Consider the following 115,343-nt stretch of genomic DNA (forward strand, 5'->3'; position numbering starts at 1 on the left):
GATGCGATAGAGCGCGATCAGGTCGCTCGAGGACTGCTGCGAGAGCCGGGTCGCGATGCCGTTCATCAGGGTCTGCGCCGCGGCCGGGTCGGTGGAATCCACGGCCGCGTCGAGCGTCGCCTGGGCCGCCGCTGTCGCGCGCTGGGCCTCGAGCAGCACCTGGTCCTTACGGGCGGTGAAGAGCTCGTTCTGGATGACGAGGGCCATCGCCACGCACGTGACGAGGATCGTCGCCGCCGTCAGCGTGACGGTGATCACGATCGTGCGGAAGCGCAGCGATCGACGCCACAGGGTGGCGAAGCGGTCGCGCAGCGATCTCCAGTCGCGCAGCGACAGTCGCCTCGGCGGCGGCAGGGTCCGCACCGCGCCGGTCATGGCCCGCTCAGGCCACCGCGCCGGCGCGGTAGCCCACGCCGCGCACGGTGGTCACGATCCGCGGGTTGTCGGGATCGGCCTCGATCTTGGCGCGGAGGCGCTGCACGTGCACATTGACCAGGCGGGTGTCGGCCTTGTAGTGGTAGCCCCACACCTGCTCGAGCAGCATCTCGCGCGAGAACACCTGCTGCGGCTTCTCGGCGAGCGCGACGAGCAGCTCGAACTCGAGGGGCGTGAGCGCGATCGGGCTGTCGCCGCGGCGCACCTCGTGGGCGGCGACGTCGACGACGAGGTCTCCGATGCGCAGCGTCTCGTCGACCGCGGCCTGCGTCGGACGCAGGCGCGTGCGGATGCGCGCCACGAGCTCCTTCGGATTGAAGGGCTTCATGATGTAGTCGTCGGCGCCCGACTCGAGCCCCTTGACCACGTCGGCGGTGTCGGTGCGGGCCGTCAGCATGATGATCGGCACGCCCGACTCGGCCCGCACGCGCGTGCAGATCTCGATGCCGTCGACGCCGGGGAGCATCAGGTCGAGCAGGATCAGGTCGGGACGCTCGGTGCGCCAGGCGTCGACCGCCTGGGCTCCGTCGGCGCAGAACACCGTGTCGAATCCCTCGGTGCGCAGCACGATGCCGATCATCTCGGCCAGTGCGGTGTCATCGTCGACGACCAGGATCCGTGAAGTCATTCGGGTGTACGTCTTCCGTCTCGAAACCCGCTCGGGGACGGGCACAACGCCCCGGGTGGGGGCACGTCGTATCGAGAGTAGTCGACCTGCCCGCACGGCAGGCGTGCGTGTCGGAGGTCTATGACACGATGAGGACATCGCCACGCGACGAGGAGGCGCCACCGTGACCGCGTATCCGGCCTGGACCCCGGCATCCCGCCCCGGCATCGTTCCGCTGCACCCGTACGGGTTCGGCACGATCCTGAGCCGTTCGTTCGTCGCGCTGCGACACAACCCCAAGGTGCTGCTGGGCTTCGCGCTCATCGTGCAGGCCGTCGCGTACGTCGTGCTCACGGCGGCGGTGGGCGGCGTCGCGATCGCGAGCTTCGCCCGACTCGACACCGTTCCCCCCGGCAGCGACGACTTCAACGCGATCTTCGCGGGCTCCACCGTCATCACCGCCGCGACCGCCCTCGTGCTCGGTCTCGCCACGGGGGCCCTCAGCGTCGTGGTCCAGGGCGTCGTGGTCTCCGAGGTCGCGCACGCCGTCGTGTCCGAGAAGCCGCGCCTGCGCGAAGTGTGGGCCCGGGTGAAGCCCGTCTTCTGGCGCCTCGTGGGCTACAGCGCCCTGAGCGCCCTCGCCAGCCTGATCGTGGTCGGGGTGGTCGTGGGCATCGTCACCCTGCTCGTGATCAGCGTGATCTGGGTCGGTGTCGCCGTCGGGATCCTGCTGGCGATGGTGTTGGTCGCCGGCTATCTGTGGCTCGCTCCCAAGCTCTTCCTCGTGCCCTCGGTCATCATCCTCGAACGCGCGGGGGTCTTCCGCGCGGTCGCACGCTCATGGCGCCTGACGCGCGGCCGGTTCTGGTCGACGCTCGGGGTTCTCCTGATCATCTCGATCGCCTTCGGCATCGTCGCCCAGATCATCTCGATCCCCCTGGGCCTCGTCAGCGGCCTCATCCCGGTGCTGGTCGATCCGACGGGCAGCTCCGGAGTCGAGGCGTTCGTGGGCTACCTCGTGGTGCAACTCATCGGTCAACTCGGCATCCTGCTCGTGCAGTGCATCGCCCTGGTCGTGCAGTCGACCTCCGCCGCACTCGTCTACGTCGACGCCCGCATGCGCGTCGAGGCCCTCGACCACGACCTGCAGACCTACGTCGAGCAGCGCGACGCCGGGGCGACCTCTCTGCCCGACCCGTACCTGGTGGGCGTCGGTCGGGTGGTCGAGCGGCCCGCCCCCGCGCCGGTGGGGTCCGCCCCGGCCTACGCCGGGTGGGGAGCGCCGGCTTACGGGCCGGGTGCTGGCGCCCCGCAGCAGGGGTACGGCGCACCGGCGCAGGGGTACGGCGCACCGTACGGTGCCCCGGCGCAGGGATACGGCGCCCCGGCGCAGCCCGGCTACGGCGCTCCCGCACAGGGCCCGTCCGGCCCGCCGGTGCCACCCGCCCCCGGCACCCCGGCGGCCGCACCGGCGCCGCGCGATCCCTCGTGGGCTCCCCCGTCGACCGGCGACTCCCCGCGCGCCGACCCGCCCGCGGCGGACACCCCCGCGCCGCCGGCACCGCCCGCCCCCACGGCGTGGGCGGCCCCCGGCTCGGGCGGAGGCGAATGATCGCGCTCCCCGCCCTCGCCGCGACCTTCCCCCTGCTGCCCGATCCCGACCAGGCGCGGGAGTGGGCCGAGAAGGAACTGAGCGATCCGTCGTACCAGGCAGCCGAACCGACCTTCATCGACCGCATCGCCCAGGCCGTCGCCAACTTCCTCGGCGACCTGCTGCGCGTGCCCGACACCGACGGGTGGGGTCCGGCCGCTCTCATCGTGATCGGTGTGATCGTGATCGCGCTCATCGTGGTCGCCGTGCTCATCTGGGGTCGACCGCGCGTCGCGAACCGCGCCGCCCCCGCCGCACAGGCGCTCTTCGACGACGACGACGCGCGCTCCGCATCGGAACTGCGCGCCGATGCGGCCGCCGCCGCCGCGCGCAGCGAATGGGACGAGGCGATCGTGCTCCGTTTCCGTGCCTTCGCGCGCGGACTCGGCGAGCGCGGGCTCGTCGACCCGCCGCCGGGTGCGACCGTGCGCGCCTTCTCGCGTGAGGCGGCCCGGGCCCTCCCGAGCCTCGCCGACGCCCTCGACGACGCTGCGACGATCTTCGACGACGTGCGGTACCTGCGTCGTCCCGGCACGGCCGAGCGCTACCGCGTCATCTCCGACCTCGACGACGCCGCGGTGCGGGCTCGCGCGACGCCGGTGGACGCCCCGTGAGCGTCGCCGCCCCCGTCCGTTCGCGGCGCCGCAGCGCTCTCGGGTGGGCGGCCCTCGTCGTCGGGCTGCTGCTGGTCGCCTTCGTCGGCGGGTCGTTCGTCTACGGCGGCTACTCGCAGCGCGCCGTGCTCGACCCCGAGTCGGCCGGGCCCGACGGCACGCGCGCCGTCGTCCACCTGCTCGAGCAGCAGGGAGCACGGGTCGTCGTCGCCCGCGATCGCGAGGCGGCCGAGCGCGCCCTCGCCGCCGGTGACGCGACCCTCGTCATGCGCGACGCCCCGATGCTGTCCGACGACACGCTCACCGAGCTCGGCGACCGCGCACGCCACGTCGTCCTCGTCGAGCCCCGCTCGCGCGCCCTCTCGGTGCTGCTGAACGGGTCGACGCTGGGCGGGTTCTCCGACGGCACTGCGGTGCGGGCCGACTGCTCCTTCCCCGCTGCCGACAACGCGGGTGCCGCCCGCACCGGTGAACTCATGACCCCCGGCGACGACGTCACCGGCTGCTTCCCCGTCGACGGGGAGTTCGCGCTGTTGACCGCCGACCGCCCCGCCGGAGGGACCGTCACGGTCCTCGACGGCTTGGCGGTCCTGACCAATTCGACCCTGCCCGCCGACGGCGACGCGGCCCTGGCCCTGGGCGTGCTCGGGCAGACGGCCACGATCGTCTGGTACGTGCCCTCTCCCGCCGACGCGGCCCCCGGCTCGGCTCCACCCACCCTCGGCGAGCTGACCCCGCCGTGGGTCACCCCCGCCCTCCTGCTGCTCATCGCCGCCACTCTCGCTGCGGCGCTCTGGCGCGGGCGGCGCTTCGGCCCGCTCGTGGTCGAACGCCTGCCCGTCACGGTCCGCGCGAACGAGACCACCGAGGGCCGCGCCCGTCTGTACGCCTCGGCGCGCGACGCCGGCCACGCCCTCGACGAGCTGCGCCGCGCCAGCCGAGCGCGGCTCGTGCGCCTGCTCGGCCTGACCGACCGCACCCCCGCCACCGAGGTCGCCGACGCCGTCGCCGAACGCCTGGGCGCCGACCGTTCGGTCGTGCGCGGCATCCTCGTCGACGACACCCCGACCACCGATCGCGACCTGGTCGCGGCCGCCGACCGACTCCGCGATCTCGAGGCGAGCGTGCGCGCCGCCGTCCGACCCGAAGGGACCACACGATGACCGACAGCCCCGAATCGCCCACCTGGCCCGCGCCCGCCTTCCCGGCCGAGACCGCGCCTGCGCAGCCGGCCGACGCAGCGCCCGAGTCGCCGTCGAACGCGGCCAACGGCGCCCCGGATGCCGACGACGCGGCCCTGCGCGAGGCGATGCATCGCGTGCGCCTCGAGGTCGGCAAGGCCGTGGTCGGACAGGACGGCACCGTCACCGGTCTGCTCATCGCGCTGCTCTCGCGCGGGCACGTGCTGCTGGAGGGCGTCCCCGGCGTCGCCAAGACCCTCCTCGTGCGCTCGTTCAGCCGGGCGCTGGGCCTCGACACCGCGCGGGTGCAGTTCACGCCCGACCTCATGCCCGGCGACGTCACGGGCTCGCTCGTGTACGACGCGCGCGCCGGCGGGTTCGAGTTCCGCGCCGGCCCGGTCTTCACGCACGTGCTGCTCGCCGACGAGATCAACCGCACCCCTCCCAAGACCCAAGCCGCCCTGCTCGAGGCCATGGAGGAACGCCAGGTCTCGTCCGACGGCGAGAGCCGCCCCCTGCCGGATCCCTTCCTCGTCGCCGCGACCCAGAACCCGATCGAGCACGAGGGCACGTACACGCTGCCCGAGGCCCAGCTCGACCGCTTCCTGCTCAAGCTCGTCGTCGACCTGCCGAACCGCGAGGCCGAGGTCGACGTGCTGCGCCGCCACGCGCGCGGCTTCGACCCCCGACGCCTGAAAGAGGCGGGGGTGGATGCCGTGGTCACGGCATCCGAGATCCTCGCCGCGCAGCGGGCCGCGGCATCCGTCGCCGTCGACGACGACCTGCTCGGCTACGTCGTCGACCTGGCCCGCGCGACGCGCCAGAGCCCCTCGGTGCTGCTGGGCGTGAGCCCGCGTGCGACCACGGGACTGCTCGCGGCGGCGAAGGCCTGGGCCTGGCTCGGCGGATATCCCGCGATCACGCCCGACCACGTGCAGACCATGCTCGTGCCGGTGTGGCGCCACCGCATCCGCCTGCGGCCCGAGGCCGAGATCGAGGGCGTGTCGGTGGATGCCATCCTCACCTCGGTCCTGCAGCAGACCCGCGTTCCGATCTGATGTTCGTCACCGGCCGTCTCGCCCTGCTCGTCGCCCTCGGCGTCGTCCCCCTCGTGCTGCTGAGCACGGCGGGGCTGTCGGCGTGGGCCGTGGCGGGCGGCTGGCTGCTGCTCTGCGCGGTGCTCGCGCTGGTCGACCGCGCTCTGGCCGCCGATCCGCGGCGCGTCGAGATCACCCGCACGCACCCCGAGCGCGCCCTGCTCGACGAGCCGGTCGCGGGCGAGCTGCGCGTGCGCAACCTCGGCACCCGCACGCTGCGGGCGCGCGTGCGCGACGCGTGGCAGCCGACCGCCGGCGCCCCCGCGGAGCGCCAGCGGTTCACGGTGCCACCCGGCGAGCGGCGCGGGGCGCCTCTCCCCCTGCTCCCCCGCCGCCGCGGCGAGCTGCGCAGCGCCTTCGTCGTCGTGCGGGCGGCCGGGCCTCTCGGTCTCGCCGGCCGCCAGGGCGTGGTCGACGCCCCGGCCCGCCTGCGCGTGCTGCCCCCGTTCACCTCGCGGCGGCACCTGCCCTCGCGTCTCGCACGCCTGCGCGAGCTCGACGGCAACACCACGCTGCAGGTGCGCGGCCAGGGCACCGAGTTCGACAGCCTGCGCGAGTACGTGCGCGGAGACGACGTGCGCTCGATCGACTGGCGAGCGACGGCCCGCGCCGGCACGACGATGCTGCGCACGTGGCGACCCGAACGCGACCGGCACGTGGTCATCGTCATCGACACCGGCCGCACGGCCGCCGCGCGCGTCGGCGACGGCGTGCGCCTCGACGCCGCGATGGAGTCGGCGCTACTGCTGTCGGTGCTGGCCTCGCGCGCGGGCGATCACGTGCACCTCGTGATGTTCGACCGCGTGCCCCGCGCCCGCGTGACGCGCGTCGACGGGGCGCAGCTGCTGCCCGCCCTCGTCGACGCCATGGCCCCGGTCGATCCGCAGCTGATCGACACCGACTGGGACGCCGCCCTCGCCCAGGTGCGGGGGCTCGCGGTGCGCCCCGCGCTCATGGTGCTGCTCACCGCGGCTGACGACCCCGAGGCCGCGCGGGCCTTCCTCGCCGCCCTCCCCACTGTCGCCGCGCGCTCGCGCCTGCTCGTGGCCACGGCCACCGACGGCCCCGGCGAGGTTCCCGCTCATCACGACGCTGCCGACGTCTACGCCGCCGCCGCCGTCGAGCGCGCTCGCCACGACGCGCAGCGCGTGCGCGACGCGGTCGTGCGCGCCGGAGGAGACGCGGTCTCGGCCTCGGCCGACGAGCTGCCTCCGCTCGTGGCCGACCGCTATCTGGCGCTCAAGGCCGCCGGTCGCCTCTAGCACGTCCAGCCCGCATGCAGCCCGCGACATACGACGCGGCTTATCCTGGGGGGTACCCTTCCAGCCGTCTGCGCGTCCCCTCCGTGCGCGGCTCTGCCGTCTACGCACAGGATGCGGGAGCTCTCTTGCCAGGAAACGCCACTACGCACTTCGACGATGTGGCCCTCGTGTCGGTGGCGAGCGTCTTGCCCAGCCGCATCACGACGTCGGATGACATCGAGGAGCGTCTGGCTCCCGCGCTGAAGCGACTCAAGCTCAAGCCGGGGCTGCTCCGCCGCGTGGCGGGCGTCAACGAGCGCCGCAACTGGGCCGACGGCGAGTCGTCCGACGAGGCCACGATCGCCGCGGGCAAGCAGGCCCTCGCCGAGGCCGGGGTCGATCCCCGCGAGATCGGCCTGATCATCAACACCTCGGTGACCCGCAAGCACCTCGAGCCCTCGGTCGCGGTGCGCCTGCACCACGGTCTGGGCCTGCCGAGCTCGGCGATCAACTTCGACGTCGCCAACGCCTGCCTCGGCTTCATCAACGGCATGAGTCTGGCCGCCGGCATGATCCAGTCGGGTCAGGTCAAGTACGCCCTCATCGTCAACGGCGAGGACGCCGACGAGATCCAGGTCAACACGATCAACCGTCTCGTGCGCGAAGACCTCGACCGCGACGCGTTCATGCAGGAGTTCGCCTCCCTCACCCTCGGCTCGGGTGCGGCCGCCGCCGTCCTCGGTCGCGCGAGCGACCACCCCGAGGGCCACCGCATCGTCGGCGGCGTGACGCGCGCGGCGACCCAGTTCTACGACCTCTGCGTCGGCAGCGTCGACGGCATGTTCACCGACGCCAAGGCGCTGCTCAAGGGCGGCCTCGACCTCGTCGTCTCGGCCTGGAAAGAGGCCAAGGGCGAGTTCGAATGGACGGGCATGGACCGCTACGTCACCCACCAGGTCTCGTCGGTGCACACCAACGCGATCGTGCGAGCCGCCAAGCTCGACCGCGACCGCGTTCCCGTCACCTACCCCGAACTGGGCAACGTCGGCCCGGCGTCGATCCCCATCACCCTGGCCGCCGAGCAGAAGACGCTGCGGCGGGGTGATCGCGTGCTGCTGATGGGAGTGGGCTCCGGACTCAACACCGGCATGCTGGAGCTGGCCTGGTGAGTCACCCCCGCGTGATCGGTTCGCAGGCCACCCTGCCCCCGGCCGGTCTCCCCGGTCTCGATCCCGCCCTCTCACGGCTCGTGAGCGTCGACGGAGTGCTCGCCGATGCGGGTGAGACCCGGCTCTGGCACGTGCTCGACACCGGCGACGCCCTCGCCGAACGCGGCGTCGAGCCGCGCGGCACGATCGTCGCGGTGCACGGAAATCCCACGTGGTCGTACCTGTGGCGCGCTCTCGTGAACGCCTCTCTCGCCCGTGCCGACGCGGGGGCGACGCCCTGGCGCGTCGTCGCCGTCGACCAGCTCGAGATGGGCTTCTCGGAGCGCACACCGCTGCGCCGCACCCTCGCCCAGCGCATCGCCGATCTCGACGCGCTCGTGACGGAGCTCGGCATCCGGGGTCCGATCGTCACGATCGGTCACGACTGGGGCGGGCCCGTCTCGCTCGGGTGGGCCGTCGAGAACCGCGACCGCCTCGCGGCCGTCATCGCCCTGAACACCGCCGTGCATCACCCCGATGGGGCCGAGCTGCCCTTCGCGCTGCGCGTAGCGACGGCCCGCGGCATGCTCGCCGCCGGCACGACCGGCACGACGGCGTTCCTCGACGTGACGCTGGCCCTCGCCGACCTCGACCCGGCCGTGCGCGCGGCCTTCCGCGCCCCCTACGCGACGATCGCCCGCCGCCGAGGCATCGGCGGGTTCGTCAGCGACATCCCCGCGACCCCCGCGCACGAGAGCACTCCCGCGCTGCACCGCATGTCGGCGGGCCTGCGCGAGCTTCAGGTGCCGGCGCTGCTGCTGCGCGGTCCGAAAGACCCGGTGTTCGGCGAGGATCACCTCGACGACCTCACCGAGCGTCTGCCCCACGCCGATGTGCACCGCTTCGAGGGTGCCGGACACCTGCTCGCCGAGGAGCGCCCCTACGCCGACGTCGTGCTCGACTGGCTCGACGAGAAGGTTCCGGATGCCGCGCCGGCAGCCCCCCGCACGCGCCGCGCCTCGTCGCGGAAGCGTCCGGCCCCCACCGGCCGCCTGTGGGATGCCCTCGACGCGCGCCGCGACGACGACGACACCGCCGTGATCGACATGACGACCGCGCGCGGCGACGGCCCTCTGAACGTGAGCTGGCGTCAGCTGTCCACGCGGGTCGACGAGCTCGCCGCGGGCCTCGACGCCTTCGGCGTCCGCGCCGGCGACCGCGTCTCGCTGCTCGTGCAGCCCGGCCCCACCCTCACGGCGGCGCTGTACGCGTGCCTGCGCATCGGGGCCGTGGTCGTCGTGGCCGACCGGGGTCTCGGCATCCGGGGCCTCTCCCGCGCCGTGCGCGGCGCGGTGCCCGACGTCGTCATCGGCGAGGCCGCCGGTCTCGCGGCCGCCCGTGCCCTCGGCTGGCCGGGGCGACGCATCTCTGCCGCCGCGCTTCCCGCGGCATCGTCGCGGGCGCTCGGGGTCGAGGCGAGCCTCTCCGACCTCGCTCGCGCCGGCCGGGGCCGCCCCCTGCCCGCGCCTCCCGCCGCCGATGCCGACGCCGCGGTGCTGTTCACCTCGGGGTCCACGGGGCCGGCCAAGGGCGTCGTGTACACGCACGCGCAGCTCTCTGCCCTCCGCGACACCCTCGCCGTACACTTCGGCGTCACGGCCGACACGGGGCTGGTCACCGGCTTCGCCCCGTTCGCTCTGCTGGGCCCCGCCCTCGGCACGCGCTCGGCGACGCCCGACATGGACGTCTCGGCCCCGCGCACCCTCACCGCCGCAGCCGTCGCCGCCGCCGTGCGCGCCTCCGACGCGCGGATCGTGTTCCTCTCCCCCGCCGCGGTGGCCAACGTCGTCGCGACCGCCGGAGGGCTGACGGATGCCGACCGGGCCGCGCTCTCGCGCGTCGAGACGTTCCTCTCCACCGGCGCGCCCGTGGGCGTCGACCTGCTGCGCCGCGCGCAGGCCCTCATGCCGAACGCGGTCGCGCACACCCCCTACGGCATGACCGAGTGCCTGCTCGTCGCCGACGTGACCCTGCCCGAGATCGAGGCCGCCGCGGGAGACCGCGGTGTGTGCGTGGGTCGTCCGCTCGGCACCGGCGAGGTGCGCATCGCCCCTCTCGACGAGCTCGGCCGTTCGTCCGACGACACGACGACCGAACCGCGGGTCACCGGCGAGATCGTCATCTCGGCACCGCATCTCAAGCGCGGCTACTTCCGCCTGCACCTCACCGACCGCGAGGCCCGCCGCGGGCTCGGCGAGCGGTGGCACCGCACAGGCGATGTCGGACACCTCGACGCCGAGGGGCGGCTGTGGGTCGAGGGCCGTCTCCCCCACGTCATCACCACCGCCGAGGGTCCCGTGACCCCGGTGGGCATCGAGCAAGACGCCGAGACCGTTCCGGCCGTGCAGCGCGCGGCGGCGGTCGGGGTCGGCCCCGCGGGCCGACAGGTCGTCGTCGCGGTCGTCGAGACGGGGGCCCGTCGCCCGGGCCTGGCCTCGCCCGAGCTCACCGAGGCCGTGCGCGCGGCCACCGCGCAGCGCCTCGCGGCGGTGCTCGTGGTGCCGACGCTGCCGACCGACATCCGGCACAACTCCAAGATCGACCGCACGCGCGTGTCGGCGTGGGCCGAGCGCGTGCTCGCGGGCGAGAAGCCGAGCGCACCGTGAAGGTGCTCGCGACCGGGGCATCCGGGTTCCTCGGCCGCGCCGTCGTCCACGCCCTGCACGACGCCGGCCACGACGTGCGCACCCTGCAGCGCCGCCCCTCGGGTGTCGACGGAGCCGACGACCGCCTGGGTTCGGTGACGGATCCGGATGCCGTGGCATCCGCCCTCGAGGGGATCGACGGGATCGTGCACCTGGCGGCGAAGGTCTCCCTCGCGGGAGACCCGGCGCAGTTCCGCGCCGTGAACGTCGAGGGCACGCGCACACTTCTCGACGCCGCGGCCGCGGCCGGGGTCACCCGCATCGTGCACGTGTCGTCGCCCTCGGTCGCTCACGCCGGTCACGCCCTCGCCGGTGTCGGCGCCGAGCCCGCCGATCCGCAGGCCGCGCATGGCGAGTACGCCCGCACCAAGGCCGAGGCCGAGCTGCTGGCCCTCTCCCGTGCCGGGGGCGACACCGCCCTCGTCGCCATCCGCCCGCACCTCGTGTGGGGACCGGGCGACACGCAGCTCATCGCCCGCGTCGTCGCGCGCGCCCGCCGGGGCACGCTGCCGCTGCTCGACGGCGGCACGGCGCTCATCGACTCCACGTACGTCGACAACGCGGCATCCGGGATCGTCGCCGCCCTCCACCGCGTCGACGAGGTCAGCGGCCGCGCCTACGTGCTGACCAACGGCGAACCGCGGCCGGTCGGCGACCTGCTGGCGGGCATCTGCCGCGCCTCGGGCGTCACGCCCCCGCGGTTCAGCGTGCCCGCGGGCCTCGCCAAGGCCGCAGGCTCCCTCATCGAGCGCGTGTGGGCCGTACGCCCGGGTGAGGACGAGCCGCCCATGACGCGCTTCCTCGCCGAGCAGCTGTCGACCGCGCACTGGTTCGACCAGACCGAGATCCGCCGCGACCTGCGGTGGACGCCCGCGGTCTCGCTCGACGAGGGCCTGCGCCGCCTCGCGCGCGCCTGAGCCGCGCGGCATCCGGTCCCCTCCTCAGTCCCCCGCGTCCCACTCCGCGCAGAGCATGTCCCGAAAAGGGCTGCCTGACGCCGGCTCAGACAGCCAGAAGTGGGACATGGTCTGCCCCGACCCCCGCGTCCCACTCCGCGCAGAGCATGTCCCGAAAAGGGCTGCCCGACCCCCGCCCAGACAGCCAGTAGTGGGACATGGTCTGCTCGCAACGCGGCGCTCTCCACGCGCCGGAAGGCCCGCCCCACGAGGGGACGGGCCTTCCGGATGCCGCGGCTCAGACCAGGTCGAACCGGTCGAGCTCGGTGACCTTGCGCCACGCGGCGACGAAGTCGCGCACGAACTTCTCCTTGGCGTCGTCCGAGGCGTAGACCTCGGCGAGCGCGCGCAGCTCGGAGTTCGACGAGAACACCAGGTCGACGCGGGTGCCGATGCCGACCTTCTCGCCCGAGCCGTCCTTCGTGCCCTCGAACGCGTGCTTGCCGCTGTCGAGCGGCTTCCACGTCGTGCCGAGGTCGAGCAGGTTCGCGAACACGTCGTTGGTCAGGGCGCCGGGGGTGTCGGTGAACACGCCCCAGTCGCTGCCGTCCCAGTTGGCGCCGATCGCGCGCAGGCCGCCGACCAGCACGGTCATCTCGGGAGCGGTGAGCGTGAGCAGGTTGGCCTTGTCGAGCAGCAGGAACTCCGCCGGCAGCCGCGTCGAGCGCGAGGCGTAGTTGCGGAAGCCGTCGGCGACCGGCTCGAGCCAGCGGAACGACTCGATCTCGGTCTGCTCCTGCGAGGCGTCGGTGCGCCCGGGGGTGAAGGGCACCTCGACCTCGGCGCCGCCGGCGAGGGCGGCCTGCTCGACACCGGCGTTGCCCGCGAGCACGAGCAGGTCGGCGATCGACACCTTCTTCTCGCCCTGCGCGTCGAAGGCCGCCTTCACGCCTTCGAGGACGGAGAGAACGGATGCCAGCTGCTCGGGGTTGTTGATCGTCCAGCTCTTCTGCGGCTCGAGGCGGATGCGCGCGCCGTTCACGCCACCGCGCTTGTCGCTGCCGCGGAACGTGGAGGCCGCGGCCCACGTCGTGGTGACGAGCTGCTGCACCGTGAGGCCGCTGTCGAGGATCTGCTTCTTGAGCGCGGCGGCATCCGCCTCGTCGATCAGCGGGTGGTCGACGGCGGGCACGGGGTCCTGCCACACGAGCACCTCGGCGGGCACCTCGGAGCCGAGGTAGCGCTCGCGCGGTCCCATGTCGCGGTGGGTGAGCTTGAACCAGGCGCGGGCGAAGGCGTCCTGGAAAGCGGCCGGGTCCTCGGCGAAGCGGCGCGAGATCTTCTCATACGCCGGGTCGACGCGCAGCGCCAGGTCGCTCGTGAGCATGCGGGGCTCGCGGCGGCCGTCGGAGTGCGCCTCGGGGACCATGTCGGCTCCCCCGCCGTTCTTGGGACGCCACTGGTGCGCACCCGCGGGGCTCTGGAAGAGCTCCCACTCGTAGGCGAAGAGGATGTGGAAGAACTCGTTGTCCCAGCGGGTGGGGTGGTAGGTCCACGTGACCTCGAGGCCGCTGGTGATGGTGTCGTCGCCCTTGCCGGTGCCGTGGCTGTTCTTCCAGCCCAGGCCCTGGTCGTTGATGTCGGCGGCCTCGGGGTTGGCGCCGACGTGCGAGTCGCTCGCGGCACCGTGCGTCTTGCCGAAGGTGTGACCACCGGCGATGAGGGCGACGGTCTCCTCGTCGTTCATGGCCATGCGACCGAACGTCTCGCGGATGTCGTGGGCCGACAGCTGCGGATCGGGCTCGCCGTTGGGGCCCTCGGGGTTGACGTAGATGAGGCCCATCTGCACCGCCGCGAGCGGCTTCTCGAGCTCGCGGTTGCCCGTGTAACGCTCGTCGCCGAGCCACGTGGTCTCGGGGCCCCAGTACACGTCGTCGTCGGGCTCCCACACGTCGGTGCGGCCGCCGGCGAAGCCGAAGGTCGGGAAGCCCATGTCTTCGAGCGCGACGTTGCCGGCGAGGATCATGAGGTCGGCCCACGAGATCGACTGGCCGTACTTCTTCTTGACGGGCCAGAGCAGACGACGGGCCTTGTCGAGGTTGACGTTGTCGGGCCAGCTGTTCAGCGGGGCGAAGCGCTGCATGCCCGCGCCCGAGCCGCCGCGACCGTCGGTCACGCGGTAGGTGCCGGCGCTGTGCCAGGCCATGCGGATCATGAGGGGGCCGTAGTGGCCGAAGTCGGCGGGCCACCAGTCCTGCGAGGTGGTCATGACCTGCTGGATGTCGCTCTTGACGGCATCCAGGTCGAGGGCCTCGAAGGCGGCGCGGTAGTCGAAGCCTTCGTCGAGCGGGTCGCGCAGGGCGTTGTTCTTCGCGAGGATCTTGACGTTCAGGCTCTCGGGCCACCACACGCGGTTGGCGGAACCCTGGGTGGGGTGGGGCAGGGCGCCGGCGGGCTCGCTGTCGGCGGGGGCTTCGCCCACGGGCAGTCTGTTGTCGTCGGGGGCGGCGCCGTCGGGGAAGACGGGGCATCCGTTCAGAGTGTCGCTCATCGGGATCCTCTCGGTTTTTCGGCTTCGGATTCGGCTCGGCAATCGGAGCACACGCCCCAGAACGTCACCTCGGCGGTCTCGATGAGATAGCCGCTCCCCTCCGGCACGTGCAGGCACGGCGCCGACCCGACGACGCAGTCCACGTCGTCGATGCGACCGCAGCGGGTGCACACCACGTGGTGGTGGTTGTCGCCCACGCGCAGTTCGAAGGTGCCGGCGTGGCCGGCGGGTTCGATGCGGCGGGCGAGTCCCGCGTCGGCGAAGTCGCCGAGCGCGTTGTACACCGACTGCTTGCTCGTTCCGGGGAGGGAGCCGACGATGCGGTCGAAGACGTCGTCGGCGGTGGCGTGCGGCCGGGCGCGGAGGGCGTCGAGCACGGCGACGCGTGTCGCCGTGACCCGCAGCCCGGCTCCGCGGATGAGGGCATCCGCGGCGGCATCCGGCTGACTGTCGAGCATGTCGCCAGTCTAGCTAGTTTTGAGTGAATCAAAAATGACACGCCGGGGAACGGTCGGGAACGCGGGGCGATGGATCACCCGAGAGATCGGATGCCGTCAGCCCGCGGTGAGCGTGGGAGTCCCGGCCTCGTACTCCGTGAGGTCGCCGGTCTCGCCCGCTCGCGCCGCGCGACGCCCGACCCACAGCATGTAGAAGAGGAACACCCCGAGGACCGCGGCCCCGATGGCGATCTTGATCTGCCAGGGCCACTCGCGCGGGGTCACGAAGCCCTCGACGACACCCGAGAGGGCGAGGGCGAACACGAGCCCGACCGCGATCGTGGCCAGCGAGCGCCCGGCGGCAGCGAGTGCCTCGCCCCGCGTGCGCCGGCCCGGCGCGACCCACGCCCAGAAGATCTGCAGGCCCGCCGCCCCCGCGACGAAGATCGCGGTGAGCTCGAGCAGACCGTGCGGGAGGATGAACTGGAAGAACACGTCGGCCCGGTCGAAGGCGATCATGATGGCGGCCGACTGCCCCACGTTGACGGCGTTCTGCATGATGACCATCGCCGGCCAGATGCCGGTGACGCCGAACAGCACGCACTGCGCCGCGATCCACGCGTTGTTCGTCCAGACGGTGCCGGCGAAGATCGCGTTCGGGTTCTCGCGGTAATAGCTCACGAACTGCTCGTCGGCGTAGTTCTGCAGTTGGCTCTCGGCGCCGAGCGAGGCGACGGCGGCGGGATTGCCCGAGATCCACAGCGCCATGAGGGTCGCCACGATCACGAAGAAGACCGCCACCCCGAGCGTCGTCCAGCGCACGCGGTACAGCGCGGCCGGAAGCTGCAGCACGAAGAAACGCGGCAGCTGCTTCAGCACGTTCTCGCGAACCCCGGTGAGTCGCAGGCGCGTGCGGGCGAGCAGCACCGAGACGTAGTCGCCCTCGGGCGTGCGACCGGCGGAGGTCTTGATGTCGGCGAGATCGGCGGATGCCGCGCGGTAGCGCGTCACGAGCTCGTCGACCTCGGCCCCGCGCAGACGCCGGCGACGGCCCAGTTCGTCGAGCCGCGCCCACTCGTCCCGCCGCGCGGCCGTGAGGGCGTCGAGGTCCATGTGGTCAACTGTACGCATGGCTTCGTCGTCGACCCCCGTTCCCGCGGTCGCTCTCGTGCACGAGAGCGCCGAGGAGACGTTGACGGGCGAGGCCGTCGCGCTCGACGTGCAGCCGATCGGCTTCTTCCTGCGCGCGGTCGGATGCCTCATCGACTTCGTCGTCGGCGTCGTGGTGCTCATCGGCGGGGCCATCCTGCTCACGGCGCTGGTGACCAACGGGGCGCTGCCCGAGTCGGCGATCGGCATCGGCGTCATCTCGCTGTTCGTTCTCGTGATGGTCGCCATCCCGACCGTGGTCGAGACCCTCTCCCGCGGCCGCAGTCTCGGCCGGCTCGCGGTGGGGGCGCGCATCGTGCGCACCGACGGCGGGGCCGCGGGCTTCCGTCAGGCCCTCATCCGCGCGCTCACCGGCGTGCTCGAGATCTGGTTCACCTTCGGCGCGGTCGCCGCCGCGGTGGGCATATTCACCCCGCGCGCGCAGCGCCTGGGCGATCTGCTGGCCGGCACCGCGAGCGAGCGCACGCGCACGCGTCGCCTGCCCCCGCCCGCTCCCGGGTTGCCCCCGGGTATGGAGGCGTGGGCGGCCGTCGCCGACGTCTCACGCCTGCCCGACCGGCTCGCCGCGCGCCTGGCGCAGTTCGTGCGGGGTGCCGACGCCCTCGAGCCCGCCGCACGGGCGCGCGTCGCCGCGTCGCTGGCCGAGTCCGTGCGCCCGTACGTCTCGCCCGTCCCCCCGGTGGATGCCGAGATGCTCGTGCGGGCGGTGTCGTCGGTGCGCCGCGACCGGGAGTACCGCGCCCTGCTGCTCGAGAACGAGCGGGCCGCGGCCCTCACCGAGAAGGCGTGACCGCGTAAGTCGGCGGTGATCGTCGCCGCGGCGGCGACGCGTGTGTCACGCCCGGGAGGGCGGGCAGCCGCTCAGGCGCGCAGCGTCTCGTGCCGCACGACGACCCAGCCCTTGGGAACGGAGAGGCGGTCGGCGTGGATCGCGCACAGGTCGTGGGCGTGCGGATCGCCGGCGGGGCCCAGCGGGCCGAGGGCCGCCATCTGGTCGCCGTAGTCGTAGGTGAGGGTGCTCATCGCCTCGCGGGCGCATCCCACCTTCGAGCAGAGTCTGTCGCGCATCGCGGTCAGCCTAGCCACCCCCTCCGACACCGCGACGACGCCGCGCCGCGCATCGCCCGGCGCGTCATGCCTTGCGTCGACGCGGGGCGGCGGAGCGCGGCGGATCCGCCCGCAGGTGATCGGCGGCGCGCTGCAGGATCCGCCCCAGGTCGACGATGTCGGCGTCGGTGAGCGACGAGAACAGCAGGCGGTGCAACGCATCGATGTGGCCGGGGAAGACGGCGCCGAGCACGTCGCGCCCCGCCGAGGTGAGGGCGACCACCACGCTGCGCTCGTCGTCGGGTGACGGCGCCCTCGTCACCAGCCCCCGCCCCTCGAGTACCTGCGCCTGGTAGGTCAGTCCGCTGCGACTGTAGACGACGCGGTCGGCCAGATCCGTCATGCGCAGGCGCCCGTCGGGACTGTCGCCCAGGGTCGCCAGCAGCTGGAACTGCACGTAGCTCAGATCGCCGGCATCGCGGAGCTGCTTCTCGACCGCGTGCCGAAGCAGGCTGCTCACCTCGGTGAAGGCGAAGTACGCCTGGAGCTGCGTGGGGGTGACCTCCGCGGTGTTCCGTGTCATATCGAGATCCTATCTTGCTTCGAGTTCGTAGCAGTGTTAGCGTTCCGGTATTGCTTCGAATCCAAAGCACTTACGAGAGGACACCCCATGAAGGCCATGCGATTCCACGAAGTGGGCGGACCCGACGTCCTGCGACTCGACGACGTCGAGCTGCCGGCCCCCGGCCCGGGGCAGGTGCGACTGAAGGTCGCGGCATCCGCGTTCAACGCCGCCGACAACGGCATGCGTGCCGGGTTCCTCCCCATTCCCGTCGAGCTCCCCCACGTGCCCGGCTATGACGTGTCGGGCACGGTCGATGCGATCGGTGCCGGCGTCGACGACCTCGAGATCGGCCAGCCGGTGGTCGGGTTCCTCCCGATGCAGACCGACGGCGGCGCCGCGGAGTTCGTCGTGGCCCCGGCCGACGCCGTCACGGCTGCTCCCCGCGCCGTCGATCTCGTCGATGCAGCGGCCCTCCCTTCGGTGGCACTGACCGCGTGGCAGGCGCTGTTCGACGACGGCGGGCTCCGCGCCGGCCAGCGGCTGTTGATCGTGGGCGCCGGAGGAGCCGTCGGCGTCCACGCCGTGCGCCTCGCCCACCGCGCCGGGGCGCACGTCATCGCGACGGCGAGCCCGCGCAGCCTCGACGCCGTGCGTGCGGCGGGAGCCGACCAGATCGTCGACCGCACGCGCGCCTCACTGCTCGACTCCGTCGCCGAACCCGTCGACGTGCTGCTGAACCTTGCCCCTCTCGACCCCGACGACTTCGCCGCCCTGGTCGCCCTCGTGCGCGACGGCGGGGTCGTGGTCAGCACCACGGCGTTCATGGCGACCCCGGGCGACGACCGCCGTGGCGTCGACGCCAAGACCGTCTTCGTCCGGGCCGACACCCCGCGGCTCGCCGAGATCGTCGCCCTCGTCGACGCGGGAGAGCTCACCGTCGAGGTCGACCGGCGCATCGACCTCGTCGACCTGCCCGCTCTGCACGCCGAGGCCATGGCGGGACGCATCGCCGGCAAGGTCGTCGTCGTCCCGTGAGTCGATCGCGGTCCGCCTCGGCGTCTCCCGCGCCGATGCCGACCCGCGGGCCGTCCGGCGTCCGCCGGATGACCGCGGGTCGGCCCGCGAACGTAGGATGAACGCATGATGCGTCGTCGGTCCCGCGAAGCGCGACCCGTGGCCCGCCCCTCGCGTCACGGTCGGCACGGTCGCGAGAACCGCAGCCCGATCGTGCGGCCGCCCCTCCCCCCGATCGACACCCGCGTCGAGCGCTTCGACGTCGCCGTCGGCGCGGCGGCCGAGTTCCTGCGCTCCGCATGGTCCGATCTGCGCGAGGTGTCGTTCGAGATCGGCATCATGCCACCCGCGGCAGCCGACGGCATCCCGCGCTGGACGGTGCTGCGCGACGAGAAGCGCATCATCCTCTACCGCGTGCCGATCGAGCGGCTCGGTCACCCGCACCACGACGACGACCTGCACCGCCGCATGATGATCGAGGGCGCCGTGTTCCGCGCCGCCGCCGAGTACCTCGACCGCGACCCGTGGGACCTCGGTCCCGAGCGGTTCCGCTTCTTCTGAGCCCGACCCGCGCGGTCAGGGCAGGATCGTGAGCGCCCCGGCCGCGGCATCCGCGGGCCACAGCGGGTAGGCCGCCAGGGCCCCCGTGCCGGTGTACGACACCGCGGCGCGCACCGGCTCCGCCGACTCGAGCCGGTAGATCCCGGATGCCACGGCGACGGCCGCCGTGCCCCCCGCGGGAACGGCGGTGGTGATCGCCTCGCCGCCGTCGACGGGAGTGAGCGTCACGGAGGCGTCGGCGTCTTCGGTCGCCAGCACGATCGACGAGCCCACGCCGGGCGCGACGGCGACGACGGTGGGTTCGGTGATGCGCGGAGCGGGCACGTACCAGGCGAAGTCGGCCCCCTCGCCGAACCCGGTGGTCGACCAGGTCGCCCCGACGATCGGGGCGGTCGCCGAGACCTCGACCGTGTATGCGCCGGCCGCGAGGCCCGAGAGGTCGAGCGAGGTCGGCAGGCCGGCGGTGAGCGGAACGTCGGTCGGAGCGGCCTCGGCCCCGGCGGCGTCGACGGGGATCACGCGCACGGTGGCGGTGACATCGGACCCGGGCGACAGCAGACGCACGATCGTGCCCGCCTGGCCCTCTCCGGTGGTGAGCACCTGCACGCCGGGCATGACCAGACGCGTGTCGGCCTGGGCGAGAGGGGCGACCTGGTCGATGCCGCCGGGCAGCAGCAGGCGCGTCAGGCTCGCCTGCAGCGAGGCGTGCACCGGGGCTCCCGACGACACGACGCGCACGACGGGGCTCTCCTCGCCGAGAAGCAGGCCCGCGAGCGGCACGACCTTGCGCTCGCGCGCCGGGACGACGAGGTTCTGGCCCCCGGGTGGGGTCGACACGCCCTGCGCGCCGTACACCGACAGCTGCACGGTGGCGGGCACGTCGCCGGGGTTGGCCAGCACGACGAGGTCGTTCGCGCCGGTCGTCGACGCTCCGCCGACCAGCCACGACTCGGCCTCCGGCGGGCGGCACGCGGATGCCGAGAACCCGACGAGGTCGTCGGAGGCCACGGTCGCCGATCCGGCGGCGGCCAACGGCGTCTCGGAGCGGTCCTGGGGCGCCGCGCGCAGCGCCTGGGCGTCGCCGTCGGCATCCGCCGTCGCTCCGGAGAGCTGCTCGGCCTGGGCGTCGGCGTCGGCGGGGCCGCTGACGAGCTGCTGCGCGGCGGCGGCGCTCAGCCCTCCGGCAGAGTCGGCGCTGCGCCCGAGGGCGAGCAGCGGTCCGTCGCACGCGAGCACCGTGTCACCGGGGGCGGGGGTCGACTCGACCCGCACGGGGGTGGCGGTGTACGAGGGCCACGGCGCGGCGATGCCGACGACCGTGCCGACGACGGCCGCGGTCGCCACGGCGGTGCCGGCGACGACGCGGGCGCTCGTGGCGGCGAAGCGGGCCATGCGGTTCTCGCTCATCGCGATCCTCCCGAGCTCGGACCGACGATGCGGGGCGTGCGGCGCGCGGTCCGCCGCGAGGCGGCCGTGGGCACGGCGAGCAGCAGAGCCACCAGCAGCACGCCCAGGGAGCCGGCGGCGACCACTCGCTGCAGACCCAGTCGGTGCGCGTCGAGTTCGGGACGCGGGGTCACCTCGGCGTTCACGCGCCAGAGGTCGCCGCGCGAGGTCTCGCCGACCGGGTCGAGCGAGTCGCGCTGGTCGAGAGAGGTCGCCGCCCCGAGGCGCGTGCCGCGGATGACGTCGTCTTCGCCCGCGGGCGCCGACTCGAGCAGCACGAAGGCGATGCCGTGGGCGGCCAGGCGCGACACCACGTCGTCGGACGACGGGGTGACGAGATCGGCGGCGAGATCGGCCAGCTCGAGGTCTTCGGGCGTCGGCGAGGTGCGGGTGGCCTGCAGGGTGCTCTGGCCCGACAGCGTCGCGCTGCCGCCCCAGACGACGTCGACGCGCAGGCCGTCGGCGCGCGGGTCGAGCACGATCGTGCCCAGATTCAGCGACCCGCGCCCCTCGGCCGCGACGAAGGCGGGCAGGGTCGACACGGGTCCGTTGACGAGCGTCGATCGGCCCGATGCCTCGGTCGCCACCTGAGCGGTCAGCGCGGGAGCCACGCTGACGGCGAGCGCGACCAGGGCCACCAGAGCGCCGAGCGGTCGCAGCACGGCGACGCGCGCCGGAACCCCCGCGTCGAGGGCGACCAGGGCGCCCCCCACGAGCCCGATCCACGCGAGACTGAGCCCCGCGCCCGGCCACAGCGGCACGGCGACCGAGTGGTCGAACGAGAGGGCCACGCCGACGGCGGCGAACGCGGTCGCCAGGCCCGTGGCCGTGATCAGGATGAGGCCGGATGCCGTGATCCACCGCGGCGTGAGCACCGCCAACACGGCGAGCACGGCCAGCGGGGCGACGAGCAGGCCGACCCACCACACCGAGCCGCCGGTGAGCGACACCCATCCGCCCGGGTCGGAGGTGGGGAAGCCCGCCGCGAGCAGCGTTCGTCCGAGCGGGTCGGCGGTGGCCTCGGCGCCGCGGTACGGCACGCCGGGGTCGGCGAGGAGGGCCCACGGGTCGCCGGCGCGCAGGCGCGTCCACACGAGGGGCGCGAAGATCACGGCCGAGGGCACGAGCAGCCACACCACGCGGGCGATGCCGCGTGCGGCCACGAGGGCGACGACGACGAGCGCGGCCGACCACAGCACCACCACGGCGGGGGCCAGCGAGGGCGCGCACGCCAGCACGCCCACGAGCAGAACGGATGCCGCTCCGGCCGGGGCCCACGAGCGGTGCGCGACGCTCGCGGCGTAGAACAGCCAGGGCAGCAGCAGGTGAACGAGCACGCCCGCCGGTCGACCCTCGACGATCGCGGCGAGGAAGGTCGGCGCGAGGGCCCAGGCGAGTCCGCCGACGATGCGCAGCAGCGACGACTCGGTCACGCGCGTGGCGGCGAACCATCCGCCGAGCACGGCGAGCGGCAGGGCGAGCACCCACAGCACGACGAAGGCGCGCGAGGGCTCGCCGGGCGAGAGGGTGCCGATGAGGGCGACGAGGCTCGAGAACGGGTCGGCGGGGCCGATCGCGTCGAGGCCGAGGGGGCGGGCGCCCCACGCGGCGTCCTGCCACAGCTGGGTGACGTTCGCGCGCAGCGGCGCCAGAGCTCCCCCGCCGAGCACCGGCCAGGCCAGGAGCGGGAAGAACAGCGCCGCCGACACAGCGAGGGTGCCGAGCACGGTCCACGCCCCTCCGCCGACGAAGAACCGCAGCTCCGACCGCACGGGGGCCTCGGGGTCGGCGACGTCGCCCTCGAAGCGCAAGCGCATCTCGGAGCGCGTGACGCGCAGCGGCGCGAGACGCGACCACCCCACGACCCGCGACGTGCGGATGCGGCGGCGGGCGCGGGCGACGGCCGCGGGCCGCGCCATCACGAGCAAGGTGGCGCCCCACTCGGGGAGCACCCGGTACGGCACCTTCGTCACCAGGTGCAGGATCGTGCACCAGAGCGCGAGCGGCAGGAACGACAGCCAGTGCAGCAGCACCGTGGGCGCGGGGGCGTAGACGAGACGGCGATGCAGCTGGGCGGTGCGGGTCGCGAACGCGCGGCGCCGCGCACGACGCCGGCCTCGCGCCATCGCGGCCACGCCGTCACCGGCGACCGCCACGCGGGCGGTCGGCACGAGAGAGACGAGGTGGCCGGCCAGGCGCGCGCGAACGCCCAGATCGAGGCCCTCGTCGGCTCCGCCGAGAGCGGGGTCGAGACCGCCGAGCTGCAGCCATGCGTCGCGACGCACGAGCATGCCGCGCACGTCGGCGCCGAGTACGTCGGCGTCGCCGTCGCGCTGTCCCTGGTCGAGTTCTCCGGCGGCGAGCTCGACGGCTCCCCCGTACCGGTTCATGCTCACGCCGAGAGAGAGGATCTCGTCGCGGTCGTCCCACGCGATGAGCTTGGGGGCGGCGACCACGAGCGAGGGCGAGAGCTCGAGCGCGCCGGCGAGGCGCACGAGCGCGTCAGGGTCGGGGGCGGTGTCCTGCGCGAGCAGCCACACCGCATCTCCCGTGAGTCGGGGCGTCGCGAGGGCCGTCGCGACGGCGAAAGGCGTTCCGGCGGGGGCGGTGATGACGCCTTCGGCACCGGATGCCGCCGCCAGTTGCGTCAGCGCCGAGTCGGCGCCGCACAGCACGATCGTCAGCGCGTCGACGGGTCGGGTCTGCGCCGCGAGTGCAGCGAGGGTTCTCTGCAGATGCTGCGCGGCGGGCGTGCGTCCTTCAGGGCGCACGACGAGGAGGGCGTGTACACGGGCGGGCATGACGCGGATCAGCCTAAGCGCGGTCGCGGACGATCGCGGACGCCGCGCCGTCGCCGACGGGATCGCTCAGGCGGGCGATCGACCGCTCAGGCGCGACGCTTGAGCTTGCGGCGCTCGCGCTCGCTGAGGCCGCCCCAGATGCCGAAGCGCTCGTCGTTCTGCAGCGCGTACTCGAGGCACTCGGTCTTGACGTCGCACGAGGTGCAGATGCGCTTCGCGTCGCGCGTCGAGCCACCCTTCTCGGGGAAGAACGCCTCGGGGTCGGTCTGCGAGCACAGCGCGTCGGTCTGCCAGGCGAGGGTGTTCTCTTCGACGGCGTCGATGTCGCGACGGACGCCGGGTACGCCGAGATCGACCGGATCAACGAACCAGTTGTCCGGGACTCCGGACCGGTACTGCGATGTCGCCATCTCGTCCTCCGCCTCGTTCACGCCCCCATGACACGTCTTCTGACGATGTGTCGCGCAGTCATAATTACACCCGTGTGATTCGCGAGAGTCAAGTCGCGGATCGTAAACCCTCAAGGCCGACGTGAACCTTTAGACGAGCGCTCGGCGTGTCGCACTCAGCTCCCGGGCATCGCGACGAAGACGTCGCCACCGCCGTCGGTCGTCAGCGGCGTCTCGTCGGGCGTGACGAGCGCGGCCTGCCCGGGGGCCAGCGTGATGCTGCGGCCCGACGAGCCCGTCACGCGTGCCTCTCCCCCGACGCAGAGGGCGATCGCGACACCGGAGAGCTCCAGCACAGCCGTGTCGCCACCGGCGATGAGATGCCCGAGGGCGAAGTCCGCGATGCCCGGCGCGAAGACCTCCGCCTGCGGACCGGCCGGCGCGGGACGCAGGAACGGCGGGTCGGCGGGCGCGAAGTCGACGAGGTGCAGAAGCTCGTCCACGTCGATGTGCTTGGGCGTCAGGCCGCCGCGCAGCACGTTGTCGCTCGCGGCCATGATCTCCACACCGAGACCGTCGACATAGGCGTGCAGCACGCCGGCCGGCACGAAGATCGCCTCGCCGCGGCGCAGGTGCACGAGGTTCATCAGCAGGGCGACGACGATGCCCGGGTCGGCCGGGTAGGCCGTGTGCAGCGACCGCACGAGGGCCAGCTCGGCGGCGAAGTCGTCGGACGAGGCCGAGGCCGCGGCATCCACGATCTGGGCCACGTCCGCGGCATCCGCCTCTCCGAGCACCCAGCCGATCGCCGCGCGGAGCGCGTCGGGGGCGGAGGCGGCGGACAGGTGGCCGCGCAGCGTCGAGACGGCGGGCGCGTCGCCCAGCACGTCGATCAGCGCGCGAGTGCGCTCGAGGTCGCGGAGCCCCGCGAGGGCGGTGAACGTCTCGCTCAGGGCGACGATCACCTCGGGCTTGTGGTTGTCGTCCTTGTAGTTGCGCTCGGCGGCGTCGCGCGCGACGCCCGCCCCCTCCTCACGGGCGAAGCCCTCGACCGCCTGCTGCTTCGAGGGGTGCACCTGGATCGACAGCGGCGCTCCGGCCGCGAGCAGTTTGAGCAGGTAGGGCAGCTTCGCCGGGAGCCCGTCGCCGGCCGCCGGCAGCCATCGGTCCAGCGTGAGCCCCGACCCGTCGTGCACCTCGGCGGGAGAACCGGGGTGGTCACCGAACCACACCTCGGCCTCGGGCGCCCCCGACGGCTCGCGGCCCTCGAGGTCGGCGAGCAGCGTCGGGCTCCCCCAGGCGTAGTCGCGGGGCGCGTTCGAGAGGGCGATCAGCACGGCGTCAGCCTACCGGCCGGGCCCCTCGTCTCCGGATGCCGACGGGTACCCTGAGATCACCATGGCGATGTACACGAATCACCCGGTGTCGGCGTTGCCGACGGCGCCCCCGCGCGAGACGACGGGGCACCTGCTGCTGCGCGCCTGGTGCGTCTTCGTGCTCGTGCTCGCGCTCGGCGGCGTCGGGCTCGTCAACGCCGTCGGTCCGGTCGTCACCGCGGTGGTGGTCGTGGCCTCGGCCGTCGTCTCGGCCGTCGTCTGGCTCGTGACGCGCCCGCCCTTCGCCGTGCGGCGCCTGCCCTGGCTGGCGTTCGGATACGTCGCGTGGGCGATCGCCTCGCTCGCGTGGAGCGCCTGGCCCGCGGCATCCGCCCTCACGCTCCTCCTGCTGGTCATCACGACGTTCCAGGGGCTCTTCGTCGGCGCCATGCTCACGTGGCGCGACGTCGTGCGGGCTGTCGCGTCCGCGGCGAAGTGGATCGTCGGTCTCTCGCTGCTGTTCGAGGTCGCCGTCTCGCTCATCGTGCGCGGACCGCTCCTGCCCGGATTCGTGGTGCCCTCCGAGCGCATGGACCCCATCGTCTACTGGTCGCGCGACAACCTCTTCGACGGCGGTCGCATCCAGGGCGTGTTCGGAAACGCGAACCTGTTGGCCGCCGTGATGCTCGTCGCCATCATCGTCTTCGCCGTGCGCATCGCCGCGGGCGCGCCGCGCCGCGCCCTGCTGTGGGTGTGGATCGCGATCGCCGCCTTCCTCTTCGTGCGGGCGGGATCGGCCACCGCCTTCATCGCCGCGGCCTTCGTCGCCCTCGTGCTGGGCACGGTGCTGGTCATGCGCACCGCACGACGCCCCGGCGAGCGCACGCGCTGGTACCTGCTCTACGCCGCGGTCGGGCTCGGCGGCGGGGCGGTGCTGTGGTTCGGCCGCGACGCCCTCTTCGGCGTGATGGGCCGCGGAGCCGACCTCACCGGCCGCGAGGGGATCTGGGCCGACGTGATCGCCCGCGCCTCGCAGCATCCGTTCGTCGGCTGGGGCTTCTCCACCCCCTGGATCGCCACCGAGCCTCACTTCGACGGATGGATCGTCGACCACGGCCAGACCGTCGTGCAGGCGCACAGCATGTGGCTCGACGTCTTCCTGCAGCTCGGCGGGATCGGTGTCGCCCTGCTCGGCCTCGTTTATCTCGCGTACGTGTGGCGGTCGTGGTTCTTCGCCGTCGACCGCCCGCGCTGGGACCTGCGCGACGACCGTCCGCACTCCCCGTTGACGCTGCTGCCCACCCTGATCGGTGCACTGCTCGTCGTGCAGGGGCTGACCGAGTCCGGCCCGCTCCTGCTGTGGGGCTGGATGTTCGTGGTGCTGTTCGGTGCGAAGATCAAGCAGACCCCGCTGGTCGGGGTGGGACCGAGCGAGCAGAGCATCTCGATCGAGCGCGGCGAGCTGCCGAGACCCGCACCGTGACCGGCGCGCCGGACGCGCGGCGCCCGCTTCCTCCGCTGTCGTCGCCCGCGTTCGCCCGCGCCTTCGCCCTCGCGGTGTTCGCCGCCGTCTTCGCCCGCTTCGCCATCGTCGCGGTCGCGGGAGAGGTCACCTGGGCCACCATCGTCGCCGGACTGTGCGCGGTGGGAGCAGCCGTGCTGTACGCCCGTCGCGACGAGCTCGAGCTCGTTCGTCTCGCCCCGACGACGCTCGTCCTGCTGGTCGCGTGGGCCGGCGCGAGCGTGTTCTGGAGCCCGAGCGCGACCCAGTCCCTCGGCGGCTGGTCGGCCTTCGCGGCGCTCGCGTTCCTGGCGGTCGTCCTCGGCCACGTCCGCGACGCCCTGCAGACCGTGCGGGCTCTCGGCGACGTGCTGCGCTGGCTGCTGGGCATCTCGCTCGCGCTCGAGGTGCTCAGTGGCATCCTGCTCGATCTGCCCATCCCCTTCCTCGGCATCCAGGGCGCCATCGCCGAGCTGGGTCCGGTGCAGGGGATCTTCGGCACCCGCAACGCGCTGGGCTTCGTGACGGTGATCGCCCTCATCACCTTCCTCGTGGAGTTCCGCACCCAGTCGGTGAGCGTGGCCACGGCGATCGCCTCGGTCGTGCTCGCGGGTACCCTCGCGGCGCTGAGCGGCTCGCCCACCGTGATCGTCGTCGCCGCCGCGACGGGGGTCGCCGCCCTCGCCCTGTGGACGATGCGACGCGTGCCCGCCGCATGGAGGGGACGAGCGCAGGCCGCGCTCGGCTCCGTCGTCGTGGTGGGGATCGCGGGCGCGTGGGCCTTTCGCGCCCCTCTCGTCGACACCCTCGGCGCCGGAGCCGATCTGACGCTGCGCACCGACCTGTGGGCGCGGCTGGTGCACCTGAGCGAGATGCGCCCCGTGCAGGGCTTCGGCTGGTTCGGCGAATGGGTGAACGACGTCGTGCCCTTCGCCCTGGTCCCCCTCGGTCTCGGCGAGACGCACGCCTCCGCGCTGAACGCCTACCTCGACGTGCTCCTGCAGCTCGGCGCGGTGGGCCTGCTGCTGTTCGTCGCCCTCGGCGGGCTCGGGCTCGCGCGCGGGTGGCTCGTCGCGAGCGATCGCCGCTCGGTCGTGCACGCGTGGGCGCCGCTGACGCTGGTCGCCCTGCTGACGGTGTCGATGTTCGAGAGCTTCACCCTCACCGGCGCCGGCTGGCTGCTGCTGGCGCTGTGCGCGGTGCGCGCGGGCCAGTCGCGGTCGTGGCGCGAACGCCTCGAACAGCGCATGGCGTCCTCACCGACGGGAGGCTCCGAGGAGGGCCGGTTATGATCGTGCGTGCTATGACCGCGCACGCCGACGCCACCCCGATCCCTGCGGATTCCGCATTCGACCCGTCGTCGGCGACCATCGTCGTCGTCACCTACAACCGCACGCACCTGCTGACCCGCCTGCTCGACAGCATCGAGCGGATGGATCCCGCGCCCGGGCACCTCGTCGTGATCGACAACGCGTCCACCGACGACACCACCGCGGTGGTCGAGTCGTACCGCGACCGGCTCCCCACGACGCTGGTGTACCGCCGCCTCGAGACCAACACGGGCGGTTCCGGCGGCTTCAGCGAGGGCATGCGCGTCGCCTTTGAGCTCGGCTCCGAGTGGATCTGGCTGATGGACGACGACGTCGAGGTGGTCTCCGACGGCCTCGCGCGCATGGGGCACTGGGCTCCGCGGTTCCGCAGCATCCAGGGGCGCCGCTACGACTACGACGGCAGCGAGTTCTACTGGCAGTACCGCGTGGCCGAGTCGATGGCGATCCCCATCCCCTTCGCGCCCGCCGGCTTCGACTCGTCGGGGTACAAGCCGATGAACTCCGGATGCTTCGAGGGCATGTTCATCCACCGCGACATCGTCGCGCGGATCGGCCTGCCCGACCCCCGCTTCTTCATCTACTGGGACGACCAGCTCTACGGCTGGCTCGCCTCGCGGCAGACCCCGTCGGTCATCGTGAACGAATTCGTGCTGCGGCGCACGCGCGAGATCAAGCAGTGGGACATGGGCATCCGCCACATGAACGCCTCGAGCGACGCGTACCGGTACTACATCATGCGCAACCGCGCGTACCTGCAGAAGTACTACCGCGAGCTCGGCGTCTACCGGCCGCTGCCCTTCGCCGCGGGCACGGCGCTGACCTTCGTCAAGGAGCTCATCCGCCTGGTCGTGGTGGAGCGAAAGGCCAAGGGCACGAGCCACCTGTTCCGTGGACTCCGCGACGGACGCCGCATCTCGCGCGACGCGTCGTGGAAGCCCATGCCGCCGCTCGCGCCTCAGCCCGTCGCGTAGTCGACGTTGTAGCGCTCGAGCACCTCGGCGATCGGGGCGTCGAGCACGAGGGCGCCCTTGTCGAGGTACAGCCCGCGCGTGCAGAAGCGGCGCAGGTCGCGTTCGTTGTGGCTGACGAAGAACAGCGTGCGCCCCGCGGCGAGCAGCTCGTCGATGCGTCGATAGCACTTCTCGCGGAACGCGCGGTCGCCGACGGCGAGCACCTCGTCGACGAGCAGGATCGGCTCGTCCAGCTGCGACACCACGGAGAACGCCAGGCGCACCTTCATGCCGTTCGACAGGTGCTTGTAGGGGGTGTCGACGAAGTCGCCGATCTCGGCGAAGCCGATCATGTCGTCGAAGCGGCGCGACACCTCGGCACGCGGCATCCCGTGCAGTCCCGCCGTCAGGCGCACGTTCTCGCGCACCGTGAGGTCGCCGACGAAACCGCCGGTGATCTCGATGAGCGGGGCCACTCCCCCCTCGACCGTCACCTGCCCCTCGTCGGGCAGCAGCACCCCGGCGACGAGCTTGAGCAGCGTCGACTTGCCCTGGCCGTTGCGCCCGACCACGCCGATCGACTCCCCCGGCTCGACGCGGAACGACACGTCGCGCAGGGCCCAGAACTCGTCGGGGCGCGAGCGTCGCTCGGCGCCACCGAACAGGTCTTTGAACGAGCGGCCCCCGCGGCGGTTGCGCCGGAAGCGCACGCCGAGGCCGTCCACCTCTATCGCGGGACCGGACATCACAGCTCCTTCAGCACGGGACGCTCGAGCCGGGGGAAGACGAGAAGACCGAGACCCAGGATGCCGAGGCTCACGGCCGCGCCCACGACGACGGTCAGCGTGTCCCACTGGTCGGGGAAGAACCCGACGCGGTACAGGGTGAAGATGCCCGACAGCGGGTTGAACGCCGCGATGTCGGCGAAGACCCCGGGCAGGTTGTGCACGCCGTAGATGATCGGCGAGGCGTAGAACAGCGCCCGCAGCACGAGGCGCGTGGTGCGCTCGAGATCGCCGAACATCACGCACAGCGGCGCGATGATCAGACCGAGCCCCACCAGCAGCGCGGTCTGCAGCACCACGGCGAGGGGGAAAGCCAGCAGGGCCCACGACACCTGCGCGCCGCCGAACACCGCGAACAGCACGAGCACCGGGAGCGAGAAGAAGAACTCGACGCCCTTGCTCACGACGATCCTGTCGACCCAGATCCAGCGCGGGATCGAGGTCGAGCGCACGAGCCGGGCGTCCTTCTTGAACGCCTTCGTGAAGTCGCTCACCGCGGAGTTGAACCACACCCACGGCAGCAGCGCCGTGATGAGGAACACGATGTAGGGCTCCTCCCCCACGGTGCGGTGGAACACCTGGGTGAAGACGAACCAGTAGATCGCGCTCATCACGAGCGGATCGAGCACCGACCAGAGGTACCCCAGCGCACTCGTGGAATAGCGCACGCGCAGATCGCGCGCCGACAGCAACCACAGCGAGTGGAGGGAGCGCCGCACCGATCCGGGGGCGCCGACGGCGGCGGGGGTCATCCGCACGATTCTACGCGAGCGCTCCCTCAGCCGATCGGGATGCCCGGGATCTCGGCGAGAGCCGCGCGGACGGCGGGGGCGAGACTGCGGGCGTATGTGCCGGTGAGGTGGTTGTCGTCGAGGTAGACCGCCACGTTGCCGATCGCGGCCCGGCAGCGCCCCTCGGGGCAGAGGTACTCGGTGAGATCGAGCAGTGAGACGTGCGGATCGTCCGCGAGCGCGATGGCGGGGTTCGCGGGTGCCTGAACCGTCGCGAGGTCGCGGCCGCACTCGTCGGGGGTCTGCTCCAGGCAGGTGTACATGTCTTCGTGGAACCGCGGGTTGTCGCGCATGAGCAGCACCTCGGTGCCCGAGGCGACGACCCCGTCGATCACGCGACCCAGCCCCGCCGGGACGCGCTCCTGATCGGACTCGGGCACGGCCTTGGTGCCGATGAACATCGCGACGGCCGCGGGGAGGGCCACCGTGTACGCCGCGGCTGCGGTGCGCCACTCGCGGCACTCGTCGTCGGCGTCCTCGTCGGGGGCGAGCGAGCACCCGCCCTTGAGCAGGGCGACGACGTTCCAGCCGTCGTCCTGCAGCACCGGCAAAAGGGCGCCCAACCACTGCTGCGCGTGCGAGTCGCCCACCGCGATGAAGGTCGGGGCCGCCGGGTCGACGACCGTCTGCACGCACGACCCGTCGAGACGATCGTCGTCCGGCGCGAACGCGTCGTCGCACGGGCCGTCGAGGGCGATCCACTCGTGTTCGAGCTGCGTGCCCAACGGCGCGAGGGGGGCGTCGTCGTCGGCCCGGGCGTCGGTCCAGGGCATCAGCACCTGTGCGCCCGGGTTGGCCTGGGGGCTGACGCCGGCGGCCTGCACAGCGGATGCCGCCTGCCACGACGCCAGTGGAAGGGCGACCACGAGCAGCGAGACCACGACGAGCCGTGCGTCGCGAGGCGTGGAGGTGCCGATGCCGCGCGCGACCGCGCGGACGCCGCGCGTGAGCAGCCATGCGGCGACGAGCGACAGCGCGATCACGACCAGCCCCTCCGCGATCGACACGCGCGTGGAGTCGACGAGCACCATCGTGGCGACGAGGATCGGCCAGTGCACGAGGTAGAGGGCGTAGGCGATGCCGCCCACCGCCGTGACGGGGCGCGAGGCGAGCAGCGCGGACGCCCCGGCCGGACGCTCGGCGCGACCCGCGACGATGAGGGCGACGGCGGCGAGGGTGGGCCACAGCGCCGCCACGCCGGGGAAGCCCGCGCCCACGTCGAGCACGAGTCCGCAGGTGACCAGGGCGACGACGCCGACCCACCCCAGCACCAGGCCGAGCACGCGACCGACGTGAAGTCGCGGCACGATCAGCGCGGCGAGCGAGCCGAGGGCGAACTCCCACAGTCGGGCCCAGGTGTCGAAGTAGGCGGCCTGCTGCGCCACCGTCGTCACGACGACGGAGTAGGCGAACGAGACCGCGAACACGGCGCCGAAGAGGATCGCGAGGACGCGGCGGACGGACCATTGCATCCTGCGGGCGAGCACCGCACCCGCGACCAGCAGCAGGGGCCACAGCACGAAGACCTGACCCTGCACCGACAGCGACCAGAAGTGCTGGAGCATGCTCGGGAAGGTCTCGGTGCGCGCGTAGTAGTCGACGGCCGCCTCGGTGAGCGCCCAGTTCTGCCAGTACGTCAACGACGCCCACGCCTGCTCCCAGACGGCTCGCCATTGCGAGCTGGGCAGGGCGAGGGCGGCGAAAGAGAGCACGGCGGCGATCGTCAGCGCGGCCGCGGGAAGCAGTTGGGCGAAGCGCCGCGCCCAGAAGGTGGGCAGCGTCGCGAGCGACAGGGTGTCGGCCCGCCGCAGGAACGACCCGGTCAAGAAGTACGCCGACAGCAGCAGGAAGACGTCGACCCCGCCCGAGACCCGGCCGAGCCAGACGTGGTACACGACCACGAGCAGGATCGCGAAGGCCCGCAGGCCGTCGAGGTCGGCGCGTCGACCGTCCACCGTCGGGCGCGCACGCTCGGTGCGGCGGGAGGTCGTGTCGACGGAGGGCGTGGTCACGGGGCACCCAGATGCGCGGCGACGGCGTCGCCCGCCGCGGCGTAGCCCTCACGGGTGGCGTGCACGCCGTCGACCGTCGACGCGGGCACCCAGGTGCCCTCGGCCGTGCGCGAACCCGTCCAGGGGTCGAAGAAGTCCCAGCCGCGAGCGGTCGCCTCGGCGCGCAGCTCGGCGTTCAGCGCGGTCGCTTCGGTGGCGAGGGCGTCGAAGGGGGCGATGGCCAGCACCAGCACCTCGGGTGCGTCCACGTGCGCGGCGATGGCCGCGAGGTTCTCGCGCACGGTGTCGGTCGCGACCCCGGTGGCGAGGTCGTTGGTGCCCGCCATGACGATGAGCTGGTCGACGTGCGGGTCGAGCGCCTCGACGCCCGTGCGCATCGCGCCCGTGGTCGCCCCGTCGACGGCCCACCCCTCGACCGGGGCGAACGCGCCCGCCGGCAACCGGGAGGCCCAGGCGTCGCCGGACTGCCGCCCGATGGCGAACGTGCCGCGGAAACCCGTCGAGTTCGAGTCCCCCACCACGAAGACGCTGCGAGGAGCGGGCGACACCGAGGCCCCCGATTCCGCGGTTGCAGATGCCGTCGGACCCGCCGTCGCGGCGCAGCCGGCCGTGACCGCTGCCATCAGCAGCAGTCCGACGGACGCGAGAACCCTCCTCACGCCAGCTGGTTGTTCCACATCGACAGGGCCGAACCGATCGCCATGTGCATGTCGAGGTACTGGTACGTGCCGAGACGGCCGCCGAAGTACACGTCGCTCTCGCCCTTGGCCAGCTCGCGATAGGCCAACAGGCCGCTGCGGTCGTCGGCCGTGTTGACCGGGTAGTACGGCTCGTCTTCGCGCGTGGCGAAGCGCGAGTACTCGCGCACCACGACCGTCTTGTCGGTCGGGTACCGGTCGGCGCGCTCGGGGTGGAAGTGCTTGAACTCGTGGATGCGCGTGTAGGGCACATCGGCATCCGCGTAATTCATCACGCTCGTGCCCTGGAAGTCGCCGATCGGCAGCACCTCCTGCTCGAAGTCGAGCGTGCGCCACGACAGCTCGCCCTCGGCGTAGTCGAAGTAGCGGTCGACGGGTCCGGTGTAGACGATCGGCACCTGACCCACGGTCGCCTTCTTGTTCAGCGGCTGCGACTCGTCGAAGTAGTCGGTCGACAGCTTGACCTCGATGTTCGGGTGATCGGCCATGCGCTCGATCCACGCGGTGTACCCGTCGACGGGCAGACCCTCCCACGTGTCGTTGAAGTAGCGGTTGTCGTACGTGTAGCGCACGGGCAGGCGCGAGATGACCTCGGCGGGCAGGTCTTTCGGGTCGGTCTGCCACTGCTTCGCGGTGTAGTCGCGGATGAACGCCTCGTACAGGGGGCGGCCGATGAGGGCGATGCCCTTCTCCTCGAGGTTCGCGGCGTCCTTCGCGTCGAATTCACCCGCGAGTTCATGCACGACGGTGCGTGCCTGGTCGGGCGTGTACGCGGCCTGGAAGAACTGGTTGATCGTGCCGAGGTTGATCGGCAGCGGGAAGACCACGCCCTTGTGCGTCGTGTACACGCGGTGCACGTAGCTGGTGAAGTCGGTGAAGCGGTTGACGTACTCCCACACCGTCGGGTTCGACGTGTGGAACAGGTGGGCGCCGTACTGGTGCACCTCGATGCCCGTCTCGGGCTCGTCCGCCGAGTAGGCGTTGCCGCCGATGTGGTGGCGACGGTCGATGACGGTCACCTTGCGGCCCGCGGCGGCGGCGCGCTCGGCGATGGTCAGGCCGTAGAAGCCGGAGCCGACGATGAGTAGATCCATGAGAAGAATGAGCTCCGAAGACGTGGCGGTGGGGCCGCGGGAGCGGCATGAGGATTCTACCCGGGGGGCGTCGGAGACCCGTCGTCGATCGCCCGGGCGATGTCGGCGGCCAGCAGACGCACGTAGACGAGGTTGAGGTGGTCGGCGTCGTAGTACACCGGCACCCCGCCCACGCTGGCGAGGCACTGGGTGTCGGTGCAGAAGCGGTCGGTGAGGTCGATCAGCCCCACCTGGTCGACGCCCATCGCGTTCGCCGCGACGACGAGCGGATCGGTGGGCTGGGCCTGCGCGCGCGGCACCGCGCAGGCGGCGGGGTCGGATCCGTTGATCGCGAGGCAGTCCGGATCCCGCACGGCCCCGTTCAACGGCGGGTCCGCGAGCACCTCGACGTCGGAGCCCGCCGCGCGCCAGGCCGACCAGTCCGCGCTGAGCCCCTCGGTGAACTGCTCCTCGACCGACCGGCCGGACCCGTCGTCGAGCGTGTCGGCGCGGGCCGCCATCGAGGTGAACACGCGCGCCGGGCGCTCCGCGACGATCGCGTCGGACACGCCGCGCGACCAGTCGCGGCAGCGCTGCGCGTCCTGAGGCGCCCAGGGCCCGCGGAATCCGACGAAATCGACGTCGGCGACGGGGCATCCGCCGTAGAAGCTGATCGTCACGTCCCAGCCGCGCTCGCGGGCGAGGTCGAAGATCGCCCCCTGCCACTGCTGCGCGTGCGAGTCGCCGACGAGCCACACGTCCTCCGTCGCCTCACCCGACGGGGTGAAGTCGCACTCGCGGGTGGTGAGCAGTCCGTCGTAGCTGAGCTTGGGCAGCAGCTCGCCGCACTCGGCCGGGGTGTAGAAGTACTCGTTCGCCGCGGTCATGGTCGTGTCTTCGGGCGCCGCGAACGGATCGCATCCGGCGGTCGCGAGCGCTGCGGGACCGGTGCAGGTTCCGACCTCGATCTCGGCCTCGGGCGAGTCGCGCGCCGCCGAGACGGTGTACCCGACGAGCAGTCCACCCGCCGCCAGCGCGACGACGACGATCCCCGTCACCATGAGCAGCATGCTGCGCCGCACGCTCTGCGCCCAGAAGCGCCACTTCTGCCCCGGGTCCTCGACGAGCGCCTTCGTCGCCCAACTCAGCACGAGCGCGACGGCGAGGATCCCCAGGTCGACGATCCACGTGCGCGGCATCGACAGGGCGAACGGGGCGATCACGATGAGCGGCCAGTGCCACAGGTAGAGCGAGTACGAGATCCCGCCGAGCCACTGCACGGGACGCGAGCCCGACACGATCGAGTGCCACGCGCGGTCGCGCCCTCCGGCGGCGATGATGAGCGCGGTGCCCACGACCGGGACGACGGCGGCGATCCCCGGGAAGGGGGTCGTCTCGTTGTAGACGACCGCCGACACGGCCACGGCGATCGCCCCGACCGCCACGATCGCCCCGCGCGTGCGGCGACCGAGTGTCAGCCGGTGGGCGGTGAGGGCCACCACCGCTCCGGCCGCGAACTCCCACGCCCGCGTGAAGGTGACGAAGTACGCCTGACTGGGCATGACCATCGTGAACCAGACGCTCGCGCCGAGCGAGAGGACGCCGACGGCGACCACCGCGACGATCACCGCCCGCCGCAGCGTGGTCGCGGCGAAGCGAGCCGTCAGCGCAGCGGCTCCCAGCAGAACCAGCGGCCAGAGCAGGTAGAACTGCTCCTCGACCGACAGCGACCAGTAGTGCTGCACGGCGCTGGCGGAGTCGTTCAGCGCGGAGTAGTTCACCGAGAAGCCCGCCAGGGCCCAGTTCTCGACGTACCCCGCACTCGCGAGGATCTCGATCGCGTTGCGCTGCCACCGCGGGTACGGCAGGAACACGGCCACGAGCGCGGCGGTGGCGGCGAGCACGAGCAGGGCCGCCGGGAGGAGGCGGCGGATGCGCCGGGCGTAGAACTGCCCCAGAGCGATGCGCCCCGTCTTCGTCAGCTGGTCGACGAGGTGGCTCGTGATGAGGAAGCCGGAGATGACGAAGAAGACGTCGACGCCGACGTATCCCCCGGTCAGCCCGTGCGGCCGCAGGTGATTGACGACGACCAACCCGATCGCGAGCGCGCGCAACGCCTGGATGTCGGGGCGGAACGAGGATCTGCCTCGACTGCGCCGCGTGGGCGTCTGTTGCGGCGTGACCGCGGGGGTCGGACCGCCGCTCATCTCAGGACAACCCGCTCACGTAGGTCTCGAGGGAGGTGTCTGCGGGTGCGGGGGTGTAGCCGGTGTTTTCGAGGGTGGTGGTATCGAGGATGCTGTTGCGGGGGCGGGGGGCGATGGGTCCGGTGGCGGTGGCGTAGTAGTCGTCGGTGCTGACGCCGGTGACGCGGGCGGGGTCGTGGCCGGTGAGGGCGAAGACCTGTGCGGCGATCTGTGCCCAGGAGCGGGGTTCGCCGGCGCCGGTGAGGTTGTAGGTGCCGTGGGGGGCGTGGGTGTGCAGGAGGTGGCGGATGCCGCGGGCGAGGTCGTCGGTGAAGGTGAGGCGCCCGATCTGGTCGTCGACGACGCGGGGGTCGATGCCGCGGGCGGCGAGGGAGGCCATGGTGCGCACGAAGTTGTTGCCGTCGCCGATGACCCAGCTGGTGCGGAGGATGTAGTGGCGCGGGACGGTCGCGGCGAGGGCGTCGCCGGCGGCTTTGGTCTGTCCGTAGACGCCGAGGGGGCGTACCGGGTCGGTCTCTGTGTAGGGGCCGGTTTTGGTGCCGTCGAAGACGTAGTCGCTGGAGATGTGGACGAGGGTGAGGCCGTGGGTGGTGGCGATGCGGGCGAGGGCGGCGACGGCGGTGACGTTGGCAGCCCAGGCGTCTTCGCGGCCGTCGGGGGTTTCGGCGGCGTCGACTTTGGTGTGCGCGGCGGCGTTGATGATGGTGTCGTATTCGCGCCAGCGGCGTGCGGTGCCCAGCTCGGGTGAGGTGAGGTCGAGGTCTTCTCGGGTGGCGTATTCGATCCAGGGGTGCTCGCCGAACTCCGCCCGCAGGGCCCGGCCGAGCTGACCGCTGGCGCCGGTGATGAGGGTCTTCTTCGTCGGCATCGGCACCACCTCCCCCAGACGGGGGTGGTTCTTGTCTTTCGCGCTGATCTCGACCTCATCGAGGGGGATGGGCCAGTCGATGGCGGCGGTGTCGTCGGCGAGGTTGAGGAAGGTGTAGGTCGCCTCGGGTGACCAGTGGTCGTTGACGAGGTAGGTGTACGCGGTGTCCGGCTCGAGGGTCTGATAGGAGTTGCCGACGCCGCGGGGCACGAAGATCGCCTTCGAGGCATCGAGTTCGGTGGTGAACACCGCGCCGAAGGTGTCGCCTTCGCGCAGGTCGACCCAGGCGCCGAAGATGCGGCCGGTGGCGACGGAGACGTATTTGTCCCAGGGTTCGGCGTGGATGCCGCGGGTGGTGCCGACGGCGTCGTTGAAGGAGATGTTGTTCTGCACCGGAGCGAAATCGGGCAGCCCGATGGTGTCGGCGGTCATCTTCTCGCGTTGCCAGTTCTCTTTGAACCAGCCGCGGGAATCGCCGTGCACCGGCAGATCCAGCACGATCAACCCCGGAATGGGGGTCTGGGTGACGGTGAGGGCCTTACCGAACGCGGTCGCCACTGTCACTGTCCCTTGCTGGCGTAGAACGCTTCGACGCCGTCTTTGGCGGGCGCCCACCACGCCTCGTTCTCGCGGTACCAGTCGATGGTCGCGGCAAGACCCGACGCGAAATCACCGTAGGTGGGGGTCCAACCCAACTCAGTGCGGAGTTTGGTGGAGTCGATCGCGTAACGCAGGTCGTGACCGGGACGGTCGGTGACCAGGTCGTACGCGTCAGCGGGGTGCCCGGTGATCTGCAGGATCATCTCCACCACGCTCTTGTTGTCTTTCTCCCCATCGGCACCGATGAGGTAGGTCTCACCGATGCGGCCTTTGTCGAGGATGGTGAGCACGGCGGAGGAGTGGTCGTCGGCGTGGATCCAGTCGCGCACGTTCTCGCCCTTCCCATACAGCTTGGGGCGGATGCCGCGCAGCACGTTCGTGATCTGGCGGGGGATGAACTTCTCGACGTGCTGGTAGGGGCCGTAGTTGTTGGAGCAGTTGCTGATGGTGGCCTGCACCCCGAAGGAACGCACCCACGCCCGCACCAACAGATCCGACCCCGCCTTGGTGGAGGAGTACGGGGAGGAGGGGTTGTAGGGGGTGTTCTCGGTGAACCGGGCCGGGTCATCGAGTTCGAGGTCGCCGTACACCTCATCGGTGGAGATGTGGTGGAAGCGCGTCTCGTGACGGCGCGCAGCCTCCAGCAGCGTGTAGGTGCCGATGATGTTGGTGTCCAGGAACGGACGCGGATCGTGCAGGGAGTTGTCGTTGTGCGACTCCGCGGCGTAGTGCACCACCGCATCCGCCTCCGCGACGAGGGGGTCCACGACGCCCGGGTCGGCGATGTCGCCCACCACCAGACGCACCCGATCCTCCGGGAGACCGGCGAGGGAAGCCTTGTTGCCGGCGTAGGTGAGCTTGTCCAACACCGTCACGGTGTGATCGGTGTATTCCACGACGTGGTGGACGAAGTTGGATCCGATGAACCCGGCACCGCCGGTGACGAGAAGGTGCGCCATCAGCGGCCTCTTTCCAAAATCTCCAACAGGTACGACCCGTACCCGGACTTCACCAACTTGTGCGCACGCTCGGCGACCTCGTCATCGGTGAGGAACCCCTGCCGCCACGCGACCTCCTCGGGCACCCCGATCCGAAGGCCCGTACGCCGCTCCATCGTGCGGACATAATCCGCGGCATCCGTCATCTGATCGAACGTGCCCGTGTCCAACCACGCCGTCCCCCGCGGGAGGACCTCCACCTGCAGCTTCCCGCGACGCAGGTACTCGGCGTTGATGTCGGTGATCTCGTACTCCCCCCGAGGAGAAGGAGCGAGGTTGCGGGCGATGTCAATCACGTCGTTGTCGTAGAAATACAACCCCGGGACGGCGTAATTCGACTTCGGGGACGCGGGCTTCTCCTCCAGAGAAACCGCCTTGCCGTCGTCGTCGAACTCGACCACCCCGTACGCCGAAGGCTCCGCCACCCAGTACGCGAACACCGCGCCACCGTCGACGTCGGCGTAGCGCTTGAGCTGCGTACCCAGACCGGGACCGTAAAGCAGGTTGTCGCCCAGGACGAGGGCGACCTTGTCATCGCCGATGAAATCGGCACCGATCGTGAACGCCTGCGCCAACCCATCGGGCGACGGCTGCTGAGCGAACTGCAGGTTCACCCCGAACTGCGACCCATCCCCCAGCAACCGCTCGAAGAACGGCGCATCATGCGGGGTCGTGATCACCAGAATCTCGCGGATGCCGGCGAGCATCAACGTCGACAACGGGTAGTAGACCATCGGCTTGTCGTACACCGGGATCAACTGCTTCGACACGCCCAAAGTGATCGGATGCAGACGCGTGCCGGAACCCCCGGCGAGAATGATGCCCTTCACGCGTCAATCGTGCCACAGCGGTCGCAGCCGCCCCGGCAGCGGGGCACGTGACGACCCGCCGAGTGCTCATATATCACCAGTCTCTCGGTTCACGGTGGTATTCACCCGTCACGTCCGTCACAATAAGGCGGGTGACCGAACGCATCTCCGGCCTGGCCGCGCGCATCTTCACGGCCTCGCTGGCCACGATCGCGCTCGTGGCATCTCTCGCCCTCGCCGGCGCGCCCACCTCGGCGTCCGCGGCCGACGCCGCGGTCGCGGCCCCCCAGGCGGCCGTCTCGGCCATCGACCTGCGCCCCGCCGCCGACATGTCGCTCTTCCGACCGGGCAACATCATCTCGGACGAGGTCTTCTTCGACTCCACGACGATGACCGAGGGACAGATCGACTCCTTCCTCAAGGGCAAGGTGTCGAAGTGCCAGTCGGGCTACACCTGCCTGCGCGACTTCCGGCAGAACACGGCGACCCGCACGGCCGACACCTATTGCGACACCTACACCGGGGCGTCGTCGGAATCCGCCGCGCGGATCCTGTCGAAGGTCGCCACCGCGTGCGGTCTCAACCCCCAGGTGCTCATCGTCATGCTCGAGAAGGAGCAGGGCCTCATCACCCACACGTGGCCGTCCGACTGGCGCTACACGATCGCCATGGGGCAGGGCTGCCCCGACACCGCGGCGTGCGACACGCGCTACTACGGCTTCTTCAACCAGGTCTACGGTGCGGCCCGCCAGCTGAAGATCTACTCGCAGAACAAGTACTTCACCTACTACGCCCCCGGCAAGACGTGGAACATCCGGTACAACCCGAACGCCTCGTGCGGCTCGTCGCCGGTGTACATCCAGAACCAGGCCACGGCGAACCTCTACTACTACACGCCGTACCAGCCCAACGCCGCGGCGCTGCGGGCCGGGGCCGGGGAGGGCGACTCGTGCTCGGCGTACGGCAACCGCAACTTCTTCCGCTTCTTCACCGACTGGTTCGGCAGCACCACCACCCAGCGCGGCGCGGCCATCACCCGCTTCTGGCAGGACTCCGGCGGCGCGAGCGGCTGGATCGGCGGATCGACCGGCGCGATGACGGAATGGCCCGGTCGCGGGTGGTCGCAGCGCTTCGAGAACGCCGACCTCTACCTCAAGAACGGCACCACCGCCGTTCAGGCGACCGTCGGCGGCACGCGCACCGAGTACCGCGCCGTCGGCGAGGCGAACAGCGGCCTGGGTTGGCCCGCGGGCGCGGTCTCGCGCGCCTTCGGCGGCTGGTACCAGGACTTCGACTCGGGTCGCATCTACGTCCGCCCCTCGGACGGGCGCGGGTTCGCCGTGGCACCCCCGATCAGCGACACGTACGAGAAGGCCGGAAATGTCACGGGCACCCTCGGGTGGCCGTCGACCCGGGCCTACTCCTTCTCGGGAGGCGCGCGGCAGGACTTCGCCGGGGGCAGCATCTTCCAGGGCCCCACCGCCACCACCGCCCTCAGTGCGGCGTGGACGACGGTGTACACCAAGGCGGGCGGAGTCGCCAGCGTGGGCTGGCCCACCGCCGTGGCCAAGGTCGACGCCGGTCAGTACGTGCAGTTCACCGCCGGGCTGATGCTGCGCACCAGCGCGAACGACCGCTTCACGGTCCGCGGCGAGATCTACCGCGGCTACGCGGCGGCCGGCGGCATCTCCGGCGCGCTCGGCGCCCCCATCAACAACGAGAAGGCCACCACGGGCGGCTTCATGCAGCGCTTCGAGGGCGGCTCGGTCTTCGCCACGACCAGCGGCACCTTCGCCGTGACGGCGCTGTCGAAGGCGCTCACGGCCGCCGGGACCAGTTCCACGGTCGGTCCCCCGACCGGTCCACAGGTCGGCTCGAACGGGTCGTACTCGCAGGACTTCGGCGCGACCACCCTCACCACCTCGAAGAGCGGCAACTACGCCGTGGCCGGGGTCATCGGGCGCCAGTACCGTTCGCTGGGTGCGGCGAACAGCTACCTCGGCGCCGCGGTGGGGCCCGAGAAGAAGGTGGCCGGCGGGGTGATGCAGCAGTTCCAGGGCGGTCGCATCTACTGCAGCACGTCGACGACCGTCGACGTGCCGGCCTCGATCGTGACGCCGCTCGATGCCGCGGGTGGCGTGCAGGGTCGCCTGGGCATGCCGACGGGCGCCTTCCAGACCACCGAGCGCGGCAAGAGCCAGAGCTTCCAGGGCGGCGAGGTCTGGGTCAACGCGGACCGCTCGGCCTCCGGAGCGATCGTGGGGGCCATCTTGAACACGGCTCGCGCAGCGGGCGGCTTCGCCGCTCTCGGCGCCCCCACCTCTGCCGAGCGTGAAGAGGCGTCCGGCTGGATCCAGCCGTTCGAGTCGGGCGTGGTCACCGTCGCGCGCACCGGCTTCGCCACCGCCGTCACGGGCGCGGTGTGGAAGAACTACCGCGACAACGGCAAGGTCGACGCCTACGGCTTCGCGACGGGTCCGCTCGCCACCGTCGCGACGGGGTGGAAGGCGCAGCCGTTCGAGAAGGTCACGGTCTACGTCGGCTCCTCCGCCACGTACGTCACCCGCGGCTACATCCGCACGGTGCACCTCCAGCAGGGCGGCGCGGGCGGCGTCCTGGGCATTCCGGTCAAGAACGAGTACGCGACGGCCGGCGGCTTCCGCCAGGACTTCACGGGCGGCAGCATCCTCGTGTCCGCCAAGGGCGGCTTCGTCACCCGCGGGGCGATCCGGGCAGAATGGCTGCGTCGCGGGGGTGAGAAGGGCTCGCTCGGATGGCCGATCGAGAACGAACGCTCGGGTGACGGTCAGTGGTCGCAGCGGTTCGAGAAGGGCACGCTCGTGCTCAGCGCCGACGGTTCGTTCCGCGTGCAGTGACGCGGGAGCGCACGGGCCCGGTTGATAGGCTTCAGGCACCATGACCCGTCCCGCTTCCTCCGTGCTCGTCATCGTTCCCGCATGGAATGAGGAGCAGAACGTCGGCACGACCGTGCGCGAGATCCTCGCCACGGGTCGCGACTACGACGTGGCCGTCGTCGACGACGGATCGATGGATGCCACGGCCGCCGTCGCCCGCGAGGCCGGCGCGATCGTGCTGTCGCTCCCGTTCAATCTCGGCGTCGGCGGCGCGATGCGCACCGGCTTCACCTATGCCAAGCGCATGGGCTACGAGCGCGCCATTCAGGTGGATGCCGACGGTCAGCACAACCCGGCCGACATCGACCGCGTGCTGGCGGGCCTCGAGACCGCCGACATCTCCATCGGTGCGCGCTTCAGCGACGTCGGCGACTACCAGGTGCGCGGACCCCGCAAGTGGGCGATGAAGCTGCTCGCGGCCATCGTGTCGCGCGTCGCCAAGACGCGCCTGACCGACGTCACGAGCGGTTTCCGCGCCGCCGGCCCGCGCGCGATCGAGCAGTACGTGCGGTACTACCCCGCTGAGTACCTGGGCGACACGCTCGACTCGCTCGTCGCCGCCTGCCACTCCGGCCTCACCGTCACCCAGGTCGCGGTCGCGATGCGCCCGCGCGCCTTCGGACGCCCCAGCCAGGGCGCCTGGGGATCCACGGTCTACCTGCTGCGTTCCGCGTTCGCGCTGAGCCTGGCCATCATGCGACGACCCACCGGTCGGGAACGGGGGCCGGTGTGATCGTGTTCTTCGGCATCGTGCTGGCACTCGTCCTCATCGTCGTGGTGCTGGCGCTCCTGCTCACGCGCCGCCTGCGCGAGAAGTACGCGGCGCTGTGGCTGGTCATCGGCCTCGGCGTTCTGGTGCTCGGCATCTTCCCGCAGCTGCTGCAGGGACTCACCCGCGTGCTCGGGGTGGAGCTGCCCGCCAACCTCCTCTTCGCGATCGCGATCGTGCTGCTCCTCGCCGTCGCCCTGCACCTGTCGTGGGAGCTCTCCCAGGCCGAGGACGAGATCCGGCGCACCGCCGAAGAGGTGACGATCCTGCGCACGCAGCTCGAGCACCTCACCGCGCGCGTCGACGCGCTCGACGCACCCTCGTCGCCGCGCGCACCCGAGCCGACGACGCCGGAGCGTCCGACGCCGGGTATCGAGCAGACGGGTGTCTGACTCCCCCACGCAGGCTCCCGCGAACGGCGGCGGACTCACCTGGATCCTCGGTGCGACGGTGGTCGCCGGCGGCCTCGGGTACTTGATCCAGGCCGCGGTCCCGGCGTTCCTCACGGGTGAGCAGTACGTCGTCTTCAGCGTCTTCTGGTCGGTCGTGTATCTGGTCGTCTCGGGTCTGGCCGGCGTGCAGCAGGAGACCACGCGCGCGTCGCGCTCGAGCGACACGGGTCGGGGGTGGCCCATCCTCCGGCGCTTCGCGTCGATCTACGCGGTCGGGGCGGCGCTGGTCATCGCCGCGTCCGCGTTCTTCTGGGCGCCGCGCGTGTTCGGCGACCACGCCGTCGCCCTCGTCGCCGCGCTCGCGGCAGCCGCGGTCGGCTACACCTTCGTCGCCGTCATCAGCGGGGCGCTGTACGGCGTACGCGATTGGCGCGGCGTGGCCGGCATGACGGTGACGGATGCCGTGCTCCGCGCGATCACGGTCGGTGTCGCCGTCGTACTGGGCCTCGGCGTCGCCGTGACCGGATGGGCCGTCGCCCTGCCCTTCGCCGCCGCGGCCGCGATCCTGTGGATCGTCACGGGGCGCGGCATCCGGAACCGCGTCGAGGTCGACGCGACGCTTCGCGTGCTGCTGCGCCAGAGCCTGCAGACGGTGGGGGCCTCGATCGCCACGGGCGTGATGATCTCGGGACTGCCGTTCCTGCTCGGTCTCGCTCCGCTGGGCGTCGACGCCGCTCTGCTGGCCTCGCTGATCCTCGTCATCACGCTGACGCGCGCCCCGCTGGTCATCCCCCTGCTCGCGCTGCAGAGCTATCTCGTCGTGACGCTCCGCGACCACCCGGCGCAGGCGCGTCGACGCGTGCTCACGTGGGGGGCGGGCCTGCTCGCCCTGACCGCGGTGCTGGCCGGGCTCGCGGTGTACGTGGGTCCGTGGGTCGTCGGCCTGCTCTACGGCGACCGGTACGAGCTCCCCTCCGGCGCGTACGCCGCGATCGTCGGCAGCGCGGGCCTGACCGGGCTGCTCTGCATCACCGGACCCGCCGTGCTCTCGGCGCAGCGGCACACCGCCTACCTGGCGGGCTGGGCGACGGCATCCGTGGTCACCGTGGCGATGCTGTTCGTGCCGATCGACGGTCTGACCCGCGTTCTCGTCGCTCTCGTGGCCGGACCGATCGTCGGCGTCGTCGTGCACGCCGTCACCATCGCCCGACGGCGCCCGACTGCTACCGCGTGAGGCCGAGGGCGGCGTCGAAGCTCGCCCGGGTCTCGCGCGCCGTGCGCTCCCAGGTGAACTCCGCCGCGCGAGCGAGACCGTCGACGCTGAGCCGCTGACGCAGGTCGGCGTCCGAGCAGACCTCGTCGATGGCGGCGGCGACGGCGCGGTCGTCGCGGGCGTCGAAGTAGCGCGCTGCGGGCCCGCCGACGAAGCGGTGCACGTCGATGTCGCTGAGCAGCACCGGCACGCCCGCGCCCATCGCCTCGAGCGTCGGCAGCGAGAACCCCTCGGCGAGCGACGGGATCGCGAGGGCGGTCGCGGTCGAGTAGAGCTCCACCACCTCGGCATCGTCGACCCATCCGCGCAGCTGCACCCAGTCGTGCATGCCGGTTGCGTCGACCTCCGCCGTCAGCGGGTCGTCACCGCGCCCTCCGGTGATGATCACGCGGGGCCGGCGCTCCGCCGGGATCAGCGCGATGGCACGGATCAGCGCGCCCCAGTTCTTGTGGGGGCGACGATTGCCCATCGCCAGGATGAACGGCCCCGCCTCGCCCGCGCGCGATCGATCGACGCCGGTCGGTGAGCTCCCCGCGAGCGGCACCACGTCGAGGGTGTCGCGGGGCACCCCGAGGAAGCGCACGATCTCGTCGGCCGAGGTCGGGCTGATGGTGACGATGCGCGCCGCGTTGCGGGCGGCGACCTTCTCCATCCACTTCACCGGTGCCGTGTACAGCGGGGTCGACATGTACTCGGGGTGCGACCAGTAGAGCATGTCGTGCATCGTCACGACGGTCGGCATCGCGGTTCGACGCGGGCCGAGGGTCGCGGGGGCGTGCACGAGGTCGACGCCCTCGGCGCGGGCGGCGCGGGCCACCTGGGTCAGCTCGCCCCACGCCCACTGGAATCGGTTCTCTCCGCTGATGCCCGATTCGATGATGCGACCGGGGAACCACGAGCGGTCCAGCGTCGCCCCCTCGCGGCTCAGATAGCCGATGTACTCGTAATCGTCGTCGAGTTCACCGAGGGCGCGGTACAGGTCGCGGGTGTAGGTCTCCATCCCGCCCTTGGTACCGGAGTAGGACAGCAGGTCGACGAGCACGCGGGGCACGATCAGCCAGCCTACGTCAGGAGCGCTGCGCGTCGCGGGCGGCTCCCGCGGCAGCCCCCGGCACGGCGGCGGGGCGCACCCACCGCATGGCCCGGCGCTCGACCAGGATCCAGCTCAGGTACGCCAGCGCGAAGGTGAGCACGACGGTGATCAGGATGTAGAGCGGGAAGAACATCGACGCCCCGGCCACCAGGACGACGAGCTGCTGCACCGGCCACGCGTAGATGTAGAAGCCGTACGACACGTCGTTGCGCGCGATCCACCGCGGCTGCGGGATGACCGACGACAGCCAGAGCAGTCCGTACGCGAGGAAGGGCGCCGCCGCCTGTCCGCCCCAGCGCGGCACGAGGAAGATCAGGGCCAGCGCGACGGCCAGAGCCCCGATCGCGACCCACGCGTTGATACCGGCGCGCTCGACGATGAAGAAGACGAACGCCCCGCCGAGGAAGAACGGCGCGAGCTTGGCGAGGAGGAAGAAGCTCTCGTCGAGCCCCCACCGCTGCGCGAACTCCACACCGATCCAGATCAGCAGGCTCACCACGAACGCGACGCCCGCGAGCCACGGCGACCGGCGGAACACGGCGAGACCACCCAGCAGCCAGACGAGCACGTAGCAGCAGAACTCGTAGAACAGCGTCCACAGCGACCCGTTCCACGCTCCCGGATAGGGCACCGACTGCAGCGTCGTGCCGATCGAGTAGTGGTCGATGTAGAGCGTGATGTTGCCCCAGATGTACTGCAGCGGTGTGAGGGGCGTGCTGAGGAACCCGGCGAGGGTGCCGTGCTCGATGACGGCGGCGACCGGCGCGAAGACGAAAGCGGTGACGACCAGGCACACCACGAAACCCGGGAAGATGCGGGCGATGCGGTGCAGGAGGTACTCCCCCGGCGGCGTGCGCAGGCGGCTGCGCGTGATCAGGAAGCCCGAGAGCACGAAGAAGCCCGCGACCGCCCACCCGCCCAGGTTCTCGCCGTGCAGGTGCGGGCCCTCGCCGCGCCCCGCGATGTAGAACGCGTGGGCGACGAGCACGAGCGCGGCCAGGATCAGCCGGAACAGGTTCAGGCTGTTCGCACGATAGGGGTACGGCGTCCCGCGCAGGGCGGTGGCGACGCTCACTTCAGGAGGTTTCGCGAGGCCATCTCGTCGAGCGAACGCTGGTAGCTGTCACCCTCGACCGGCTGGGTGAGGACCCACTGCACGAACTGCTCGACGCCGTCGCGGAACGACACCGACGGCGTGAAACCGAGGTGCTGCTGCAGGGCGGTGGTGTCGGCGAAGTTGTGACGGATGTCGCCGAGGCGGTAGTTGCCCGAGACGCGCGTGGGCACCTCGGTGCCGAACGCCGCGAACAACGCCGAGACCACGTCGTGGACGGTGGTGGCCACACCCGAGCCCACGTTGAGCACGTGCCCGCCGGCCGCGTCGTGGGTCGCGGCGAGGAAGGTGGCCTCGACGACGTCGTCGATGTAGACGAAGTCGCGGCTCTCGAGGCCGTCTTCGAAGATGTTGATCTCTTTGCCCTGGCGGATGAGGGTCGAGAAGATCGAGAGGATGCCCGTGTACGGGTTCTTCAGCGACTGGCCGGGGCCGTACACGTTCTGGTAGCGCAGGGCGACCGGCTGGATGCCGATCGTGGGCGCGACCGTCATGATCAGCGACTCCTGCATCTGCTTCGTGATGCCGTAGACCGACGAGGGGTGCAGGCGGGCGTCCTCCCCCGTGGGGATGAGCTCGAGGGCGTCCTCGCCCTCGACGTGCACCTCGAAGTCTCCGGCGGCCATGTCGGCGTCGGCCCGGTGCGAGGGGTAGACGGTGCGGCCGTCGGCGGTGCGGTACGCGCCCTCGCCGTAGATCGACCGCGACGACGCGATGACGAGGCGGTGAACGTCGTTCTCTTCGTTCGTCAGCAGGTCGAGCAGCTTCGCGGTGCCGCCGACGTTGGTCTCGACGTAGCGGTCGATCTCGTACATCGACTGGCCGGTGCCGGTCTCGGCGGCCAGGTGCACCACGACGGTCGCGCGCGCCAGCGAGCGACGCAGGTCGTCGGTCGAAGTGACGGTGCCCTGGATGACCTCGACGTCGTCGGCGATGGAGCGGAGCATCGGCGACGTGGTCGCGGGGTCGTCGCCGTGCACCTGCGGGATGAGCGCGTCGAGGACGGTCACGGTGTGCCCCGCGTCGACGAAGCGCCGCGCGAGTCGTGAGCCGATGAACCCGGCGCCGCCGGTGATGAGCACGTGATCGGGCAAGAGTTCTCCTGGAGTTCGGTGCGACGGGAGGCCGACGCCGCTCAGAGCGCGAAGATGTGCGCGACGGTCGATTGTATCCCGGCACTCGTTCCGTGCCGGATGACCCCGGGCAGCTCGGCGAGGCCGTGCAGACGCGACATCACGCGCACGCGCGCCGTGTTCGCGGTGCGCGACCAGCCCTTCGCGGCGGCGAGCTCGCGGGCGGTGCGGTAGTACGCGCGCTCGTCGCGGAAGCGTCGACCGTCGAGCAGCGTCTTCTGCGACGCGCTGGCGCCGTGACGCCGGTACGAGAACACCAGCTTGGGGTTGTAGGCGAGCACTCCCCCGTCGAACGCGATGTCCATGAGCAGGGCGAGGTCCTGGATGATCGGCAGTCCCTCGCGGAAGTCGATGCGTCGCAGGGTCTCGGTGCGGAACGCGAGCGAGGGCCAGTACAGCCAGTCCCCGCGGATCAGGCTCGTCGCCATCGCCTCACCGCGCAGCACCGCGATCGCTCCGTCGCCTCGTCGGCGCGGCGCGAGCAGCCCCGTCTTGACGCGATCGACCAGCGGACGCACGACCGTGCCGTGCTCGTCGATCACCTGCGCGCCGGGCTGGATGACATCGGCATCCGGAACCGCCCGCACGGTCGAGCGGATCACCTCGAGGTAGGTCGGGTGCAGAAGGTCATCGCATCCGAGGATCACGAGGTGCTCCGACTCGGCCCGACGGATCGCCTCGCGGTAGTTCTCGGTGATGCCGAGGTTGTGCTCGTTGCGCACGTAGGTGACGCGGGGATCGACGATCGCGGCGAAGTGCGCGGGCACCGACTCATCGGGATAGCAGTCGTCGATGACGGTCAGCCGCCACGACGGATCCGTCTGCGCGAAGACCGACTCCACCGTGTCGAACAGCAGCTGCGGGTCGCCCCAGAAGGGCACGATGATGTCGATCGGCTCGACGGCGTCAGCGGCCACAGGCGGTCACCTCGTAGAGACGGGCGGTGCCGACGGAGTCGACCAACCGCAGGGACGGCGATTTCGCGGCGCCCGCGAAGCCGGGGAACGAATGGGTCGCACCGTGCACCTCGTGCGTACCGAAATCGAGCAGATAGTCGACGTCGGTGGCCTCCACCGCCGGGCACACGCTCGGGTCGTCGTCGGCGTCGACCAGGTCGTCGTTGACGACCTGCATGTCGGGCGAGACGTCCATGAGCAGGTGGGGCATGAGCACGCGCCGGTCGGCGAGGGCGTAGGCCAGCCCCGTTCCCGTCCACGGGTTGCCCGCGATCACGGCGTCTTCGGGCACCAGCTCGGGGAGCTTGTCGATGAGGGCGAGCTCGTCCGTCGACACCAAGGCCGAGTCGGGGGTGACGCGGTAGCCTCCCGACGCGCCCACGACCGCGTCGCGCACGGCCACGAGCTGGCTGGCACCGACCACGACCACCGCGACGGCGACCAGGGCGGCGACGGCGGCGCGCGGAGTCATCGAGGTGCGCTGCACCAGACGCGCCAGCACGGCGGCGACGACAGCGACGCCGTAGGCCGCGAGCGGGATCGCGATGAGCGGGATCAACGCGGCCAGACGCGGGGCGTTGTTGTACCAGGCCGCCGTCAGCAGATCGCGGAAGTTTCCCCAGGGGAACGCGGATGCCGCGATGTACAGCACCGCGAACACCACCAGCGTCACCAGGGCGTACACCTCGATCAGCCGGCGCGAGCGGACCGCGGCGATGACGCCGATCCACATCAGCACGGCGAGCACGATGGGCACGGCTCCGCCCGACAGGCCGAGCGTGGCGACCTCGCCCATGGCCTGACCGAGCGTCTCGGTGATGGGCCACCCGCGCGCCTCGAGCGGCGGGCGCAGGATGCGCCAGGCGACGAACGCGACGACGAGCCAGACCGCCGAGCCCGACAGCACGAGGATCACCGCGCGTCGCGCGGGTCGGGTGCGCAGGTAGGCGAAGACGGCGAAGAGCAGCGCGAGCGTGCCCGCGAACAGCCAGCCCACGAACGCGCCGGGGTGGAACAGCGCCAGGCCCGGCAGCGAGCCGACGAGGAAGAGAACGACGACACCGCGCGACGCGCCGTTCTCGGGCGCGCGCAGGCCGAGTGCCGACAGGGTCACGGCGAGCACCGCGGGAAGGGCGCACACCGCGAGGAAGAACGGGTACAGCACGCCGTAGTCGATCATCAGCAGCGGGAAGGCCGGAACCCCGGCCGCCAGCACGCCCGCGGCCGCCAGCACGACGGGGCGACGACCGAACAGGGTGGCCGAGAGCAGCACCACGCCGGCGGGCCAGACGAGGGCGGCGCCGGCGATCATCACCGCGTTGGAGGCGACGGGGATGGAGCAGCCGACGAGCTGCACGACGAGAGCGACGCTCGCGTGCCACCCGGCCGGGTAGAACGGCACGCCGCCCGAGGGGCTCGTCATCTGGCCCACGTGCAGCGGCGAGGCGTTCTGGGTGTCGAGGATGAAGCGCGTCGCGTTGAGGTGGAAGACGTTGTCGAAGCTCTGCGAGAAGTCGCTGGGAGCGCCGACGACGTACACGAGCTGCGCGGTGAGCAGCACCGCGCCCACGACGAGTCCGCCGATCGTCGCGACCGACGCCCACGGAACGGAGACGGCGGATACCGAGCGCCCGGCGCGGAAGAAGAAGCCCACCACGGCCGCGATCGCGATCACCACGACCGCCACGATCAGCACCGGCACGCTCGACCACGGCATGCCGATGAGCGGTGCCACCACGGAGGCCAGACCGATGACGGTCAGCGACGCGGGGGCGGCGACCGCCCACGCGAGCAGTCCGCCCAGACGCGCGGCGCGCGCGGCGGCGTAGCCCGGCACGATCAAGAGGGCGGCCGCCACCAGCAGGGCGGGGACGGCCGCGAACCACTCCCCGATCACGCGGCCGCTTCCTCCGCGAGCTCGCGCTGCGGGCGGCGCTCGGGGTACTCGATCTTCGGGTTGAACCCGATGCCCGCGAACAGGCGGCCGAGGAGCTTGGCCCGCAGGGGCAGCGACACGCGTCCGCGGTGCAGGCTGACGAACAGGCGCGCACCGAACTCGAGGAAGTACAGCAGACCGCGGTGGTGCAGCTGGTACGACGCCTCGTTGCGCACGCCGTACGCGAACTTCCACACGCTCTTGGCATCCACCATGCTGAAGTTCACACCGCGGTTCTCACCCATGTCGTGCACGACGACGCTGTCCATCACCTGCACGCCCGGGCACCGCCGCGTCAGGCGCAGGGTGTACTCGCGGTCGTCGAACCAGATGAAGTAGTCGCGGTACGGCAGGCCGTACTCGGCGATCGCCCAGCGCGGGATCAGCACGCTGACGAACGAGCAGGCCGTGACCATGACGTTGGACTGCCCCTTGACGAGCAGACGCGCCCAGTCCCACGTGGGGACGGGGTTGTTCATCTCGCAGATGTTGCCGTCGATGTACTCGACGACCGAGCATGCGAACGGAACGTCGCCGCCGAGCTCCGCCACCGACTGCTCGAACCCGCGAACGAGCGCCTCCAGCGCCTGCGGGCGGGGGTAGCAGTCGTCGTCCATGATCCACACGTGGTCGGCACCCGAGGCGTACCCGTGCACCATGCCCTCGGCGAAGCCACCGGCGCCGCCGGAGTTCGTCGCCATCGTCACGACCTCGTAGGGCAGCCTCCACTCGCGCTCGAGCAAGTACGCCGCGGTGCCGTCGGTCGAGGCGTTGTCGATGACGAACACCTTCGCGGGTGCGTGCGTCTGCGCCTCGAGCGAGGCGAGCACCGTCTTCAGCTTCTCGAGTCGGTTGAACGTGACCACGACTGCGGCGACCGTCACCATGAGCCCACCTCCTGTGCGAACCAGCTGCTCGCCGTCTGGGCGGCCAGGAGCCGCTTCTCTGCTTCTCGTTCGTCTGTCCACAGCTGGCGGCGCGCGTCTTCGTCGGCGGCGAGCCAGCGCACCTTGTCGGCGAGACCCGCCACGGCGCGGTGGACGTTGCGCGGCACGAGGGCGCGCGCGGGGACCAGGTCGGACTGCGCGCCCACGTCGGTGGACACCACCGGCACACCGTGCGAGATCGCCTCGAGCGTGGTGAGGGTCAGTCCCTCGTTGTGGGAGGTGACCACGAGCAGGTCGCTCTCGGCGAGGGTGTCGTCGACGGGCACGCGCGAGGAGCGCCGCTCGATGCGGTCGACCAGTCCCTCGTTGCGGATGATGTCGTCGATCCAGGCCGACATGTCGCCGTCTCCGTGCAGGATGAAGCGCATCTCGGCAGCGGCGTCGCCGAGGCGGTTGACCATCTCGACGAAGACCTCGGGGGCCTTCTGCCGCGCCGTGCGTCCCACGAAGGCCACCGTGAAGGGAGTGCCGTCGCGGCGCGGGCGGAACTGCGCGTCGCGGGGGGCGACGGTGAGGCCGCCGAGGGGCGCCATGACGACCTTCGAGGCGGGCACGCCCTGCACCTGCGTCATCCACCGCTTCAGCGACGGGGAGATGACGTGGTGCGCGGTGATCACGCCGTCGACCATCACGCTCGAGACGGGGAAGCCGCCACCGCGGTACTCGATCACGTGCGTCGAGTCGACGATGGGGATGTCGGGGCGCGAGCGCCGGATCCAGTGCAGGCGGTCGTACAGCCACTGGTTGTGGTGCACCACGACGCCGCGGATGTCGAACGAGCGCAGCAGGCCGCGCAGCAGCTGCTCGACGCCGGGCGTCTGCGAGCGGGCGATGTGCTCCGAGAAGGGGATGATGACGGCGCCGTCGAGCTCGGCGCGCGTGATCCACGGCTGGTGGGAGTCGCGGCCGCTGATCACGATGGGGAGGAAGCCCGCTTCGCGCACCAGTCGAATGGTCTCGAACGCCCAGCGCTCGGCGCCGCCGAGTTCGAACCAGTGGATGCCGATCAGGACAGCGGGGATGGCCCCCTCTTCGGCGGGCCCGACCGGCACGATCTCGCTCGTGGCGTGATGCCCCTTGCCGGTGAACTCCTTGTCGTACTGACGACGGGCCGCCGGCTTGGCGTAGCTGCGGCGATGGCGCAGCAGCTCGAGGTCGCGCGCCTCGTCGTAGAGCAGAGGAGTGCGGGCGCGCACCGCGCGCAGAACGCGACGCAGCGGATCGCGGGCGAGGTGGCGGGGCGGGTCGAAGTCGAGGGCGGCGTCGCTCGAGACGTAAAGGTGGCGCTGCGGCAGATCGATCATCGCGTCGGCGACGGCCTCGGCGCGGATGTGGCGGCGGTCTTCGGGCTCGACGGTGCTGCGGAAGCGCAGGCTGTAGAGGCGCTTGCGGAAGATGCGCGACAACCCGTCGAAGGTGGCGTCGTCGGTCGTGCGCGGCTCGAGCTCCCACGTGCCGTCGTAGACGTGCGCGTCGATCTCGCGACCCGGGGCGGTGAGAGCGTGGAAGTTCAGCGCTCCGACCAGCAGTCGACGCTCTCGCTCCGACAGCTCGGTGGGGACGTCCGCCTCCGCCGTCAACTGGAAGAGAGCCGGTTGGCCCAGGACGCTTTCGAGTTTCACAGCGAGGAGAGTTCTTTCTTCGTCGGGCGGGGGGCGACCCGGTGATCCTAGCAACCCACATGGGGGGCTCCCTGTGGGCGACCGGTTAGGATCGAGGGCGGCCCGTTCCGCGCCGGGGCTTCCCGCCGCCCCTCCCCCATCCACTGCCTCAAGGAGGGCAATGTCCCGCAGATCGCCCGAGCCCTCCGTGCTCACGCAACCGGGCGGAAGCGTCGGACTCCTCGACGTCTTCCGACGGCGGTACCTCCTGTCGCTGATCGTCCGCAAGGAGATCCAGATCCGCTACCGCGGGTCGGTCCTGGGCTGGCTGTGGTCGTACGTCAAGCCGCTCGTGCAGTTCGTCGTGTTCTTCCTGGCCATCGGCGTCTTCCTCGGCATGAACGGCCGCGTCGAGTTCTTCCCGATCTACCTGCTCGCCGGCAACACGATCATCACCTTCTTCAACGAGGCGTTCTCGAACGGCACCCGCTCGCTCATCGACAACGCCGCCCTGATCAAGAAGATCTACCTGCCGCGCGAGATGTTCCCGGTGTCGAGCATGCTCATCGCCGCGGTCAACACGCTGCCGCAGATCGTCGTGGTGCTCATCATCGCGATGATCTTCGGCTGGGCGCCCACTCTGCTGCACATCGGGGCCCTGCTGCTCGCCCTCGTGATCATCGCGCTGCTGGCGACCGGACTGGGGCTGCTCTTCGGAGCCATCAACGTCACCTTCCGCGACGCGCAGAGCTTCGTCGAGATCATCGTCATGTGCGCCGTGTGGGCCTCGCCTGTGATGTACCAGTGGGAGATGGTCGCCAACCAGGTTCCGCACTGGTTGTTCGTGCTCTACCGGCTGAACCCGCTCACCGTCGCCGTCGAACTGTTCCACTACGGCGTCTGGTACCCCCTCGACCCGCAGGGCGGACAGGTCCTCCCCGGCCTGCTCGCGTACTCGGGCGTCGCCGTCGTGGTCTCGCTGACCTTCCTGCTCGTGGGCCAGCTCGTCTTCCGCCGTCTGGAGGGTCGCTTTGCCCAGGACCTCTGATCACACCATGACCGAGCCGAGCGTCGTGGTCGACGAGGTGCACAAGGACTTCAAGCTGCGCCACACGCACAGCATCAAAGAAACCTTCCTCGCGGCCGTGCGCCGCAAGCCCCTCACCACCGACTTCCACGCGCTCGACGGCGTCTCGTTCTCGATCGCGCAGGGCGAGGCGGTGGCGCTGCTGGGCTTCAACGGCTCGGGCAAGTCGACCATGCTCAAGCTCATCTCGGGCGTGCTCAGCCCCGACAGCGGTGCGGTGCGCACCCGCGGGCGGGTCGCCGGTCTCATCGAGGTCGGCGCCGGCTTCCACCCCGACCTGTCGGGTCGCGAGAACATCTTCCTCAACGCCGCGATCCTGGGCATGACCAAGCGCGAGACCGAGGAGCGCTTCGACGACATCGTCGCGTTCAGCGAGATCGAGAAGTTCATCGACACCGAGGTCAAGCACTACTCCTCGGGCATGTTCCTGCGCCTGGCGTTCTCGGTGGCGATCCACACCGAGGTCGACGTGCTGCTGATCGACGAGATCCTGTCGGTCGGTGACGAGCCGTTCCAGCAGAAGTGCCTGGCCCGCATCCGTCAGCTGCACGACGCGGGCAAGACGCTCGTGGTGGTCAGCCACGACCTCGACATGGTGTCGAACCTGTGCGGTCGCGGCATCCTGCTGCGCGAAGGGAACGTGGCCTTCGACGGCGAGAGCAAGCGCGCCGTCGAGCTCATGCGCCAGTAATCTCACCCGATCGCGCGGCGAGCGTCACGCGGAGACGGCACGCGTTTCACCCCGGTGGGGACTGATCCGGATGCCGTGACTCAGAGCTCGGCGTGCAGGGCCCATACGCGCTCGGCCAACGCCGGCCAGGCGAAGCCCTTCGCACGGTCGCCCGCGAGCACGCGCAGCCGGTCGGCGTCGTCGCCCAGGGCGCGCGCGAGGGCGGGGCCGAGTGCGTCGGAGGTGGCGAAGGCCGCGGCATCCGCCAGCACTTCCCGATGCACGGGGGTGTCGAGCGCGACGATGGGCACGCCCAGCGCGAGGGCGTCGACGGCCCGCCACGGCCAGTCGGTGCGGGAGCTCGCGGTGACGAAAGCTTTCGCGTGCGAGAGCACCGCGGCGCGGTCGAGAACGTCGAGCGAGCCCCGCGCATGCACGCGCGCTGCCGTGAGGCCGGCGGCGACGGCGAGGTCGCTCACCGCGGCCTCCTCGCCCTCGGGCACGTCGAGGACCACGACGTCGAGGTCGGCGCCCGCCTCGGCGATCGCGGCGAAGACGGAGGAGAGATCGTCGGATGCCGCGGTGGCCCCGGCCGCGGCGATGAACGACGACGGCAGATCGAGGTGGCGCAAGCGCCCCACGGCGTCGGTCGGCACGCGCAGGCCGGCGGCGGGGGCTCCCCCCAGCACGCGCACCTTCTTCGCGAGCTTCGGCTTGGCCATCTCGGTGAGGCGCTCGGCCATCGCGTGCGTCGGGACGATCACGGCGTCGGCGTGCTTACCGATCCGCGAGAGCAGGGCGCGCGCGGCGAGGACCTCGGACTTCGGAAGCTCGTCGGCGGTCTCCCACGCGCGCAGCTCCCAGAGGGTCACGACGATCTGGTGCGTCTCGTTGACGCGGTCGTGGCGCACGAGCGGGGCGAGGGCCGTGGGCGAGTGGATGAGTCCCTTGCCGATCCCCGGCGCCACCCCGAGCTGCCACGACGCCGCGAGCTCGCGTCGACGCACGGCCAGGCGCGTCTCGGAGCTGAGCCCGGCGATGGGCTGGTCGTCGCCGAGACCCGGTGCGGGCGTGATCGCGGCGACGTCGCAGCCGCGTGGGGCGGTGGCGACGAGCGCCTCGGTCAGCGACGCGGACGCCTCGGCGAGATCGCGCGAGGTCGGAGCGACGAGTTGATCGAGGACGACGCGGAGGGTGACGGTCACGGCGCGGGGCTCTCCGTTTCGGTCGGGGGGTGCAGCTTGTCGTGCACCATCTGCTGCACCTGGGCGTAGTCGGGGTCGAACTCGTCGACACCGCCCGCGGGGGTGAGCTCGAGCGTGCCGACCGGCTGGTCCTTCGCCTTGAGCGCGAGGTTGACGAGCGTGGGGGCGATGAGGCCCTGCGGCAGGTCGGTCTCGACGAGGCTGGTGGTGCTGTTCGCGACCTCTTGGAAGTGCGTCAGCACGTTCTGCGGGGTGAACTGCGAGAGGACCGCCTCCTGCAGCTCGCGCTGACGGCGCATGCGGTCGAAGTCGCTCGTGGTGTAACGCGAACGGGCGTACCACTGGGCCGTATCGCCGTCCATGTGCTGCTGGCCGGGTTCGATCCAGCCGAACGCCCAGTCGTCGACGGGCTGGCCGTCGTAGGCGGGTCCCCCCTTAGGCAGGCGCTCCTGCACGTTGATGTCGACCCCGCCGAGCGCGTCGATGACGTCGGCGAAGCTCTTCATGTCGATCAGGACGTAATAAGGAATCTGGATGCCGAGGATCCCCTCGGCCGCATCCTTCGTCGCCTCGATGCCCGGCTCGCTGCCCCGCTCCTTCGTGCCGGGGTACAGCTTGTTGCCGTCCTGGCAGATCTCGACCTCGGTGCGCAGCTGGTTGATGCCGCTGCCCCACCCGCACGTCGCGTTCGCGTAACCGGTGTGCCCGTTCGGGTACTCGTCCTGCATCGGCCCCGGCGCGAAGGGGAAGTGCGGCATGTCGCGCGGGATGCCGGTGATCGTCGTCGCCCCGGTGTCGGCGTTGATGGAGACGACCGAGATGCTGTCGAAGCGCATGGAGTCGCGGCCCTCGCCCGAGTCCGCGCCGAGCAGCAGGATGTTGTAGTACCCGTCGGAGGGCGGGACCACCGCCGCCGACTGTGCGAAGAGCTGGGAGAAGGCGTCTCTCGTGGTGCCGGCCGCCTGCGCGGCCCACGCGGCGCCCGAGCCCGACAGCGCGAGCAGACCGACCGAGACGATCGTCATGGCGATGCGCGCGATCGGCCCGACCCGCACGAGCCGCACGAGCCGCAGGGTGTCGATGGTGAGAACGACCCACAGGGCCGCGTACGCGAGGAGCACGATCTGCACGATCGTCAGCGGAAGCGGACGGAACCACGACAGGAAATCGGGGATGAACGACCCGGTCGCGAGGGCGAACAGCACGCTCGGCGACAGCAGCGCGAACAGGCCGGTCAGCACGAGCACGGTCCACATCAGCAGCGTGGCACCGAGCCCGAACCGGCCGAGTCGGCGATTGCCGGCCACCACCTGCGCCGACCCGGGGAGCACGAAGTTCAGCACCACGAGCCACCATCCGCGGCGCGTCATGACCTCGGTCGAGGTGGCGTCGGGGTGTCGCAGCGGCTGTGCGTCGACGAGTCGCTCCTGCGCGCGCGGGCGCGGAGCCGCGAGGGTCACAGGGAGTCCTTCAGGCGGCGGTTCTTCTCCTCCACCTGCTGTTCGAGGTCGCGGGCGTAGGCCTCGACGCGGTCCGCGATGTCGGCGTCGGCACTGCCGAGGATCCGCGCCGCCAGCAGACCGGCGTTCTTCGCCCCGTTGATCGAGACGGTGGCGACCGGGATCCCCGCGGGCATCTGCACGATGCTCAGCAGCGAGTCGAGCCCGTCGAGGGTGGCCAGCTGTACGGGCACGCCGATCACGGGCACCGAGGTGACCGAGGCCAGCATGCCGGGCAGGTGCGCCGCTCCCCCGGCCCCGGCGATGATCGCGCGCAGTCCGCGGCCCCGGGCCTCGCGGCCGTAGCGCACGAGTTTGTCAGGAGTGCGGTGGGCCGAGACGACCTCGACCTCGTGGGGGATGCCGAACTCGGTCAGCACCTGACTGGCGGCGTCCATGACGCGCCAATCGGAGTCGGAGCCCATGACGACGCCGACCACGGGCGTCTCGGAGGAATGCAGCGGCCGGGTCACCGGTCCAGGCTAGGCGCGCCCGCTGAAAGATCGCGGAGCGGCGCGCTCAGTCGAAGAACGCGGCAGCCGCTCGACCCTCGTAGACGACGTCGTCGAGGTCGTCGCCGACGACGTTGACGTGGCCGACCTTGCGGCCCGGGCGCGGGTCCTTGCCGTAGGTGTGGATCTTGGCGGAGGGGTGCGCGGCCATGGCACCGGCGAACCGCTCGTCGAGGGTGCCCTCGGCCGGGCCGCCCAGCACGTTGATCATGACGGTCCACGGGGCCACGGCATCCGTCGCCCCCAGGGGGAGGTCGAGCACCGCACGCAGGTGCTGCTCGAACTGGCTCGTGACGGCGCCGTCCTGGGTCCAGTGACCGCTGTTGTGCGGCCGCATGGCCAGTTCGTTGATGAGGATGCGCTCGTCAGTGGTCTCGAACAGCTCGACGGCGAGCATGCCCGTCACCCCCAGCCCCTCGGCGACCGCGACGCCGATCTCGGCCGACACGCGCTGCACGCGGGCGTCCGCTCGGGGCGCCGGAGCGACGACCTCGGCGCACACGCCCCCGCGCTGCACGGTCTCGACCACGGGGTACGCGCGCACCTCGCCGGACGGGCGACGCGCGACCTGCTGCGCGAGCTCGCGTGTGAAGTCGACGAGTTCTTCGACCAGGAGCGAGCCGCCGCCTGCGTCTTCGGCGAGAGCGGCGAACCAGTCGTCGGCCTCGGTCGCGGCCGAGACGACGCGGACGCCCTTGCCGTCGTACCCGCCGCGCGGGGTCTTCACGACGGCACGACCGCCGTGGGCGTCGAGGAAGTCCTGCAGATCGGATGCCGAGGACACGGCGGCCCAGTCGGGTTGGGGCAGGCCGAGCTCGGCCATCTTGGCGCGCATGACGAGCTTGTCCTGCGCGACGCCGAGGGGCGCCGGACCGGGGTGCACGGCGACGCCGGCGGCGACCAGCGCGGCGAGCACGTCCTGCGGCACGTGCTCGTGGTCGAAGGTGATGACGTCGACGTCACGGGCGAAGGCGAGCACCGTCTCGGCGTGGCGGTAGTCGCCGACGGCCGTCGCGGCGAGCGCCGCCGACATGCCCTCGGTCTCCGCGAGAACGCGGATTTCGACACCCAGCTCGACGGCAGGCGCGATCATCATCCGCGCCAGCTGTCCGCCACCGACCACTCCGACTCGCAGCGCCATGCCGCTCCTTCCGTCAATTCCCATTCTGACGGGCCGCGCGCGGCGATGCGACCCGGCCCCGGCGCCCTCAGGTCCCTGAGCCCAGCCCAGGTCCCTGAGCCTGTCGAAGGGACCGCGACCCGCGCACCCCCGCGACCCGTCAGGTCCCTGAGCCTGTCGAAGGGACCGCAACCCGCAGACCGCGACGCCCCGGCGCCACCCAGGTCCCTGAGCCTGTCGAAGGGACCGCAACCCGCAGACCGCGACGCCCCGGCGCGCCTCAGGTGTCGATCGAGCCCGAACCGAAGGTCTGCGAGTCGCGGTGCGCGAGGATCTGGTTCACCTCGACCTGGTCGACGAGCGTCTCGTGCACGAGCACGGCGTTCGGCACGTTCTTCATCCGGAGCGGCGGTTCGACGCCGTTCGACAGGCTGAGGGTGCCGGCTCCCCACAGGCGCTGGAGGATGCCGCGCCGCATCTGGATCGCGTAGCCGCGCACGTGCGAGATCTCGCGCTGGCTCGTTCCGAACAGTCCCGAACGCTCGATCACCCGCCGCGTGGTGATGGTCCACGTGTGCGAGAGCCAGACGAGGTAGGGCACCACCACGAGCAGCAGCACGAGAGCACCCGCCGCGGTCAGCAACATCCAGTTCTCATAGGGTTCGGGCAGGTTGTCGTAGAAGTAGGCGGTGGCCCCCGCGACGCCGATCAGCACGAGGGCCGAGAGCGACAGGCGCCGCGCGTGCGAGCGCAGGCGCGCGATGCGCAGTTCAGGCGCGGCGACCCCCGGCGCCGGCGTACGCGGGCGTCCGATCGAGCTCGACGGCTGGGTCACGCTCTCATTGTGCGTGGTCGAGCCTGTGCGATCCCGATGCCACGCGGACCTCACCCGCAGTACTCACCCGGCAGCATTCGCGAGACCGCCAGCTGCACCACCACTCCGTCGCGGGTGCGCATCGTCACCAGTCCGTCCCGGGCGATGAGCCGGCCCTCGTCGGTGACGGTGTACTGCGCGTCGGGGTAGGCCGCGCGCACCTCGGCTTCGGTCGCCCCGATGCCGATGCCGCGATCGGTGCGCGGCCCCACCGTGAAGTCGGGGGCGTCGTTGTCGTAGCGGTCCCACGAGACGACGCCGACGGTGTCGGGATCGCCCTCGTAATCGCGCACGAGCCACAGCGAGCCGTTCTCGGCGATCCAGGCGGGGTCTCCGTCGGGTCGGCACGTCGCGGCGTCGGGGAAGCCCGCCACCGCGTCGAGGATGCCCTCGCCCAGCTTCACCGGTCCGATGCCCTCATCGGTGACCCGCCACTGCGCGGGATCGGCGGGATCGGCGGTCGCGGTCGGCGGGACGGTGGTGGCCGGTGGCGTGGTGGCCGGTGGCGTGGTGGCCGGTGGCGTGGACGCAGGAGTCGTCGGAGCGGAAGTCGGCGTCGGCGTCGGGCTGGCGACGACGGTGGGCGTCGCCGCCACCGTGCCCCCGGAGAGCGCTCCGCTCGCGAAGACCGACGTGCCCACGACGGCCGCGACCAGCACGGCCGCCGCGCCGCCCGTGAGGGCGAGGGTGCGGCGACGCCGGCGGTGCTCGAGGTTGTCGATGCCGGCGTCGATGGCGTCCGAGAGCGACGCGCGCTCGCGAGGGGTGAGGTGGTCGTCTTTCGTCATCGCACTGCTCCTTCGGCGGAGAGGGGGTGGAGGCCGTCCGCGGCGACGCGAAGGCGCGCCTTCGCCCGCGAGAGGCGGGATTTGACGGTGCCCGGCGCGACGCCGAGCGCCGCGGCGATCTCGGCCTCGGTGTAGCCCTGCATCGCCGAGAGCACGAGCACCTGCTGATCGCGCACCGGCATGGTCGCCAGCACGCCGAGGATGCCCGACTCGTCGCGCGCAGCGATCTCCGCGTGACGCGGATCGTGATCGATCCGGCTGAGCGCGAGGCGGTGGCGGCGACCCGACCGCTCGAGGTTGCGCACCGTGTTCGTCACGGTGTTCAACAGCCAGGGCAGCGGCGAACCGTCGACGAGTCGCACGGTGCGCCGCTTGCGCCACAGTTCGAGGAACGCGATCGCCACGGCGTCCTTCGCGTCCTCGCGCACGCTCAGCAGCCGCACCGCGTGGCGGAACAGGCGTTGCTCGTGCCGGTCGAACAGCGTCCGGAAGGCGGCGCGATCGCCGTCCCGCGCACGCGGCCACAGGAGGAGGTCGGGATCGTTCATACCCGGGGATGTCCGCAGGGGCGCGGATGGTTCCCGATCGATCGAAGGCGTCAGCGCACGTGCACGACGTCGCCGGCCGAGACGATGGTCTCGATGGTTCCGGATGCCACGACCAGGCGTCCGTCGGGATCGATGCGCACCGCGGTGCCGGCCAGGGTCGTCCCGTCGGGCATCGCCACCGCGACCTCGCGCCCCACCGTGACGCACAGCTTCTCGATCTCGCGGTTGACGCGGTCGATGTCGTCGTGGGTCAGGCGCGCGAGCGTCTTCGACAGGTCGTCGAGGTAGTCGGCGAGGAGCTGGTCGTCGTCGCACTCGGCACCGATCGCGGCGAACGAGGTCGCCGTGGTCACGGGCAGATCGGCGCGGGTCATGCGCGTGTTCACTCCCGCGCCCACCACGACCATGTCGGGGTCGCCGGGCACGACCTCGGCGAGGATGCCGCAGATCTTGCCGCCGTCCACGAGCACGTCGTTCGGCCACTTCAGCTCGGCGGTGCCGCCGTGGCCGGTCAGCTGGTGGCCGATCGCGCGCGTCATCGCAGCTCCCGCCGCCAGGGGGATCCAGCCTCGCAATGCGGGCGGGACCATCGTCGCGTCGACGACCACCGACACGGCGAGCGCCGTTCCGGCGGGGGCCGTCCACGACCGGTCGAGGCGGCCGCGGCCGGCGCGCTGGTCGTCGGTGACGAGCAGCGACAGGTGCGGCCACCCCTCGGGGTCGGCGGCGACGGCGGCGACGACGTCGGCGTTCGTGGAGTCGGTGGTCTCGACGACCTGGAGGCGGGGGCTGTGGGCGGCGGCGAGCGGGTATCCGGCTGCGGGGATCGGCATGACCACACCCTAGGCAACCGGCCCGGTGCGCGGCATCCGGTTGCGCCGACGGCATCGGCCTCTTCGTGCCGCGATGGCCGGATGCCACAGCGCCTCGCCGGTTCGCTTGTGCGCACCCTCCAACGTGCGCGCCGACGCTGTCGCTAGGGTGGAAAGCGTGACCGACCAGCCCGATCTCTTCACCACCGCCGGCAAGATCGCCGACCTGCGCAGCAGGTTCCAGGAGGCGGTCGTCGACGCCGAAGCCGCCGCCCGCGACAAGCAGCACGCGAAGGGCAAGCTCACCGCCCGCGAGCGGCTCGAGATGCTGGTCGATCCCGGCTCCTTCGTCGAGCTCGACGAGTACGTGCGCCACCGCACCACCGCGTTCGGCATGGACAAGTCGCGCCCCTACGGTGACTCGGTCGTCACCGGCACCGGCACGATCCACGGCCGCACCGTCGCGGTGTACGCGCAGGACTTCTCGACCTTCGGCGGCTCGCTCGGCGAGGTCGCCGGCGACAAGATCATCAAGGTGATGGAGCTGGCGCTGCGCAGCGGCATCCCGATCATCGGCATCCTCGACTCCGGCGGAGCCCGCATCCAGGAGGGCGTCGTCGCCCTCGGCAAGTACGGCGAGATCTTCCGCCTGAACACCGCGGCATCCGGAGTCATCCCCCAGATCTCGATCATCATGGGACCCGCCGCCGGTGGAGCGGTGTACTCCCCCGCCCTCACCGACTTCGTCATCATGGTCGACAAGACCAGCCAGATGTTCGTCACCGGCCCCGACGTCATCAAGACCGTCACCGGCGAGGACGTCGGCATGGAGGAGCTCGGCGGAGCCCACACCCACAACACCCGCTCGGGCGTGGCGCACTACCTCGCCGACGACGAAGACGACGCGATCGACTACGCGCGCGGCCTCATCGGCTATCTGCCCGACAACAACCTCGCCGAGATCCCGGTGTACGAGACGCCGTTCGAGTTCGAGACGACGGATGCCGATCGCTCGCTGAACACCGTCATCCCCGACTCGCCGAACCAGCCGTACGACATCCACACCGTGATCGACGGCATCGTGGACCCTTCGACAGGCTCAGGCACCGGAGAATTTCTGGAGGTGCAGCCGCTGTTCGCACCCAACATCGTGATCGGCTTCGGCCGCATCGAGGGCCGCACGGTCGGCATCATCGCCAACCAGCCCTCGCAGATGGCCGGAACCCTCAACATCGACGCGGGCGAGAAGGCCAGCCGCTTCGTGCGCTTCTGCGACGCGTTCTCGGTGCCGATCGTCACCCTCGTCGACGTTCCCGGCTACCTCCCCGGCACCGACCAGGAGTGGACCGGCGTCATCCGCCGCGGCGCGAAGCTGCTGTACGCGTACGCCGAGGCCACCGTGCCGCTGGTGACCGTGATCCTGCGCAAGGCCTACGGCGGCGCCTACATCGTCATGGGCTCCAAGCAACTGGGCGCCGACATCAACCTCGCGTGGCCCACCGCCGAGATCGCCGTCATGGGCGGTCAGGGCGCGGTCAACATCCTCTACCGCGGCGAGATCAAGCGCGCAGAAGAGGCCGGCGAAGACGTCGCGGCCGTGCGCACGCGCCTGGCGAACGAGTACACCTACAACGTGGCGTCGCCGTTCCTGGCGGCCGAGCGCGGTGAGCTCGACGGGATCATCGAGCCAGCGCAGACGCGCGTCTCGATCGCCAAGGCCCTGCGGGCGCTGCGCAACAAGCGCGCGAGCCTGCCCGCCAAGAAGCACGGGAACATCCCGCTGTGACCGACGCCGCATCCGCCGCCGACCTGCCGCCCGCCGTGGCGGAGGTCGTGCGCGGAACCCCGACCGAAGAGGAGCTGGCCGCGGCGATCGTCGTGGTCAGCGAGGCGTACCTGCGCGAGGTGGCGGATGCCACGGCGCCCGACGACGCGCCCCGCTCGCGGTGGGAGCTCTCGGCGCGCGGTCTGCGTGCACCGCTGAACCGCGCCGCGGGGTGGCACGGTTTCACGGGCTGACCGCTCGGACGGGAAGTGTCCCCCGAAATACCTACAGACGCCGCGTTGACCGTCGCGAATACTGGAGGAGCTGGAACGCATCACGCGTTCGGCCGGACCGCTCCTTCGAGCCGGATTCGGCCGTGCGGACGGTTTTCGGGTAACCGTTCGCCCGGGTGAGGGGTCGGCGCATCGCCGCCCCTCACCCCATCCTCTCCCCCGCTGCGTCGACGGCCTCCCCCCGGGTCTGCTCCGTGGGCTGGGCGCGCTGCCGGAGACCCCCGTCGCGCGGGCGCGGGCACCTCGGCATCCGGAAACGTCCGCTGACGGAGTCGGCGCTCGTGCCTCGCCGTCGGTGCGGGGTCAGCGCGGGCGGCGGATCTCGTGCCAGAGGTCGACGTGGTCGTCGTCGCCGCCGGACTGGTCGGCGTTGGAGCGTCCGACCACCGTGACGGCGATCTCGTGGTGCGGCGAGGTGCGGATGATGACGCGGTCGGACACCGCCTCGCGCAGCACCCCGGCCAACTCGGCGCGGATCGCATCGAGATCGACCGAGGGGATCCCCTCGAGCCCGCCCTCGTCGAAGAGGTTGACGATCGCTCCGCGGCGCCGCGCGGCGTCGATCTCCGAGCGCACGACGTCGTCGAGGAGGCGATTGCCGCGCAGCTCGTCGCGCAGGCTCGCCTCGGCGCGACGCGCGGCTTCCTTGTCGGCGGAACGGAGGTTGCCGCCGTTCTCGATCGTGCGCGCGAGGATCGGCCCCGCCGCCTGCAGCGCCCGCTGCACGTGGATGCGGCGCTCGCGCTGGCGGCCGCTCTGCGAGGCTTGCCACGCGGATGCCGCCTGCTGCAGCTCGGCGAGATGCTCGGCGTCGCGCGCCGCCCGGTCGAGGGCGATCATGACCAGCTGCGCCGCCGACACCCAGACGATCGACCCCACGAGCCCGAGGCTCAGCGCCTCGAGAGGCCCGAGCCACAGCGAGGTCGACACCGCGAGGATCGCCATGCCGGTCCACGCGACCACGGGGCGGCGACGCACCATGACGATGGTCATGAGCGCGCCGATCCCCCCGATCACCCAGGTGACGAACGGCTGGGCGCGTCCTTCGGCCGTGACGGCGAGGAACGGCGCGTTCGAGACGAGGACCGCCACGATGAGGGCGAGGGCGACGCCCCACCCGGGGAGCCGCGCGGGAGTGTTCGACGAGTCGTCGGCGCGCGGGTCGCGCGCACCGATAGCGAAGATCCACAGCCAGGTCACCGGCAGGTAGAGGAACAGGGCGCCCACCAGGAGCCATCCGCGCACCACGGTGTCGGGCGAGGTCCAGATGAGGCCGCGAGCGGCGAGATAGGCCGTGAACGCGAGCCCGATGACGGAGAGGATGGAGCGGACGGTCACCAGCGGTCACCGCTCTCCCACTCGAGGGTGACGGTGGTGCCCCCGGCGTGGGAGTCGATCTCGCTGCGTCCACCGACCGCGGCGAGGCGGGCGTCGATCGAGCCGCGGATGCCGAGACGATCGGCCGGGATCGCCGCGACGTCGAAACCGGGTCCGGTGTCGCGGACGCGCACCGCCACTCCGCCCGGGGTCGTGGAGCCGGTCAACAACACGGTGAGCCCCTGCGCGTCGGCGTGCTGCACGGCGTTCGCGACGGCCTGCAGCGCGGCCAGCACCAGGGCGCGGGCGACGCGGCCGGGCACGCGCGGGGTGCCCTCCTCGACGGCGCGGGCGACGGTCAGCTCGACGCCCAGCTCGCGGGCAGCCGCCTCGATGTCGTCGGCCAACCGCAGCGCGGCGACGGGCTCGTCGCTGCCCTCGAGGGGGTCCTTCTCGGCGTTGGCGAGGCGGGTCAGCGCCTCGCGCGCCATGCTCACCGCGAGCGTGCGTTCGCGGGGGGTCGAAGCGCGCTCCGCGGCCAGCAGCGCGCCCAGCACGCTGTCGTGCATGAGGGCGGCGACCGCCACGCGCTCGTGCTCGGTGGCAGCCGTGGCCGCCGCCGACGCGTAGCTCGACACCGCGGAGGCGCGGGCCTGGTCCACGTTGGCGGCGATCGAGCGGTACATCCACCCCAGCGTCAGCAGCACGCTGCCGAGGATGAGGGCGAAGGTCACATCGAGCGCGATCGGCAGGATGAACTCGCTGCGCCCGCCCGCCTGCACGAGACGCACCACGCCGAACAGCAGAGGGGCCGCCACTGTCCAGGTGATCTGCAGCGAGATCGGGAAGGCCACCACCGTGGCCACCGTCGCGACGTTGATGAGGTAGAAGATCCAGGGATTCTCGGTGGGCGCGGGCGGCGGTCCACCCGCCGTCGCGATCGGCCACAGGGCGAGGGCGAGCACGAAGACCACGGCGAAGATGCCCGAGAACACGCGCGCGAAACGCCCGATCGTGCACGCGACGATCATGGCGAGCAGCGGCAGGAACACCGCCAGCACCAGGGGCACGTGCCACCCCTCGGCCTCGTCTCCGGGGCCGAAGGCCGCGGCGAAGGCCTGGGCGCCGAGCACGAGCGAACCCGGGCCGACGATGAGGGTGATGACGCGTTCGATGCGCGTCTGCGTGAACGATCCCTGCTCCGCCTGCCCCTCTCGGGTGTGGGGGATGCGCCCCCACGCGTCGTCGAGCACGGATCGATCGGTTTCAGCCATGGGTGGGAGCGTCATCGGGCGCGTCATGCAGGATGCCGTCTTCCATGGCCCGACGCAGGAGGTCGACCTTGGTGGGGGCCGGGCGCCCCACCTCGACGTATTTCACACGGACGCGGGTGATGTTCTCTTTGGCCGTCGAGTAGGCCACGCCCAGCCGGTCGGCGACCGCCTTGAGCGGAAGGCCCGCGGCGTACAGCCGCAGCACCTCGCGCTCGCGCGTCGACAGTTGCGCATCGGCGAAGGCGCGGTCGCCCTCGACGGCGCTGGCCCACTCGACGTTGTCGAGCAGCTCGCCGCGGGCGACGGTGCGGATGGCGCCGAGCACCTCGTGGGTGGGAGAGGACTTGCTGACGATGCCGGCGGCGCCGGCGGCGAGCGCTTCGCGTACCGCGGCGGCGCGGTCGGCGACGCTGTGGATGATGACGCTCGAGCCGTCGCGTACGACGCGGTCGACGTTCTCCGACACCGTGGTGCCGTCGCCGAGCGTGAGATCGAGCACCACGACGTCGGCCGGAGTGGTGACGGTGGCGCGGCGCCAGTCGAGGTACGCGGCGACGTTGGCGCCCGAGAAGACCACCTCGGTCGCTTCGGTGCGCGCGAGGGCGGCCTCCAGCCCGAGCCGGACCGACTCGTGGTCATCGATGAGGGCGACGCGCGTCATCCCCACATCGTATCGGCGCGGACCCTCGCCGCGCAGAAGCGCTCCCGCGGCGGGCGCGTCAGCGGCGCAGCACCGTCACGGCCTCGACATGGTGCGAGTTCGGGAACAGGTCGACGCCCCGGATGCCGTCGGTCCGGTACCCGTGCTCGCCGAAGATCGCGAGGTCGCGGGCCAGGGCCACCGGATCGCAGGCGACGTAGACGACGGCGGCCGGCGACAGGGCCGCGATCCCCTCGACGGCCGGTCGTCCAGCCCCGGCGCGCGGGGGGTCGAGCAGCACCACTCCGCGCGACAGGCGCTCGCGCTCGCGTGCGGAGGCGTCGGCGGCGAGCGCGGTGACGAAGCGGTCGACCCGCGCGGTCTCGGCGCGGGCGCCGATCCACTCCGCGAGGTTCTTGCCGGCGTGCTCGGTGGCCCGGGCGTCCGACTCGACGCTGATCACGCGGGTGGCGGGGCCGCCCGCCTCGGCCAGGGTCGCCGCGAACAGGCCCACACCCCCGTAGAGGTCGAGGTGGGTGGCATCCGCATCGAGATCGCCGACCTGTTCGGCCAGTTCCGCCGCGACGAGGGAGGTGAGGGTGTGCGCCGCGAGGCGGTGCACCTGCCAGAAGCCGCCCGCATCGACGAGGAAGACCCGGTCGCCCACGCGCTCCTCGACGACCTCCGGTGCCGGGTGCGCCCGCGTGCCCTCGGGACGCGGCAGGACCCGCACGCGACCGTCCGACGGCTGGACGAGGTCGATACGCCCCGGAGCCGCCGCGTGCCGGACTTCGGCCGCCGCGCGGGCCACGGCATCCGTCGCCAAGGGGAGATCGGGGGTCTCCACCACGTGGTGCGACCGGGCGGCGTAGGCGCCGACGCGGCCCGCCTCGTCGACGTGCAGGCTCACGCGCGTGCGCCAGCCCGTGCCGTCGGCCGATTCGGGGTGCTCGGCGTCTCCCGCGGCGCGGACGTCGACCGGCAGCTCGAGCTTGCCGACGCGCTCGACGGCCTCGCGGATGACGCGCTGCTTGAGGGCCCGCTGGTGGGCGAGCTCGATGTGACCGAACTCCGCACCGCCCACCCGGTCGGACGGGTCGACGTCGATACCCGCGGCGCTCCACACGTGCGGCCGGCGCTCGGGAGCGGCGTCGAGCACCTCCACGGCGTCGGCGCGCCAGAACGACTTCTTGCGCGTGTCGGTGAGGCGGGCGCGGATGCGCTCGCCCGGCAGCGTGTCCGCCACGAAGACGACGCGCCCCTCGTGCCGTCCGACGAAGACACCGCCGTGGGCGATGCCGGTGATGTCGAGTTCGATGAGGTCGCCGTCGTGCATCCCCCGAGCCTGTCACACGCGACCGGGAGAGTGCCGGGGGCGGGTCCCACGCGCGTCCGGCGGCTTCGACAAGCTCAGCCACCTCGCGTTCCGAGGTCCCTGAACCCGTCGAAGGGCGGTCCCTGAGCCTGTCGAAGAGCGGTCCCTGAGCCTGTCGAAGGGTTCGGACGCCACCGCCGCGTGGGTAGCGTGGGCGCATGCGCGTGTGCTTGGCATCCACTTCTCCCGCTCGTCTCATGCTGCTGCGTCAGGCGGGCATCGAGCCCGAGGCGCGGTCGCCCCGGGTCGACGAGGAGGCGGTCATCGCGGAGGTCGAGGCGGCCGAGGCGCGGCGCCTGCCCGCCCCCGAGCACGTGCTGCTCCTCGCGCGCCGCAAGGCGGCCGACGTCGCGCACCGCCTGCGCGCGGAGGAGCCCGACTTCGACGGTTTCGTCATCGGCGGCGACTCGATGTTCGCCCTGGGCGACGAAATCCTCGGAAAGCCGTACACCCCGGATGCCGCGACCGCCCGCTGGCGCGGGATGAGGGGCCGCACCGGGGTGCTGCACTCCGGACACAGCGTCTTCCGCCTCTCGCCCGGCTCCGAGCCACGCGAGGCGCACGCGGTCGCCGAGGCCGCGGTGACCTTCGCCGGTGACGTCGACGACGCCGAGATCGCCGCGTACGTGGCCACCGGCGAGCCTCTGCTCGTTGCCGGGGCGTTCACCGTCGACAGCCTGGGCGGGGCGTTCATCGAGCGCGTCGACGGAGACCCGTCGACGGTGGTGGGCATGTCGCTCTCGACGGTCCGACGTCTGGTGCGCGAACTGGGCGGCTCGTGGACCGACCTGTGGAACCGTTCGTAGACTCCCTCACACGTTTTTCGGCGTTTCTTATCGAGGAGGGTCAAAAGGCCGGGGTGCCCCCTCGCTAGGCTGGGAGGATGCCGAAGATCGCCAAGGTCCTTGTCGCCAACCGCGGCGAGATCGCCGTCCGAGTCATCCGCGCCGCCCGTGATTCGGGGAAGGCCTCCGTCGCGGTCTACGCTGATCAGGACCGCGACGCCCTGCACACCCGCCTCGCCGACGAGGCCTACGCCCTCGACGGCGCGACCAGCGCTGACTCCTACCTCTCGATCGAGAAGATCCTCTCGGTCGCCCGCCGCTCCGGCGCCGACGCCGTGCACCCCGGCTACGGCTTCCTCGCCGAGAACGCCGACTTCGCCCGCGCCGTCATCGGCGCCGGCCTCATCTGGATCGGTCCCTCGCCCGACGCCATCGAGGCGCTCGGCGACAAGGTCACCGCGCGCCACGTCGCCGAGAAGGTCGGCGCACCGCTGGCCCCCGGAACCCCCGGCCCCGTCTCGGGCGCCGACGAGGTCATCGCCTTCGCGAACGAGGTCGGCCTGCCGATCGCCATCAAGGCCGCGTACGGCGGCGGTGGACGCGGCCTGAAGGTCGCGCGCGAGCTCGACGAGGTCGCCGAGATGTTCGAGTCGGCCACGCGCGAGGCCGTCGCCGCGTTCGGTCGCGGCGAGTGCTTCGTCGAGAAATACCTCGACAAGCCGCGCCACGTCGAGACGCAGTGCCTCGCCGACTCCGCCGGCAACGTCGTGGTCGTCTCCACGCGCGACTGCTCGCTGCAGCGCCGCCACCAGAAGCTCGTCGAAGAGGCGCCCGCGCCGTTCCTGACCGACGAGCAGAACGCCATCCTGTACTCGGCGTCGAAAGCCATCCTCAAGGAGGTCGGCTACGTCGGTGCCGGCACCTGCGAGTTCCTCATCGGCGCCGACGGCACGATCTCGTTCCTCGAGGTCAACACCCGTCTGCAGGTGGAGCACCCGGTCTCTGAAGAGGTCACCGGCATCGATCTCGTGCGCGAGCAGTTCCGCGTCGCCGAGGGCGAGGAACTCGGCTACGACGACCCCGTGCCCACCGGCCACTCGATCGAGTTCCGTATCAACGGAGAAGACCCCGGTCGCGGATTCCTCCCCCAGCCCGGCCCGATCCACGTCTTCAAGACGTTCGGTGGCCCCGGCATCCGCCTCGACTCCGGCGTGACCGCGGGCGACAGCGTCTCGGGCGCCTTCGACTCGCTGCTCGCGAAGATCATCGTGACCGGCCGCGACCGCGCCGAGGCGCTCGAGCGTTCGCGCCGCGCCCTCGACGAGTTCGAGGTCGCGGGCATGCCGACCGTCATCCCCTTCCACCGCAAGGTCGTGCGCGACCCCGCCTTCACCGCCGAGAACGGCGAGTTCGGCGTCTTCACGCGCTGGATCGAGACGGAGTTCGTCAACGACATCCCCGCGTGGGACGGCGAGCTCGAAGCCCCCGCCGCGGCCCCCGGCCGCCACACGGTGGTCGTCGAGGTCGGCGGCAAGCGCCTCGAGGTGAGTCTGCCCGATCGCATCACCGCGGCGGCACCGCAGGTCGGTCGACCCGCGGCCGCTCCCCCGTCCCGCCGCGCGCACGCCGCCTCTCCCACGGCCGGCGCCACCGGCGACGCGGTGAAGTCGCCGATGCAGGCCACCGTCGTCAAGGTCGCCGTCGAAGAGGGCCAGCAGGTCGTCAAGGGCGACCTGGTCGTCGTGCTCGAGGCGATGAAGATGGAGCAGCCCATCCAGGCCCACAAAGACGGGACGGTCGCCGGCATCGACGCCTCGGCCGGCACCACGGTCGCCGCGGGCCACCAGCTGCTGCTGATCAGCTGACGGGCCCTTTCGTTCGCACGGCGCCGCGCTCCTTCGGGGGCGCGGCGCCGTCACAGGTGGCTGAGCCTGTCGAAGCCACCGGAACCCGCGACGAAGACCGGGCCCTTCGACGAGCTCAGAGACCTGCCCCACACAGGTGGCTGAGCCTGTCGAAGCCACCGCAACCCGCCGCGAAGACCGGACCCTTCGACAAGCTCAGGGACCTGCGCCACACAGGTGGCTGAGCCTGTCGAAGCCACCGGAACCCGCCGCGAAGGCCGGACCCTTCGACAAGCTCAGGGACCTGCCCCACACAGGTGGCTGAGCCTGTCGAAGCCACCGGAACCCGCGACGAAGACCGGACCCTTCGACAAGCTCAGGGACCTGCGCCACACAGGTGGCTGAGCCTATCGAAGCCACCGGCGAGCTCAGGCACCTCCGTCACACAGGGGGCTGAGCCTGTCGAAGCCACCGCAACCCGCGACGAAGACCGGACCCTTCGACAAGCTCAGGGACCTGCGCCACACAGGTGGCTGAGCCTGTCGAAGCCACCGGCGAGCTCAGGCACCTCCGTCACACAGGTGGCTGAGCCTGTCGAAGCCACCGGAACCCACAGCGAAGACCGGCCCCTTCGACAAGCTCAGGGACCTGCGTCAGTCCTCGCCGGGGTCGTCGCGGTCGACGATGTGCATGGCCCGCGCCGCGTCGGTGATGCTCGAGGTCAGCGAGGGGTACACCGCGAACACGCGGGCGACCTGGTCGACGGTCAGGCGACGCTCGACGGCGATCGCGATCGGGTAGATGAGTTCCGACGCCTTCGGGCCGACGATCACGCCGCCCATCACGGTGCCGCTGCCCTCACGGGCGATCAGCTTGACGAAGCCGTCGGTGATGCCCTGCATCTTCGCGCGGGGGTTGGCCGAGAGCGGGAGCTTGCGCACCTTGCCGGCGATCCGGCCCTCGGTGATGTCCTGCTCGCTGAAGCCGACCGTGGCGATCTCGGGCGCCGTGAAGATGTTGGCGGTGATGCGGCGCGTCTCGAGCGGGATCACGATGTCGCCGAGGGCGTGGAAGATCGCCTGACGGCCCTGCATCGAGGCGACGGATGCCAGGGGGTAGAAGTTCGTGCAGTCGCCGGCCGCGTAGATGTTGGGCACCGAGGTGCGCGCGACGCGGTTGACGCGGATGTGGCCGGATGCCGTCATCTGCACCCCCGCCTGCTCGAGTCCGATGCCGGCGGTGTTGGGGATCGACCCGACCGCCATCAGGCAGTGGCTGCCCTCGATGGTGCGGCCGTCGGAGAGGGTGACGGTGACGCCCTCGCCGGTGTTGACGACCGAATCGGCCCGCGCCTTCGCCAGCAGGGTCATGCCGCCGCGCTGGAACACGCGCTCGAGCACGGCCGCGGCATCCTGATCCTCCCCCGGGAGAACCTGGTCGCGGCTCGAGACGAGCGTGACCTTCGCGCCGAGGTTCATGTACGCCGAGGCGAACTCGGCGCCGGTCACGCCCGAGCCCACCACGATGAGGTGCGCGGGCACGGATTTCATGTTGTAGAGCTGCGTCCACGTGAGGATGCGCTCGCCGTCGGGCTTGGCCGACGCGAGCTCACGAGGCGATGCGCCGACCGAGACGACGAGGGTCTCGGCCTCGATGCGGTCGAAGTCGGTTCCGCCGGCCTCGGTCGAGACGACCACGGCGCCGTTGCCGTCGAGCCGGCCGTGGCCCGAGATGATGCGGACACCCGCCTCGAGCAGCGACGAACGCATGTCGTCGGACTGCTGCCGGGCGAGCGAGAGCAGGCGCTGGTTGACCGCGGCGAGGTTGATCGCCACCTCGGGGGTCAGCGGCTTGCCGCGGTCGTCCTTGGCGAACAGCTGCACGCCGAGGCTGCTGGCGTTGCGGATCGCGACGGCCGCGTCGGCGGTGGCGATGAGGGTCTTCGAGGGGACGACGTCGGTGATGACGGCCGAGCCGCCGACTCCCGCGCGTTCGACGAGGGTGACGTCGGCGCCGAGCTGCGCGGCGGAGAGGGCCGCCTCGTACCCGCCGGGGCCGCCGCCGACGATCGCGACGGACTGCTTGCGCTCGAAGCTCTGCACCATGGCATCCATTCTGTCAGCGCTGGGCGGATGCCGATGCGCCACTCAGCTGCGCCCGACACGATGATCCGAGGTGTGTGCCGTCTGGCCCGCGGGCCCCGCCTTTTCTAGAGTGGGGGGATGTCCAACAGCACAGCCCACCCGCTCGACGACCCCGCGGTCGACCCGTTCGAGATCGCCGCCGCCGCGGCCGCCGACATCGCCCGCCTCTCGGGTGTCGAGCACCACGACATCGCCGTGACCCTCGGATCCGGCTGGGGACGCGCCGCCGAGCTCATCGGCGAGGAGACGGCGTCGTTCCCCGCGACCGAGGTCGTCGGTTTCTCCGAGCCCGCCCTCGAGGGGCACGTCGGCACGCTCCGCAGTGTCCGCACCCCCGGCGGCAAGAACGTGCTCGTCATCGGCGCGCGCACGCACTACTACGAGAACCACGGCGTGCGCCGGGTCGTGCACAGCGTGCGCACCGCGGCCGCGACGGGCGCGAAGACGATGATCCTCACCAACGGTGCGGGCGGTATCCGCGAGACGTGGAAGCCCGGCCAGCCCGTGCTCATCAGCGACCACATCAACCTCACGGCCGACTCGCCCCTCGAGGGCGCGACCTTCATCGACCTCACCGACCTGTACTCGAAGCGCCTGCGCGACGTCGCCCGGTCGATCGACCCCTCGCTCGACGAGGGCGTGTACACGCAGTTCCGCGGGCCGCACTACGAGACGCCCGCCGAGGTGCAGATGGCCAAGACCATCGGCGGCCACATCGTCGGCATGTCGACCGCCCTCGAGGCGATCGCCGCGCGTCAGGCCGGCATGGAGATCCTGGGCTTCTCGCTCATCACGAACCTGGCCGCCGGCATCCAGAAGACGCCCCTCAGCCACGAAGAGGTGCTCGAGGCCGGCCGCGAGGCCGAGCCGGTGATCTCGGCGCTGCTCGCCCGCGTGATCGGCGCGTTGTGAGCGGGTACGTCGACGCGGCCCGCGCCTGGCTGGCGCAGGACCCGGATGCCGTGACCCGCGACGAGCTCACCTCGCTGCTCGCGCGCGTCGAGGACGGCGATGCGGAGGCGGCGGCCGACCTCGAGGATCGCTTCTCGACGCGGCTCGCCTTCGGCACCGCGGGCCTGCGCGGGACCCTCGGCGCCGGCTCCAACAGAATGAACCGCGTGCTCGTCTCCCAGGCGGCGGCGGGTTTCGCGGCGTACTTGCTCGAGCGCTCGTCCGGCTCCGCACCGACCGTGGTGGTCGGGTACGACGGACGCCGCAACTCCGACGTGTTCGCGCGCGACTCGGTCGAGATCTTCGCCGGCGCGGGCCTGAACGCGATCCTGCTCCCCCGCCTGCTGCCGACGCCCGTGCTCGCCTTCGCCGTGCGCCACCTCGGCGCCGACGCCGGCGTCATGGTCACCGCGAGCCACAACCCGCCCGACGACAACGGCTACAAGGTCTATCTGGGCGGCGACGACCAGGGCGCGCAGATCGTCTCGCCCGCCGACGCCGAGATCGCCGCGCACATCCAGCGGATCGCCGACGGGGGCAACATCACCACGCTCCCCCGCTCGGTCGGCTACGCCAACGCCCCCGAGTCGGTCGTCGAGGCGTACGTCTCCGCGACCGCCGCGGTGGCCCCCGCACCCGCCGGCGCCGAGGGCCTGAACTGGGTGTACACCGCGATGCACGGCGTCGGGTGGGAGACCGTCTCGCGCGTGCTCACCGAGGCCGGCTACCCCCAGCCCACCGTCGTCGAGGCGCAGATCCACCCCGACGGGCGCTTCCCGACCGTCGCGTTCCCCAACCCCGAAGAGCCCGGGGCTATGGACCTGTCGTTCGAGACCGCGCGCGCGGTCGACGCCGAGCTCGTCATCGCCAATGATCCGGATGCCGACCGCCTGGCCGTCGCCATCCCCGACGCCGACGCCGAGGGCGGGTGGCGCCGGCTGACCGGCAACGAGATCGGCCTGCTGCTGGGCTGGCGGGCGGCGCGGCTCGCGGCCGAGGGGGCCTCCCCTACGGGCGACGCCTCCGACGACGCCGCCGAGGCGCGCGGAGACGCCGGGGCGCCGGCATCCCTCGCCTGTTCTTTGGTCTCGTCGCCCGGACTCCGGGCCGTCGCGGAGCACTACGGTCTCGAATTCCACTCCACCCTCACGGGGTTCAAGTGGATCTCGCGCGCGCCCGGCATCGTGTTCGGCTTCGAGGAGGCCCTCGGCTACCTCGTCAACCCGACGACCGTGCGCGACAAAGACGGGATCTCGGCCGCCGTGGCTCTTCTGGGCATGGCATCCGAAGCCCGTGCCCAGGGCCGCACCGTGGCCGACCTGCTGCAGGAGTTCCGCGACACGTTCGGCGCGTTCGCGAGCGACCAGATCTCGGTGCGCGTGAGCGACGTCAGCGAGATCGCCGGGATCATGGCCGCCCTGCGCGCCCAGCCTCCCGCCGCGGTGGGCGAGATCGCCGTGTCGCGCATCGACGACCTGCTGCTCGGCGTCGACGGACTGCCCCCGGGCGACGTGCTGCGCCTGTGGCTCGACGACGGCTCGCGCCTCATCGTGCGCCCCAGCGGCACCGAGCCCAAGCTCAAGCTGTACCTCGATGTGCGCGGATCGTCCGCGAAGAAGGCGCGCCGCCGCCTCGACGCGCTGCGCGCCGGGGCCGAGGAGTTGCTGGTGTCGGTGCGCTGACGCGCCGCGTCCCCGGTTTGGGGCGCATCCCGTCGTCTGGGGCGTATTTTGATCGCCCCGAACAACGGAATGCGCCCCAAACCCCATTGAGGGCAGTTCACGGACGGCTCCTCCCCAGCGACGACCGTTCGACGACCGTCCCCCGAATGCGACGATGGACGGATGCCGGCATCCGCCGCCACGCAGACTCGGGTCATGCTCGCGCTTCCTCCCCTTCTCTCCTGGGAGGATCTGCGGGCCGACGGCGTCGGTCCAGCACAGACGGGACGGATGGTCCGGTCGGGCGATCTGGTCCGACTCCGGCCCGGTGTCTACATCCGCGCCGACCCTGACCACCCGCCCACCCCGGAGGAGTGGATCATCTTGCGGGCTCGCGCATTGGCTCGGACCAGCGCTGAGCCTCCGCTGTTCTCCCACCTGACCGCCGCCGCTCTGCACGGGCTCCCGGTTCGGGCACCGACCTCGCCGAAGGTGCACATCACCCTGCCGTCCGAGCGGCCCGGCGCGCAGTCACTCGTCGTCAGGCACCGCGGCGAGGTGCCCGAAGACCAGCAGGTGCAGCGCCACGGCGTCCGATTCACGAGCCTCGAGCGCACGATGGCCGACGTCGCGCGCACCGCGTCGTTCGAGACCGCGGTCTGCGCGCTCGACGCCGCGTTCCGGCCCGTGACCGCCCCAGAACCCGGTGTGAACGACATCGAGGCGGCGGACGAACTCCGCGCGAAGGTGCTCGCGATCGCTTCGCGCTCGGCCCATGGTCGCGCTCGTGCGCTCCGCGCCCTCGCTTTCGCCGACGGACGCGCCCACCTGCCGGGAGAGAGCATCAGTCGCATCCGCCTCACGGAGTTGGGTTTCGCACGGATCGACCTCCAAGTCCACGTCGCCGGCCCTTCCGGCCAGAACTATTACGTGGACTTCGGCCTCGACGACGCGAGGGCCTGGGGCGAGTTCGATGGCGAGAAGAAGTACCGCGACGAAGCGATGCGCTCGGGTCTCACGCTCGAAGACGTCCTGCTGCAGGAGAAGCAGCGCGAGGACTGGATTCGAGGGACCACCCAGCGACCGTTCGCTCGGTGGAAATGGGCCCACCTCCGCTCGGCAGAGACCCTCGCCCAGCGACTGGCGAGCTTCGGGATCCGCGCGCGCTGAGGCGGGCCCCTCTTGCCCCCCCGGTTTGGGGCGAATCTCGCAGTTTGGGGCGAGATTTGCTCGCCCCAAACTGCGGATTCCGCCCCAAACCGACATCATCGGGTGTCCCACGACACGGCGCCGACACTCCGCGCCCGGGCGTGATCACGCCGCCCGGCGCGACGGAGAGAAGGGCTGGACGGGTTTGGGGCGGGATTTGTCAGTTGGGGCGTGAATTTCCCGCCCCAAGGTGCGAAATGCGCCCCAAACCCGAAGAGCGCGACCCCGCGTCAGCCCGGCGAGACCCCGCGTCAGCTCGACGAAGCCCGCGTCAGTTCGACGAAGCCCCGCGTCAGCCGTCGATCACCGCGACCAGCTCATCCAGAAACGCCGGGAACGAGGTCGCGCGGCGCACGATGCGCTGCACGCTGTCGCGCTCGCTGAACACCTCGACGAACTGCTCGAACACGGTCTGGAAGGCCTCGCGGTCGGTTTCGCTGAAGGCCACGAGCGCGACCACCTGCACGCGCCCCTCGCCCCACTCGATCGAGGGGTCGGCGATGCCGATCGCGATGCGGGTCTGCGTCGCGGTCATGCCCATCGCGTGGGGCACGGCGAGCGCGTCGGTGAATGCCGTCGACGAGATCGACTCGCGCTCGACCGCGCGGTCCACGTACGCGTCGTCGATCACGCCCTGTTCGACGAGCATGCCGCCGAGGCGCTGGATCACGCCGGCCTCGCCGTTCGCGGCATCCAGCCCCCGCACGAAAGCCTCGGGGGCGAAGTACCGCTCGAGCTCGGCCCGCAGACGCGCCAGGCGACGACCGCGGCGGATGCGACCGGCGGCGGCCTGCACGCGCTCGACGTCGGCGTCGGTGAGGAACGGCTGGATCCGCACGAACCGGTCGCCCGGCCGTGGCGGGTCGATGGTCGTGAGCACCAGGTCGGTGTCGATGGAACCCCACGCGGGGTCGATGCGGGTCTCGACGCCGACGACCTCGATCGCCTGGCCGAGCGAGCGATCGATGCTCGAGCGCAGCAGTTCGTGCAGCTCGTAGTAGCCGGGGCACACGATCGTCGCGGTCAGCAGCTGGTCCGCGCGACGGCTGCGCTCGAGGCGACCGCCGACGTGCATGGCGATGTAGGCGATCTCGTCGTCGAGGATCGGGATGCCGAGGCCGTCCTGCAGCCCCTTGGCGATGTACACCGCGACCTCGAAGATCATCGGGTACGTCGACTTCAACGAGCGCGTGAGCGGATTGCGCGACCACGCCTGCTCCTTCGCGCGGTGCAGCAGGTTCTGCACGTGCAGCGCGAGGCGCAGGATGAAGTCGTCGTGGGCGATGTCGACGAGGAACTCGGATGCCGCGTTCTCGACGACCCGCCGGACGGCCACCTCGACGGCCGGGTCGAGGCGGGAGCGCACGTCGTCGCCGGCCGGGGATCCGGGCGCGACGATACGGGTCAGCACGAGGGTCGCGAGGTGGCGCAGGTCGCCCGAGCCGAGCTGCACGCCGATGTGCTTGACCGTCAGGCGGTCGAGCAGCGCGACGACGGCGGCCGCGGCATCCGACGAATCACCGCCCGGAGAGCCGAGGGCCCGGTCGCGCGTGGTGCGGTCGGCGGCGATGGCGATGTGCATGACCACGTCGCCGATGCCAATCTCGTTGACGTAGTAGCCGAGGGCCCCGAGTTCCGCGACGAGTTCGGCCTTGAACGGCCCGAACGCGCGGGCACCGACCGACTGCTCGCCGAGCGTGCGCCGCAGGGCGTCGAGGTCGAAGAGCCCGGCGTCCATCTCGTCGTGCGCGAGCTTGGACAGCAGTCGGCGTTGGGCGACCTCCGTGCCCCGAAGACGGGCGGTGGATGCCGAGCGCTCGAGGGTCAGCTCGGTGCCGCCGAGCAGTCCGCGCACGCGCGCGAGGTCGGCCTCGAGGGTCGCGGTGCTCACGTGCAGGGCGTCGGCGGTCTCGAACACGTCGATGCCGTCGGCGGAATCGAGCAACCGGCGCACGAGCGTGTGCAGGCGGTCGCGCGGGGTGCCGGCATCCGCCCCCGTCAACGCCCGAAGGGCCGCCGCGGCGTCGGACCCGGCGCGGTAGCCGAGGGGCCCCGACTCGATCGCGGCGCCGCCCGGGACGCGGGCGTTGATCGCCGTGACGTACGAGCGCACGCTGCGCGGGGTCACGCCCAGCGCGTCGGCGAGCGACGCCGCGGTCGACCACTCCGCGTCCCGCATGAGCAGGGCCAGCAGGCGGTCTTGGCGAGCCTTGGTCGTCACGATCCGTCCTCCGCACCGCCCCGGTTGGCAGCGTTCCGACCATCCTTTCACGCCCGTCCGCCCCCGGCGCGGGGCGAGACGGTGCGCGCAGCGGGCGGCCGCGGCATCCGCGTTCCGGGGGGTGGGAAACGAACCTGGTTGTCCGCTGTGAGACGGGTGCGGACAATCGAGAGGAAGAAAGGCCGGTCGATGAGGATCCTCGTGGTGTGTGGAGCGGGTGCGTCGAGCACGTTCGTCGCGCAACGCGTTCGTCGTGCTGCGCACGAGAAGGGCCTGGACTACTCCGCCTCGGCGGGAACGTCGCGGTCCCTCCCGATCGACCTCGACGCCGCCGATCTCGTGCTGGTGGGCCCGCACCTCGCGCCCGAACTCGAGCGCATCCGCCTCGAGGCCGCCCCGCGCGGCGTGACCGTCGTGCTGCTGCCCGACGACGTCTTCGCCGACCAGAGCGGCATCCGAACCCTCGCCCTGGTCGAGGACGCCCTGCGTTCCGCCCAGCCCGCGGACACGATCTGAACTCGACGGAGAGGACACTCATGCCCCACCTGACCCGCACCGTCCGCATCGGCTCGTCGCACGGCCTGCACGCCCGCCCCGCGAAGCTCTTCGCGCAGGCCGCGAAAGACTCCGGCATCCCCGTCACCCTCGCCAAAGACGCCGGAAAGCCGGTCAACGCCGCGAGCATCCTGGGGATCATCGCCCTGGGGCTCGAGCAGGGCGACTACGTGACCCTCGTCGCCGACGGCGACAACGCCGAGGCGACGCTGGAGCGCCTCGCCGAACTTCTGACCACCGACCACGACGCCGAGTAAAGGAAACACAGCACCATGACGGAACTCCGTGGAGTCGGAATCGGACTGGGCGTCGCCCAGGGACCCATCGCGCGCATGGCCGAGCCCCTGCCCGCCCCGAAGGACGCCAAGAGCGAGCTCTCGGTCGACGACGAGACCGCCCGCGTGCGCGAGGCCATCGGCGCCGTCGCCCGCGAGCTGGAGGCCCGCGGCGCGGAGGCCGGTGGCGCCGCCCGCGACGTGCTCGAGGCGCAGGCGATGATCGCCGAAGACCCCACCCTCGAAGCCGAGGTCGACGCGCGCCTGGCCGCCGGCAAGACCGGCGAGTTCGCGGTGCACGACGCCTTCGCCTCGTTCCGCGAACAGCTCGTGGCCCTCGGCGGCTACCTCGGCGAGCGCGCGGCCGACCTCGACGACGTCGCCCAGCGCGTGATCGCGCGCCTCCGCGGCGTCGCGGCCCCCGGCATCCCCGACCCCGGTCACCCCTTCGTGCTGGTCGCGAAAGACCTCGCCCCCGCCGACACCGCCCTGCTCGACCTCGACAAGGTGCTGGCCCTGGTCACCACCGACGGCGGTCCCACCTCGCACACCGCGATCCTGGCCCGCGAGAAGTCGATCGTCGCGGTCGTCGGCGCCGCCGGCGCGAAGGACCTCGTCGACGGCCAGACGGTGATCGTGGATGCCGCAGCCGGCGTCGTGACCGTCGACCCGAGCGCCGACGACCTGGCGCGGGCCGAGAACCGTGCCGCAGCCCGAGCCGCCTCGGCATCCGCCCCCATCACCGACGGCGCCCTCGCCGACGGCACGAAGGTCCCCCTGCTGGCCAACCTCGGCAAGCCCGGCGGAGCCGGCGAGGCCGTCGAGCTCGGCGCCGAGGGCGTGGGCCTGTTCCGCACCGAGTTCCTCTTCCTCAGTTCCAGCTCGGCCCCCACGGTCGAGGAGCAGCGCGCGGCGTACATCGAGCTGCTCAGCGCCTTCCCCGGCAAGAAGGTCGTCGTGCGCGTGCTCGACGCCGGCGCCGACAAGCCCCTGCCATTCCTCAACGACGCGCACGAAGAGAATCCCGCGCTGGGTCTGCGTGGCCTGCGCGCCCTCCGCGCCAGCGAGGACATCCTGCGCGAGCAGCTGACGGCCCTCGCCGAAGCGGATGCCGCGACCCGGGCGTCCGAGGCCGGCCCCGCCGACCTGTGGGTCATGGCGCCCATGGTCTCGACCGTCGAGGAGACCCGGTACTTCACCGCGCTGGCGAAGGACTACGGCCTCAAGACGACCGGCGTCATGGTCGAGGTCCCCTCCTCGGCTCTCCTGGCCGACCGCATCCTCGAGATCGCCGACTTCGCCTCGATCGGCACGAACGACCTGACGCAGTACACGCTCGCCGCCGACCGCCTGCTCGGCTCGGTCGCGTCGTTCCAGGACCCGTGGCATCCGGCCGTTCTCCGCCTCATCCGCGAGGTCGGGGCCGCGGGCCGCACGCACGGCAAGCCCGTCGGCATCTGCGGAGAGGCCGCGGCCGACCCGATGCTCGCCGTCGTGCTCGTCGGGCTCGGCGCCACCACGCTGTCGATGGCCCCCACGGCCCTCGCCGACGTGCGCGCGACCCTGCTCACCCACACTCTCGACGATGCCCGCCGCATCGCCGAGGCCGCCCTGGCCGCGGACGACGCGGCCTCCGCCCGCGAGGCAGCCCAGGCCGCCTCCTCTCTCGTCCACACCTCGTGAACCCCGGGGCGGTTCCGGCCGCCCCGTCGACACCGCGGCGAAAGCCGTACCCCCCACACGGCCCCGGCCGTACAGCCAGTCAAGGAGACACAGCAATGACGACGACGTCACCCGCCAAGAAGCCGGGAGGGGCACGGATCGCAGTCCAGCGATTCGGTACGTTCCTCTCCGGCATGATCATGCCGAACATCGCGGCGTTCATCGCATGGGGCTTCATCACCATGCTCTTCATCCCCGCCGGATTCTTCGGTGCCGACAGCCCGTTCGGCTGGCACTGGGCCCCGGTCGCCGAGATCCTCGGCGGAGGCGGCAACGCCGCGACCATCAACTGGCCCGGCGCCATGACCGCGCTCACGGCCAACGAAGACGGCAGCACCTACCAGGGCTACGTCGGCCTGGTCAGCGTCATGATCACCTACCTGCTGCCGCTGCTGATCGCCAACACCGGTGGACGCATCGTCTACGGCGCCCGCGGTGGCGTCGTGGCGACCATCGCCGTGATGGGTGTCATCGTCGGTACCAACATCCCGATGTTCCTCGGCGCGATGATCATGGGCCCGCTCGCGGCCTGGGTCACCAAGCAGATGGACAAGCTGTGGGACGGCAAGATCCGCCCCGGCTTCGAGATGCTCGTGAACAACTTCTCCGCCGGCATCCTGGGCATGATCCTCGCGATCATCGGCTTCTTCGCATGCGGTCCGGTCTTCCTCGGCATCAGCGCGGTCCTCGGCAGCATCGTCGCGTTCCTCGTGCAGTTCAACCTGCTCCCGGTGCTGTCGATCATCGTCGAGCCGGCCAAGGTGCTGTTCCTCAACAACGCCATCAACCACGGCGTCTTCACCCCGCTCGGCATCGAGCAGGCGGCGGAGTCGGGCAAGTCGATCCTGTTCCTCATCGAGGCGAACCCCGGCCCCGGCCTGGGTCTGCTGCTCGCCTTCACCTTCTTCGGTGTCGGCGCGGCCAAGGCGTCGGCTCCCGGCGCGATCATCATCCAGTTCCTCGGCGGCATCCACGAGATCTACTTCCCGTACGCCCTCGCGAAGCCCATGACGATCCTCGCGCTGATCGCCGGTGGCGCCTCGGGTGTCGCGACGAACATGATCTTCCAGGGCGGCCTGGCCTTCCCGGCCGCGCCCGGCAGCATCATCGCCGTCACCGTCGCCGCGATCGGTGCCGGTCCCGCCAACCTCCTGGTGGTCTACCTCTCGGTGGTCGTCGCCGCCGTCGTAACATTCCTGGTGGCCGGCATCATCCTCCGCGCCTCGCGCAAGCGCGACGAGGAGGCCGAGGGCGACAGCTTCGCCGCCGCCATCGACCAGACCGCCGCGAACAAGGGCAAGGAGTCGTCGGCCCTCGGCGCCCTCCGCACCCGCGCCGCCGGCACCACCGGTTCGGGCACGACCGAGGCGGCCGACCGCGATGTCGACGCCGCCCTCGGCGGCGCCGCCGGAGCCGTGGCGACCAAGCAGCTGAACAACATCGTGTTCGCCTGCGACGCCGGCATGGGCTCCTCGGCCATGGGCGCCAGCGTCCTGCGCAACAAGATCAAGAAGGCCGGCATCGACGGCGTCACGGTCACCAACCAGGCGATCGCGAACCTCGACGGCTCGGCCGACCTGGTCATCACGCAGAACCAGCTCACCGACCGCGCCAAGGCGCAGTCGCCCGACTCGCTGCACGTGTCGGTCGACAACTTCATGAACTCGCCGAAGTACGACGAGGTCGTGGAGATGGTGCGCGCCCAGCACGAGACCAAGTAATCCCCTAGCACGCCAGGGGTCGGTGCGTCAGCCCGACCCCTGGCGTCTTCCCGTCCGGCCCGCGGTTTGCGAGGCTGGACAGCACGACGAGAAAGGCGAGAACCATGTCGAACGTCCTCCGCAGCGAATCCGTCCGCATCCACCCCGGCAGTGCCACCCGCGAGGAGGCGATGAAGGAGGCCGCCGACCTGCTCCAGGCCACCGGCGCCGTCACCGCCGACTACTTCGCCGCCATGCAGCAGCGCGAAGAGACCGTGTCGACGTACATGGGCAACGAGCTCGCGATCCCGCACGGCACCAACGAGACCAAGCAGGCCATCCTCGAGTCGGGCCTCTCCGTCGTGCGCTACGACGGCGGCGTCGACTGGGGCGGGGAGCCCGTCACCTTCGTCATCGGTATCGCCGGCAAGGGCGACGAGCACCTCGAGATCCTGTCGCAGATCGCGATCCTGTTCTCCGAGGAGGACGACGTCGCACGCCTGAAGACCGCCTCCTCCCCCGAGGAGCTCTTCCAGGCCCTCTCGGGCTCCGTCAACGCATGAAGGCCGTCCACTTCGGCGCCGGCAACATCGGCCGGGGCTTCGTCGGTCTGTTGCTGCACGAGGGCGGATACGACCTCGTCTTCTCCGACGTCTCGGCGGCCCTCGTCGAGGCGATCAACTCGGCGTCGTCGTACACGGTCCACGAGGTGGGCGACGGAGGCGTCGACAAGCAGGTGACGAACTTCCGCGCGATCGACAGCTCGGTCGACGCGGAGGCCCTCGTCGACGAGATCGCCACCGCCGACGTGGTGACCACCGCCGTCGGCCCGACGATCCTGAAGTTCGTCGCCCCGCACATCGTCGCGGGCCTCGCATTGCGCGACCCCGCGCTCCCGCCGCTGCAGATCATGGCGTGCGAGAACGCGATCGGCGCGACCGATCAGCTGCGCGAGCACGTGGTGGAGCTGGCCGGCGAGTCGTGGGACGCCCTGGCGGCCCGTGCCGTGTTCGCCAACACCGCGGTCGACCGCATCGTTCCGGCGCAGGCCCAGGGCGGCGTCGACGTCACCGTCGAGCCCTTCTACGAGTGGGCGATCGAGGCCGCGCCGTTCGGCGACACCCCGCCGCACATCCCGGGGGCGCACTTCGTCGACGACCTCGAGCCGTACATCGAGCGCAAGCTCTTCACCGTGAACACCGGGCACGCCACCACCGCGTACTTCGGCGCGCAGGCGGGCATCGAGCGCATCTCCGACGCCCTCGCGAACCCCGAGATCGCGGCGAAGGTCGGGGCCGCACTCGAGGAGACCAGCGCGCTGCTGGTCGAGAAGCACGAGCTGGATGCCGGCGTGCAGAGCGAGTACCGCTCGACGATCCTGCGCCGCTTCCGCAACGCCGCCCTCCCCGACACCGTGTGGCGCGTGGGACGTCAGCCGCTGCGCAAGCTCTCGCGTCACGAGCGTTTCGTCGGGCCCGCCGCCGAGGCCGTGGATCGGGGCCTGCCCGTCGACGCCCTCGTCGCCGCCATGGCCGCCGCCCTCGAGTTCTCGGACACCGAGGACACCCAGGCCGTCGACCTGCAGCGCATGCTGCGCGAGCTCGACGCCGAGGCGTTCACCGCCGAGGTCACCGGGCTGGACGCTGCGCACCCGCTGTACGCGCGCATCGTCGAGATCGTCGCGGCCCGCAGGGCGGCGCTGCCCGCCTGAGCCCCGCGTTACCCTCGACAGGTGACCGACACGACCCCGTCCGACGCCGGCGGAGCGCCCCGAGCGCCCCGCCGGCGTCGTCGTCTTCTGCGCTGGATCCTCGGGGGTCTGGCCGCGATCGTCGTCCTGCTGATCGGCGGCATCCTGATCTACACGCAGGTGGGTGTCATGGGTGCCGAAGCCGAGCCTCTCGCGGCCGCCGAGGCGAATCCCGGCCTCACGATCAGCTCCGACGGCACGGGCATCGTGCTCTCCCCCACCTCGGGCGCGACCGGGCAGGGGCTCGTGTTCATCCCGGGCGCGAAGGTCGAGGCCGAGGGCTATATCGCGACCTTCGTCGACACGGTCGTCGACGACGGCATCACCGTCGTCATCACCCGTCCGTGGCTGAACCTCGCCTTCTTCGACCCGCGGCCGTTGTCGACGTTCACGGAGCTCGCGCCCGGAGTGTCGAGCTGGGCGGTCGGCGGTCACTCCCTCGGCGGCGTCCGGGCCTGCCAGTTGGCATCCGACGCCGATGCCCTGGTGCTGTTCGCCTCGTACTGCGCGAACGACCTCTCGGCATCCGGTCTGCCCGTCCTGAGCCTGTCGGGTTCGGAGGACGGGCTCTCGACTCCCCAGAAGATCGCGGATGCCAAGGGCGAACTCCCCGCGAATGCGACGTTCGTGGAGATCCCCGGTGCCTCGCACGCGTCGTTCGGCGCGTACGGCCCGCAGCCCGGCGACGGCACCCCCACGGCCGATCCGGCCGAGGTCGACCGCGTCATCGCCGACGAGCTGGCGGGGTTTCTGCCGCGGCCGTGAGGGCGAGCGGCTGCGCGCGGTCCTGGGCCGAACTCCGGAGATTCCTCGCGTTTCCGCGGAAATCGCGACCGGATCAGGGTCTTCGAGTCAGGATCTCCGGAGTTGTGCTCGCCCCGCGCACGACCGGCCGATGACGCGGCGCGACGACGAGACGTCGGTGGCGTGAACGGCTGCCGGAGGGCTCCTTCCGTTGCGTGCGTAACTCCGGAGATCGAAAGACCCGGGCCACCGGAAACCCGCCTCCCGCGCCGCACGCAGCCGATTCTCCGGAGTTCAGCCCCCTCCACACAGTCCCTCCCCAGGTGCCCGGCGCCGCGTGTTGTTCACAGATCCGGCTTTGACGCAGGTGCAGGGGGCGCTTTGGACCCCACGGTGGAGCGATGACGAACCCTCTCGAGTGGCCGACCGACCTCCCCCGGCTCGTATGGAATTCGTCGATGCTGCGCGACGCGGGGATGTCGCGCCGGGCGATCGATTCCGCGGTACGAAGCGGAGCACTCCAGCGCGTTCGTCGGGGCTCGTACGTGCCCGCCGGCTCCCGGCCGGATCTCGTCGAGTCCGCGAGCCTCGGCGGACGTCTCGACTGCGTCAGCCTATTGGAGGCAGTCGGCGTCTTCGTCCGTCGCCGCTCTGGGCTGCACGTCCAACAGGAGTCGCACGCCAGCCGACGTCCAGCCGCTCCGAAGGGAGTCCGTTATCACTGGCGGCGCTCCACGGCGCCCCGAGAGAGCGCGGTCACCGACCTCGTGGAAGCGCTTGTGCAGGCAGTCCGATGCCAGACGCCACGTGACGCCGTCGCCACGCTCGACAGCGCGTGGCACCTGGGCCATGTCGACGAACGCGACATCGCGGACATCTTCGTGAGGCTTCCTCACCGGTTCAGCGTCCTCCGCGGTCTGCTGGACAGACGCAGCGAGTCCGGCATCGAGTCGCTGGTCCGGCTCGTCTTGCGGAGTATCGGATGCCACGTCGAACTCCAGGTGCGGATCAAGGGCGTCGGCCGCGTGGACTTTCTGGTCGACGGCTGGCTCATCGTCGAGTGCGACAGCCAGCAGTTCCATGGCGACTGGCAGACCGTCAAACGCGACCGACGTCGTGACCTTGCCGCCGTCGAGCGCGGCTTCGTTCCGATCAGACTCCTCGCGGAAGATGTGCTGTTCCATCACGACGAGGTTCGGCACTCGCTCGAGCGACTCGTTCGCCGTGGGCCGTTACTGCCCGGCCTGTGACGCGGTCGGCCCGCGCCGCTCCCTCGGTACCCAACTCCGGAGATATGCGCCGGGACCCGCCCTCACACCGCCCCGAGGGGTCGATCGTCACTCGATCTCCGGAGTTGTGCACATCGCGGTGCTCGAACCCCGCCGAACGTCCACGACACTCGACAGGGTGTCACTCCCGCGGAGGCTCGCCCCGCGCAGTCCGCGCCTTCTCGGCCGCGAGTTCGGCGCGGATCGACTCCGTCCGCACGTCGGTCGGGCGCTCGCCCGGCTCCCACAGGTGGTCGACCGCGGCCTGCGGGTGCCCCTCGGTCGCGGCGAGCGAGGCCTCCAGCGCCCGCTCGTACCGGCTCTGCCGACGCTTCAGCCACAGGCCCACCACGAGGAAAACGGCCAGCAGCACGTACGCGCTCGCGGCGAACGGGTGCAGCACGAGGTCGGCGACGTTGCCCTGGCTCAGCTGCAGCGCCTTGCGCAGCTGCTGCTCGCCCATGGGCCCGAGGATCAGACCCACGATGAGCGGGGCGATCGGGAAGCCGAAGCGCCTCATGAAGTACCCGAGCGCTCCCACGATGAGCAGGATCACGATGTCGAGCGTCGAGAAGCTCACCGCGTAGGCGCCCAGCACCGCGAAGGTGAGGATGCCCGCATACAGGTACGGACGCGGGATCTGCAGCACCTTCACCCACAGGCCCGCCAGCGGCAGGTTCAGCACGATCAGCAGCACGTTGCCGATGTACAGGCTCGCGATCAGCGCCCACACGAGGTCGCCCTGGTTCTGGAAGAGCTGGGGTCCGGGCTGGATGCCGTAGGACTGGAACGCCGTGATGATGATGGCCGCGGTCGCCGTCGTCGGAAGACCCAGGGTCAGGAGCGGCACGAGCACGCCCGCCGCGGCGGCGTTGTTGGCCGCCTCGGGACCGGCGACGCCCTCGATCGCGCCGCGACCGAACTGCTCCTTGTTCTTCGACAGCTTCTTCTCGCTCGCGTACGACAGGAAGGTCGCCACGTCCGCCCCGCCGGCGGGGATGGTGCCGATCGGGAAGCCGATGAAGGTGCCGCGCAGCCACGGCTTCCACGAGCGCTTCCAGTCCTCTCGCGTCATCCAGCTGCGCCAGCCGCGCGTGACGGGGATGACCGGGACCGTACCGTGCCGAAGGCGCGCGGCGACGTACAGGGTCTCGCCGACGGCGAAGAGGCCGACGGCCACGAGCACGACGCTGACGCCGTCGGAGAGGGCCAGCACGCCCATCGTGTACCGCGCCTGACCGGTCGTCGCCTCGGTGCCGATCAGGCCCACGAGCAGTCCGATGCCGAGCGAGGCGAGGCCGCGCGCGGGCGAGGAGCCCAGCAGGGCCCCCACGGTGATGAACGCGACCACGATGAGGGCGACGAAGTCGGCCGGGGAGAGGTTGACCGCGAAGCGCGCCAGCAGGGGCGCGAACAGGGTCAGCAACGCCGTGGCGATCGTGCCGGCGATGAATGAGCCGATCGCCGCGGTGGCCAGGGCCGCCGCTCCACGACCGAGCTTGGCCATCTTGTTGCCCTCGATCGCGGTGATGACCGAGGCCGACTCGCCGGGGGTGTTCAGCAGGATGCTGGTGGTCGAGCCCCCGTACATCCCGCCGTAGTAGATCCCGGCGAAGGTGATGATGGCCGCCGTCGGCGACAGCGAGTAGGTCAGCGGCAGCAGCAGCGCCACGGTCATGGCGGGTCCGATGCCCGGGAGCACTCCGACCGCGGTTCCGATGACGACGCCGAGCAGCGCGAACAGCAGGTACTCCGGCTGCAGCGCGGTGGCGAATCCCTCCATGAGGGAGTTGACAGCATCCATGTCGACGGTCTCCTAGCCGAACAGGGGTCCGGGGCCGTACCACCAGTCGAAGGCGGCCCCGCGAGGAAGGAAGAGGCCCAGGCCCTCACCGAAGAGGAGCTGGGTGCCGATGCCGATGACGAGACCGACGAGGAAGGCGACCCAGGGGCGCTTGGCACCGAGGGTCCAGGCGACGCCGCCGAACAGCAGGGCGGCGACCATCCACCAGCCGAGCAGTTCGAGAAGCAGCAGCACGGCGACCATCAGGGCGACGAGCTTGAGGATCGTCCACCAGTCGGTCGTGGCGTCGGGGTCGATGTCCTCGCCCTCTTCGCGCGGGGCGACCCGGCCCCGCAGCGCCGCGACGACGAGCGCCGCACCCGAGCCGAGCAGGATGACCGCGACGGCGAAGGGGAACACCTGGGGGCCGATCGCGGCCCCTGCGGGCACCCGGATGGCGAAGGCCCCGGCGAGGGCGAAGACGCCGAGGCCGAAGACGACGCCCGCGAAGATCGCGTTGCCGATCCGGTCGGCGTCCCACCGGGGGCGGGCGGTCGCCGGCCCCGGTGCGTCGGTCGTCGTCACGACACCAGCCCGATGTTCTTCAGGGTGCCCGACACGTCGACGATGTTCTCGTCGACGAACGTGGTGAACTCCTCGCCCGTGAGGAAGGCGTCGGTCCAGCCGCGCTCCTCGAGCACGCTCTTCCACGCGTCGGAGGAGTGCATGTCGGTCACGAGCTTGGTCAGGCCCTCGGCATCCGCTTCGCTGATCCCGCCGGGTGCGAGCAGTCCGCGCCAGTTCGTGTAGACGACGTCGAAGCCCTCGCTGGTCATCGTCGGCACGTCGGGCAGCAGCGTCGCGGGCTCCTCGCTCGACACGGCGAGCGCGCGCAGGTCGCCCGAGTCGACGTACTCGGCGAACTCGCCCACGCCCGAGATGCCGGCCGCGGCGTTGTTGCCGAGCAGCAGCGACACGGCCTCGCCGCCACCGGCGTTGGGCACGTAGTTGAGCTTCGTGGTGATGTCGGCGCCTGTGAGCCCGGCCTCTTCGAGCAGGAGGCCCGCGAGGATGTGGTCGGCACCGCCGGCCGAACCGCCGGTGATGGTCACGGCCTGCCCGTCGGCGACGACGGCGTCGACGAGGTCTTTCAGCGTCTTGTACTCGCTCGCCGCGGGCACCACGACCACGAGGGGCTCCTCGGTGAGGCGGGCGATCGGGGTGGTGTCCTCGATGCGGTTCTCGGCCGCGTTGGTCTCGACGGCTCCCACCATCACCAGGCCCGTGACCATGAGCGTGTAGGGGTCGCGCTCGTTGGCGAGCGAGGCCAGGCCGACGGTGCCGCCGGCGCCGCCGACGTTGCTGACGGCCGCGGTGCCGACGAGGTCGCCTGCGGTGAGCACGTCCGAGACGGCGCGACCGGTCTGGTCCCAGCCACCGCCCGGGTCGGCCGGGACGACGATGTTCACGGCGTCGATGGATGCGGCATCCTGCGACGCCGCTGCTCCCCCGGCTCCCGCACCCTGCGGGTTGCACGCGGTGAGGGCCACGAGCGACAGCGCGGCCAGCGGGACGAGGGCAAAGGTGGTGCGACGCATGCGCGGTACTCCTCTTCGAGTTCGAGGAGGCTCCGTCGCCTCCCCGCTGATCGCTCACGGTAGGCAGAGCAGGCGGATGCCGTCGCGCTTGCGCAACTAAGACCGAGTTCGGCAACTATTGGTCGCGCTCGACCGTCGGCCGGGTGCGGGTGACGAGAGAGAATGAACCGTGGTCCGAGCACTGTCGCTGAGACTGCAGCTGTTGCTGCTGCAGGCGTTGATCGTGTGCGTCGTGACCCTTGGAGCCGGCGTCGTCACCGTGTGGATCCAGGAGAGCGCGATCCGCGACTCCTACCGCGAGCGCATGGTGGGCGTCGCCCTGTCGATCGCGCGCCTGCCCGTTATCGTCGAGGCGTTCGACGACCCCGACCCCTCCGTCGCGATCCAGCCCGTCGCCGAGGTGATCCGCGAGGCGTCGTCGCTGACCTATGTCGTGGTGACCGACCCCTCCGGCATCCGCTTCTCGCACCCGAATCCCGACCGCATCGGCGAGAGCGTGTCGACCGATCCGTCGATCCCCCTGTCGGGGCAGGTCTGGTCGGGCACCGAGACCGGCACGCTCGGCGAGTCGTATCGCGTCAAGGTGCCGGTCTTCGCCGACGGCGACGAGGAGGGCGCGCAGGTCATCGGCTCGGTCTCGGTCGGGGTGCTGGAGTCCGAGCTGGCCGCCGACCTGCAATCGCGCCTGCCGGGCCTGCTGCTGGCCTTCGGCGGCGCGGCGGTGGCGGGGGTGTTCGGCGCCGCCTGGGTCGCGTCGCTCATCAGACGCCGCATCTTCGGTCTGGAGCCCGACGAGATCGCCGAGATGGTCGGTGAGCGCGAGACGATGCTGCACCGCCTCAGCGAGGGCGTGGTGCGGGTGGACCACCGCGGCATCGTCACGAGCGCCAACGACGCCGCCGAGAGGCTCATCGGCCGCGGTCCGCTCGTGGGTCGGCGCGCGGACGAGACGCTCGACGGCCCGCTGCTGCAGGTCATGGAAGACGGTGAGCCCGAGGGGCGACTGGTCTTGGCCGGAGAACGCCCCGTCATCGCCCGCTCGACCGGCCTGCGCGACGACCGCGGTCGCTCGGTGGGGGCGACCCTGCTGCTGCGTGATCACAGCGAACTCCACGAGGCGCTGCGCCAGATGGACGGCCAGCAATCGCTGACCGAGGGACTGCGGGCGCAGGCGCACGAGTTCGCCAACTCGCTGCACGTGGTCTCGGGCCTGCTGGAGCTCGGCGCCTACGACGACGCCCGCGACTTCATCGCGCGGGTGCGGCCCGGCGGTCCCCTCGATCCTGGTCCGGATGCCGCGGCCCTGGGCAGCGAGTTGACGGCGCTGCTGTCGGTCAAGCTCGCCCGCTCGCGCGAGCTCGACGTCGCCCTCGAGGTCACGGCTCTCGGCACCCCGGCTCCCGAGGTGGTCGGCGACCTGGTCACGGTCGTCGGCAACCTGGTCGACAACGCGCTGGAGGCCTGCCGCCCCGGCGATCGTCTGCGGGTCGAGGTCGATGCCACCGGGCCCGGGGTGCACGTGCGTGTCGACGACAGCGGAGCGGGGGTGCCGGCCGCTCTGCGCGAGCACGTCTTCGACGAGGGCGTGAGCACCAAGGACACCCGCGACCGTGCCCGCGGCATCGGGCTCGCCCTCGTGCGCCGCGTGGCGCGCCGGCGCGGCGGCGACGCCCGCGTCGTGCCGTCCCCGCTGGGCGGCGCCCGGTTCGAGGTGTCGCTGCCCGTGGCGGAGAGGGTCTCATGATGCTGCGGGTGCTGGTGGTCGACGACATCCCCGCGGTCGCGTCTCTGCACGGCCGGTTCGTCTCGGCGCATCCGGCGTGCGAGCTGGTCGGGACGGCAGGAAGCGGTCCGGATGCCGTGACGGCGATCGACCGTCTCCGCCCCGACCTCGTGTTGCTCGACGTTCACCTCCCCGGCTTCTCGGGACTCGATGCGCTCCGCGCCGTACGCGCCGACGCGGACCTGCCCCAGCCCGAGGTGATCGCCGTCACCGCCGCTCGTGACGTCGACACCGTGCGCACCGCCCGGCTCATGGGCGTGCAGCACTACCTGGTGAAGCCCTTCACCGCGGGTGAGCTGCACGCGCGCATCGACGACGTGCTCGCCGAACGCCGATCGTCGGCCGCGGTCGCGGGCTCTCTCGACCAGCAGGGCGTCGATGCCGTGCTCCGACCGGTCACCCGCCGCCCGCTGCCGAAGGGCCTGTCGCGGCCCACCCTGGATCTGGTGCGCTCGGCGCTGGTCGAGCTCGGTTCCGCGAGCGCCTCGGAGGTCGCCGATCGCCTCGGGCTCTCGCGGGTCAGCTGCCGCCGCTACCTCGAGCACATCGCCGAGGACGGCGAGTGCACCCGCAGCCTCGACTACTCGACGGCCGGTCGGCCGAGCACGCGCTACACGGTGGTCGGTGCCGCGCCCTGAGCGTCCCGCTCACTCGGCGCCCCGTCCACACCCCCGTTGAGTGTCCACACACACCGCGCGCCGGACGTGGCAGCGGCGTTTCCTGGAGACTCAACCAAGGGAATGCGCGAGGGGGCGCGCACCCGCAGGTGCGCGCCCCCCAACAGCCCGGCTCAGCGCTGGAAGCCCTCGCTGATGATCTCGATGAGCTCCTCGCGCTCCTCCACCGGCAGGAAGGCCCCGGCGGCGGCGTTGAGCTGGAACGCCTCGAGGTCGTCGAGGTCGTACTCGAAAGCCTGAGCGAGCAGACCGAGCTCGCGCGTGAGCGTGGTCGCGCTCATCAGGCGGTTGTCGACGTTCACGGTCACCGAGAAGTCGAGCTGGTACAGCAGGTCGAACGGGTGGGCGTCCATCGTGTCGCCCCAGGCCGTGACGGCACCCGACTGCAGGTTCGACGTCGGCGACAGCTCGAGCGTGATCTCGCGGTCGCGCACCCACCGCGCCAGGTCGCCGAAAGTGACCTGCACCTCTTCGCCCTCACGCGAGACGACGTCGAGGTCGTTGGCGATGCGCACGCCGTGGCCGAGGCGCAGGGCGCGACCGTCGATCAGGGCGGAGCGGATGGACGCCAGTCCCGCCCCCTCGCCCGCGTGCACGGTCGTGGGGAAGAACTCCTGCGCGAGGTAGTCGAACGCCTCGCGGTGGCGCGACGGCAGGAACCCGTCCTCGGGGCCGGCGAGGTCGAAGCCGACGACACCGCGACCGCGCCACGAGACGGCGAGCTCGGCGATGTCGCGCGCGTTGTCGTTGTGGCGCAGGGCGGTCAGCAGCTGACCGACGCGGATGTCGTGTCCGCGTGCGTCGGCGGCGTCCTCACCCTCTTCGATGCCCTCCTGCACGGCATCCACCACATCGTCGAGACTCAGTCCGCGGGTGAGGTGCTGCTCGGGAGCCCACCGCACCTCGCCGTACACGACGCCGTCGGCGGCGAGGTCTTCGACGAACTCCTTCGCCACGCGCACGAGACCCTCGCGGGTCTGCATCACACCGACGGTCGCGTCGAACTTCTCGAGGTAGTCCTCGAGGGAGCCTCCGTCGAGGTGGTCGCTGAACCAGGCGGTGAGGCCCTTCGCATCGTCGGCGGGCAGGTCGAGACCCACCTCGTCGGCGAGCTCGAGCACCGTCTCGGGGCGGAGGCCGCCGTCGAGGTGATCGTGCAGCGAGACCTTCGGCAGCTCGCTGATCTTCCGGCCGCCGATGCGGACGTCTTCGGTGGCCATGGTGCTCCTCTTTCCGGATGCCATCACGCGGTGATGCGTTCGCGCACGAGCGACCGCCCGGAGGGAGCGGTGTCGCCGATCTCCCACGCTCCCTCGACCGCGTCGAGCGCGCGCGAGAAGCGCGTCTCATCGTCGGCCGAGAGGGTGAACAGCGGCTGACCGGCGCTGATGGACTGACCGACCGTCACGTGCAGGTCGATGCCTGCGGCGTGCACCACGGCGTCCTCGGCGCGGGCGCGGCCGGCGCCCAGGCGCCACGCACCGATGCCGAAGGGCAGGGCGTCGACGCGCGTGACGACACCGGAGCGGTCGGCGACCACCGTGTGCGTCTCGCGGGGCGTGGGCAGAGCGGCATCCGGATCGCCGTCCTGCGCGCGGATCATGCGCTTCCACACGTCCATCGCGCGGCCGTCCGACAGGGCCGCTTCGACGTCGGCGTCGGGCTTGCCGGCGAGGGTCAGCATCTCGCGCGCGAGGGCGACGGTCAGCTCGACCACGTCGGCGGGTCCGCCGCCGGCGAGCACCTCGACCGATTCGCGCACCTCGTTGGCGTTGCCGATCGCAAGCCCCAGCGGCACGTTCATGTCGGTGAGCAGCGCCGTCGTGTTCACGCCCGAGTCGGTGCCGAGGGCGACCATGGTCTCGGCGAGCTCACGCGCGCGGTCGATGTCCTGCATGAAGGCGCCCGAGCCGAACTTCACGTCGAGCACGAGCGAGTCGGTGCCCTCGGCGATCTTCTTCGACATGATGCTCGAGGCGATCAGCGGGATCGCCTCGACGGTTCCGGTGACGTCGCGCAGGGCGTACAGCTTCTTGTCGGCGGGGGCGAGACCGGTGCCGGCGGCGCAGATGACAGCGCCCACGTCGCGCAGCTGCGCCATGATCTCGTCATTCGACAGCGCCGCGCGCCAGCCGGGGATCGACTCGAGCTTGTCGAGCGTGCCCCCGGTGTGGCCGAGGCCGCGACCCGAGAGCTGCGGCACGGCGACACCGAACGCGGCGACCATCGGAGCCAACGGCAGCGTGATCTTGTCGCCCACGCCTCCGGTGGAGTGCTTGTCGACCGTGGTCTTGCCGAGCGACGAGAAGTCCATGCGCTCGCCCGAGGCGATCATCGCGTCGGTCAGCACGCGGATCTGGTCGCGGCCGAGACCGTTCAGCAGGACCGCCATCGTGAATGCCGCCATCTGCGCGTCCATGACGTAGCCGCGCGTGTACGCGTCGACGAGCCAACGGATCTCGCCCTCGGAGATCGCCTTGCCGTCGCGCTGCGCACGGATGATGTCGACCGCGTCGAACTGCTCGGCGGTCATCGGGCCGCCTCCTCGAGGTCGCGCGGACCGAAGGCGTCGGGCAGCACCTCGTCGATGGTCCGGATGCCGCTGACGGTCTCGAGCAGCATGCCCGGGATCGCGTGCTCGAACAGCAGCTGGCGGCAGCGGCCGCACGGCATGAGCGTGCGACCCTCACCGTCGACGCACACGAAGGCGACCAGCTGGCCGCCCCCGCTCATGTGCAGGTCGGACACGAGTCCGCATTCGGCGCACAACGTCACGCCGTACGAGGCGTTCTCGACGTTGCATCCGGAGACGATCCGGCCGTCGGCCACGAGCGCCGCGGCGCCCACCTTGAAGCGGGAATAGGGCGCGTACGCGCGGTGCATGGCATCCGTGGCGGCGGAACGGAGTTCGTCCCAGTCGATGTCGGTCATCGTGGAGTGGTGGGTCCTCTCGTGAAGGGAAGGGTGGTCGGGCCGGTCAGCCCTTGACGTACGGTTTGCCGGCGGCCGCGGGGCCGCGGACCTTTCCGACCAGACCGGCGACGGCGAAGATCGTCACCACGTACGGCAGCATGAGCATGAACTCGCTCGGCACCGGCGAACCGATGACGCCGAGGGTGTTCTGCAGGTTCGAGGCGAAACCGAACAGCAGGGCCGCCAGCGTCGCGCGGATCGGGTCCCACTGGCCGAAGATGACCGCCGCGAGGGCGATGTAACCGGCGCCGGCCGTCATCTCCTTGTTGAAGGCGCCGACGGAGCCGAGCGTGAAGAACGCTCCACCCAGGCCGGCGATGGCGCCACCGAGGGCGACGTTCCAGAAGCGGGTCTTGGCGATGTTGATGCCGACCGTGTCAGCGGCCTGCGGGTGCTCGCCGACCGCGCGGAGGCGCAGGCCCCAGCGGGTGTGGAACAGACCGACGTAGACCAGGGCGACCGTGACGTACATCAGGTAGACGATGATCGTCTGGTTGAACAGCATCGGCCCGAGGATCGGGATGTCGGCCAGCAGCGGGATCGGCAGACGCGGGAAGCGCGGGGGCGAGTTCAGCGTCTCGGCGTTGGGGGCGAGCACCTGCGAGAACAGGAAGCTCGTCAGTCCGACCACGAGCACGTTGAGCACGACACCGACGATCACCTGGTCGACGAAGTACTTGATGGCGAAGGCCGCCAGCACGAACGACACCAGCACGCCCGAGACGCCCGCGGCCAGCAGACCGATGAAGGGGTTGCCCGTCGCCGTGGCGACGACCGCCGACGTGAAGGCGCCGGCGAGCAGCTGACCCTCGATCGCGATGTTGACCACGCCGACCCGCTCGCTGAGCACACCGGCCATGGCGCCGAAGATCAGCGGGACCGAGAGGCTCAGGCCACCGGCGAGCAGACCCGTCAGAGGGATGACCGAGGTGGTGGCGCCTGCGGCGGCCCAGGTGAGGAAGCCGGTCATGAACACCAGCGCGAAGATGACGGCGAGCCAGATCGGCGGGCGCCGGTGGGCGCGCACCATGAGCACGCTCACCACGGTGACGGCCGCGAGCAGGATCGTGCACACGATGCCGGTGACGACACCGCCGAGCACGACCTCGGGCAGCTGCAGGAACTCGCCGGGGCTCGAGATGCGGAACACCGCGTCGCCGTCCTGACGGGCGATGACGAAGAGCACGAGCGCCAGCAGCGTGATCACGCCGTAGACGATGGGGGCCTTCCAGCCGACGACGACGGCGGTGTCGAGTGCGTCGGGCGTGGCGGCCTCGGGCTGTGCGGCGGTGGTGCTCACCGGGCCGCCTCCTTCTTCTTGGCGGCGCGTGCCTTCAACGGGCGCGCTCCGGGGGCCGGCAGACGGAAGATCGCGCGCACCAGCGGCGGGGCCGCGATGAAGAGCACGATGAGCGACTGCACGACGAGGACGATGTCGACCGGAACGCCGTTGGCGGCCTGCATGGCGAACCCGCCGGCCTTGAACGCACCGAACAGGATGCCGGCGACGAGCACGCCGACCGGGGTGGAGCGACCGAGCAGGGCCACCGTGATGGCGTCGAAGCCGATGCCCGCGTCGATGCCGCTGGAGAAGCCGGTGGTGACGGTGCCGAGCACCTGGTCGACGCCGGCGAGGCCCACGAGAGCGCCCGAGATGAGCATCGCGTAGACGTACATCGACTTGACGTTGATGCCGGCCACCCGCGCGGCGTTGGGGTTCAGACCCACCGCGCGGAAGCGGAAGCCGAGCGAGGAGCGCTCGAGGATCCACCACACGACGGCGACGGCCACGAGCGACAGGATGAAGCCGAAGTGCAGGTTGTAGCCCGAGCCGAGCAGGTCGGGGAAGACCGCCGTGTCCTTCATCGCCGGGGTGGTGGGGTTGTTCGACCCCGGAGCCTGCAGGAGCCCGGGCGTGCGCAGCAGGTAGTACACGATGTAGAACGCGACGTAGTTGAGCATGATCGTGACGATCACCTCGTGCGCACCGGTGCGGGCCTTGAGCACACCCGCGATCCCCGACCAGATGGCACCGGCCGCGACGCCGACCACGAGGGCGACGAGCATGTGGATGCCCCACGGCAGGTCGAACGCGAAGGCGACCCAGCCGCCGGCGGCTGCCGCCACGAGCATCTGGCCACGGCCACCGATGTTGAACATGCCGACGCGGAACGCGAGGGCGACACCGAGGCCGGCCGCGATCAGCGGGGTGGCGAAGGTGAGGGTCTCGGTCAGCGGACGGATGCCGGTGGCGAACTCGGGGCGACGGAAGTTGTAGATCGCGCCCTGGAAGAACGACGAGTACGCGCCCGACACCGACGTCCAGATCGCCGAGAGCATGTCGCCGGGACGAGCGAAGAAGTAGGCCGACGTCGCCTGCACGTTCTCGTCGGTGGCGGCGATCATGATCGCGCCGACGATCAGCGCGAGGATCACGGCCAGCACCGAGATGATGGCGTTGCCGGTGGCGATCTCGCGGAAGGCCCGACGCCAGCGGTTCTCGTCGGTGGCGGGTTCGGGGGCGACCTTGCGGGCGCCCGCTGCGGGATCCACGGCCGTCGAGCCTTCGAGGGCGACGTCGGCCTGGGCGGCCTGGGCGACCTCGGCCGCGCGATCGGCCCGCGAGGCGGTCGGATCGTGCGGGCTGTACGAATCGCTCACGCGGCGACTCCTTCGTTCTGGGGCGCTTCGCCGGCCATCATGAGGCCGAGCACGTCGCGCGAGGTGTCGCCGGGGACGATGCCCACGACGCGACCGCGGTACATGACCATGATGCGGTCGGCGAGGGCGGTGACCTCGTCGAGTTCGGTGGAAACGACGATGACGGGAACACCGGCGTCGCGCGTCTCGATGACGCGCTTGTGGATGAATTCGATCGATCCGACGTCGACGCCGCGCGTGGGCTGCGCGGCCACGAACAACCGCAGTTCGCGGCTGAGCTCGCGCGCCAGCACGACCTTCTGCTGGTTGCCGCCCGACAGACGCCCGACCGGGGTCTCGATCGAGGGGGTGCGCACGTCGAACTCCGAAACCTTCTCGCGGGCGAAGTCGGCGAGGTTCGACCGCTGGATCGCGCCGCCCTTGACGAACGGCGCCCCGTCGGCGCGGTCGAGCATGAGGTTCTCGGCGATCGAGAACTCCCCCACCAGGCCGTCTTCCTTGCGGTCCTCGGGGACGAACCCGACGCCGGCCTCGAGCACGGCGCGCACGCTGCGCCCGTTCAACTCGGCACCGTCGAGCACGATCGAACCCTCGACGCGCTCCTGGAGTCCCAGCAGCGCCTCGGTGAGCTCGGTCTGGCCGTTGCCCTGGACACCCGCGATCGCGAGCACCTCGCCGCGGCGCACCTCGAAGCTGACGTCGTTGACGACGAGCTGGCCGATCGGGTCGACCACGGTGAGGTTCGACACCTGCAGGGCGACGTCGCCGAGGGTCGGCGCCTCTTTCTGCACGGTGAGCTCCACGGCACGACCGACCATGAGCGAGGCCAGCTCGGCGTTCGACGCCGTGGGCTCGGCCTCGCCGACGACCTTGCCGAGACGGATGACCGTGATGCGGTCGGCGACCTCGCGCACCTCGCGCAGCTTGTGGGTGATGAAGACGATCGAGGTGCCCGATTCCTTGAGCTGACGCATGATCGCCATCAACTCGTCGGTCTCCTGGGGCGTGAGCACGGCGGTGGGCTCGTCGAAGACGAGCACCTTCGCGTCGCGCGAGAGCGCCTTGATGATCTCGACGCGCTGCTGCACCCCGACGGGCAGGTCGTCGACGAGGGCGTCGGGGTCGACGGCGAACCCGAACCGGTCGGAAATCTCCTTGACCTTCGCCCGCGCGGCTGCGAGGTCGAGACGCCCACCGACCTTGGTGGGCTCGTGACCGAGCATCACGTTCTCGGCGACGGTGAAGACGGGGATGAGCATGAAGTGCTGGTGCACCATGCCGATGCCCGAGCGCATCGCATCGCCGGGGCCGGAGAAGTGCTGGACGGCGTCGTCGAGCAGGATCTCTCCCCCGTCGGCCTGGTAGAGGCCGTACAGGACGTTCATGAGGGTGGATTTGCCGGCACCGTTCTCGCCGAGCAGGCAGTGGATCTCTCCGGCCTCGACGGTGAGGTCGATGTGATCATTCGCCACCAGGGACCCGAAGGTTTTCGTGATCCCGCGGAGTTCGAGCTTCATGTTCCCGATCCTAAGTTCTGTGGCGCCGGACGCGGGAAGCGTCCGGCGGCCGGGACCCGCCTCGTGAGCGGTCCCGATCCGGGCGTGAGGCGGAGAAACCGCCGCCTCACAAGGGAGGGGGAGGCCGGCGTGCGCCGACCTCCCCCGCACAGCGAGCGGACTCAGCCGGCCAGGTAGGACTCGACCTTGATCTTGCCGCTGATGATGTCGGCCTTCAGGGCGTCGACCTTCGAGGTGAGGTCGGACGACACGCGGTCGGACCAGTCGTGGTACGGGGCGATGCCCACACCGTCGTTCTCGAGCGTGCCGATGAACGGGGTGACGTCGAAGTTGCCCTCGCCCGCGGCGACGATGGCGTCCTTCGTACCCACGTCGATGCCCTTGAGAATCGAGGTGAGCAGCAGGCTGCCGATCGAGGGGTCGGTCTCGAACACGTCGGCGTCCACGCCGACGAGCGCGATCTCGCGACCGGCGTCCTGGATGGCGACGGCGGCCGACTGGTAGATCGGGCCACCGACGGGCAGCAGCACGTCGACGTTCTGGTCGATCAGGGCCTGAGCGGTCTGACGAGCGGTGTCGTTGGCCTCGAAGCCACCGGTGAACGAGCCGTCCTTGGCGGTGCGGTCCCAGCCGACCACGCGGACGTTGGCGCCGTTGTCGGTGTTGTACTTCTCGACGCCCTGCGCGAAGCCGTCCATGAAGATCGTCACGGTCGGGATGTTCATGCCGCCGAAGGTGCCCACGACACCGGTCTTCGAGGTGCCCGCGGCCAGGTAGCCGGCGAGGTACGCCGCCTGAGCGGTGTCGAAGATGATCGGCTTGATGTTGGGGGCGTCGGTCTTGCCGTCGAAGTTCTGGTCGACGGTGTCGTCGATCGAGACGTACTGCAGGTCGGGGTTGGCCGTGGCCGACTCGAGGGCAGCGGGCGCCAGCAGGAAGCCGACGGTGATGATGGTGTTGCAGCCCTGGTCGACCAGGTTCTGCAGGTTCGACGCGAAGTCGGTCTCGGACTGCGACTGCACCTCGATGGGCTTCTTCGAGCCGAGCTCCGACGCGGCGGCGTCGAGGCCCTCCTTGCCGAGCTGGTTGAACGACTTGTCGTCGAATCCACCCGAGTCGGACACCATGCAGGGCAGGTAGTCGCTGGCGCCGGCAGCGGCACCACCGGATGCGCCGTTGCTCTCGGGTGCGGCGCCGCAACCGGCGAGCAGCGCCGCGGCGCCGATCATGGCGAGGCCGCTGACGACGGCCTTCTTCGTGGTCTTCACGAATGGTCCTCCAAGACGGATGCCCCCAACGGGTTCGGGGGACGATCCCGTCACGTTACCTACTGTGTCGCGGTGCTCGTGACCGGGGAGCCGCCGTGCGAGCCAATGGTTACAAAGACGCAATCTCGCGTCATGAGACCGCCACACGCCCTCCGCCCGAAGGCACCGGATGCCACGTGGTGTGGCATCCGGTCTCAGAGCACGTCGCCGCGACCGGTCAGCTTGAGCGCGTCCACGACGCCCTTCACGCGCTGGGCGTTCTCGCTGGTCGTGACCAGGAGCGCGTCGGGTGTGTCGACCACGACGATGTCGCGCACGCCGATGAGGCTGATGACGCGCTTGGTCTGCGAGACCACGATGCCGCTGGAGGCGTCGGAGAGCACCCGCGCGTCTTCGCCGAGGATGGCGAGCTCGTTGCGGCCGCCCGAGGAGTTGAGCTTGGACAGGCTGGCGAAGTCGCCCACGTCGTCCCAGTCGAAGTGCCCGGGGATGACGGCCAGCCGGCCCTTCTCGGCCGCGGGCTCGGCGACGGAGTAGTCGATCGCGATCTTCTTCAGACCCGGCCAGATGCGGTCGACCGCGGGGCCGCGGCGCTCGCGGTCGTCCCAGGCCTCGGCCAGTTCGAGCAGACCCGCGTGCAGCTCGGGCTCGTTGACGGCGAGCTCCGCCAGCAGCACGTCGGCGCGGGTGATGAACATGCCCGCGTTCCACAGGTAGGCGCGGTCGGCGAAGTACTCCTTCGCCGTCTCGAGGTCGGGCTTCTCGACGAAGCGCTCGACGATGTAGGCCTCGGGGGCGCCCTCGACGATCAGCTCGGCCGCCTGCTTGATGTAGCCGAAGCCGACCGAGGGTTCGGCCGGCTGGATGCCGATCGTGCAGATGTAGCCCTCGCGGGCGACGGCCACGGCCTGGTGCACCGCGAACTCGAACTGCCGCGTCTGGCGGATGACGTGGTCGGCCGCGAACGAGCCGATGATCACGTCGGGCTCGCGGCGCACGAGGATCGCCGCAGCGAGCCCGATCGCGGCCGACGAGTCGCGCGGCTCCGACTCGAGGAACACGTTGTGGTCGGGAACGCCCGGCAGCTCGCGCTCGACCGCGGCGCGGTGCGCGCGACCGGTGACGACGGCGATGCGGTCGTCGCCCGACAGCGGGGCGAGGCGGTCCCACGTGTCGCGCAGGAGCGTCTGTCCCGAGCCGGTGAGGTCGTGGAGGAACTTGGGTGCGTCGGCCCGGGACAAGGGCCACAACCGGCTGCCGATCCCTCCGGCGGGGATCACGGCGTAGAAATCGTCGATCGCAGGGTGTGCCATGGCACCGACACTAGCGTTCGCACCCCGTTCTTCCCGCGCGCGCAGGGGACGGAACACCGGGTGAACGGCATCCGGGATATCTCGATATCGAGAGAGTCTTAGGCGCCCCTAATCCCCGCCGTTCATAGCCCGGCCGTAGTATTCAATGGCGCCCGTGTGACGCTCGGGGCCCGTGCGAGGCCCCACACCGTGTTCGATCAGGGAGGACGACCGTGTCAGCACCAGCACGTGCCACGCCGTCGGTGAAAGAGACAACCTCGAAGAGGCCCCGCGGCACTCTGTACCGGGGTCGCGAAGGAATGTGGTCGTGGGTGCTTCACCGCATCACCGGCGTCGCCATCTTCTTCTTCCTCCTGGTGCACATCCTCGACACGGCGCTCATCCGCGTCTCGCCCGAGGCATACGACGCCGTCATCGCGCAGTACAAGAACCCGATCATGGGTCTCGGCGAGGTGGCCCTGGTGGCCGCGATCGCGTACCACGCGTTCAACGGCCTGCGCATCATCCTCGTGGACTTCTGGCCCTGGGCCACGCGCCACCAGCGTCAGCTGTGGTGGGGCGTGCTGGGCCTGTGGGTCGTCACGATGCTCGGGTTCACCCCGCGCCACCTGATCAACGTCTTCAGCGCCGTCACCGGGAGCCACTGATGTCCGTCGCCCAAGAAGCCGCCACGATCCCCGCCCCCCGCACGCCCAGCGTGCGCAAGAAGGGCTCCAACCTCGAGAAGTGGGGCTGGATCTACATGCGCGCCTCCGGCGTGCTGCTGATCGTCCTGATCTTCGGCCACCTCTTCGTCAACCTGATGACCGGCGAGGGCATCCACCAGATCGACTTCGCGTTCGTCGCGGGCAAGCTCGCCTCGCCGTTCTGGCAGTGGTGGGACGTGCTGATGCTCTGGCTCGCCCTGATCCACGGCGCCAACGGCATGCGCACGATCGTCAACGACTACGTCGGCAACGCAACCGTCCGGAAGATCCTCGTCGGCTCCCTGTGGGTCTCGGCCGGATTCCTCATCCTGCTCGGCACTCTCGTGGTCTTCACCTTCGACCCCTGCATCGGCGTGACCGAGTCCAGCAGCCTGTGGGACGTGTGCCGCGCGGCCTGAGCCGACGGCATCCCTTCTCCCCCGACGTCTTCCCCCTGACAGCAGAGGCATTGCACACGTGAGCACTCAGACCAGTTCGGACTCGATCGTCAAAGACGGCGTCCACTACCACCAGTTCGACGTCGTCATCGTCGGCGCCGGCGGCGCGGGCATGCGCGCGGCCATCGAGGCCGGCCCCGGCGCGAAGACCGCCGTCATCTCGAAGCTCTACCCCACGCGTTCGCACACCGGCGCGGCGCAGGGCGGCATGGCCGCGGCGCTGGCCAACGTCGAAGAGGACTCCTGGGAGTGGCACACCTTCGACACCATCAAGGGCGGCGACTACCTCGTCGACCAGGATGCCGCGGAGATCCTCGCCAAAGAGGCCATCGACGCCGTCATCGACCTCGAGAACATGGGCCTGCCGTTCAACCGCACGCCCGAGGGCAAGATCGACCAGCGCCGTTTCGGCGGGCACACCGCCGACCACGGCAAGACGCCCGTGCGCCGTGCCTGCTACGCCGCCGACCGCACCGGTCACATGATCCTGCAGACGCTGTTCCAGAACTGCGTCAAGCTCGGCATCAACTTCTTCAACGAGTTCTACGTGCTCGACCTCGTCACCGTGAAGGATGACGCCGGCAAGACCCAGGTCGCCGGTGTCGTGGCCTACGACCTGGCCACGGGCGAGCTGCACGTGTTCCAGTCGAAGGCCGTCATCTTCGCGACCGGCGGTTTCGGCAAGATCTTCAAGACCACCTCCAACGCCCACACCCTCACCGGTGACGGCGTCGGCATCGTGTGGCGCAAGGGCCTGCCGCTGGAGGACATGGAGTTCTTCCAGTTCCACCCGACCGGCCTCGCCGGTCTCGGCATCCTTCTCACCGAGGGTGCCCGCGGTGAGGGCGCGATCCTGCGTAACGCGAGCGGTGAGCGCTTCATGGAGCGCTACGCCCCCACCATCAAAGACCTCGCGCCCCGCGACATCGTCGCCCGCTGCATGGTGCAGGAAGTAGCCGAAGGCCGCGGCGCCGGCCCCCACCGCGACTACGTGCTGCTGGACTGCACGCACCTGGGCGCCGAGGTGCTCGAGACCAAGCTCCCCGACATCACCGAATTCGCCCGCACCTACCTGGGCGTCGACCCGGTGGTCGAGCCGGTGCCGGTCATGCCGACCGCGCACTACGCGATGGGCGGCATCCCCACCAACATCAAAGCCGAGGTGCTCGCCGACAACGACACCGTCGTCCCGGGCCTGTACGCCGCCGGTGAGTGCGCGTGCGTCTCGGTGCACGGCTCGAACCGCCTCGGCACCAACTCGCTGCTCGACATCAACGTCTTCGGCAAGCGCGCCGGCCGCAACGCCGTCGAGTACGTCAAGACCGCCGACTTCGTGCCGCTCCCCGAAGACCCCGCCGCCGAGGTGCGCGGGCTCATCGAAGACCTGCGCAACAACAGCGGAACCGAGCGCATCGCGGTGCTGCGCAAGACGCTGCAGGACGAGATGGACAAGGGCGCGCAGGTGTTCCGCACGCACGAGTCGCTGGCCCACGTCATGGACGTGATCGCCGATCTGCGCGAGCGTTACAAGAACATCCACGTCGACGACAAGGGCAAGCGCTTCAACACCGACCTGCTCGAGGCCGTCGAGCTGGGCTTCCTGCTCGACCTCGCCGAGGTCGTCGTCTACTCGGCGCAGAACCGCGAGGAGAGCCGCGGCGGTCACATGCGCGACGACTTCCCCACGCGCGACGACGAGAACTACATGCAGCACACCATGGCGTACCTGTCGGGCGACCCCCACTCGTCGCACCCGGCCGATCACATCGAACTCGGCTGGAAGCCCGTGGTGTTCACCAAGAACGAGGCCGGGGAGCTCCGCTACCCGCCGCTGGAGAGGAAGTACTGAGATGGCATCCACCGTCGTCGAGACCGTAGACACCTCCGACGAGGTCGTGGAGACCCCCGAAGACACCGGGATCCAGTCGTTCCTCGTCACCTTCAACATCCGTCGCTTCGACCCCGAGGTCGACGACGAGCCGCGTTGGGTCGATTACGACGTGGAGCTCTACTCCACCGACCGCGTGCTCGACGCCCTGCACAAGATCAAGTGGGAGGTCGACGGCTCGCTGTCATTCCGCCGCTCCTGCGCGCACGGCATCTGCGGATCGGATGCCATGCGCATCAACGGCCGCAACCGTCTCGCCTGCAAGACGCTGATCAAGGATCTCGACATCTCGCAGCCGATCTACGTCGAGGCGATCAAGGGTCTGCCCCTCGAGAAGGACCTCATCGTCGACATGGAGCCGTTCTTCGCCTCCTACCGCGAGGTGCAGCCCTTCCTCATCTCGAACTCGAAGCCCGAGGCCGGAAAGGAGCGCGTGCAGTCGATCGTCGACCGCGAGGTCTTCGACGACACCACCAAGTGCATCCTGTGCGCCGCGTGCACCTCGTCGTGCCCCGTGTTCTGGACCGACGGTCAGTACTTCGGTCCCGCCGCGATCGTCAACGCGCACCGCTTCATCTTCGACTCGCGCGACGACGCGGGCGATGTGCGCCTCGACATCCTCAACGACAAAGAGGGCGTGTGGCGCTGCCGCACCACCTTCAACTGCACCGAGGCGTGCCCGCGCGGCATCGAGGTCACCAAGGCCATCGCCGAGGTCAAGCAGGCCGTCCTCCGCGGCGGTCGCTGACCCTCAGCCTCTCGAACGGCGGGTGCGGTCCCTGAGCTTGTCGAAGGGGGCGCCCCGCCGTTCCGCGTTTCCGGGTGACCTTCCGCCGGTGGAAAGGGGGGTCCGGATGCCGCGACCCGGCGCAACGCGAGCCCCCGGCATCCGTTCATCTAGGCTTTCCAGGTGACCGAGACCGCCCCCGACCCGCGTCCGCTGCCCGCGGTGCGCGCCGAGGACACCTCGTTGCGGGAGCGCCTCGCGGAGGCCCAGACGGCGGTGCGCGGGCGACTCGACCAGCCCCTCGCGCGGGCGCAGCGCATCGCGCAGTGGTTCCCGATCCGGGTCTGGCGGCACTTCCTGCGACACAACGGCTTCCTGCTCGCCGCCGGCATGAGCTACCAGGGATTGTTCGCCGTCTTCTCGGCGCTGTACCTCGCGTTCGCGGGCGTGGGTATCTGGCTGGGCGGCAGCACGAGCGCGATCACCGGGCTCATCCGCATCGTCAACAGCTACATCCCCGGGCTGATCAGCGAGAACGGACTCGTCGACCGCGACCAGGTCGAGGCTGTGGCGCAGGAGAGCGGGCGCCTGCTCACCGTCACCGGCATCGTCGCCGTCGTGGTGGTCGTCTGGACGGCGATCGGCTTCGTTACCTTCACCCGTCGCGCCGTGCGCGACACCTTCGGGCTCCCCTTCGACCTGCGCAACTACGTGATGCTCAAGGCCCGCGACTTCGTGGCCTCGGTGCTGTTCGGTATCTCGCTGCTCGTCGGCGCTCTGCTGGGTTCGGTGACCACCGGCGCCGTCGACCTCGTGTTCGGGCTCATCGGGTGGGATCGCGAGACCCTCGGCTGGTCGATCGGGGCGCGCCTGGTCTCGCTCGTCGTGGCGTTCGGCATCAACACCGTCGCCCTCGCCTCGCTGTTCCGCTTCTTGACCGGCACGACGCTGTCGTGGCGGCGCGCGTGGCCCGGCGCCATCGTCGGGGCGACCGGCATCGTCGTGCTGCAGGTGGCCGCCGGTTTCCTCTTCGTCTACACCCCCTCGAACCCGCTGCTGGCGACCTTCACGGTGCTCATCGGATTCCTGCTGTGGTTCCGCTTCATCGGCATCGTGATCCTCGTGTCGGCGGCGTGGATCGCGGTGGCCGCGGGCGATCGCGACGTGCCGCTGCGCTCCCCCGAAGACCGCCGGGCGATGGAGCAGGCCGCCCTCGTCATCGCCGCCCAGGTGGGTCTGCGCGAGGCCGAGAAGGCGTTCGCGATGTCGCGATGGCCGCTGCGCTGGCGTGCGAAGCGTCGGGTGATCGCCGCCGAGAAGAACCTCGCGCGGGCCGAGGCCGACGTGCCCGCTCCGCGGCGGACGTCGCTGCTGCCCGACTGAGCGGGTTCGGATCCCGATGCCGGCGGCCGGGCGCGCAGCCCCGTCCCGCCCGCACGGGCTCGATGTCGGAGGTCGTGGATAGGCTCGTGGGGTGGCTCGTTCCGTGCGTATCGTCTCCGTCAACGTCAATGGCATCCGTGCCGCCGTCCGCAAGGGCATGGTCGAGTGGCTCGACGCCTCCGGCGCCGACATCGTCACCCTGCAAGAGGTGCGGGCCACCGCCGACCAGCTCGCCGAGGCCCTCCCCGGGTGGGAGATCGTCAACGACGAAGCCCTCGCGAAGGGGCGCGCGGGAGTCGCCATCATCAGCCGTCTGCCCGGCGTCGAGACCCGCACGCACCTCGGCCCCGAGCCGCTCGACGCGTCGGGCCGGTGGATCGAGACCGACTTCGACATCGACGGCGAGACCGTCACCATCGTCAGCGCCTACGTGCACAGCGGCGAGGTCGACACCCCCAAGCAAGACGCGAAGTGGCTGTTCCTCGACGCGATGGAGCGCCGCCTCGCCGAGCTCGCCGCCTCGAGCGAGCTGGCCCTCGTCACCGGCGACCTGAACGTCGGCCACCGCGAGCTCGACATCAAGAACTGGCGCGGCAACCGCAAGAACGCCGGCTTCCTCCCGCGCGAGCGGGCCTACTTCGACCGCTTCTTCGGCCCCGCGGGCGAGCAGGTCGAGGGCGTCGACGGGTCGACCGGCACCGGCCTCGGCTGGATCGACGTGGGCCGCCGCGCCATGGGCGAGATCGAGGGGCCGTACACGTTCTGGTCGATGCGCGGAAAGGCGTTCGACACCGACAGCGGCTGGCGCATCGACTACCACGTCGCCACTCCCGCCCTGGCCGAGCGCGTCACCTCCTACCGGGTCGACCGCGCTCCGTCGTACGACACCCGGTGGAGCGATCACTCCCCCGTGATCGTCGACTACACGCTCGGGCGCTGACCTCGGGCGTCGCACCGGTCGTCGGCCGGGCAGCGGGTGCCGCCGTGGGCCACGGTGCGCGTCGCGCGCGGACCCTCCCGACCTCGGCATCCGGTCGCTTAACGCCGAGCGCGGAGCACTGTGGTCGTCGCCGGGGGCCGGGTATCGGCATCCGGACCCTTTTCGGACGGAAGGTCGGCCCCGCGCACGCGGCCTAGGATCGTACGGTGACCACCGAGCGCCTCTACTCCGGAATGCAGCCCTCCGCCGACAGCCTTCAGATCGGCAACTACATCGGGGCCCTCCTGCAGTGGCGCGACCTCCAGGACCAGTACGACGCCTTCTTCTCGGTCGTCGACCTGCACGCCCTGACGCAGCCCGGCGACCCCGCCGAGCGTCGCGAGAAGACCCGCCGCACCGCCGCCCAGTACATCGCCGCCGGCATCGAGCCCTCGCGCTCCACGCTGTACGTGCAGTCGCACGTGCCCGCGCACGCCGAGCTGCAGTGGGTGCTGTCGACCCTCACGGGCTTCGGCGAGGCCGGGCGCATGACCCAGTTCAAAGACAAGTCGGCCCGCTACGGCACCGATGCCACCAACGTCGGCCTCTTCACCTACCCGGTGCTGATGGCCGCCGACATCCTGCTGTACCAGACCGACGTCGTGCCCGTCGGCGACGACCAGAAGCAGCACATCGAGCTCACGCGCGACCTGGCCGAGCGCTTCAACCAGCGCTTCGGCGAGACCTTCACCGTGCCGAAGCCCGTGATCCAGCGCGAGACCGCCCGCATCTACGACCTGCAGAACCCCACGGCCAAGATGTCGAAGTCGGCGGAGTCCGACGCGGGCGTGCTGTGGCTGCTCGACGACCCCAAGGTCAGCGCGAAGAAGATCATGCGCGCCATGACCGACTCGGAGGGGTCGGTGCGCTTCGACCGCGAGACCAAGCCCGGCGTGTCGAACCTGCTCGTCATCTACTCGGCCCTCACCGGCCGCGAGATCACCTCGATCGAAGACGAGTACGCGGGCCGCGGGTACGGCGACTTCAAGAAGGGCCTCGCCGAGGTCGTCGTCAACGAGTTCGAGCCGGTGCGTGCGCGGGCCACGGAACTGCTCGACGACCCCGCCGAGCTCGATCGCGTGCTCGCCGTGAACGCCGGCAAAGCGGCATCCGTCGCCGAGAAGACCCTCAGCGACGTGTACGACCGCATCGGCCTGCTCCGCCGCGGCTGAGTTTTCGGCTGTTCGACGCCCGCGCGACTCGCTGAGTCGCGCGGGCGTCGTGGTTCGGGGGCGGGGCTAGGCGGCAGGTGCTCGGCGCAAGCGGCACGACTCCTGCGTAAGCTGTGCCGCGGACAGGCCCGCCGCGACCGGTAGCGTGGCCGGATGGAACCGGAGATCCTGCGCACCGCCCGCCTCGAGCTGTCGGCGCCGCGCGAGAGCGACGTGGCTGCGATCCACGCGGAGTGTCAGGATGCCGCGATCCAGCGGTTCACGACGGTGCCGTCGCCCTACCTTCCGGCCGACGCCGAGACGTTCGTCGAACTGACGCGCACGTGGTGGGGCGAGGGGTCGGAGGCGACGTGGGCGATCCGCCTCGAAGGGCGACTGGTCGGCATGGTGGGCCTGGCGAAACTGCCGTCGGGTGGTCCCGAGATCGGCTACTGGGTCTCGTCGAGCGTGCGCGGGCAGGGGCTGGCCACCGAGGCGGTGCGGGCCGTGGTCGGCTGGGGCTTCGCCGCCGAACGGCCGGCGGTGCAGCGCATCGAGTGGCGTGCGGTCGTGGGCAACGCCGGGTCGGCGCGCGTGGCGCAGACGGTGGGGTTCCGCTATGAAGGGCTGCTGCGGCAGGCGGGCGTGAACTCGCTGGGGCGCTCCGACATGTGGGTGGGCGGGCTGCTGCGCTCCGACGACCGCGACCCGCAACCCTGGCCCGTGCTGTAGGCCGGGGGCAAGGGCCTGCGCCGATGTCGGAGGTCCGTGGCAGCATGGCCGCATGCCGGAGATGCCAGAGGTCGAGGGGCTCGTCGAATACCTGCGCGGGCGCGTGACGGGACTGCGTGTCGACAAGGCCACCGTGTCGGCCATCAACGCACTGAAGACTTACGACCCGCCGCTCACCGCGCTGGTCGGGGCGCACGTGACGGGTGTCGATCGCCACGGCAAGTTCGTCGACGTCTCGACCGATGCGGGCGTGCACCTGGTGTTCCACCTCGCCAAGGCGGGGTGGCTGCGGTGGTACGACGCGCTGCCCGCGACGATCATCAAGCCCGGCAAGACGCCGATCGCGCTGCGGGTCGGTTTCGACGACGGCTCGGGGTTCGACCTCACCGAGGCCGGTACCAAGAAGTCGCTCGCCGTGTACGCCGTGCGCTCCCCCGCCGAGGTGCCGGGCATCGCGCGGCTCGGTCCCGACCCGCTGAGCGCCGGCTTCGACCGCGCGACGTTCGGCTCGCTGCTCGAGGGCCGTCGCACGCAGATCAAGGGCGTGCTGCGCGACCAGTCGATCATCGCGGGGGTCGGCAACGCCTACTCCGACGAGATCCTGCACGCGGCCAAGATGTCGCCGTACGCGCTGGCGGCGAATCTGTCGGATGCCGAGGTCGACCACCTCTACGGCGCGATGACGACGACGCTGGCCGAGGCGATCGAGGCGGCCCGCGGCAAACCGCCGGCGGAGTTGAAGGATGCCAAACGGCGAGGCATGCGCGTACACGGGCGGCGCGGCGAGGCGTGCCCCGTCTGCGGCGATGAGGTGCGCAGCGTGTTCTTCGCCGACAACTCCCTCGAGTACTGCCCCACCTGCCAGACGGGCGGAAAGCTGCTCGCCGACCGCCGGCTGTCGCGACTGCTGAAGTGACCCGACGCCACGGTGGTTCCGGCCAGGGTGCGCGCGTCCGCGCCGCGATGCGCGCTCCGGCCACGGACCGTGCGCCCGCGCCCCTGCACGCGTCGGCGCCCCGATGCGCGCGGCCAGCCACGATGCCCGCGTTGCCGCCCCGCTGCGCGCGTCCGGCCAAGGTGTGCGCCTCCGCGCCCCGGCGCGGGAGTACCACGAAACGTCGCCGCGTGACGGGGAATGAAACCGCTCGAGCGGCGTTGAGTAGACTCCGAAGAGCAAAAACGTGCTCCGGGGTCGGTGAGAATCCGAACCGGCGGTGATAGTCCGCGAACCCCTCCGCTCACGTGGTGGGGCCGATCCGGTGGAATTCCGGGACCGACGGTGATGCGAGGGTCAGCCCTCGCTAGTCCGGATAGGAGGCAGCACGGACGGCGCGACGCGCCTTCCCGCTGGCCCTGCCCCGAATCCGCGGGAAGGACAGGGAAATGGCATCCGCCGTCGAGATCGACGCCATGCGGCGAGCGCTGCAGCTCGCCCGGCGCGGCCCGCGCGGGCTCAACCCGCAGGTCGGCGCCGTGATCCTCTCGCCCGAGGGCGAGATCCTCGCCGAAGGCTTCCACCGCGGAGCCGGCACCGCCCACGCCGAGGTCGACGCGCTCTCGCAGCTCGCCCCCGGCGACGCCCGCGGGGCGACCGCCGTCGTGACCCTCGAGCCGTGCAACCACACCGGTCGCACCGGCCCCTGCGCCGTCGCGCTCATCGAGGCGGGAGTCGCCCGCGTGGTCTTCGCGCTCGACGACCCCACCGACGCCGCGGCCGGCGGCGCCGATCGCCTGCGCGCAGCCGGCGTCGACGTCGAGTCGGGACCCGAGGCGGATGCCGCCGAGGCGCTCGTCGCCGACTGGACGCACCTGCAGCGCACCGGCCGCCCGCACGTCACGGTCAAGTGGGCGCAGAGCCTCGACGGTCGCGCCGCCGCCGACGACGGCACGAGCCAGTGGATCACCGGACCCGACGCCCGACGCGACGTGCATGCGCGCCGTGCGCAGGCCGACGCGATCGTCGCCGGCACGGGCACCGTGCGCTCCGACGACCCCGCGCTGACCGCGCGAGCGGACGACGGGACGCTGCTCGAGCACCAGCCGATGCCCGTGATCATCGGCGAGAGCGAGACGGCTCCGGATGCCGCGGTGCGCCGCCACCCCCGCGACCCCCTCTTCTGTTCGACGCACGACCTGCACGCGGTGCTCGCCGACCTCGCCGAACAGGGCGTGCAGCGCGTGTTCGTCGAGGGCGGGCCGACGCTGGCGAGCGCGTTCGTGCGCGAGGGTCTCGCCGACGAACTGCTCGTCTATGTCGCCCCCGTGCTGCTGGGCGGTTCGCGCCTCGCTCTGGGAGATGTGGGCGTGCCGAGCATCGACGCGGCGAAGCGCCTGACCGTGGCATCCGTCACCCCCCTCGGCGACGACCTGCTGATCGTCGCCCGCCCGGCCGAGACCGGGCCCCGAAACCCCGAGACTGTGCCCGCGACCGCGGGCGAGAACGAAGGAGACGCCTGATGTTCACCGGAATCGTCGAAGAGATCGGCGCCGTCACGGCCGTCGAGCCGTCGGGCGACGGCGTGCGCCTGACCCTGCGCGCCCCCCTGTCGGTGTCGGACGCCGGCCACGGCGACTCGATCTCGGTGAGCGGCGTGTGCCTCACCGTCGTCGACCAGGGCGATGACTGGTTCAGCGCCGACGTGATGAAGCAGACCCTCGACATGTCGACGCTCGCGGGCGTCGCCCCGGGCCTCCCGGTCAACCTCGAGCGCGCGACCGCCGCGCACGGACGCCTGGGCGGGCACATCGTGCAGGGCCACATCGACGGCACCGGCGTCGTGCGCGAGGTGCGGCCCGGCGCGCAGTGGAGCGTCGTGCGTGTCGGTATCCCGGCCCACCTCGCCCCACTCGTGGTCGACAAGGGGTCGATCGCGATCGACGGCGTCTCGCTCACCGTCAGCGCCGTGAGCGAAGCCTCCGAGCCCGAGCCGTGGCTCGAGGTCTCGCTGATCCCCGAAACGCTCGAGGCCACGACCCTCGGCCGCGCCGAAGCCGGCACCCCCGTGAATCTCGAAACCGACATCCTGGCCCGTCATGTCCAGCGCATGCTCGCCTTCCGCACGACAGAGAATCCCGCGGCGACCGCCGCACAGACCGAGAGGGGCTCCCGATGAGCCTGTCCACCATCCCCGAGGCCCTGGAGGCCCTGCGTCAGGGTCGACCGATCCTGGTCGCCGACGACGAGAACCGCGAGAACGAGGGCGACGTCATCATCTCGGCGCAGCTCGCGACCCCCGAGTGGCTCGCCTGGACCGTGCGGTGGTCCAGCGGATACGTCTGCGCCCCCATGCCCGGCGAGTGGGCCGACCGCCTCGACCTGCCGCCCATGGTCGAGGTCAACCAGGACGCCCGCGGCACCGCGTACACGGTCAGCGTCGACGCGGCATCCGGGGTCACCACCGGCATCAGCGCCGCCGACCGCGCGCGCACCCTCAACGTGCTGTCCGACCCCGCGTCGGTTCCGACCAGCCTCATCCGCCCCGGACATGTGCTGCCGCTGCGCGCCGTCGACGGCGGCGTGCGCGAGCGCGCGGG

Annotated in this window: 100 protein-coding genes and 1 pseudogene (2 of these 101 only partly in view); 49 read left to right on the forward strand and 52 right to left on the reverse strand. The window is 71.2% G+C overall.

Annotation, left to right across the window (positions count from 1 at the left end):
• Positions 1 to 375 carry the 5' end (the start) of an MtrAB system histidine kinase MtrB gene (mtrB, locus tag FS769_RS02230; protein WP_144828818.1) on the reverse strand. The gene continues 1,311 nt to the left of window position 1, outside the view, so 375 of the gene's 1,686 nt are visible here — the first part of the coding sequence; it begins with the start codon at positions 373 to 375; the stop codon falls past the left edge of the window.
• Positions 376 to 382: 7 nt separating this feature from the next.
• Positions 383 to 1,063 (reverse strand): MtrAB system response regulator MtrA, encoded by a 681-nt coding sequence (mtrA, locus tag FS769_RS02235; RefSeq protein ID WP_144828821.1) that lies wholly within the window; start codon positions 1,061 to 1,063, stop codon positions 383 to 385.
• A gap of 163 nt (positions 1,064 to 1,226) precedes the next feature.
• Between mtrA and FS769_RS17160 the strand changes: the two genes are divergently transcribed.
• The 8 genes from FS769_RS17160 to FS769_RS02275 all read left to right on the forward strand — a co-directional run bounded on the left by FS769_RS17160 (position 1,227) and on the right by FS769_RS02275 (position 11,596).
• Complete coding sequence (locus FS769_RS17160) at positions 1,227 to 2,654, forward strand: glycerophosphoryl diester phosphodiesterase membrane domain-containing protein (RefSeq protein ID WP_313959266.1); 1,428 nt, start codon at positions 1,227 to 1,229, stop codon at positions 2,652 to 2,654.
• Positions 2,651 to 3,307 (forward strand): DUF4129 domain-containing protein, encoded by a 657-nt coding sequence (locus FS769_RS02245; RefSeq protein ID WP_144828823.1) that lies wholly within the window; start codon positions 2,651 to 2,653, stop codon positions 3,305 to 3,307. Before FS769_RS17160 ends, FS769_RS02245 begins: the two co-directional genes overlap by 4 nt.
• Positions 3,304 to 4,470: a DUF4350 domain-containing protein gene (locus FS769_RS02250; RefSeq protein WP_144828826.1), complete on the forward strand. Its 1,167-nt coding sequence runs from the start codon at positions 3,304 to 3,306 to the stop codon at positions 4,468 to 4,470. The genes FS769_RS02245 and FS769_RS02250 overlap by 4 nt, the downstream gene beginning before the upstream one ends.
• The gene (locus tag FS769_RS02255) at positions 4,467 to 5,546 is read left to right on the forward strand and encodes a MoxR family ATPase (RefSeq protein ID WP_144828829.1); all 1,080 of its coding nucleotides are present in this window, start codon (positions 4,467 to 4,469) and stop codon (positions 5,544 to 5,546) included. Before FS769_RS02250 ends, FS769_RS02255 begins: the two co-directional genes overlap by 4 nt.
• Positions 5,546 to 6,847 (forward strand): DUF58 domain-containing protein, encoded by a 1,302-nt coding sequence (locus tag FS769_RS02260; protein ID WP_144828832.1) that lies wholly within the window; start codon positions 5,546 to 5,548, stop codon positions 6,845 to 6,847. The genes FS769_RS02255 and FS769_RS02260 overlap by 1 nt, the downstream gene beginning before the upstream one ends.
• A 125-nt stretch (positions 6,848 to 6,972) precedes the next feature.
• Positions 6,973 to 7,995, forward strand: a complete 1,023-nt coding sequence (locus tag FS769_RS02265; RefSeq protein ID WP_144828835.1) for a 3-oxoacyl-ACP synthase III — start codon at positions 6,973 to 6,975, stop codon at positions 7,993 to 7,995.
• A complete protein-coding gene (locus FS769_RS02270) occupies positions 7,992 to 10,640 on the forward strand; it encodes an alpha/beta fold hydrolase (RefSeq protein ID WP_260979670.1) in 2,649 nt (882 codons plus the stop codon). The genes FS769_RS02265 and FS769_RS02270 overlap by 4 nt, the downstream gene beginning before the upstream one ends.
• Complete coding sequence (locus tag FS769_RS02275; protein ID WP_144828838.1) at positions 10,637 to 11,596, forward strand: NAD(P)-dependent oxidoreductase; 960 nt, start codon at positions 10,637 to 10,639, stop codon at positions 11,594 to 11,596. Before FS769_RS02270 ends, FS769_RS02275 begins: the two co-directional genes overlap by 4 nt.
• Positions 11,597 to 11,873: 277 nt before the next feature.
• Here the strand turns inward: FS769_RS02275 and katG are convergent, their stop codons facing one another.
• The 3 genes from katG to FS769_RS02290 form a co-directional block, all read right to left on the reverse strand.
• The gene (katG, locus tag FS769_RS02280) at positions 11,874 to 14,126 is read right to left on the reverse strand and encodes a catalase/peroxidase HPI (protein WP_144828841.1); all 2,253 of its coding nucleotides are present in this window, start codon (positions 14,124 to 14,126) and stop codon (positions 11,874 to 11,876) included.
• Positions 14,123 to 14,584 (reverse strand): Fur family transcriptional regulator, encoded by a 462-nt coding sequence (locus tag FS769_RS02285; RefSeq protein WP_144828844.1) that lies wholly within the window; start codon positions 14,582 to 14,584, stop codon positions 14,123 to 14,125. Before FS769_RS02285 ends, katG begins: the two co-directional genes overlap by 4 nt.
• 96 nt (positions 14,585 to 14,680) lie before the next feature.
• Complete coding sequence (locus FS769_RS02290) at positions 14,681 to 15,676, reverse strand: stage II sporulation protein M (RefSeq protein WP_144828847.1); 996 nt, start codon at positions 15,674 to 15,676, stop codon at positions 14,681 to 14,683.
• A gap of 16 nt (positions 15,677 to 15,692) precedes the next feature.
• On the opposite strand from FS769_RS02290, the gene FS769_RS02295 reads away from it, so the two are divergent.
• On the forward strand, positions 15,693 to 16,523 hold the full coding sequence (locus FS769_RS02295; RefSeq protein WP_144828850.1) for an RDD family protein: 831 nt from the start codon (positions 15,693 to 15,695) through the stop codon (positions 16,521 to 16,523).
• Positions 16,524 to 16,594: 71 nt separating this feature from the next.
• Here the strand turns inward: FS769_RS02295 and FS769_RS02300 are convergent, their stop codons facing one another.
• The gene (locus FS769_RS02300; RefSeq protein ID WP_136587001.1) at positions 16,595 to 16,801 is read right to left on the reverse strand and encodes a DUF3499 family protein; all 207 of its coding nucleotides are present in this window, start codon (positions 16,799 to 16,801) and stop codon (positions 16,595 to 16,597) included.
• A gap of 64 nt (positions 16,802 to 16,865) precedes the next feature.
• A complete protein-coding gene (locus tag FS769_RS02305) occupies positions 16,866 to 17,363 on the reverse strand; it encodes a MarR family winged helix-turn-helix transcriptional regulator (protein ID WP_144828853.1) in 498 nt (165 codons plus the stop codon).
• An 87-nt stretch (positions 17,364 to 17,450) separates the two neighbouring features.
• Here FS769_RS02305 and FS769_RS02310 point away from each other — a divergent pair, with 87 nt between their 5' ends.
• Both FS769_RS02310 and FS769_RS02315 read left to right on the forward strand, forming a co-directional pair.
• Positions 17,451 to 18,380 carry an NADP-dependent oxidoreductase gene (locus tag FS769_RS02310; RefSeq protein WP_144828856.1) on the forward strand — a complete coding sequence of 310 codons (930 nt, stop codon included), beginning with the start codon at positions 17,451 to 17,453 and terminating at the stop codon, positions 18,378 to 18,380.
• Between the two features lie 105 nt (positions 18,381 to 18,485).
• A complete protein-coding gene (locus tag FS769_RS02315; protein ID WP_230704316.1) occupies positions 18,486 to 18,920 on the forward strand; it encodes a hypothetical protein in 435 nt (144 codons plus the stop codon).
• Between the two features lie 15 nt (positions 18,921 to 18,935).
• Here FS769_RS02315 and FS769_RS02320 read toward each other — a convergent pair whose 3' ends face one another.
• The 4 genes from FS769_RS02320 to manA form a co-directional block, all read right to left on the reverse strand.
• Positions 18,936 to 20,327, reverse strand: coding sequence for a DUF5719 family protein (locus FS769_RS02320; RefSeq protein ID WP_144828859.1), 1,392 nt, complete (start codon positions 20,325 to 20,327; stop codon positions 18,936 to 18,938).
• Complete coding sequence (locus FS769_RS02325) at positions 20,324 to 23,167, reverse strand: glycosyltransferase (RefSeq protein WP_144828861.1); 2,844 nt, start codon at positions 23,165 to 23,167, stop codon at positions 20,324 to 20,326. The genes FS769_RS02320 and FS769_RS02325 overlap by 4 nt, the downstream gene beginning before the upstream one ends.
• Positions 23,168 to 23,253: 86 nt before the next feature.
• A complete protein-coding gene (locus tag FS769_RS02330) occupies positions 23,254 to 23,577 on the reverse strand; it encodes a WhiB family transcriptional regulator (RefSeq protein WP_144828863.1) in 324 nt (107 codons plus the stop codon).
• Between the two features lie 155 nt (positions 23,578 to 23,732).
• The gene (manA, locus tag FS769_RS02335; RefSeq protein ID WP_144828865.1) at positions 23,733 to 24,893 is read right to left on the reverse strand and encodes a mannose-6-phosphate isomerase, class I; all 1,161 of its coding nucleotides are present in this window, start codon (positions 24,891 to 24,893) and stop codon (positions 23,733 to 23,735) included.
• Between the two features lie 61 nt (positions 24,894 to 24,954).
• Here manA and FS769_RS02340 point away from each other — a divergent pair, with 61 nt between their 5' ends.
• From FS769_RS02340 to FS769_RS02350, 3 genes are read left to right on the forward strand one after another with little or no spacing between them, the layout of a single operon-like run.
• Entirely contained in the window at positions 24,955 to 26,355 is a 1,401-nt protein-coding gene (locus FS769_RS02340; RefSeq protein ID WP_144828867.1) for an O-antigen ligase, read from the forward strand.
• Positions 26,352 to 27,665 (forward strand): O-antigen ligase, encoded by a 1,314-nt coding sequence (locus tag FS769_RS02345; protein ID WP_260979671.1) that lies wholly within the window; start codon positions 26,352 to 26,354, stop codon positions 27,663 to 27,665. Before FS769_RS02340 ends, FS769_RS02345 begins: the two co-directional genes overlap by 4 nt.
• On the forward strand, positions 27,662 to 28,675 hold the full coding sequence (locus FS769_RS02350; protein ID WP_260979672.1) for a glycosyltransferase family 2 protein: 1,014 nt from the start codon (positions 27,662 to 27,664) through the stop codon (positions 28,673 to 28,675). Before FS769_RS02345 ends, FS769_RS02350 begins: the two co-directional genes overlap by 4 nt.
• On the opposite strand, the gene FS769_RS02355 is transcribed toward FS769_RS02350, so the two are convergent.
• From FS769_RS02355 to rfbA, 9 genes are all read right to left on the reverse strand, one after another.
• On the reverse strand, positions 28,660 to 29,400 hold the full coding sequence (locus FS769_RS02355; RefSeq protein WP_144828869.1) for an ABC transporter ATP-binding protein: 741 nt from the start codon (positions 29,398 to 29,400) through the stop codon (positions 28,660 to 28,662). The genes FS769_RS02350 and FS769_RS02355 overlap by 16 nt on opposite strands.
• Positions 29,400 to 30,191 (reverse strand): ABC transporter permease, encoded by a 792-nt coding sequence (locus FS769_RS02360; protein WP_144828871.1) that lies wholly within the window; start codon positions 30,189 to 30,191, stop codon positions 29,400 to 29,402. The genes FS769_RS02355 and FS769_RS02360 overlap by 1 nt, the downstream gene beginning before the upstream one ends.
• Before the next feature lie 26 nt (positions 30,192 to 30,217).
• Positions 30,218 to 32,242 (reverse strand): acyltransferase family protein, encoded by a 2,025-nt coding sequence (locus FS769_RS02365; protein ID WP_144828873.1) that lies wholly within the window; start codon positions 32,240 to 32,242, stop codon positions 30,218 to 30,220.
• On the reverse strand, positions 32,239 to 32,760 hold the full coding sequence (locus FS769_RS02370; protein WP_186325394.1) for an SGNH/GDSL hydrolase family protein: 522 nt from the start codon (positions 32,758 to 32,760) through the stop codon (positions 32,239 to 32,241). The genes FS769_RS02365 and FS769_RS02370 overlap by 4 nt, the downstream gene beginning before the upstream one ends.
• Before the next feature lie 137 nt (positions 32,761 to 32,897).
• Positions 32,898 to 34,034: a UDP-galactopyranose mutase gene (glf, locus tag FS769_RS02375; RefSeq protein ID WP_144828877.1), complete on the reverse strand. Its 1,137-nt coding sequence runs from the start codon at positions 34,032 to 34,034 to the stop codon at positions 32,898 to 32,900.
• A 56-nt stretch (positions 34,035 to 34,090) separates the two neighbouring features.
• Positions 34,091 to 36,220: an acyltransferase family protein gene (locus FS769_RS02380; protein WP_144828879.1), complete on the reverse strand. Its 2,130-nt coding sequence runs from the start codon at positions 36,218 to 36,220 to the stop codon at positions 34,091 to 34,093.
• 1 nt (position 36,221) lies between these two features.
• Positions 36,222 to 37,646 carry a bifunctional dTDP-4-dehydrorhamnose 3,5-epimerase family protein/NAD(P)-dependent oxidoreductase gene (locus FS769_RS02385; protein ID WP_144831800.1) on the reverse strand — a complete coding sequence of 475 codons (1,425 nt, stop codon included), beginning with the start codon at positions 37,644 to 37,646 and terminating at the stop codon, positions 36,222 to 36,224.
• A gap of 2 nt (positions 37,647 to 37,648) precedes the next feature.
• A complete protein-coding gene (gene rfbB / locus FS769_RS02390; RefSeq protein WP_144828881.1) occupies positions 37,649 to 38,647 on the reverse strand; it encodes a dTDP-glucose 4,6-dehydratase in 999 nt (332 codons plus the stop codon).
• Positions 38,647 to 39,516, reverse strand: a complete 870-nt coding sequence (rfbA, locus tag FS769_RS02395) for a glucose-1-phosphate thymidylyltransferase RfbA (protein ID WP_144828884.1) — start codon at positions 39,514 to 39,516, stop codon at positions 38,647 to 38,649. Before rfbA ends, rfbB begins: the two co-directional genes overlap by 1 nt.
• A gap of 131 nt (positions 39,517 to 39,647) precedes the next feature.
• Between rfbA and FS769_RS02400 the strand changes: the two genes are divergently transcribed.
• From FS769_RS02400 to FS769_RS02415, 4 genes are read left to right on the forward strand one after another with little or no spacing between them, the layout of a single operon-like run.
• Positions 39,648 to 42,371, forward strand: coding sequence for an LGFP repeat-containing protein (locus FS769_RS02400; RefSeq protein WP_144828887.1), 2,724 nt, complete (start codon positions 39,648 to 39,650; stop codon positions 42,369 to 42,371).
• A 40-nt stretch (positions 42,372 to 42,411) separates the two neighbouring features.
• Positions 42,412 to 43,143 carry a glycosyltransferase family 2 protein gene (locus FS769_RS02405; RefSeq protein WP_144828890.1) on the forward strand — a complete coding sequence of 244 codons (732 nt, stop codon included), beginning with the start codon at positions 42,412 to 42,414 and terminating at the stop codon, positions 43,141 to 43,143.
• Positions 43,140 to 43,571 (forward strand): DUF2304 domain-containing protein, encoded by a 432-nt coding sequence (locus tag FS769_RS02410; RefSeq protein ID WP_144828893.1) that lies wholly within the window; start codon positions 43,140 to 43,142, stop codon positions 43,569 to 43,571. Before FS769_RS02405 ends, FS769_RS02410 begins: the two co-directional genes overlap by 4 nt.
• Positions 43,564 to 44,805: a hypothetical protein gene (locus tag FS769_RS02415; protein ID WP_144828896.1), complete on the forward strand. Its 1,242-nt coding sequence runs from the start codon at positions 43,564 to 43,566 to the stop codon at positions 44,803 to 44,805. Before FS769_RS02410 ends, FS769_RS02415 begins: the two co-directional genes overlap by 8 nt.
• Here the strand turns inward: FS769_RS02415 and FS769_RS02420 are convergent.
• From FS769_RS02420 to FS769_RS02450, 7 genes are read right to left on the reverse strand one after another with little or no spacing between them, the layout of a single operon-like run.
• Positions 44,795 to 45,895, reverse strand: coding sequence for a glycosyltransferase family 1 protein (locus tag FS769_RS02420; protein WP_144828899.1), 1,101 nt, complete (start codon positions 45,893 to 45,895; stop codon positions 44,795 to 44,797). The genes FS769_RS02415 and FS769_RS02420 overlap by 11 nt on opposite strands.
• 16 nt (positions 45,896 to 45,911) lie before the next feature.
• Positions 45,912 to 47,012, reverse strand: a complete 1,101-nt coding sequence (locus FS769_RS02425) for an acyltransferase (RefSeq protein ID WP_144828902.1) — start codon at positions 47,010 to 47,012, stop codon at positions 45,912 to 45,914.
• Positions 47,009 to 48,145 carry an NAD(P)-dependent oxidoreductase gene (locus tag FS769_RS02430; protein WP_144828905.1) on the reverse strand — a complete coding sequence of 379 codons (1,137 nt, stop codon included), beginning with the start codon at positions 48,143 to 48,145 and terminating at the stop codon, positions 47,009 to 47,011. The genes FS769_RS02425 and FS769_RS02430 overlap by 4 nt, the downstream gene beginning before the upstream one ends.
• A 41-nt stretch (positions 48,146 to 48,186) precedes the next feature.
• Positions 48,187 to 49,101, reverse strand: a complete 915-nt coding sequence (locus FS769_RS02435; RefSeq protein ID WP_230704304.1) for a glycosyltransferase family 2 protein — start codon at positions 49,099 to 49,101, stop codon at positions 48,187 to 48,189.
• The gene (locus FS769_RS02440; protein ID WP_144828908.1) at positions 49,091 to 51,037 is read right to left on the reverse strand and encodes a DUF6541 family protein; all 1,947 of its coding nucleotides are present in this window, start codon (positions 51,035 to 51,037) and stop codon (positions 49,091 to 49,093) included. The genes FS769_RS02435 and FS769_RS02440 overlap by 11 nt, the downstream gene beginning before the upstream one ends.
• Complete coding sequence (locus FS769_RS02445) at positions 51,034 to 51,963, reverse strand: glycosyltransferase family 2 protein (protein ID WP_144828911.1); 930 nt, start codon at positions 51,961 to 51,963, stop codon at positions 51,034 to 51,036. Before FS769_RS02445 ends, FS769_RS02440 begins: the two co-directional genes overlap by 4 nt.
• The gene (locus FS769_RS02450) at positions 51,957 to 53,645 is read right to left on the reverse strand and encodes a glycosyltransferase (protein ID WP_144828914.1); all 1,689 of its coding nucleotides are present in this window, start codon (positions 53,643 to 53,645) and stop codon (positions 51,957 to 51,959) included. The genes FS769_RS02445 and FS769_RS02450 overlap by 7 nt, the downstream gene beginning before the upstream one ends.
• Positions 53,646 to 53,805: 160 nt before the next feature.
• Here FS769_RS02450 and FS769_RS02455 point away from each other — a divergent pair, with 160 nt between their 5' ends.
• Both FS769_RS02455 and FS769_RS02460 read left to right on the forward strand, forming a co-directional pair.
• Complete coding sequence (locus FS769_RS02455) at positions 53,806 to 54,672, forward strand: ABC transporter permease (RefSeq protein ID WP_144828917.1); 867 nt, start codon at positions 53,806 to 53,808, stop codon at positions 54,670 to 54,672.
• Positions 54,673 to 54,679: 7 nt separating this feature from the next.
• Complete coding sequence (locus tag FS769_RS02460; RefSeq protein ID WP_186325395.1) at positions 54,680 to 55,402, forward strand: ABC transporter ATP-binding protein; 723 nt, start codon at positions 54,680 to 54,682, stop codon at positions 55,400 to 55,402.
• 80 nt (positions 55,403 to 55,482) lie between these two features.
• On the opposite strand, the gene FS769_RS02465 is transcribed toward FS769_RS02460, so the two are convergent.
• From FS769_RS02465 to FS769_RS02505, 8 genes are all read right to left on the reverse strand, one after another.
• Positions 55,483 to 56,586, reverse strand: a complete 1,104-nt coding sequence (locus FS769_RS02465) for a glycosyltransferase (protein WP_144828924.1) — start codon at positions 56,584 to 56,586, stop codon at positions 55,483 to 55,485.
• Complete coding sequence (locus FS769_RS02470) at positions 56,583 to 58,046, reverse strand: LCP family protein (RefSeq protein ID WP_260979673.1); 1,464 nt, start codon at positions 58,044 to 58,046, stop codon at positions 56,583 to 56,585. The genes FS769_RS02465 and FS769_RS02470 overlap by 4 nt, the downstream gene beginning before the upstream one ends.
• The gene (gene purE, locus FS769_RS02475) at positions 58,043 to 58,510 is read right to left on the reverse strand and encodes a 5-(carboxyamino)imidazole ribonucleotide mutase (protein ID WP_144831809.1); all 468 of its coding nucleotides are present in this window, start codon (positions 58,508 to 58,510) and stop codon (positions 58,043 to 58,045) included. The genes FS769_RS02470 and purE overlap by 4 nt, the downstream gene beginning before the upstream one ends.
• A gap of 94 nt (positions 58,511 to 58,604) precedes the next feature.
• A complete protein-coding gene (locus tag FS769_RS02480; RefSeq protein WP_144828927.1) occupies positions 58,605 to 59,738 on the reverse strand; it encodes a 5-(carboxyamino)imidazole ribonucleotide synthase in 1,134 nt (377 codons plus the stop codon).
• 259 nt (positions 59,739 to 59,997) lie between these two features.
• The gene (locus tag FS769_RS02485) at positions 59,998 to 60,552 is read right to left on the reverse strand and encodes a PH domain-containing protein (RefSeq protein ID WP_144828930.1); all 555 of its coding nucleotides are present in this window, start codon (positions 60,550 to 60,552) and stop codon (positions 59,998 to 60,000) included.
• A gap of 50 nt (positions 60,553 to 60,602) precedes the next feature.
• Positions 60,603 to 61,379, reverse strand: a complete 777-nt coding sequence (locus tag FS769_RS16735; RefSeq protein ID WP_186325396.1) for a hypothetical protein — start codon at positions 61,377 to 61,379, stop codon at positions 60,603 to 60,605.
• On the reverse strand, positions 61,376 to 61,927 hold the full coding sequence (locus tag FS769_RS02500) for an RNA polymerase sigma factor (RefSeq protein ID WP_144828937.1): 552 nt from the start codon (positions 61,925 to 61,927) through the stop codon (positions 61,376 to 61,378). Before FS769_RS02500 ends, FS769_RS16735 begins: the two co-directional genes overlap by 4 nt.
• Before the next feature lie 50 nt (positions 61,928 to 61,977).
• On the reverse strand, positions 61,978 to 62,760 hold the full coding sequence (locus FS769_RS02505) for a biotin--[acetyl-CoA-carboxylase] ligase (protein ID WP_144828940.1): 783 nt from the start codon (positions 62,758 to 62,760) through the stop codon (positions 61,978 to 61,980).
• A gap of 157 nt (positions 62,761 to 62,917) precedes the next feature.
• On the opposite strand from FS769_RS02505, the gene FS769_RS02510 reads away from it, so the two are divergent.
• Together FS769_RS02510 and FS769_RS02515 are read left to right on the forward strand one after the other, a co-directional pair.
• Positions 62,918 to 64,525: an acyl-CoA carboxylase subunit beta gene (locus tag FS769_RS02510; RefSeq protein ID WP_396652401.1), complete on the forward strand. Its 1,608-nt coding sequence runs from the start codon at positions 62,918 to 62,920 to the stop codon at positions 64,523 to 64,525.
• Complete coding sequence (locus FS769_RS02515) at positions 64,522 to 64,758, forward strand: acyl-CoA carboxylase epsilon subunit (protein WP_144828946.1); 237 nt, start codon at positions 64,522 to 64,524, stop codon at positions 64,756 to 64,758. The genes FS769_RS02510 and FS769_RS02515 overlap by 4 nt, the downstream gene beginning before the upstream one ends.
• A 342-nt stretch (positions 64,759 to 65,100) precedes the next feature.
• Here FS769_RS02515 and FS769_RS02520 read toward each other — a convergent pair whose 3' ends face one another.
• Genes FS769_RS02520 through FS769_RS02535 form a run of 4 tightly spaced genes read right to left on the reverse strand, consistent with a single transcriptional unit; the run spans position 65,101 to position 69,364 of the window.
• A complete protein-coding gene (locus tag FS769_RS02520; RefSeq protein WP_144828949.1) occupies positions 65,101 to 66,135 on the reverse strand; it encodes a hypothetical protein in 1,035 nt (344 codons plus the stop codon).
• Entirely contained in the window at positions 66,132 to 67,388 is a 1,257-nt protein-coding gene (locus FS769_RS02525) for an ATP-binding protein (RefSeq protein WP_230704299.1), read from the reverse strand. The genes FS769_RS02520 and FS769_RS02525 overlap by 4 nt, the downstream gene beginning before the upstream one ends.
• Positions 67,381 to 68,049: a response regulator transcription factor gene (locus FS769_RS02530; protein WP_144828952.1), complete on the reverse strand. Its 669-nt coding sequence runs from the start codon at positions 68,047 to 68,049 to the stop codon at positions 67,381 to 67,383. The genes FS769_RS02525 and FS769_RS02530 overlap by 8 nt, the downstream gene beginning before the upstream one ends.
• Positions 68,050 to 68,107: 58 nt before the next feature.
• On the reverse strand, positions 68,108 to 69,364 hold the full coding sequence (locus FS769_RS02535) for a class I SAM-dependent RNA methyltransferase (protein ID WP_144828955.1): 1,257 nt from the start codon (positions 69,362 to 69,364) through the stop codon (positions 68,108 to 68,110).
• A 197-nt stretch (positions 69,365 to 69,561) separates the two neighbouring features.
• Between FS769_RS02535 and FS769_RS02540 the strand changes: the two genes are divergently transcribed.
• Both FS769_RS02540 and FS769_RS02545 read left to right on the forward strand, forming a co-directional pair.
• Positions 69,562 to 70,209: a nucleoside triphosphate pyrophosphatase gene (locus FS769_RS02540; RefSeq protein WP_144828958.1), complete on the forward strand. Its 648-nt coding sequence runs from the start codon at positions 69,562 to 69,564 to the stop codon at positions 70,207 to 70,209.
• 77 nt (positions 70,210 to 70,286) lie between these two features.
• Entirely contained in the window at positions 70,287 to 72,053 is a 1,767-nt protein-coding gene (locus FS769_RS02545) for a biotin carboxylase N-terminal domain-containing protein (RefSeq protein ID WP_144828961.1), read from the forward strand.
• 632 nt (positions 72,054 to 72,685) lie between these two features.
• On the opposite strand, the gene FS769_RS02550 is transcribed toward FS769_RS02545, so the two are convergent.
• Positions 72,686 to 74,146 (reverse strand): NAD(P)H-quinone dehydrogenase, encoded by a 1,461-nt coding sequence (locus FS769_RS02550; protein ID WP_186325398.1) that lies wholly within the window; start codon positions 74,144 to 74,146, stop codon positions 72,686 to 72,688.
• A 108-nt stretch (positions 74,147 to 74,254) separates the two neighbouring features.
• On the opposite strand from FS769_RS02550, the gene FS769_RS02555 reads away from it, so the two are divergent.
• The 3 genes from FS769_RS02555 to FS769_RS02565 all read left to right on the forward strand — a co-directional run bounded on the left by FS769_RS02555 (position 74,255) and on the right by FS769_RS02565 (position 77,958).
• Entirely contained in the window at positions 74,255 to 75,088 is an 834-nt protein-coding gene (locus FS769_RS02555; RefSeq protein ID WP_144828966.1) for a purine-nucleoside phosphorylase, read from the forward strand.
• Positions 75,085 to 76,809, forward strand: coding sequence for a phospho-sugar mutase (locus FS769_RS02560; RefSeq protein WP_144828969.1), 1,725 nt, complete (start codon positions 75,085 to 75,087; stop codon positions 76,807 to 76,809). Before FS769_RS02555 ends, FS769_RS02560 begins: the two co-directional genes overlap by 4 nt.
• Before the next feature lie 378 nt (positions 76,810 to 77,187).
• Positions 77,188 to 77,958, forward strand: coding sequence for a hypothetical protein (locus FS769_RS02565; protein ID WP_144828972.1), 771 nt, complete (start codon positions 77,188 to 77,190; stop codon positions 77,956 to 77,958).
• Positions 77,959 to 78,289: 331 nt separating this feature from the next.
• Here the strand turns inward: FS769_RS02565 and FS769_RS02570 are convergent, their stop codons facing one another.
• Positions 78,290 to 80,176, reverse strand: a complete 1,887-nt coding sequence (locus FS769_RS02570; protein WP_186325460.1) for a transcription antiterminator — start codon at positions 80,174 to 80,176, stop codon at positions 78,290 to 78,292.
• 231 nt (positions 80,177 to 80,407) lie between these two features.
• Between FS769_RS02570 and FS769_RS02575 the strand changes: the two genes are divergently transcribed.
• The 8 genes from FS769_RS02575 (at position 80,408) to FS769_RS02610 (ending at position 88,214) form a co-directional block, all read left to right on the forward strand.
• Positions 80,408 to 80,734: a PTS sugar transporter subunit IIB gene (locus FS769_RS02575; RefSeq protein WP_144828975.1), complete on the forward strand. Its 327-nt coding sequence runs from the start codon at positions 80,408 to 80,410 to the stop codon at positions 80,732 to 80,734.
• 20 nt (positions 80,735 to 80,754) lie between these two features.
• Entirely contained in the window at positions 80,755 to 81,030 is a 276-nt protein-coding gene (locus tag FS769_RS02580) for an HPr family phosphocarrier protein (protein WP_144828979.1), read from the forward strand.
• Positions 81,031 to 81,045: 15 nt separating this feature from the next.
• Positions 81,046 to 82,731 carry a phosphoenolpyruvate--protein phosphotransferase gene (ptsP, locus tag FS769_RS02585; RefSeq protein WP_144828981.1) on the forward strand — a complete coding sequence of 562 codons (1,686 nt, stop codon included), beginning with the start codon at positions 81,046 to 81,048 and terminating at the stop codon, positions 82,729 to 82,731.
• Positions 82,732 to 82,826: 95 nt separating this feature from the next.
• Positions 82,827 to 84,491: a PTS mannitol transporter subunit IICB gene (locus tag FS769_RS02590; protein WP_144828984.1), complete on the forward strand. Its 1,665-nt coding sequence runs from the start codon at positions 82,827 to 82,829 to the stop codon at positions 84,489 to 84,491.
• Between the two features lie 104 nt (positions 84,492 to 84,595).
• Positions 84,596 to 85,033, forward strand: coding sequence for a PTS sugar transporter subunit IIA (locus FS769_RS02595; RefSeq protein WP_144828987.1), 438 nt, complete (start codon positions 84,596 to 84,598; stop codon positions 85,031 to 85,033).
• On the forward strand, positions 85,030 to 86,181 hold the full coding sequence (locus tag FS769_RS02600; RefSeq protein ID WP_144828990.1) for a mannitol-1-phosphate 5-dehydrogenase: 1,152 nt from the start codon (positions 85,030 to 85,032) through the stop codon (positions 86,179 to 86,181). The genes FS769_RS02595 and FS769_RS02600 overlap by 4 nt, the downstream gene beginning before the upstream one ends.
• A 21-nt stretch (positions 86,182 to 86,202) precedes the next feature.
• Positions 86,203 to 86,985, forward strand: a complete 783-nt coding sequence (locus tag FS769_RS02605) for an alpha/beta hydrolase (RefSeq protein ID WP_144828993.1) — start codon at positions 86,203 to 86,205, stop codon at positions 86,983 to 86,985.
• 380 nt (positions 86,986 to 87,365) lie between these two features.
• Positions 87,366 to 88,214: a type IV toxin-antitoxin system AbiEi family antitoxin domain-containing protein gene (locus tag FS769_RS02610; RefSeq protein ID WP_144828995.1), complete on the forward strand. Its 849-nt coding sequence runs from the start codon at positions 87,366 to 87,368 to the stop codon at positions 88,212 to 88,214.
• A 160-nt stretch (positions 88,215 to 88,374) separates the two neighbouring features.
• On the opposite strand, the gene FS769_RS02615 is transcribed toward FS769_RS02610, so the two are convergent.
• From FS769_RS02615 to FS769_RS02625, 3 genes are read right to left on the reverse strand one after another with little or no spacing between them, the layout of a single operon-like run.
• Positions 88,375 to 90,036 (reverse strand): tripartite tricarboxylate transporter permease, encoded by a 1,662-nt coding sequence (locus FS769_RS02615; protein ID WP_144828998.1) that lies wholly within the window; start codon positions 90,034 to 90,036, stop codon positions 88,375 to 88,377.
• Positions 90,037 to 90,048: 12 nt separating this feature from the next.
• Positions 90,049 to 90,600, reverse strand: a complete 552-nt coding sequence (locus FS769_RS02620; RefSeq protein ID WP_144829001.1) for a tripartite tricarboxylate transporter TctB family protein — start codon at positions 90,598 to 90,600, stop codon at positions 90,049 to 90,051.
• Positions 90,597 to 91,613: a tripartite tricarboxylate transporter substrate binding protein gene (locus FS769_RS02625; RefSeq protein ID WP_144829004.1), complete on the reverse strand. Its 1,017-nt coding sequence runs from the start codon at positions 91,611 to 91,613 to the stop codon at positions 90,597 to 90,599. Before FS769_RS02625 ends, FS769_RS02620 begins: the two co-directional genes overlap by 4 nt.
• Before the next feature lie 169 nt (positions 91,614 to 91,782).
• On the opposite strand from FS769_RS02625, the gene FS769_RS02630 reads away from it, so the two are divergent.
• Complete coding sequence (locus FS769_RS02630; RefSeq protein ID WP_144829007.1) at positions 91,783 to 93,357, forward strand: ATP-binding protein; 1,575 nt, start codon at positions 91,783 to 91,785, stop codon at positions 93,355 to 93,357.
• Positions 93,357 to 94,034: a response regulator gene (locus FS769_RS02635; protein ID WP_186325399.1), complete on the forward strand. Its 678-nt coding sequence runs from the start codon at positions 93,357 to 93,359 to the stop codon at positions 94,032 to 94,034. The genes FS769_RS02630 and FS769_RS02635 overlap by 1 nt, the downstream gene beginning before the upstream one ends.
• Before the next feature lie 152 nt (positions 94,035 to 94,186).
• Here the strand turns inward: FS769_RS02635 and FS769_RS02640 are convergent, their stop codons facing one another.
• The 8 genes and pseudogenes from FS769_RS02640 to FS769_RS02675 all read right to left on the reverse strand — a co-directional run bounded on the left by FS769_RS02640 (position 94,187) and on the right by FS769_RS02675 (position 103,805).
• The gene (locus FS769_RS02640) at positions 94,187 to 95,293 is read right to left on the reverse strand and encodes an adenosine deaminase (protein WP_144829013.1); all 1,107 of its coding nucleotides are present in this window, start codon (positions 95,291 to 95,293) and stop codon (positions 94,187 to 94,189) included.
• Between the two features lie 23 nt (positions 95,294 to 95,316).
• Positions 95,317 to 96,606 (reverse strand): thymidine phosphorylase, encoded by a 1,290-nt coding sequence (locus tag FS769_RS02645; protein ID WP_144829016.1) that lies wholly within the window; start codon positions 96,604 to 96,606, stop codon positions 95,317 to 95,319.
• Positions 96,603 to 97,007 (reverse strand): annotated as a pseudogene (locus tag FS769_RS02650) (cytidine deaminase); the annotation flags it as partial. The pseudogene FS769_RS02650 and the gene FS769_RS02645, both read right to left, overlap by 4 nt.
• A 43-nt stretch (positions 97,008 to 97,050) precedes the next feature.
• Positions 97,051 to 98,346: an ABC transporter permease gene (locus tag FS769_RS02655; RefSeq protein WP_144829018.1), complete on the reverse strand. Its 1,296-nt coding sequence runs from the start codon at positions 98,344 to 98,346 to the stop codon at positions 97,051 to 97,053.
• The gene (locus FS769_RS02660; RefSeq protein WP_222123888.1) at positions 98,343 to 99,707 is read right to left on the reverse strand and encodes an ABC transporter permease; all 1,365 of its coding nucleotides are present in this window, start codon (positions 99,705 to 99,707) and stop codon (positions 98,343 to 98,345) included. The genes FS769_RS02655 and FS769_RS02660 overlap by 4 nt, the downstream gene beginning before the upstream one ends.
• Entirely contained in the window at positions 99,704 to 101,224 is a 1,521-nt protein-coding gene (locus tag FS769_RS02665) for an ABC transporter ATP-binding protein (RefSeq protein ID WP_144829020.1), read from the reverse strand. The genes FS769_RS02660 and FS769_RS02665 overlap by 4 nt, the downstream gene beginning before the upstream one ends.
• Positions 101,225 to 101,385: 161 nt before the next feature.
• Complete coding sequence (locus FS769_RS02670; protein ID WP_230704284.1) at positions 101,386 to 102,492, reverse strand: BMP family protein; 1,107 nt, start codon at positions 102,490 to 102,492, stop codon at positions 101,386 to 101,388.
• A gap of 194 nt (positions 102,493 to 102,686) precedes the next feature.
• Complete coding sequence (locus FS769_RS02675) at positions 102,687 to 103,805, reverse strand: mannose-1-phosphate guanylyltransferase (RefSeq protein WP_144829022.1); 1,119 nt, start codon at positions 103,803 to 103,805, stop codon at positions 102,687 to 102,689.
• A gap of 212 nt (positions 103,806 to 104,017) precedes the next feature.
• Here FS769_RS02675 and sdhC point away from each other — a divergent pair, with 212 nt between their 5' ends.
• The 12 genes from sdhC to ribA form a co-directional block, all read left to right on the forward strand.
• Positions 104,018 to 104,452 carry a succinate dehydrogenase, cytochrome b556 subunit gene (gene sdhC / locus FS769_RS02680; protein WP_144829024.1) on the forward strand — a complete coding sequence of 145 codons (435 nt, stop codon included), beginning with the start codon at positions 104,018 to 104,020 and terminating at the stop codon, positions 104,450 to 104,452.
• Positions 104,452 to 104,910, forward strand: a complete 459-nt coding sequence (locus FS769_RS02685; RefSeq protein WP_144829026.1) for a succinate dehydrogenase hydrophobic membrane anchor subunit — start codon at positions 104,452 to 104,454, stop codon at positions 104,908 to 104,910. Before sdhC ends, FS769_RS02685 begins: the two co-directional genes overlap by 1 nt.
• A gap of 58 nt (positions 104,911 to 104,968) precedes the next feature.
• Positions 104,969 to 106,798, forward strand: coding sequence for a succinate dehydrogenase flavoprotein subunit (gene sdhA, locus FS769_RS02690; RefSeq protein WP_144829028.1), 1,830 nt, complete (start codon positions 104,969 to 104,971; stop codon positions 106,796 to 106,798).
• A gap of 1 nt (position 106,799) precedes the next feature.
• On the forward strand, positions 106,800 to 107,585 hold the full coding sequence (locus FS769_RS02695) for a succinate dehydrogenase iron-sulfur subunit (RefSeq protein WP_144829030.1): 786 nt from the start codon (positions 106,800 to 106,802) through the stop codon (positions 107,583 to 107,585).
• A gap of 162 nt (positions 107,586 to 107,747) precedes the next feature.
• Positions 107,748 to 108,947, forward strand: a complete 1,200-nt coding sequence (locus FS769_RS02700) for a YihY/virulence factor BrkB family protein (RefSeq protein WP_144829032.1) — start codon at positions 107,748 to 107,750, stop codon at positions 108,945 to 108,947.
• 91 nt (positions 108,948 to 109,038) lie between these two features.
• Positions 109,039 to 109,887, forward strand: coding sequence for an exodeoxyribonuclease III (locus FS769_RS02705; protein WP_144829034.1), 849 nt, complete (start codon positions 109,039 to 109,041; stop codon positions 109,885 to 109,887).
• A gap of 206 nt (positions 109,888 to 110,093) precedes the next feature.
• Complete coding sequence (trpS, locus tag FS769_RS02710; RefSeq protein ID WP_144829036.1) at positions 110,094 to 111,098, forward strand: tryptophan--tRNA ligase; 1,005 nt, start codon at positions 110,094 to 110,096, stop codon at positions 111,096 to 111,098.
• A gap of 153 nt (positions 111,099 to 111,251) precedes the next feature.
• Positions 111,252 to 111,809, forward strand: a complete 558-nt coding sequence (locus FS769_RS02715; RefSeq protein ID WP_144829038.1) for a GNAT family N-acetyltransferase — start codon at positions 111,252 to 111,254, stop codon at positions 111,807 to 111,809.
• A gap of 52 nt (positions 111,810 to 111,861) precedes the next feature.
• Positions 111,862 to 112,725 carry an Fpg/Nei family DNA glycosylase gene (locus FS769_RS02720; protein WP_144829041.1) on the forward strand — a complete coding sequence of 288 codons (864 nt, stop codon included), beginning with the start codon at positions 111,862 to 111,864 and terminating at the stop codon, positions 112,723 to 112,725.
• 467 nt (positions 112,726 to 113,192) lie between these two features.
• Entirely contained in the window at positions 113,193 to 114,266 is a 1,074-nt protein-coding gene (gene ribD / locus FS769_RS02725) for a bifunctional diaminohydroxyphosphoribosylaminopyrimidine deaminase/5-amino-6-(5-phosphoribosylamino)uracil reductase RibD (protein ID WP_144829044.1), read from the forward strand.
• Positions 114,266 to 114,922, forward strand: coding sequence for a riboflavin synthase (locus FS769_RS02730; RefSeq protein WP_144829047.1), 657 nt, complete (start codon positions 114,266 to 114,268; stop codon positions 114,920 to 114,922). The genes ribD and FS769_RS02730 overlap by 1 nt, the downstream gene beginning before the upstream one ends.
• On the forward strand, positions 114,919 to 115,343 hold the 5' portion of the coding sequence (gene ribA, locus FS769_RS02735; RefSeq protein WP_144829050.1) for a GTP cyclohydrolase II. The gene runs 844 nt beyond the window's last position; only the first 425 of its 1,269 coding nucleotides appear in the window; its start codon is at positions 114,919 to 114,921; its stop codon lies off the right edge, out of view. The genes FS769_RS02730 and ribA overlap by 4 nt, the downstream gene beginning before the upstream one ends.

Origin of the sequence: Microbacterium sp. BH-3-3-3, from assembly GCF_007679045.1 — a bacterium.
GTDB lineage: Bacteria > Actinomycetota > Actinomycetes > Actinomycetales > Microbacteriaceae > Microbacterium > Microbacterium algihabitans.

Excerpts from the sequence above, each read along its gene's own strand:
- FS769_RS02545 (WP_144828961.1), top strand. The coding sequence starts at position 70,287 with ATGCCGAAGATCGCCAAGGTCCTTGTCGCCAACCGCGGCGAGATCGCC.
- FS769_RS02730 (WP_144829047.1), top strand. The coding sequence starts at position 114,266 with ATGTTCACCGGAATCGTCGAAGAGATCGGCGCCGTCACGGCCGTCGAG.
- katG (WP_144828841.1), bottom strand. The coding sequence starts at position 14,126 with ATGAGCGACACTCTGAACGGATGCCCCGTCTTCCCCGACGGCGCCGCC.
- mtrA (WP_144828821.1), bottom strand. The coding sequence starts at position 1,063 with ATGACTTCACGGATCCTGGTCGTCGACGATGACACCGCACTGGCCGAG.
- FS769_RS02355 (WP_144828869.1), bottom strand. The coding sequence starts at position 29,400 with ATGTCCGGTCCCGCGATAGAGGTGGACGGCCTCGGCGTGCGCTTCCGG.
- FS769_RS02685 (WP_144829026.1), top strand. The coding sequence starts at position 104,452 with ATGTCCGTCGCCCAAGAAGCCGCCACGATCCCCGCCCCCCGCACGCCC.
- FS769_RS02550 (WP_186325398.1), bottom strand. The coding sequence starts at position 74,146 with ATGGATGCCATGGTGCAGAGCTTCGAGCGCAAGCAGTCCGTCGCGATC.
- FS769_RS02570 (WP_186325460.1), bottom strand. The coding sequence starts at position 80,176 with ATGCGGGACGCGGAGTGGTCGACCGCGGCGTCGCTCGCCGACGCGCTG.
- FS769_RS02405 (WP_144828890.1), top strand. The coding sequence starts at position 42,412 with ATGACCCGTCCCGCTTCCTCCGTGCTCGTCATCGTTCCCGCATGGAAT.
- FS769_RS02675 (WP_144829022.1), bottom strand. The coding sequence starts at position 103,805 with ATGGCACACCCTGCGATCGACGATTTCTACGCCGTGATCCCCGCCGGA.
- FS769_RS02480 (WP_144828927.1), bottom strand. The coding sequence starts at position 59,738 with ATGGCGCTGCGAGTCGGAGTGGTCGGTGGCGGACAGCTGGCGCGGATG.
- ribD (WP_144829044.1), top strand. The coding sequence starts at position 113,193 with ATGGCATCCGCCGTCGAGATCGACGCCATGCGGCGAGCGCTGCAGCTC.
- FS769_RS02350 (WP_260979672.1), top strand. The coding sequence starts at position 27,662 with ATGATCGTGCGTGCTATGACCGCGCACGCCGACGCCACCCCGATCCCT.
- FS769_RS02460 (WP_186325395.1), top strand. The coding sequence starts at position 54,680 with ATGACCGAGCCGAGCGTCGTGGTCGACGAGGTGCACAAGGACTTCAAG.
- FS769_RS02380 (WP_144828879.1), bottom strand. The coding sequence starts at position 36,220 with ATGAGCGGCGGTCCGACCCCCGCGGTCACGCCGCAACAGACGCCCACG.
- FS769_RS02445 (WP_144828911.1), bottom strand. The coding sequence starts at position 51,963 with ATGGTGACGGTCGCCGCAGTCGTGGTCACGTTCAACCGACTCGAGAAG.
- FS769_RS02615 (WP_144828998.1), bottom strand. The coding sequence starts at position 90,036 with ATGGATGCTGTCAACTCCCTCATGGAGGGATTCGCCACCGCGCTGCAG.
- FS769_RS02555 (WP_144828966.1), top strand. The coding sequence starts at position 74,255 with ATGTCCAACAGCACAGCCCACCCGCTCGACGACCCCGCGGTCGACCCG.
- purE (WP_144831809.1), bottom strand. The coding sequence starts at position 58,510 with ATGGGCTCCGACTCCGATTGGCGCGTCATGGACGCCGCCAGTCAGGTG.
- FS769_RS02310 (WP_144828856.1), top strand. The coding sequence starts at position 17,451 with ATGAAGGCCATGCGATTCCACGAAGTGGGCGGACCCGACGTCCTGCGA.
- FS769_RS02290 (WP_144828847.1), bottom strand. The coding sequence starts at position 15,676 with ATGGACCTCGACGCCCTCACGGCCGCGCGGCGGGACGAGTGGGCGCGG.
- rfbB (WP_144828881.1), bottom strand. The coding sequence starts at position 38,647 with ATGGCGCACCTTCTCGTCACCGGCGGTGCCGGGTTCATCGGATCCAAC.
- FS769_RS02575 (WP_144828975.1), top strand. The coding sequence starts at position 80,408 with ATGAGGATCCTCGTGGTGTGTGGAGCGGGTGCGTCGAGCACGTTCGTC.
- FS769_RS02245 (WP_144828823.1), top strand. The coding sequence starts at position 2,651 with ATGATCGCGCTCCCCGCCCTCGCCGCGACCTTCCCCCTGCTGCCCGAT.
- FS769_RS02295 (WP_144828850.1), top strand. The coding sequence starts at position 15,693 with ATGGCTTCGTCGTCGACCCCCGTTCCCGCGGTCGCTCTCGTGCACGAG.
- FS769_RS02525 (WP_230704299.1), bottom strand. The coding sequence starts at position 67,388 with ATGGCTGAAACCGATCGATCCGTGCTCGACGACGCGTGGGGGCGCATC.
- FS769_RS02505 (WP_144828940.1), bottom strand. The coding sequence starts at position 62,760 with ATGCCGATCCCCGCAGCCGGATACCCGCTCGCCGCCGCCCACAGCCCC.
- FS769_RS02300 (WP_136587001.1), bottom strand. The coding sequence starts at position 16,801 with ATGCGCGACAGACTCTGCTCGAAGGTGGGATGCGCCCGCGAGGCGATG.
- FS769_RS02255 (WP_144828829.1), top strand. The coding sequence starts at position 4,467 with ATGACCGACAGCCCCGAATCGCCCACCTGGCCCGCGCCCGCCTTCCCG.
- FS769_RS02665 (WP_144829020.1), bottom strand. The coding sequence starts at position 101,224 with ATGAAGCTCGAACTCCGCGGGATCACGAAAACCTTCGGGTCCCTGGTG.
- FS769_RS02720 (WP_144829041.1), top strand. The coding sequence starts at position 111,862 with ATGCCGGAGATGCCAGAGGTCGAGGGGCTCGTCGAATACCTGCGCGGG.
- FS769_RS02330 (WP_144828863.1), bottom strand. The coding sequence starts at position 23,577 with ATGGCGACATCGCAGTACCGGTCCGGAGTCCCGGACAACTGGTTCGTT.
- FS769_RS02315 (WP_230704316.1), top strand. The coding sequence starts at position 18,486 with ATGATGCGTCGTCGGTCCCGCGAAGCGCGACCCGTGGCCCGCCCCTCG.
- FS769_RS02535 (WP_144828955.1), bottom strand. The coding sequence starts at position 69,364 with ATGCACGACGGCGACCTCATCGAACTCGACATCACCGGCATCGCCCAC.
- FS769_RS02260 (WP_144828832.1), top strand. The coding sequence starts at position 5,546 with ATGTTCGTCACCGGCCGTCTCGCCCTGCTCGTCGCCCTCGGCGTCGTC.
- FS769_RS02325 (WP_144828861.1), bottom strand. The coding sequence starts at position 23,167 with ATGCCCGCCCGTGTACACGCCCTCCTCGTCGTGCGCCCTGAAGGACGC.
- FS769_RS02645 (WP_144829016.1), bottom strand. The coding sequence starts at position 96,606 with ATGACCGCCGAGCAGTTCGACGCGGTCGACATCATCCGTGCGCAGCGC.
- FS769_RS16735 (WP_186325396.1), bottom strand. The coding sequence starts at position 61,379 with ATGACGAAAGACGACCACCTCACCCCTCGCGAGCGCGCGTCGCTCTCG.
- FS769_RS02500 (WP_144828937.1), bottom strand. The coding sequence starts at position 61,927 with ATGAACGATCCCGACCTCCTCCTGTGGCCGCGTGCGCGGGACGGCGAT.
- FS769_RS02635 (WP_186325399.1), top strand. The coding sequence starts at position 93,357 with ATGCTGCGGGTGCTGGTGGTCGACGACATCCCCGCGGTCGCGTCTCTG.
- FS769_RS02360 (WP_144828871.1), bottom strand. The coding sequence starts at position 30,191 with ATGACCCCCGCCGCCGTCGGCGCCCCCGGATCGGTGCGGCGCTCCCTC.
- FS769_RS02320 (WP_144828859.1), bottom strand. The coding sequence starts at position 20,327 with ATGAGCGAGAACCGCATGGCCCGCTTCGCCGCCACGAGCGCCCGCGTC.
- FS769_RS02640 (WP_144829013.1), bottom strand. The coding sequence starts at position 95,293 with ATGGCCACCGAAGACGTCCGCATCGGCGGCCGGAAGATCAGCGAGCTG.
- FS769_RS02590 (WP_144828984.1), top strand. The coding sequence starts at position 82,827 with ATGACGACGACGTCACCCGCCAAGAAGCCGGGAGGGGCACGGATCGCA.
- glf (WP_144828877.1), bottom strand. The coding sequence starts at position 34,034 with ATGGATCTACTCATCGTCGGCTCCGGCTTCTACGGCCTGACCATCGCC.
- FS769_RS02600 (WP_144828990.1), top strand. The coding sequence starts at position 85,030 with ATGAAGGCCGTCCACTTCGGCGCCGGCAACATCGGCCGGGGCTTCGTC.
- FS769_RS02625 (WP_144829004.1), bottom strand. The coding sequence starts at position 91,613 with ATGCGTCGCACCACCTTTGCCCTCGTCCCGCTGGCCGCGCTGTCGCTC.
- FS769_RS02455 (WP_144828917.1), top strand. The coding sequence starts at position 53,806 with ATGTCCCGCAGATCGCCCGAGCCCTCCGTGCTCACGCAACCGGGCGGA.
- ptsP (WP_144828981.1), top strand. The coding sequence starts at position 81,046 with ATGACGGAACTCCGTGGAGTCGGAATCGGACTGGGCGTCGCCCAGGGA.
- FS769_RS02715 (WP_144829038.1), top strand. The coding sequence starts at position 111,252 with ATGGAACCGGAGATCCTGCGCACCGCCCGCCTCGAGCTGTCGGCGCCG.
- FS769_RS02610 (WP_144828995.1), top strand. The coding sequence starts at position 87,366 with ATGACGAACCCTCTCGAGTGGCCGACCGACCTCCCCCGGCTCGTATGG.
- FS769_RS02340 (WP_144828867.1), top strand. The coding sequence starts at position 24,955 with ATGGCGATGTACACGAATCACCCGGTGTCGGCGTTGCCGACGGCGCCC.
- FS769_RS02595 (WP_144828987.1), top strand. The coding sequence starts at position 84,596 with ATGTCGAACGTCCTCCGCAGCGAATCCGTCCGCATCCACCCCGGCAGT.
- FS769_RS02695 (WP_144829030.1), top strand. The coding sequence starts at position 106,800 with ATGGCATCCACCGTCGTCGAGACCGTAGACACCTCCGACGAGGTCGTG.
- FS769_RS02285 (WP_144828844.1), bottom strand. The coding sequence starts at position 14,584 with ATGCTCGACAGTCAGCCGGATGCCGCCGCGGATGCCCTCATCCGCGGA.
- FS769_RS02540 (WP_144828958.1), top strand. The coding sequence starts at position 69,562 with ATGCGCGTGTGCTTGGCATCCACTTCTCCCGCTCGTCTCATGCTGCTG.
- FS769_RS02580 (WP_144828979.1), top strand. The coding sequence starts at position 80,755 with ATGCCCCACCTGACCCGCACCGTCCGCATCGGCTCGTCGCACGGCCTG.
- FS769_RS02305 (WP_144828853.1), bottom strand. The coding sequence starts at position 17,363 with ATGACACGGAACACCGCGGAGGTCACCCCCACGCAGCTCCAGGCGTAC.
- FS769_RS02530 (WP_144828952.1), bottom strand. The coding sequence starts at position 68,049 with ATGACGCGCGTCGCCCTCATCGATGACCACGAGTCGGTCCGGCTCGGG.